This window comes from Flavobacterium fluviatile, from assembly GCF_010645065.1.
GTDB classification, from domain to species: domain Bacteria; phylum Bacteroidota; class Bacteroidia; order Flavobacteriales; family Flavobacteriaceae; genus Flavobacterium; species Flavobacterium fluviatile.
Map to the genome: position 1 here is coordinate 1 of NZ_JAADZW010000015.1, position 115343 is coordinate 115343.

General features: G+C 37.6%; 66 protein-coding genes (1 of these 66 running past the window's edge). 64 read left to right on the forward strand and 2 right to left on the reverse strand.

Translation table 11 applies throughout. The features are described 5' to 3' along the window. The first annotated feature begins 375 nt into the window (after positions 1–375). The 9 genes from GXM17_RS14470 to GXM17_RS14510 all read left to right on the forward strand — a co-directional run bounded on the left by GXM17_RS14470 (position 376) and on the right by GXM17_RS14510 (position 8881). The gene (locus GXM17_RS14470; protein WP_163400038.1) at positions 376–1254 is read left to right on the forward strand and encodes an AraC family transcriptional regulator; all 879 of its coding nucleotides are present in this window, start codon (positions 376–378) and stop codon (positions 1252–1254) included. A 75-nt stretch (positions 1255–1329) separates the two neighbouring features. Continuing rightward, the gene (locus GXM17_RS14475) at positions 1330–2646 is read left to right on the forward strand and encodes an L-fuconate dehydratase (protein ID WP_163400039.1); all 1317 of its coding nucleotides are present in this window, start codon (positions 1330–1332) and stop codon (positions 2644–2646) included. 12 nt (positions 2647–2658) lie between these two features. Further along, positions 2659–3435 carry an SDR family NAD(P)-dependent oxidoreductase gene (locus GXM17_RS14480; RefSeq protein WP_163400040.1) on the forward strand — a complete coding sequence of 259 codons (777 nt, stop codon included), beginning with the start codon at positions 2659–2661 and terminating at the stop codon, positions 3433–3435. A 23-nt stretch (positions 3436–3458) separates the two neighbouring features. Next, positions 3459–4313 (forward strand): fumarylacetoacetate hydrolase family protein, encoded by an 855-nt coding sequence (locus GXM17_RS14485; protein WP_163400041.1) that lies wholly within the window; start codon positions 3459–3461, stop codon positions 4311–4313. Beyond that, positions 4313–5137: an amidohydrolase family protein gene (locus GXM17_RS14490; RefSeq protein WP_163400042.1), complete on the forward strand. Its 825-nt coding sequence runs from the start codon at positions 4313–4315 to the stop codon at positions 5135–5137. Before GXM17_RS14485 ends, GXM17_RS14490 begins: the two co-directional genes overlap by 1 nt. A gap of 23 nt (positions 5138–5160) precedes the next feature. Next, entirely contained in the window at positions 5161–5940 is a 780-nt protein-coding gene (locus GXM17_RS14495) for an L-fucose dehydrogenase (RefSeq protein WP_163400043.1), read from the forward strand. 9 nt (positions 5941–5949) lie between these two features. After that, positions 5950–7248 carry an L-fucose:H+ symporter permease gene (gene fucP, locus GXM17_RS14500; protein WP_163400044.1) on the forward strand — a complete coding sequence of 433 codons (1299 nt, stop codon included), beginning with the start codon at positions 5950–5952 and terminating at the stop codon, positions 7246–7248. A 64-nt stretch (positions 7249–7312) separates the two neighbouring features. Next, positions 7313–7642 carry an L-rhamnose mutarotase gene (locus GXM17_RS14505; RefSeq protein ID WP_163400045.1) on the forward strand — a complete coding sequence of 110 codons (330 nt, stop codon included), beginning with the start codon at positions 7313–7315 and terminating at the stop codon, positions 7640–7642. A 78-nt stretch (positions 7643–7720) separates the two neighbouring features. After that, complete coding sequence (locus GXM17_RS14510) at positions 7721–8881, forward strand: alpha-hydroxy acid oxidase (protein WP_163400046.1); 1161 nt, start codon at positions 7721–7723, stop codon at positions 8879–8881. 441 nt (positions 8882–9322) lie between these two features. Here the strand turns inward: GXM17_RS14510 and GXM17_RS14515 are convergent, their stop codons facing one another. Next, complete coding sequence (locus GXM17_RS14515; RefSeq protein ID WP_163400047.1) at positions 9323–11080, reverse strand: RagB/SusD family nutrient uptake outer membrane protein; 1758 nt, start codon at positions 11078–11080, stop codon at positions 9323–9325. Between the two features lie 43 nt (positions 11081–11123). Beyond that, positions 11124–14348, reverse strand: a complete 3225-nt coding sequence (locus GXM17_RS14520) for a SusC/RagA family TonB-linked outer membrane protein (RefSeq protein ID WP_163400048.1) — start codon at positions 14346–14348, stop codon at positions 11124–11126. A 1154-nt stretch (positions 14349–15502) separates the two neighbouring features. Between GXM17_RS14520 and GXM17_RS14525 the strand changes: the two genes are divergently transcribed. The 55 genes from GXM17_RS14525 to GXM17_RS14795 form a co-directional block, all read left to right on the forward strand. Further along, the gene (locus tag GXM17_RS14525; protein WP_163400049.1) at positions 15503–16711 is read left to right on the forward strand and encodes a glycoside hydrolase family 88 protein; all 1209 of its coding nucleotides are present in this window, start codon (positions 15503–15505) and stop codon (positions 16709–16711) included. Between the two features lie 163 nt (positions 16712–16874). Beyond that, positions 16875–18614 (forward strand): alpha-L-fucosidase, encoded by a 1740-nt coding sequence (locus tag GXM17_RS14530; RefSeq protein WP_163400050.1) that lies wholly within the window; start codon positions 16875–16877, stop codon positions 18612–18614. A gap of 56 nt (positions 18615–18670) precedes the next feature. Further along, positions 18671–19762 carry a glycoside hydrolase family protein gene (locus GXM17_RS14535; protein WP_163400051.1) on the forward strand — a complete coding sequence of 364 codons (1092 nt, stop codon included), beginning with the start codon at positions 18671–18673 and terminating at the stop codon, positions 19760–19762. A 224-nt stretch (positions 19763–19986) separates the two neighbouring features. Then, positions 19987–21321: a sugar porter family MFS transporter gene (locus tag GXM17_RS14540; RefSeq protein ID WP_163400052.1), complete on the forward strand. Its 1335-nt coding sequence runs from the start codon at positions 19987–19989 to the stop codon at positions 21319–21321. Between the two features lie 130 nt (positions 21322–21451). Beyond that, positions 21452–22273 (forward strand): alpha/beta hydrolase, encoded by an 822-nt coding sequence (locus GXM17_RS14545; protein ID WP_163400053.1) that lies wholly within the window; start codon positions 21452–21454, stop codon positions 22271–22273. A gap of 266 nt (positions 22274–22539) precedes the next feature. Further along, a complete protein-coding gene (locus GXM17_RS14550; protein WP_163400054.1) occupies positions 22540–23988 on the forward strand; it encodes a sulfatase-like hydrolase/transferase in 1449 nt (482 codons plus the stop codon). A gap of 29 nt (positions 23989–24017) precedes the next feature. Continuing rightward, complete coding sequence (locus tag GXM17_RS14555; RefSeq protein ID WP_163400055.1) at positions 24018–26009, forward strand: glycoside hydrolase family 97 protein; 1992 nt, start codon at positions 24018–24020, stop codon at positions 26007–26009. Positions 26010–26131: 122 nt separating this feature from the next. Further along, positions 26132–27649: a sulfatase family protein gene (locus GXM17_RS14560; RefSeq protein ID WP_163400056.1), complete on the forward strand. Its 1518-nt coding sequence runs from the start codon at positions 26132–26134 to the stop codon at positions 27647–27649. A 31-nt stretch (positions 27650–27680) separates the two neighbouring features. After that, the gene (locus GXM17_RS14565; protein WP_163400057.1) at positions 27681–30353 is read left to right on the forward strand and encodes an endo-acting ulvan lysase-like protein; all 2673 of its coding nucleotides are present in this window, start codon (positions 27681–27683) and stop codon (positions 30351–30353) included. Positions 30354–30366: 13 nt separating this feature from the next. Then, positions 30367–33150, forward strand: coding sequence for a heparinase II/III domain-containing protein (locus GXM17_RS14570; protein WP_208796444.1), 2784 nt, complete (start codon positions 30367–30369; stop codon positions 33148–33150). Between the two features lie 23 nt (positions 33151–33173). Then, positions 33174–34043, forward strand: a complete 870-nt coding sequence (locus GXM17_RS14575) for an alpha/beta hydrolase (protein ID WP_163400058.1) — start codon at positions 33174–33176, stop codon at positions 34041–34043. A gap of 19 nt (positions 34044–34062) precedes the next feature. After that, complete coding sequence (locus tag GXM17_RS14580; RefSeq protein WP_163400059.1) at positions 34063–36423, forward strand: PDZ domain-containing protein; 2361 nt, start codon at positions 34063–34065, stop codon at positions 36421–36423. 29 nt (positions 36424–36452) lie between these two features. Beyond that, entirely contained in the window at positions 36453–37823 is a 1371-nt protein-coding gene (locus GXM17_RS14585) for an alpha-L-fucosidase (RefSeq protein WP_163400060.1), read from the forward strand. Between the two features lie 100 nt (positions 37824–37923). Next, on the forward strand, positions 37924–38877 hold the full coding sequence (locus tag GXM17_RS14590; RefSeq protein WP_244307408.1) for an SGNH/GDSL hydrolase family protein: 954 nt from the start codon (positions 37924–37926) through the stop codon (positions 38875–38877). A 219-nt stretch (positions 38878–39096) separates the two neighbouring features. Then, positions 39097–39348, forward strand: a complete 252-nt coding sequence (locus GXM17_RS14595) for a type II toxin-antitoxin system ParD family antitoxin (RefSeq protein WP_163400061.1) — start codon at positions 39097–39099, stop codon at positions 39346–39348. Continuing rightward, positions 39341–39634 carry a type II toxin-antitoxin system RelE/ParE family toxin gene (locus tag GXM17_RS14600; protein ID WP_163400062.1) on the forward strand — a complete coding sequence of 98 codons (294 nt, stop codon included), beginning with the start codon at positions 39341–39343 and terminating at the stop codon, positions 39632–39634. Before GXM17_RS14595 ends, GXM17_RS14600 begins: the two co-directional genes overlap by 8 nt. Before the next feature lie 583 nt (positions 39635–40217). Then, complete coding sequence (locus GXM17_RS14605; RefSeq protein ID WP_163400063.1) at positions 40218–41354, forward strand: ImmA/IrrE family metallo-endopeptidase; 1137 nt, start codon at positions 40218–40220, stop codon at positions 41352–41354. Next, positions 41354–41851, forward strand: a complete 498-nt coding sequence (locus tag GXM17_RS14610) for a DUF4411 family protein (RefSeq protein ID WP_163400064.1) — start codon at positions 41354–41356, stop codon at positions 41849–41851. Before GXM17_RS14605 ends, GXM17_RS14610 begins: the two co-directional genes overlap by 1 nt. Positions 41852–42493: 642 nt before the next feature. Further along, positions 42494–43888, forward strand: a complete 1395-nt coding sequence (locus GXM17_RS14615; RefSeq protein ID WP_163400065.1) for an alpha-L-fucosidase — start codon at positions 42494–42496, stop codon at positions 43886–43888. 81 nt (positions 43889–43969) lie between these two features. Further along, positions 43970–46696 (forward strand): endo-acting ulvan lysase-like protein, encoded by a 2727-nt coding sequence (locus GXM17_RS14620; RefSeq protein WP_163400066.1) that lies wholly within the window; start codon positions 43970–43972, stop codon positions 46694–46696. 219 nt (positions 46697–46915) lie between these two features. Further along, positions 46916–48862, forward strand: coding sequence for a heparinase II/III family protein (locus tag GXM17_RS14625; RefSeq protein WP_163400067.1), 1947 nt, complete (start codon positions 46916–46918; stop codon positions 48860–48862). Between the two features lie 31 nt (positions 48863–48893). Then, complete coding sequence (locus tag GXM17_RS14630; RefSeq protein WP_208796445.1) at positions 48894–50543, forward strand: glycoside hydrolase family 172 protein; 1650 nt, start codon at positions 48894–48896, stop codon at positions 50541–50543. Between the two features lie 3 nt (positions 50544–50546). Further along, positions 50547–52004 carry a sulfatase family protein gene (locus tag GXM17_RS14635; protein ID WP_163400068.1) on the forward strand — a complete coding sequence of 486 codons (1458 nt, stop codon included), beginning with the start codon at positions 50547–50549 and terminating at the stop codon, positions 52002–52004. Positions 52005–52234: 230 nt separating this feature from the next. After that, entirely contained in the window at positions 52235–53251 is a 1017-nt protein-coding gene (locus GXM17_RS14640) for a putative glycoside hydrolase (protein WP_208796446.1), read from the forward strand. A gap of 25 nt (positions 53252–53276) precedes the next feature. Next, positions 53277–55097 (forward strand): arylsulfatase, encoded by a 1821-nt coding sequence (locus GXM17_RS14645; RefSeq protein WP_163400070.1) that lies wholly within the window; start codon positions 53277–53279, stop codon positions 55095–55097. Between the two features lie 55 nt (positions 55098–55152). Beyond that, positions 55153–56097, forward strand: coding sequence for a prolyl oligopeptidase family serine peptidase (locus GXM17_RS14650; protein ID WP_163400071.1), 945 nt, complete (start codon positions 55153–55155; stop codon positions 56095–56097). 106 nt (positions 56098–56203) lie between these two features. Beyond that, complete coding sequence (locus GXM17_RS14655; RefSeq protein ID WP_208796447.1) at positions 56204–57466, forward strand: right-handed parallel beta-helix repeat-containing protein; 1263 nt, start codon at positions 56204–56206, stop codon at positions 57464–57466. A 456-nt stretch (positions 57467–57922) separates the two neighbouring features. Further along, positions 57923–60421, forward strand: a complete 2499-nt coding sequence (locus GXM17_RS14660; protein WP_163400073.1) for a glycoside hydrolase family 95 protein — start codon at positions 57923–57925, stop codon at positions 60419–60421. A gap of 304 nt (positions 60422–60725) precedes the next feature. Beyond that, complete coding sequence (locus GXM17_RS14665; protein ID WP_163400074.1) at positions 60726–62552, forward strand: sulfatase-like hydrolase/transferase; 1827 nt, start codon at positions 60726–60728, stop codon at positions 62550–62552. A 273-nt stretch (positions 62553–62825) separates the two neighbouring features. After that, positions 62826–64346, forward strand: a complete 1521-nt coding sequence (locus tag GXM17_RS14670) for a sulfatase-like hydrolase/transferase (protein ID WP_163400104.1) — start codon at positions 62826–62828, stop codon at positions 64344–64346. A gap of 47 nt (positions 64347–64393) precedes the next feature. Then, entirely contained in the window at positions 64394–67036 is a 2643-nt protein-coding gene (locus GXM17_RS14675; protein ID WP_163400075.1) for a glycoside hydrolase family 31 protein, read from the forward strand. Between the two features lie 233 nt (positions 67037–67269). Then, positions 67270–69906 carry a GH116 family glycosyl-hydrolase gene (locus GXM17_RS14680; protein WP_163400076.1) on the forward strand — a complete coding sequence of 879 codons (2637 nt, stop codon included), beginning with the start codon at positions 67270–67272 and terminating at the stop codon, positions 69904–69906. A gap of 13 nt (positions 69907–69919) precedes the next feature. Continuing rightward, on the forward strand, positions 69920–71269 hold the full coding sequence (locus tag GXM17_RS14685) for a hypothetical protein (RefSeq protein ID WP_163400077.1): 1350 nt from the start codon (positions 69920–69922) through the stop codon (positions 71267–71269). Between the two features lie 41 nt (positions 71270–71310). After that, complete coding sequence (locus GXM17_RS14690; protein WP_163400078.1) at positions 71311–72684, forward strand: hypothetical protein; 1374 nt, start codon at positions 71311–71313, stop codon at positions 72682–72684. 28 nt (positions 72685–72712) lie between these two features. Beyond that, positions 72713–74203 carry a glycosyl hydrolase family 28 protein gene (locus GXM17_RS14695; protein WP_163400079.1) on the forward strand — a complete coding sequence of 497 codons (1491 nt, stop codon included), beginning with the start codon at positions 72713–72715 and terminating at the stop codon, positions 74201–74203. Positions 74204–74218: 15 nt separating this feature from the next. Further along, positions 74219–75625, forward strand: coding sequence for a right-handed parallel beta-helix repeat-containing protein (locus tag GXM17_RS14700; protein WP_163400080.1), 1407 nt, complete (start codon positions 74219–74221; stop codon positions 75623–75625). A 118-nt stretch (positions 75626–75743) separates the two neighbouring features. Beyond that, positions 75744–77378, forward strand: a complete 1635-nt coding sequence (locus tag GXM17_RS14705) for a GH39 family glycosyl hydrolase (RefSeq protein WP_163400081.1) — start codon at positions 75744–75746, stop codon at positions 77376–77378. A 298-nt stretch (positions 77379–77676) separates the two neighbouring features. After that, on the forward strand, positions 77677–79335 hold the full coding sequence (locus GXM17_RS14710) for a hypothetical protein (protein WP_208796449.1): 1659 nt from the start codon (positions 77677–77679) through the stop codon (positions 79333–79335). Between the two features lie 198 nt (positions 79336–79533). Continuing rightward, positions 79534–80967, forward strand: coding sequence for a hypothetical protein (locus GXM17_RS14715; protein ID WP_163400082.1), 1434 nt, complete (start codon positions 79534–79536; stop codon positions 80965–80967). Positions 80968–81044: 77 nt separating this feature from the next. Next, positions 81045–82418 (forward strand): sulfatase family protein, encoded by a 1374-nt coding sequence (locus GXM17_RS14720; RefSeq protein WP_208796450.1) that lies wholly within the window; start codon positions 81045–81047, stop codon positions 82416–82418. Positions 82419–82450: 32 nt separating this feature from the next. Beyond that, a complete protein-coding gene (locus tag GXM17_RS14725) occupies positions 82451–84409 on the forward strand; it encodes a DUF1565 domain-containing protein (RefSeq protein WP_163400083.1) in 1959 nt (652 codons plus the stop codon). A 122-nt stretch (positions 84410–84531) separates the two neighbouring features. Then, positions 84532–86091, forward strand: a complete 1560-nt coding sequence (locus tag GXM17_RS14730; RefSeq protein WP_163400084.1) for a sulfatase family protein — start codon at positions 84532–84534, stop codon at positions 86089–86091. 746 nt (positions 86092–86837) lie between these two features. Then, positions 86838–88265, forward strand: coding sequence for a fasciclin domain-containing protein (locus GXM17_RS14735; RefSeq protein WP_163400085.1), 1428 nt, complete (start codon positions 86838–86840; stop codon positions 88263–88265). 10 nt (positions 88266–88275) lie between these two features. Beyond that, on the forward strand, positions 88276–91509 hold the full coding sequence (locus GXM17_RS14740; RefSeq protein WP_163400086.1) for a SusC/RagA family TonB-linked outer membrane protein: 3234 nt from the start codon (positions 88276–88278) through the stop codon (positions 91507–91509). A gap of 12 nt (positions 91510–91521) precedes the next feature. Beyond that, positions 91522–93600: a RagB/SusD family nutrient uptake outer membrane protein gene (locus tag GXM17_RS14745; protein ID WP_163400087.1), complete on the forward strand. Its 2079-nt coding sequence runs from the start codon at positions 91522–91524 to the stop codon at positions 93598–93600. Positions 93601–93644: 44 nt separating this feature from the next. Next, positions 93645–94526 carry a DUF5017 domain-containing protein gene (locus tag GXM17_RS14750; protein WP_163400088.1) on the forward strand — a complete coding sequence of 294 codons (882 nt, stop codon included), beginning with the start codon at positions 93645–93647 and terminating at the stop codon, positions 94524–94526. A gap of 546 nt (positions 94527–95072) precedes the next feature. Continuing rightward, the gene (locus GXM17_RS14755) at positions 95073–97229 is read left to right on the forward strand and encodes a carbohydrate-binding protein (protein WP_163400089.1); all 2157 of its coding nucleotides are present in this window, start codon (positions 95073–95075) and stop codon (positions 97227–97229) included. A 163-nt stretch (positions 97230–97392) separates the two neighbouring features. Further along, positions 97393–100329 (forward strand): CBM96 family carbohydrate-binding protein, encoded by a 2937-nt coding sequence (locus GXM17_RS14760; RefSeq protein WP_163400090.1) that lies wholly within the window; start codon positions 97393–97395, stop codon positions 100327–100329. A 108-nt stretch (positions 100330–100437) separates the two neighbouring features. Further along, on the forward strand, positions 100438–102699 hold the full coding sequence (locus GXM17_RS14765; protein ID WP_163400091.1) for a T9SS type A sorting domain-containing protein: 2262 nt from the start codon (positions 100438–100440) through the stop codon (positions 102697–102699). A 104-nt stretch (positions 102700–102803) separates the two neighbouring features. Beyond that, positions 102804–105443 (forward strand): carbohydrate-binding protein, encoded by a 2640-nt coding sequence (locus GXM17_RS14770; protein ID WP_163400092.1) that lies wholly within the window; start codon positions 102804–102806, stop codon positions 105441–105443. Positions 105444–105713: 270 nt separating this feature from the next. Then, positions 105714–108335 carry a carbohydrate-binding protein gene (locus GXM17_RS14775; RefSeq protein WP_163400093.1) on the forward strand — a complete coding sequence of 874 codons (2622 nt, stop codon included), beginning with the start codon at positions 105714–105716 and terminating at the stop codon, positions 108333–108335. A gap of 551 nt (positions 108336–108886) precedes the next feature. Next, positions 108887–110347 carry a glycoside hydrolase family 30 protein gene (locus GXM17_RS14780; protein WP_208796451.1) on the forward strand — a complete coding sequence of 487 codons (1461 nt, stop codon included), beginning with the start codon at positions 108887–108889 and terminating at the stop codon, positions 110345–110347. 5 nt (positions 110348–110352) lie between these two features. After that, positions 110353–111090 (forward strand): DUF6250 domain-containing protein, encoded by a 738-nt coding sequence (locus tag GXM17_RS14785; RefSeq protein ID WP_163400094.1) that lies wholly within the window; start codon positions 110353–110355, stop codon positions 111088–111090. A gap of 31 nt (positions 111091–111121) precedes the next feature. Then, positions 111122–112768: a GH39 family glycosyl hydrolase gene (locus GXM17_RS14790; RefSeq protein WP_163400095.1), complete on the forward strand. Its 1647-nt coding sequence runs from the start codon at positions 111122–111124 to the stop codon at positions 112766–112768. 197 nt (positions 112769–112965) lie between these two features. After that, a protein-coding gene (locus GXM17_RS14795) for a two-component regulator propeller domain-containing protein (RefSeq protein WP_163400096.1) crosses the window boundary here: on the forward strand, positions 112966–115343 show its 5' portion. Its footprint extends 1813 nt past the window's final position; only the first 2378 of its 4191 coding nucleotides appear in the window; the start codon lies at positions 112966–112968; its stop codon lies off the right edge, out of view.

The window sequence follows — 115343 nt, forward strand, 5'->3', positions numbered from 1 at the left end:
AATTTTTGGGCTTTTTAAAAGAGCTCAAATATTTTTCAGAATAACTTTTCAACTTACACAGTTAGTGAGACACTACCCTACCAAAGAAAGAGATATGTCATCGGGCTATAAGTTTTTATATCAAAATTTTTAATCGGTCGAAAAATCATTATTAAGTTCGTTGTTATTCAAAAAACATAATTCTTCAGATAGTATTGCTTAAACTAATATTTACAACTAATTATGAAAATCTTGAAGAGATAATGAAGATTAAAGGCGATTGGCGAGGATTTATGAAATTTCTTAATTTCATCCCTCTTTTATAATTAATTTGTAATTTTCCCATTTGAATATGATTATTACTTTTCTCACCATTAATTTTTAGATTGCAACTTAATGAAACTTCATTTACTAAACAGAACAAATATTAATAATCAATGTTTTTCGATAAGTTTGAATGAGGATGGCCATTTTTTGAAAAAATGGCATTGTCATGTTGAATTGGAGTTTGTTATCATTTTAAAAAGTACTGGAACATTATTTATAGGAGATAACATTGAAAAGTTTGAAGAAGGTGAATTATATTTGATAGGAAAAAATTTGCCGCATAAATTCCTAAATGATGAGAAATATTTTCAGAAGGAATCAAAACTAACAGCAGAAGCTATTGCCATACATTTTAATGAAGATTTTTTAGGGACTATGTTTACGGCCACTTCAGAAATGTTGCCCATTCAGGATATGTTTAGCAGAGCAAGCCAAGGCATTCGTTTTGAAAACACAGATGACGATTTAAAAGCTAAAATTTTGACTTTAAATAAAAAGAATGGTTTTGACCGGATTATTGAGCTGTTGAAAATTTTAAATCAGTTAGCTCATCACAAAGACCAAACAGTATTGTCAAGTATAGGTTTCCGCACAGTTCCAGGTAAAGGAGGTAATGATGTATTAGATAAAATGTATGATTTTATTTTTGATAACTTTAAAAATAATATTAGCTCTGGCGACATAGCCAATGCTGTTGCGATGAATCACTCTGCATTTAGCCGTTTTTTCAAACGGATACAAGGAAAAACAGTAACTCGTTATTTGAATGAAATTAGAATTGGTTTTGCTTGTAAACTACTTTTAGAGGCAAATTATAATATTTCCAATATCTGCTATGATTGTGGCTATAATAACCTTTCAAATTTTAACAGGCATTTCAAAGAGATAAAAGGAATGTCGCCTACAAATTTCATAAAACTTCATAAAATTAAGAATAAGGCAAAATAAGTATTAGTATGTGCATCTTTTTTGGTAGCGTTCGTAAATAAGCAAAACTATCTTTACTTTTTAAAATCTAACAGAATGAGTAAAGAAATTATTATTACAAACTTAGTTATAAAAGACGTACGTTTTCCAACAAGTAAATCATTAGACGGATCTGATGCTATGAATCCAGATCCCGATTATTCTGCAGCCTATGTTATTTTAGAAACAAATCATCCCGATGGAATATCAGGACATGGTTTGACATTTACTATCGGCAGGGGTAATGAGCTTTGTGTTGCCGCAATTAATTCTTTAAGCCCATTACTAATTGGTAAAGCATTGTCAACTTTTACGAATGATATGGCTGGTTTTTGGCGAATGATTACTGGTGATAGCCAATTGCGTTGGTTAGGACCCGAAAAAGGAGTAATCCATTTGGCTACTGGAGCTATTGTAAATGCCGTTTGGGATTTATATGCAAAGGTAGAGGGGAAGCCTCTATGGAAATTATTGGCAGATATGACACCAGAACAATTTATTGCCTGTGTTGATTTTACCTATATTACTGATGCGATCACTGCAGAGGAGGCTTTAGCCATGTTAAAGAATAAAGAAGCAACTAAAAAGGAACGCATTAAAAATTTGGAAGCAACGGGTTACCCTGCTTATACAACTTCTGCGGGTTGGTTGGGTTATTCGGATGAAAAAATGAGACGTTTGTGTAAAGAAGCCAAAGCAGAAGGTTTCAAACACATGAAAATTAAAGTTGGTTCAGATCTTCAGGACGATATGCGCCGTGCTGCAATTATTAGAGAAGAAATTGGTGATGATTTGAAATTAATGATGGATGCCAATCAAAAATGGGATGTGAACGAGGCTATTGCCAATATGGGCGAATTAAAAAAGTTTAATCCTTGGTGGATTGAAGAGCCTACAAGCCCAGATGATGTTTTAGGTCATGCAACTATTGCTAAAGCTGTAGCGCCTATTAAAGTAGCTACTGGTGAGCACTGTCAAAACAGAGTAATGTTCAAACAACTTTTACAAGCAGATGCTATTGGAATTTGTCAGATAGACAGCTGTAGAGTAGGTGGTGTCAATGAGATTTTAGCTATTTTATTGATGGCGGCTAAGTTCAACGTTCCTGTTTGTCCTCACGCAGGTGGAGTAGGATTGTGTGAATACGTACAACATTTATCCATGATTGACTATATTGTTATCAGCGGAAGCTTAGAAAACAGAATTATAGAATATGTTGATCATCTTCATGAACATTTTTATGATCCAGTTATAATTAAAAATGGAGCGTACATGTTACCAACAATGCCAGGATATAGCATTACTATGAAAGAGCAATCTTTAATAGATTTTGAATACCCTGTGGGAAAAATTTGGCAGGAAATTAATAACTAGTAAAATTTAAAAATGAGGTTTGATTTAACTAACAAAAATGCAATTATTACAGGAGGCGGAAGCGGTATTGGGAAAGCCATAGCCCTTGCTTTAGCAGAACAAGGAGCTACAGTTCATATTTTAGAAATGAATGTAGGAAATGGTCAAAAAACGGTAGCAGAAATTAAAGCATTTGGAGGTAAAGCTTTCGCTTACCAATGCAATGTAGTAAATCAGGAAGAAGTAACGACCCTTATTGTAGATATAGCGGGTGATAACAATATTGATATTTTAATAAATAATGCCGGTATTGCTCATGTTGGGAATATTGAAAACACTTCTGAAGCAGACTTAGACAGGTTGTATCAGGTTAATATTAAAGGAGTTTACAATTGTATCCAAGCGGCAATTCCTTTCATGAAAACTCAAGGGGGAACTATTCTCAATATGGCTTCTATAGCTTCTTCTGTAGGGATTTTTGACCGATTTGCCTATTCAATGACTAAGGGTGCTGTTTTGACTATGACCTATTCTATAGCTAAAGATTATGTGAAATATGGGATTCGATGCAATTGTATATCTCCTGCAAGAGTCCATACGCCTTTCGTGGACGGTTTTATCGAAAAAAATTATCCCGGTCAAGAATCTGAAATTTTTGAAAAACTATCTAAAACACAGCCTATTGGAAGAATGGGAGAACCAGAAGAAATTGCCAATTTAGTTTTATATTTATGTTCAGATGAAGCTTCTTTTATCACTGGAAGCAATTATGCTATTGATGGCGGTTTTGTAACTTTAAACGGGCAATAAAAACAATTAAAAAAATATCAAAAATGAAATTAATACGATTTGGAGCAACTGGTAGTGAGAAGCCAGGAGTACAATTAGAAAATGGAAAAAGAATAGATGTATCTGCTTTTGGAAGTGATTTTAACGAAGAGTTTTTTGGAAATGATGGCATTGAAAAATTAGAAGGTTGGTTAAAAGAAAATCAAGACAATTGTCCGGTGGTAGGCGAATCCACTCGTTTGGGTTCTCCGTTGGTAAGACCTTCAAAATTGGTTTGTGTAGGATTAAATTATGCACAACATGCTGCCGAAGCTGGTATGGAAGTGCCAAAAGAACCAGTATTGTTCTTTAAATCTACTACTGCTATCGTTGGACCTAATGATGATGTAATCATGCCAAAAGGAAGTACAAAAAGCGACTGGGAAGTGGAACTGGCTATTGTAATAGGTAAAAAAGCCTCTTATGTAGATGAAGCCGATGCTTTTGACCATATTGCGGGTTATGTTTTACACAATGATGTAAGTGAGCGTGCTTTTCAAATTGAGCGTTCAGGACAATGGTGTAAAGGAAAAGGATGTGATACTTTTGCACCCGTAGGTCCTTATATTGCCACTAAAGATGAAATTCCAAACCCAAATAATCTTAACCTATGGCTGAAATTGAATGGAGAAATAATGCAAAACAGCAGTACATCTGATTTTATATTTAATGTACAATATGTTGTAAGTCATATCAGTCAGTTTATGACCTTGTTGCCAGGGGATATCATTTCTACAGGTACTCCTTTTGGTGTAGGTTTGGGTCTTACTCCTCCAATGTATTTAAAAGAAGGAGATGTAATGGAACTAGGAATTGATGGTTTAGGTATTTCTACGCAAAATGTAAAAGCTTACATATAATGCGTATTGATGCACATCAGCACTTTTGGATTTATCATCCCGTGAAAGATGCATGGATTGATGATAGCATGCAAAAAATTCAGAGAAATTTTCTGCCATCCGATTTGTTTCCCATTTTACAAGCTCATGATTTTGAAGGCTGTATTGCTGTCCAGGCAGATGAATCTGTAAATGAAACTCGTTTTTTACTAAATCTCGCTGATCAAAATGATTGGATAAAAGGCGTAGTGGGATGGCTGGATTTTTTTGATCCGGAGTTAGGGGCAACATTAGATTTTTTTTCAACTAACAAAAAACTGAAAGGATTACGGCATATTGTGCAGGGAAAACCTGCAGGCTATATGCTGCAACCCGACTTTTTAAGAGGAATTTCTCTTTTGGAAAAATATGGGTTGACTTATGATTTGCTGGTTTATCAACACCAATTAGAGGAGGTAATTCAACTCGTTGAACATTTTCCGAATCAGAAATTTGTTTTAGATCATATTGGAAAACCTAAAATGGAGGGAAAGCCTGATGTAAACTGGTCTTTTTCCATCAATAAGCTGGCGAAACATCCAAATGTTAGCTGTAAACTATCTGGATTAGTAACCGAATCAGTAGATTGGAAATGGCAACAAGTTGATTTTGATTTGTATATAGATGTTATAGTCAATAGTTTTGGTACGGACCGGTTATTATTTGGTTCTGATTGGCCTGTTCAATTACTAGCATCAGAGTACCATGAGGCGCTTCATATAGTTTTATCTTATTTTAAAGATTATGCAAGTGATGAAGTTGACAAAATAATGGGATTGAATGCCAGGCGATTTTATAATTTATAATAGAATTTAAAAAAAGTACACTTATGGATTTAGGATTAAAAGACAAAGTAATTATAGTAACAGGTGGCTCTAAAGGGATTGGCAATGGTATTTGTAATCTGCTTGCCGAGGAGGGAGCCATACCGGTTATTCTAGGAAGAAGTCAATCAAATATTGTTGAAGCAGTCCAATTCATTCATGATAAAAACCAAAAAGCTTCCTATGCTTTTGCAGAACTAACAGATCCTGAACAATGTAAATTGGCTGTAGAACAAGTAATAAAAGAATTTGGTCGCATCGACGGATTGGTTAACAATGCAGGAGTAAATGATAATGTAGGACTTGAAAGCGGGGACTACGATAGTTTTATGGAGTCTATTAAAAGAAATTTGACTCACTACTATATGTTAGCTCATTATTGTTTACCAGAATTAAAAAAAAGCAAGGGACCTATTGTAAATATTGGTTCTAAAACCTCAGTAACAGGCCAGGGAGGCACTTCAGGTTATGCTGCTGCGAATGGTGGGAGAAATGCACTCACAAGAGAATGGGCAGTAGAATTACTACCGTACAGCATTAGAGTAAATGCCGTAATTGTAGCAGAAAGCTTTACGCCTTTATATAAAAAATGGATTGATACTTTTCCTAATCCTGAGCAAAAACTAAAAGAAATCACTGATAAGATTCCATTTGAGAAAAGAATGACAACTACTGAAGAAATTGCCAATACGGTAGTTTTTTTATTATCTGAAAAATCAAGCCACACAACTGGCCAATTGTTTTTTATAGACGGTGGCTATACGCATTTGGATAGAGCTTTATAATATTACAAAATGGAAAAAACTACAAGAGTACCTGTCGTATCAAAAAAGGTGTTGCTGCCTTTTATATTAATTACATCTTTATTTGCCTTATGGGCTTTTGCTAATGATATTACAAACCCTATGGTTGCGGCTTTTGCTACCGTTATGGAAATTTCTAACGCTAAAGCAGCGCTAATTCAATTTGCCTTTTATGGTGGATATGCCACTATGGCTATACCTGCTGCTCTTTTTGTTAGAAAACACAGTTATAAAAAAGGAATTTTATTAGGATTGGGACTTTATGCTTTTGGAGCCTTGTTATTTTATCCAGCTGCAAAATATGAGATTTTCGAATTCTTTTTAATTTCTCTTTATATTTTAACTTTTGGATTGGCTTTTTTAGAAACTACTGCAAATCCTTATATTTTATCGATGGGGGATGAGCGAACCGCCACACAGCGATTAAATTTAGCTCAGGCTTTTAATCCTATCGGTTCACTATTAGGCATGTTTGTAGCTTCTAAATTTATTCTCACTTTCTTAGAATCAGATAAAAGAAACGAGTTTGGCGAATTGATTTTTACCAATTTAGATGAAGCTCAAAAAATGGTTATTAGAACCCATGATTTGGAGGTGATTCGAAACCCTTACTTAATTCTCGGATTTGTAGTAATTGCCATGTTTTTAGTAATTACTCTCTTAAAAATGCCAGAGCAAGCCAAAAATCAAATTACAGGTTCTGCATATGATAGTTTCAAACGTTTAATCAAAAACGGAAAATATAGAGAGGGGGTTATAGCCCAATTGTTTTATGTTGCTGCACAAATTATGTGTTGGACTTTTATAATTCAATATGCAGAAAATCTGGGAATTACTAAAGCAGAAGCTCAAAATTATAATATTATAGCTATGGCTCTCTTTTTAATCAGTAGGTTTATTTGTACTTTTTTAATGAAATATGTAAGTTCAAGAATATTACTAACGACTTTTGCTTTCGGAGGTATGATTACCACTTTTTGCGTTGTTTTTGTTGGGGGCATTTTGGGGCTGTATTTTCTAGTGGCTACGTCCTTTTTTATGTCTTTAATGTTTCCTACAATATACGGAATTGCATTACATGGTTTAAAGGAAGAAGATACCACGCTTGGTGCAGCTGGGTTAGTAATGGCAATAGTGGGTGGCGCCATTATGCCTATCCTTCAGGGATTAATTATTGATTTTAAAACAATAGGAAACTACTCAGCTGTCAATATTTCCTTCTTACTGCCATTTTCTTGTTTCTTTATTATTGCTATCTATGGCTATAGGACTTTGAAAGTCTATAATTAATTCGCTTAAATATTAAAAAACAACAGATGCTGGATAACAAGAAAGCATCTTTATAATTATAAAAATGAAAAGATATTGTTTTGCATTGGATTTAATTAATGATTCTAAACTTATCAGAGATTATATTGAGTACCATAAAATAGTTTGGCCGGAAATCATTGAAAGCTTGCAAGAAGCAGGAATTGTGAATGCCGAAATATATCAGGTACACGACAGGTTATTTTTGATTATGGATACCAATGCTACTTTTTCTTTAGAAAAGAAAGCAAAAATGGATGCTAAAAATCCCATTGTGCAACAATGGGAAACTATTATGTGGAAATATCAAAAAGCATTGCCTAGTGCAAAACCTGGAGAAAAATGGGTATTAATGAATAAAATTTTTGAACTGTAAGGCTAACTTGTAATTAAAGGAAATTACGCTTAAAATTTAAATTCATTTTTTGTTGAATTTGAAGAAAAATAAATAAAAATGAACAATAATAAGGAAATAAAAATCAACACCAAATACCCTTCAATAGATGATTTAAGGAAGAAAGCTCAAAAGCAAATTCCACGTTTCGCTTTTGAATACCTTGATGGTGGTTGTAATGAAGATGTAAACCTTTATAAAAACACTAAAGAAATTAGAGACGTAGAGTTATTACCCTATTATCTAAGCAAGCATACGGGTTCGAGCATGAAAACGGAACTTTTTGGTCATACCTATGATGCTCCCTTTGGTATTGCTCCCGTAGGATTACAAGGTTTAATGTGGCCCAATGCTCCCGAAATTTTAGCTAAGGCTGCTTTTGAACATAATATTCCTTTTATCCTAAGTACGGTAACAACGAGCAGTATTGAAAGAATTGCAGAAATAACCGAAGGAAAATCGTGGTTTCAATTGTATCATCCTGCCGAAAATAGCTTACGCGATAGCATTATCAAAAGAGCCGAAGCTGCCGAATGTCCTGTGCTGGTCATATTATCTGATGTACCTACATTTGGATTCCGCCCAAGAGATATTCGTAACGGACTCGCCATGCCACCCAAAATGTCGGTGGCAAATATTTTGCAAGTATTAGGAAAGCCAGAATGGGCTTTTAACACATTAAAATACGGTCAACCTAATTTTGAAACCCTTAAGCCTTACATGCCAAAAGGTTTGGATTTAAAACAATTAGGAAAATTCATGGACGCCACATTCTCAGGTCGATTAAACGAAGAAAAAATCAAACCGATTCGCGATAGGTGGAAAGGGAAATTGGTTATTAAAGGGATAGCAAATGAATACGATGTAGAAAAAGCCATTACTTTGGGTATCGATGGAGTAATTGTTTCTAACCATGGCGGAAGACAATTAGACGCGGGAGAATCATCAATCAAACCGCTGGCAAGAATTGCTGAAAAATACGGAAAAGATATAAAAGTAATGATGGATAGTGGAATTCGCTCTGGCCCTGACATTGCTAGATCGATGGCTAGCGGAGCCGATTTTACGTTTTTAGGACGCTCATTCATGTATGGAGTTGCAGCTTTAGGAAGACAAGGTGGAGACCATACTATTTCGCTTTTAAAAACCGAATTACAGCAGGTGATGGAGCAAATTTGCTGTGAAAAAACCGTTGATTTTCCAAATCATATCATAAAATAAACTGTAGGATATATTTGCTTGCCTTGTATATTATTTTTTAGCTGGATAGAATTCATCACAATGTATTGTAATAAATAGTTGTTATTAAACAACATTATAAGCTGCCACAAAACTTGAGGCAGCTTTTTTGTTATTAACTTTTTTGGTTTATATATTCAAGTAAAAAAAATGTTTACGTAATAAATTAGATACTAAAACCCAAAACAAGTTGCATTTTAAGACTATACTTCTTAAGATTTTATAAGAGCTGAGTACTCCGTTACGCTTGTCATTAAAATAATGAAACTATTAGGTTAAATTTTTCTAAAAAGCTTATAATGAAATGGTAAAAGGGATTGTCCTCATAACAATACACAAATAAAAAAAAGCAGTTGAGAAATAACATTCCAACTGCTTTTAAAAACAAAAAAAAACTATTACTAATTATTAAAAATCATGTGATTACCAACCAGGATTTTGTACCAAATTTGTATTTTGTACCGTTTCGTTTATTGGTAATGGCCATAAATAATTTTTATGACTGTAAGGTCTGTTGGCTTTAGCATCAATGATTAATGCTTTAACCGGCCCCACCCCAGAAGGATAGTCCTCAACATATCCATAAATTGCCGTTGAAGGATTAAATAGATTGGTATTTGTGGCATACTCAGTACCTTCAATTACATATCCAACTAAATCCTTATTAATTAAACTTATTGCTGTATCCCATCTTCGAATGTCATTCCAGTGATTGTTATCTTCCATGTATAATTCAACTGTTCTTTCTCTCCGAATTTCATCTAACATATTCAGGTTGTTATTGTTTACCAATGCATTTGTAAGAGGAGCGATTTTAGCTCTTTTTCTTAGTATATTAATTGAAATATCCAAATCACCATCTGAGATAAAACCATCTCTTTCATACAGGGCTTCTGCATAAGTAAGTAGTACTTCTGCATATCTCAAGTGTGGATAGTTATAACCTTCTGTTCCTACAGCTCTGTATTTGTTCCAGGTTGTAAATTTCCAGTTGGTCAAATTGGAGTTGTTTACACTTGAAATAACCTGAATAGGACGAGAACCATTATTGATAACACTTTCTCCAAAGTTACCCCACATTCTTCGGTCTCTATTTATAAATTGTGTCGATTGTTTTGCGTAACCTTGAAATAATGGTGACTTAGCAATTGGTAACCCATCTATACTGCTATACATGTCTAATGCAATTTGTGTAGGAGCATTTCTGGCAGCGTTAATTTGTGTAAATTGTCCTGCTCCAAGTTGATTACCAGAATCATGATCAAAAATAGTTTGAATAATAAATTCCTTATTTGTTGCTTTAGTATATCCTCCCGGATTCGAGTTTGAGCCCTCTAAGGTAAACAACCATTTGTATGAATTATTTTCCATTTTAGGGTCGCTGTTCTTGTCCCAAATTTCATATTGGTTTTTATCCATAACTGCTTTGGCAGCAGTAACAGCTTGCGCTATGTATGCCGCAGCATTATTTTCTGATCCAGATCCCTGAAAATCGGTAACTGTGCCTACGTATTTTTCCCAAGTACCTTCAAATAAAAGCACGCGGGCTTTATAAGCTAATGCGGCAGTGCTGCTAATTTTACCAAGGTCGTCGCCTGTTGTTGTTTGTGGAAGCCCCGCTATCGCTAAATCTAAATCGGCAAGAATTTGTTTTACCACTTCATATCTGCTATTTCTAGGAGCATACAAAATATCTGAATCAACATTTGTCACTTCAGTAACAATTGGAACTCCTCCAAAGCGTTTTAATAATCTAAAATGTTGGTAAGCTCTAAAAAAATATGCTGTAGCCACTGGAACACTTATTTCTTCTTTAGTACCGTATCCTTTTTTTACATATTCATCTGCTTTTTGAAGTAAAACATTTATATCTCTGATATAAGTATATCCATTATTCCAGTAAATATCGGTATCGGTTGCAGTATTAATTCCTTGTCCGTAATCTTGAAAATACCCGCTCAACTCAGTACCATAATCAGTGATCATATCAAAACCATCGTTATTGGTTCTTTGAGGGGAATGAAGACCTCTATAAAAGTTATTAGATGCATTTACAAAGTCTTGCGGTTTATCAAAGTATACCTGCTCTGTTATACTATCTAAATCTTGCAAGTCAAGAAATTTATCCTCGCAGCTAAGCAATAAGCAGGCAAATGAGAATAAGATTATTATTTTTTTCATGTGATTTTTTTTAAAATTTATAAATCTGAATTTTTGCTATTACTTAAAATGATATATTTACTCCTAACGCAAAAGTTCTTTGAAAGGGATAAATGTTTCTGTTATTATCGTTGGTATTCGCTAAAGTAACCCCAGATTCAGGATCAAAACCATCAACAAGGGAACTAAATTCAAAAAGATCATTTCCAGAAAGATAAATTCTTATTTTTTCCATTTTTAATTTATCTAAAAGATATTTAGGCAATGTATATCCAACTACAATATTTTTTAATCGGATGTATCTGTTATTTTGCACGAAAAAGTCGTTGCTATCCCAATTCCATCTCGCAAGATTATTTTGGGCTGTTAATCTTGGATAGTTGGCTCCGGTGTTTTCCGAAGTCCACATTTTTCCATTATAAGCCGTAGTTTGGTTTGAATATGGTACACTAAATGGGTAGGCATTAATTTCTCCTCTAATAACATTTTGTTCTAGTTGGCCTTGAAAAAGTGCTGTAAAATCAAAACCTTTATATTTTGCACCTAAGTTAATACCAAAAACATAATGAGACTGAGCATCCCCAATGTATTTGACATCTCCTTGGCCTTTTTCAGCATTTGCATTTTGATCATTGATTACTCCGTTACCATCTAAATCAACTTTTTTAGCATCTCCTACACGCAGAGCAGATGCTCCTAAAGGAATTTCAGATCCGGGACCACCATACTGCGCTATATACGCGTCAACCTCTGCTTGTGTTTGAAAAAAACCATCTGTTTCCCATACAAAATATGAGTTTAAAGGATATCCTTCTACACTAGTACGAACACCAGCTTGTATCGCATTTCCTCCCTCTAAATTAACTAAGTTGTTTTTACTGTCACTCATATTAAAGCCAACGTTATATGAAAAATCTCCTTTAGTGTCCTTCCAGTTTAAAGATGCCTCCCAGCCAGTAGTTCGTAACGTTCCACTATTGGTTTTAGGAGGTGTTGCTCCTAAAACTTCTGGATAAGTAACATTTATAAGCATCCCATTATTAACTTTTTCATAGATATCGAAAGATCCTGAAAGTTTATTATTAAAAAATCCTAAATCAATACCGGCATTTTTCATCACAACTTCTTCCCATGTACGTGTAGTGGTGGTTAATCCATCAATATAAGCCGTTGGACTTAATGTTCCTCCTGTACCAAATAGTTCAGTGCCGAATCCAATTGTAGATACATAATCATATGGTCCGATACCAACTTGATTACCACTAGTACCAACACTCGCACGAAGTTTTAAATTACTTAAATCTTCAAAGTTTTCTAAAAATGCTTCTTTGTGCATATTCCAGCCCACAGACACATTACCGTAATTATTAAATTTATAGCCTTCTGCAAATCGAGAAGACCCATCTCGTCTGCCTACTAACTCAATTAAGTATTTGTTTTTGTAATCGTAATTAATTCTTGTTAAATAAGAATATAGACCATATTGAGTTTGTCCCCCTTCTGTTTGCTGAACACCTGTAGCAACATCAATATCATATACACCTTCATCTACAAGTCCAAATTTTCTACCTAAAACAGCTTCATACATATATTTTTCGGCAGTTAAACCAACCATGGCTTTGAAGTTATGATCACCTAACCTTTTTTCATAGTTTAAAAAAGCACCATAGGTCTGATAGGAAGATGAGGTTGCTTTAGATTCAATTTTTGGATTTGGATTGATGGAGTTAGTGTTTTCGCCATTCCAATTGTATAACGGAACATTTAAAGTTGTAATATCACGTCTTTCGTTCACATTATTGTAAGTTGCGTTTGCATTAGCACTAAATCCTGAACCAATATCATAATTAAGATTTAAAGTAATTCTACCAATCACTTCATCTATATCATCTCTTCCACCATCAGTAGTACCGGCAATAGAGTTGTTGTTTCCAACACCAAAGTTGGCATACCATTGTCCCATTGGATTTTTAGCCGGAAAAACAGGTGGATCTTGAGTTACCAATGCACGACCAAATGAAGAAGTTGGGCTGGAGGTAAGATTTTTTTGCAAGGAGATATTTGTTCCTAAATTTAATTTTTCAGTAATGTCAAAATCGGTGTTTAACCTCAAAGAGTATTGTTTTATTCCATCATAGGCTGTTTTAAGAGCGCCTTCAGATTCAGAATGACCAAAAGACACTCTATATCTGGCTTGCTCAGAACTTCCAGATATACTTAAATTTTGTTGCTGTCCGGTATTACTACCATACAATTCATCATAACGATCGGATGGACCCAAATACACAAGTCCATTATAACCCCATGCGCCTGGAACCGTTTGATAAAATCCTGCTTGACCAGAAGCAAAGCCCTCAACAGTTTCCTTCCCCCAATTCCAGTAGTTAGGTGTAGTGTCTTGTTCAGCAGCATCTAACCATAATTGTCCGTACTCTTGATAATTGGTAAGAGGAGGCCTTTTTCCCAGTATATTGGCTCTAAGCATAGTACTAAATTCCACCTTCATTTTACCTTTACCTTTTTTAGTAGTTACCAAGATTACACCGTTTGCAGCTCTTGAACCGTAAATTGAAGCAGCACCATCTTTAAGTACACTTACGCTTTGAATGTCATCAGGGTTCATTTGAAAAAATTCGTTATCATCAAATACTGGAGCACCATCAATAACAATTAGTGGACTTCCTCCGTTTACCGAAGTAGCTCCCCTTATTGTTAAGTTTATACCTTCGTTTCCTGGTCTTGAAGAAGATCTGTTAATTACTAATCCAGGAGTTTCTCCTTGTAAGGCGAGGGCAACGTTAGAAACGGCACGATCTTCAAAAACTTCTGAAGTAACCTGATCAATAGAGCCTGTTAAAGACTCTTTTTTTGATGTACCATAACCAACAACAATAACTTCATCCAACTCACTTAGGTTTGATTCTAAGATGACATTTAATGCAGTCTGGCCGTTTAATGGAATTTCTTTTGTTTTGTATCCTATAAAACTAAATACTAAAATAGCGTCGCTAGAAGGTACATTGATAGAATATTTACCATCAAAATCGGTTGAGGCGCTTATTTTGGGATTCCCTTTTACGAAAATATTTACACCAGGTAATGACATACCGTCGTCTGCAGAAGATACTGTTCCGGTGATGGTCAAGTTTTGATTACTAACCACTGAAGTCTCCAACTTTTTATATGGCTCTTCTCCAGCGTAGGTACTACTAATGCTTAAGCCAAGTAATAACACCGCTACAAGTTTGGGTTTTATTAAATATTTGTTTGTTGTGTTACTTTGATACATAAATATACTTTTGTTTATAGAGTTTGATTTTATCGTGAATGTTTATTTATTAAAAATGAACATTATTAGTTTTAAGTTATAGCTAAGAAGCAAACTAGTGAGTAATTTAAAAATGCGTTTCTGTTAAGTGTGTTTTTCTTTATTCATAGTTAAAGGGATTTTGTTAATTTATTTTGTTATAACTAACTAAAATTAATTAGCTATTTTTTAGAGGGTATTTCTGTTAACAATTTTATAAATAATATTAATTATAAAGATTAAAACATGAGTCTATGTGTGTAAATTATGACCCATTTTGGCTTATAATAAGCTCTTAATAGTTATATTATCTACAATGTATTATTTAAGCATACTTTTTTCGAAAATAATTCTTATATTCTTAGTGAATGATTAATTATTTTATAAAAGTAAAAATTTAGTTACATTTTTTTTGCTATATAGATAATTTAATCTTTTGATTTATTAAGGATGTTGAATAATTAAAAACATTTTCTTTTGGTAACTTTTTGATGGAAATTATTAATTATAAATTTTTAAATTTTAATGATGTCATTTTTTTGCAATTGCAATTCTTTTTCTAAAAGAGGAATTCCTTATGTAGTCACTTTTCATAATTGATCTAATGTTTAGGGGGAAGTAATTGTATAGCAATTATGTATTAAAGATGAGGGCGGCTTCAGTAGATAACTATAAGTTTCTTAGCTTTTTTCCTTATATAATAATTAAAGTAGCATCATTTAAGTCAATCAATAAAAGACTGGATTTGCATCGGTAGAAAAGAATTCTTTAATTAATCATCTTGCATATACAGGTAAAAAGTGTATTTACATTTTGGACAGCAAAAGACAATTAGACTAAAAAAGACTTGTTTTTTATACTTTTTAAATAACATGAACTAATGAAAGATAATTGTCCATAACTAAAAGTATAGGTAAGTGTTATTTTAATTTTTGATTAATTACGCAAAAAACACTAGGTAAAAGAATGATATCTTACAGTCTTTGAGTAATAATTTACACTTGCTTTTTATTCTTCTTCTTAAAATTGTTCTTTAGAAAAGGGGTTTTTATTTGAGTTTAAAATTCATCTAGATTATCTCTGCAAAAGATTTTAAGTTAAAAAGATTATTATTTCAAAACCAAAAGACTGTAAGTATGGCAAGATTATTTTTATTCCTATCCTTTTTTGTACTTATTGCTTGTTCGTCAGGCAAAAAGGGTGACTCGGTATTCAACCCTGCAAAAACATTAGATTTAAGTGTATTAAAAACAAAACAAACAATAAAAGGGTTAACCGTTGCCGACAGTTTTCCCAGAAACATTACAAAAGGAAAAAAGGATTGGAATTTAGTAGGAGTTAGAGATTGGTGCAGTGGTTTTTGGCCTGGAGTGCTTTGGTATACTTATGAATATTCAGGTGATGAAACGATTAAAGCTGCTGCTGAAAAATTTACCCTGCCTTTAAAAGTCATAGCTTATACGCCAGCTGAAGATCATGATATTGGTTTTCAAATCTATTGTAGTTATGGAAATGGCTATAGACTAACAGGAAATGAAGAATACAAAAAGGTAATGTTGGCTGCTGCTGATACGCTTGCTACCTTATATAATCCTAAAGCTGGCTCTATCCTATCATGGCCTGTAAAAGTGAAAGAACTTGGTCACAACACCATCATTGATAATATGATGAATTTAGAATTACTTTTTTGGGCGGCAAAAAACGGAGGTGATAAAAAACTGTACGATATTGCTGTTCGCCATGCAGAAGTTACGATGAAATATATTGTGAGACCAGACAATGCCGTATATCATTTAGCGCGTTTCAATAAAAAAACAGGTGAATTTATAAAAGGGCAAACACACCAGGGATTTGCAGATCAATCCATGTGGTCAAGAGGACAAACCTGGGGAATTTACGGGTTTGCGGTGGCTTACAGAGAATCAAAAAATGAAGCATTTTTGAACACATCTATAAAATTAGCAGAGCATTTTTTAAATCGTTTACCAGAAGATGGTATTCCATACTGGGATTTTGACGATCCAAAAATACCTAATTCTCCTAAGGATGCTTCTGCTGCCGGTGTAGCAGCTTGTGGTTTGTTAGAATTAGCAACATTAGTTGAGGACGAGAAATTAAAAGAAAAATTTATCAGTGCAGCGGAAAACTTTGTACAGAAATTAGCTTCTAAAGATTATTTTAGTGGAGACACCAATCAAGCGCTTTTACTACATTCTACAGGACATTATCCTAAGAACTCCGAAATAGATGTACCTATTATTTACGCTGATTATTACTTTATGGAAGCCATGTTACGACTTAAAAAAATAGAAAAAGGAGAGATGGCGGTAGTAAACGCAAAATAAGGAATGTTCGATGTACTTTGGTGCAATTCATCTAAAAGGCAGGTTTGAAGCTGTAATTTGATTGAGGATAGTTTCGTAGCACCGAAAAATTCAAATAGAAATAGAGTGCAAGTCTACCGTTTGCTACTAAATCCATTTGTGGATGTAATAATAGTTTAATAAAATGAAAAAAACAGGCGTTATACTAGGATTTTTGATGGTGTTTTTTACTACCATTCAAGCGCAAAATAAGGCAGCTGCTCAAAAGATTTCACTCGAAGAAAGAATGAAATGGTGGGAAGAAGCTCGTTTTGGGATGTTTATACATTGGGGAATTTATTCGGTTCCTGCTGGTTTTTACAAAGGGGAAGCCCAAACCAACAGTGCTGAATGGATTATGAATAAAGGCAAAATTCCGATAGCCGAGTATGAAAAATTCGCAGCCGAATTCAACCCGACTAAATTCAACGCCAAAGAATTTGTAGCCCTTGCCAAGCAAGCAGGCATGAAATATATGGTTATTACAGCCAAACATCATGATGGCTTTTCGATGTTTGATTCTAAAGCCAGCGATTACAATATTGTCGATGCTACGCCTTTTAAGCGTGATGTTTTAAAAGAATTAGCGAAAGCCTGTCAGGAACAAGGAATTAAATTTGGCTTTTACTATTCACAAGCTCAGGATTGGCATCACCCAGGAGGTTTAGGTAACACTTGGGATAAGGATTTAAAAAGAGTGAGTAGTGATCAATATGTGTATGAAAAAGCGCTGCCGGAAGTTAAACAATTGTTGACCGACTACGGACCAATCGCTATATTTTGGTGGGACACGCCGCGAGAAATGACAAAATCGGTAGTTGATAGTTTGTACCATATCACTACAGCATTACAGCCAAAAATCATCACCAACGATCGTTTGGGGGATAATTATCCTGGTGATCATAAAACGTTTGAGCGAAATGGACCCCGATACAAACCTGAGGCTAGGTATTGGGAATTGTGCCAGCCCATTAGCGGTAGTTGGGGATACAGAAGCGATGATAACAAATTCAATTCGACCGAAACACTGATTCGCAATCTAATTGACCAAAGCAGTAAAGGAGGCAACTACTTATTAAATGTGAGTCCTACTAGCGAAGGAACTTTGAAACCAGAAGCAGTAGAGCGACTAAAAGATATAGGCAGCTGGATGGATAAAAACAGCGAAGCAATTTACGGTACGCAGGCAAGTCCTGTGACAACCGAACCAGAATGGGGACGCATTACCATGAAGACGGTAAATAACAAGGGTTTGTTGTATTTGCATGTGTACAATTGGAAAGAAGGGGCGTCTATTCCGGTCGCACTTAAAAATAAGGTAGAAAGCTGCTATCTATTAACAGACAAAAAACGCAGTTTTAAAACCCAAACAGACGAAGATGGGATTAAGGTAGCTTTAACTGGAACTGCTCCAGATCAGGTGGCTTCGGTAATTGTATTGAAATTGCAAGAAATGCCGAATGCTTTGCCTCAAAAACCTCTCGGTCAGGATGCCGAAGGAGTAGTAGTGTTGCCTGCTGTTAAGGCACAATACGAAAACCTGCAAGGGCCAGGAGCGCAATACAACGATCACACGGATACGGTGGGAAGTTGGGAAAGCGAAACAGCCAGAGTATATTGGAATTTTGATATCACAAAACCAGAGGAAATGGAAATTATAGCCCAATTTTCTGGAGAAAAAGATACGCAGATAAAAATAACGTTCAACGGTCAATCGAAAACGGTAACCGTTCCTGCAAGTGGCAATCCAAAGCGTTTTAAAACGGTAAATTTAGGTTGTTTTAATGTTACAAAAGCTGGAAAACATGAAGTATCCTTTATGCCGGTAGCTGATAAATGGCATCAAGTAAATCTTAAAGAAGTAAAATTGCAGCCAAAAAAATAAACAGATTTTAGCGGCGATTTTTGAGCACTATTTTCCTTTTATAGATAGGCTTTACAATGAAAAAACGTTTATTTTTATTTTTGGTAATTCTGAGTACTACTTTTGTTAGTGCTCAGAATTTTATTTTTGATAATCTTAAAGAAGCCCCAGTAAACGGTGGTCTTCAAATGAAAGACTATTGGGTTTGGGGTAGTTCGGTTATCAAAGGCGAGGATGGAAAATACCATATGTATGCTTCCAGATGGCCTCATTTTTTACCTTTTCATCCTGGTTGGATGATTGCTTCAGAAATTGTACATGCCACCTCCAATACTCCCGAAGGACCCTATCAATTTCAAGATGTGGCTTTAGGAGCCAGAGGAGCGCAATATTGGGACGGCAGGTCTTGCCATAATCCTAAAATTGTAAAATACAAAGACACTTATATTTTATATTACATGGGCTCTACCCATCCTTTTGAGGAGGTAACTCCAGCGAATGTTGCTGCCTTTGACTTGGCGAGTAAATGGTGTATTGCGGGACGTTGGGGCAAACGAGTGGGGATTGCGACTTCCAAAAGTCCGTATGGCCCCTGGAAACGTTTGGATGCACCAATTTTGGATGTAAAACCAAATTCTTATTACAGCTTTTTAACCTCAAATCCTTCGCCATTAATCAAAGAAGATGGTGCTGTGGTGCTTCTTTTTAAAGGAAGAAGTTACAAAGCAGATGGTATTTCTAACTCGGATATGAGTATCGGAGTGGCAACTGCTCCTTCCTATCAAGGTCCTTATACCGTGGTGGGCGATAAACCATTATTTTCGGTAGATCATTTTGGAGAAATAGAAGACCCACACCTGTGGAGCGATGCCAATGGGTTTCATATGATTGCCAAAGACCAGCGAGGAAAAATTACTGGCACAGAAGGGGATGGTGTATTGGCACATTCCAAAGACGGTATTCATTGGACTGTAGATAAAAATCCAAAGGCCTATACGAAATTAGTGCATTGGAATAACGGACAAACAATCAAACAAGGGCAATTAGAACGTCCTTTTGTTTTTGTCGAAAATGGGCAACCCACGCATATCTTTTTTGCGACCATGAACGGCTCAGGAGGTTTCCAAAACGGAACCAAATCTTGGAATATGGTTATTCCGCTGAAATAATTTCTGTTTCAAAAAAATCAATAAAAAATAATGATTTTAAGACCATTTGTGTGGCTTGATGTCAATTATAGCGCAATTTACACGCTAAATAGGCTATAGTTTATATACAATGAATCATGACTTATACCTGCTTTTAAAGCGTATTGTTATTATTGTTTTAAGAAATCTATTAAAAAACCAAAACCTAAAAATTATAAAACAACTCTTTATTAAATCGTAAAACAATGAACAAAAAAATTATATTATGGTCTATTACTGCTGCCTTGGCCGGATTTTTATTTGGCTTTGATGTGGTGGTGATTTCAGGTGCCGACAAAAAATTACAAGCGTTATGGAATTCTACTGATTCTTTTCACGGATGGGTGGTAATGGGTATGGCATTATGGGGAACTGTGGTAGGGGCTATTTTTGGAGGGATTCCAACAAATAAGTACGGCCGTAAAAATACACTAATTGTTATTGGAATTTTATTTGCTCTATCGGCAATTGGTTCTGGTTTGGCTACAGGCCCTTGGTTTTTTGCTATTGCGCGTTTTGTGGGAGGCATTGGAGTAGGAGCATCAACCATTGCAGCGCCAGCCTATATTTCAGAAATTGCTCCTGCAAAAGATAGAGGTCGTTTAGTGGCTTTGTACCAATTTAATATCGTTTTTGGTATTCTAATCGCTTTTTTATCTAACTATTTATTGAGTGGCATCGGCGAAAATGATTGGAGATGGATGTTGGGAGTGGAAGCTTTTCCTGCCATTTTATATATTTTATTTGCTTTAAAACTGCCTAAAAGTCCAAGATGGCTTTTGTCTCAAAACAGAAATGAGGAAGCTATCGAGGTGGTGAAAATTATCAACCCCGAAATGAATGATTACGAGATTACCGAAATCGTAAACGAATATCAGAATCACCATGACAAGAGCGACAATTCGGAAAATATTTTTATGAAAAAGTACCGTTATCCGTTGCTATTGGCTTTCTTATTGGCTTTTTTCAACCAATTATCCGGAATTAATGCCTTTTTGTATTATGCACCACGTATTTTTGAAGAAGCTGGTTTGGGCGAAAGCACAGCCTTGTTAAGCAGTATCGGTATTGGGATAACCAATCTTATTTTTACGTTGTTAGGGGTATTTTTGATTGATAGATTAGGAAGAAAAACCCTGATGTATATTGGTTCTTTTGGATATATCATTTCGTTAGGATTGGTTTCTGCAGCCTTTTTCTTGGGGTGGACAGGAATGGCAGTGCCTATATTTTTATTCCTTTTTATTGCAGCACATGCCATTGGCCAAGGGGCTGTAATTTGGGTGTTTATTTCTGAAATTTTCCCTAATCATTTACGTGCTTCGGGACAAGCCTTCGGTAGTTCGACTCATTGGATTTTGGCTGCTATTATTCCGTCGTTGATTCCGTTTTTATTCAATCACCCGATTATTGGTCCTGGAGTTGTATTCTTGGTTTTTGCAATGATGATGGTACTTCAATTGTTGTTTGTGGCTTTCATGATGCCTGAAACCAAAGGAAAAACATTAGAAGAGTTAGAAGAAATCATGTTGAAAAAATAAAATTGTTTTCATTTGAACCATTAAGGAATTAAATTTCATTATGAATAAACTTAATTTTCTTAATGGTTAAAAATAGAATGTTTTTGGATCCGCTTAGCGGATAGTCAAAAAAGAAATAAGCGTTACTGAAATGAAAAAATGGTTTTCCTTTTTATTGTGTTTGAATGTTGTCTTTACGGCTTTTGCATCGACTGTAGATACCCTTGTGGTGCACAGCAAGTCTATGAATAAAAGCATTAAAAATGTTGTTATCTTACCAGATTCGTATCAACAAAAAGGAAAAAAATATAATGTGGTCTATATGCTTCATGGCGCTGGTGGCGATTACAAGTCGTGGTTGTCTAAAACGCCAGAAATTAAAAAATATGCCGATGATTACGATGTGGTTTTAGTATGCCCCGATGGCGGTAAAACCAGTTGGTATTTTGACAGTCCAATGGATAACAGCATGCGCTATGAAACCTATATTTCGAAAGAATTAGTAGCACAGATAGACAAGAGCTATGCCACAGTACCAGCTGCTCAAAACAGAGCCATAACGGGTTTGAGTATGGGCGGTCATGGTGCTTTGTACTTGGCTTTTAAGCATCCAGACATTTGGGGAACAGCGGCAAGTATGAGCGGCGGAGTAGATATTAGGCCTTTTCCGTTACGTTGGGATATTGCCAAAAGATTAGGTTCTTATGCGGAATATAAAGACAACTGGGAAAACAACACCGTCATCAATCTGGTTCATTTGCTAAATGATAAAAGTTTGAAATTGCTGTTTGATTGTGGCGTAGACGATTTTTTTTATGATGCCAATAAACGATTGCACCATAAGTTATTGGAACGCAACATTCCGCATGATTACATAGAACGCCCCGGCGGACATACGAATGCGTATTGGAGTAATTCCTTACCCTACCATTTTCTTTTTTTTAATACTTATTTTCAGAATGCAAAAAAATAATAGATTATGAAAGGAGCATGACTCAAAATTTGGTCGCAATTGAAAATCATCGAATACCATATTAATATTTTAACCGATGAGATAAACACCAATGATGATATGCGACCCGAGCTTTTGCGAAAAGGCGAAGCAATTACATATGACCGTTAAAAAACAATAAATATCAACATATGAAATCGCCATTAACTAGCAGTTTGCGCAAGCAAACACCAATGAGTAAAAGGGCGATAACATATGTGACCGCTTGAAAATTAAAATTTATACATATGAAACTTAAAATAGCGTCTCTTTTTTTTCTAATTACCGTGGTTTGTTTTTCGCAACAAAAAACAACTGCTGCAGGGAGTCAACCCAATATTGTGGTGTTGTTGTGCGATGATTTGGGCTATGGCGATTTGTCTTCTTTTGGACATCCCATCATCAAGACGCCTAATTTGGATAAGTTAGCCAAAACAGGAATAAAACTGACTAATTTTTATTCGACCGCTCCGGTTTGTTCACCATCACGCGTAGGCTTGCTCACGGGTAGAAGTCCAAACAAGGCTGGGGTATATGACTTTATTCCAGGTGTTAAAAAAAGTGACGACCTAAGAGATTTAGTCCACCTTCAAGCACACGAACAAACCATTCCTGCAATGCTTAAAAGCGCGGGTTATGCGACCTGTTTGGTAGGAAAATGGCATTGCAGTTCTCGCTTTAATTCGAAAGCACAACCACAACCTAACGATTTTGGTTTTGATTATTGGATGGCAACCCATAACAATGCGGTTCCAAGTCATAAAAATCCCAATAACTTTATTCGAAACGGTCAAGAGGTGGGCGAAATAGAAGGCTTTAGCAGCCAAATTATAGTGAGCGAAGCCATCAAATGGCTGGATAATAAAAAAGATCAAAAACCTTTTTTCTTAGAAGTAACTTTTCATGAGCCGCATGAGCCAGTGGCTTCACCAGAAGATTTGGTTCAAAAATATTTGCCTTTCGCAAAAACCAGGGAACAAGCGGAATATTTTGCCAACGTAGAAAATGTAGATATTGCAGTAGGTCGTTTGATTGCCTATTTCGAAAAAAATAAAATTACGAATACCTTAATTGTGTTCAGTTCGGATAACGGTCCTGAAACCTTATTGCGCTATGGCGACAAAGCCAAGCATTCTTACGGTTCGCCAGGAGAATTAAAAGGAATGAAATTATGGACGAATGAAGCTGGTTTTAGAGTACCAGGAATCATTAACTGGATAGGTCATAAAACCTTTACGGGTACTTCGGACAAGGTGGTTTCTGCCTTAGACTTTTTGCCCACTTTTGCAGAATTGGCTGGAGCCAAATTGCCAAACAGAACCTTGGATGGCGAATCGTTTAGCTCCCTTTTGAAAAATGGGGAATTCAACCGTAGTAAACCGCTTATTTGGGCTTTTTATGATGCTATCAACGATCGTAAAGTGGCCATGCGAAAAGGCGATTGGAAAATCATGGCTAGTATTGAAGTCGATGGTAAGATCATACCGAATATCCATAATTTATATGATGGAAACGAAGCTTTAATGAAAAACGCCAAATTGACCGATTTTGTATTGTTTAATTTGAAAAAAGACATAAGCGAATCCGAAGATGTATCTTCAAAAGAGCCTAAGATTTTTACAGAAATGAAAAAAGAAGTAGAAAAGCAATATAAGGATTTAGTAAACGAAAGCCATTATTGGACCCGTAATGAATAGTTAAATTGCTATTCCAAGAAAAAAATAAAATGAATAAAACCTACCTAAAATATAGTGCGCTGATTGTGTTTACGCTAATGGTATTCAATAGCTGTAAAACGGCTTCGGATACTATTGAATTAAAATCACCTGATACCGATAAAAAAATTACGTTTTATCAATCCAAAAATGAAAACGGAATTCAATTTTCAGTAAACTATGGAAAGCAAGAAGTGCTTTTGCCGTCTATACTGGAATTGATTTCGACCGAATTGAATTTTAAAGGAAAATGTACCATTTTAAACGTAGAAAAATCCACGGTTAACGAGAATTGGACTTCCCGATTTAGCGAACTGAGTACCATTCCAGACCACTACAATCAAATAAAAGTTTCTGTAAAATTAGGGGAAACCCAATTGACGGTGATTGCTAGAGCTTATAACGAAGGAATTGCTTTTTCGTATGAGATTCCAAAACAGCAAAATCTTACTCAAATTGGCTTGAGCGAAAATATTTATTACAATTTTAAAGAAGATTATCCGGTTTGGTCTACACCCAAAAGAGAAAAAGCAGTGCTAACTGCTCAAGGAAAATACCGAAAAATTCCAATGACTCAATTGGAAGAAGGTGCTGAACGCCCTTTGTTGATTGAAATGGGCGAGGATCTTAAAGTAGCTTTGGCAGAAGCCAAATTAGTCGATTATGCTCGTTTGAGTTACAATAAAAGTTCGGCTTCTAAATACAGTATTGTATCTTCTTTGGATGGCATTATGGGCAAAGCTAAACAAGATACTATTTCGGGAGCGGTGATTTCGGAAGCTAAAAAAGACGGGAATAAAGTCTATAAAAAATTGCCTTTCCAATCGCCTTGGCGCGTGATTATGATGGGGAAAAGTAGAGGCGAATTGTTAGAAAACAATTATATCCTTCAAAATCTAAACGATCCTTCTCAAATAGCCGATGACTCTTGGATTAAACCAGGAAAAGTACTTCGCGAAACGACCTTAACTACCCAAGGAGGATTGGCAGCTATCGATTTTGTGGCGAGTCATAACATGCAATATGTGTTGTTTGATGCGGGCTGGTACGGCAACGAAATGGATGATAAATCCGATGCTACCACGGTTACCTTAGACCCAAAACGTTCCAAAGGACCTTTCGAAATTGAGACAATTACCAAATATGCCAAAGAAAAAGGAGTGGGAATCATTTTGTATGTGAACCGCAGGGCATTAGAAAAACAATTGGACGAAATTTTGCCTTTGTACAAAAAATGGGGTGTAGCAGGAATCAAATATGGTTTTGTGAGAGTGGGCGACCAAGACGCGACCAAATGGCTACACGAAGCGATAAAAAAAGCAGCCCAATACGGAATGGTATTAGACATTCACGATGAATACCGACCTACAGGTTTCTCCAGAACTTATCCTAATTTATTGACCCAAGAAGGAATCAGAGGGGACGAGGAAACCGTTCCTAACGAACATACTTTAATCACGATGTTTACGCGTATGTTAGCCGGAGCGGCTGATAATACCGTTTGTTATTATAGTCCAAAAGTGAAAGCAATGGGTTCTAATGCTTCGCAATTGGCCAAAACGATTTGTTTGTTTAGTCCGTTGCAGCATTTGTATTGGTATGATAAACCAGCGGCCTCTCCTGAAAAATTAGACGGACTTTGGGGCGATACCAAGCACATTGGCAACGAACCCGAATTAGAGTTTTTCAATAACGTACCAACCACTTGGGACGAAACTAAAGTATTGGTTGATAAAATAGGCGAATTAGGAGTCATTGCTCGTAGAAAAGGAGACGATTGGTATATCGGTGGCATCAACGGGAAAACTGCATCGAATCTTTCTTTGGATTTTTCTTTTTTGGATGCCAATGAGGTTTATCAAACGACCCTTTATACCGATGATGAAGCCGTAAAAACCAGAACGCATGTCAAAATTGAGGAAAAAGAGTTGACCAGAACGTCCAACTTAGACCTAGCCTTGAAAAGCAACAATGGTTTTATAATGCGATTAATTAAAAAATAGAAATAAATATTGATTTAATATATAGGAGTATGAAATGAGCATGGCTAAAAATTTGGTCGCAAACACCAATGATGATATGCGAATTACATATGACCGATAAAAAAAACAATAAATATCAACATATGAAAATAAAAAATATTGTAACCGCCGCCGTTTTAAGTTTGAGTGTGTTGGGAGTGAACCACCTAACAAATGCTCAAAATAAAAAAGCAATAGACTTAAAATTAAAAGAAATTAAAGGAACCAAAAAACGCAACGTGATTTTCATTTTAACAGATGACCATCGCTACGATTTTATGGGGTTTACTGGAAAAGTGCCGTGGCTAAAAACACCTAATCTCGACCGATTGGCCAATGAAGGAGCCCACATGAAAAATGCCTTTGTAACCACTTCTTTATGTTCGCCAAGCCGCGCCAGTATTTTGACAGGACAATATTCTCACGTGCATACCATTGTGGATAATGTGGCGCCGGATCCAGGAAATTTAGCCTATTTTCCACAATATTTGCAAAAAGCAGGTTATCAAACGGCTTTCTTTGGAAAATGGCACATGGGCGACCATAACGACAAACCGCGTCCGGGCTTTAATCATTGGGAAAGTTTTGCAGGACAAGGCGATTATTATGCACCTAATTTGAACATCAACGGTAAAAACATTCAGTATGATGACAATACCTATGTAACGGATTTATTGACTGAACATGCGGTAGAATGGTTGGATAAAAGAGATAAAGAAAAACCATTCTTTATGTATTTATCACACAAAGCGGTTCATGCGATGTTTTTCCCAGCCAAGCGCCATAACGGCATGTATGCAGGGAAAAAGATTGATAAACCAGATAGCTATACACAAACGATTGGTTCTGAATATAAAAAATTAAACTGGCCGGATTGGGTAAAAAGACAACGTGATAGCTGGCACGGTGTGGATTACATGTATCACGGAACGGCAGACGGAACTTTTGACGACTTGGTACAACGCTATTGCGAAACCTTGATGGGTGTTGATGACAGCGTAGGAACGGTTTTAGAATGGTTGAAAGCCAATGGCATAGACGATTCTACCATGATAGTGTATATGGGTGATAATGGATTTAGCTGGGGCGAACACGGTTTAATTGACAAACGTCATTTTTACGAAGAGTCAGTTAAAGTACCGATGTTAGTACGTTGTCCTGAACTTTTTAAAGGCGGAATTACGGTGAATAAAATGGTACAAAATATCGATATTGCTCCGACTGTTTTAGAATGTGCAGGTCTTGAAAAACCCGCTTATATGCCTGGAAAATCGTTTGTTCAATTGTTGCAGGGCAGAGAGGTAAACTGGCGCGACAAAATATTTTATGAGTATTATTGGGAGTATGATTTCCCAATGACACCAACGGTTTTTGGTGTACGTACCGATAAATATAAATACATCCGCTACAACGGAATTTGGGATACGAATGAATTGTATGATCTTGAAAATGATCCCAACGAATTGGTCAATTTGATCGATAAACCAGAGTTGCAATCCTTAATTAAAGAATATGCCAATAGTTTATACGATTGGTTAGAAAAATCCGATGGAATGCAAATTCCGTTGAAACGCAATGTATTCCATAGAATTGGAGATTACGAACACCCTGATCAATATTAATTTTAATAATAAAAGATAATTATTACTCCCCATGAGATTGATAAAACTAACCTCTTTCCTATGTACCCTGTTTTTTATAACAGCCAACAGCCATGCTCAAAAAGTAGGCAGTCATCCGCGTTTGTTTGTGGAACAAAATGACAAAGCCGCTGTATTGCAAAAAATAGAAACAGAAGAATGGGCTAAAAAATCATGGGAAAAGTTATTATCCGAAATTAATCCCTATGTCAATCGCCATGTGAGTGATCCCGAGTGGATTGTTTCGCGATTGGCGATGTATTGGAAAAAAGGCGAACATTACACCCAATGCTATATTAAAAACCAAAATTGGGATTACGGCGAAGGCAACGCACCTATTCCTACAGTGCGACTACCCGGTATGCGTACCTGGAATGATTATGTGAATGTGCCTTTAGCAGACCGAATTCCGTATAATGAAACTGGGGATTTGTTAGGGATCAGTCGTTCGAAAAGCGATAAAACACCGGTTTTGATTCCGTATAAAGAAACGGGGCACATGATACGTGCCAATAATATGGAGATTTTGCAATTGGCTGAAAAAGCTTCTTTTGCTTATTTCGTAACCCAGGAAGAAAAATACGCTAAATTCTCCGCCGATATTTTATGGACGTGGTTGCTTGGGACCTATTATATGAATCCACCCCTTGACCCACAAAAATCTTCGGGTGGTCGTGGTGGTTATGAAAAAGGTGGAATTTTAGGATATTACGATTACGAAGTAATTCATGACGACCGACAAATTCCGACAGCGGCCATCTATGATTTTGTACACGATTATATGGTGCAACATCCGCATCCGCATTTGAAATCGATGCAAAAATCGACCGAAGAGGTAGCGGGAACGGTTTTTAAACGTTTTATCGAAATCGACTTGATTCGTGGTGGTAAGGTTGGGAATTGGAACGTGAATCGTTACAAAAACATCATCGGAAGCATGCTCGTTTTAGAGTCCAATGATTTTTATGCGGACAAAAAAGGAAAAGAATACTACATCCCGTTTTATACTGAAGATAGACCGTCGGATAATTTTGCTGGTTTGCCTGTTATTATGGATTTCTATAACAAAGAAACTGGTTTATGGCCGGAATCACCGGGTTATGCTACGGGCATGATTCCTACGGTTTTGGATATGGGATTGCAATTGTATCGCGCAGGAGTCAATACGCTAGCAGGAAATCCTATTATATTGAAAGCCGCTATGGCTAATTTAGGTTGGCTGGACGCTCGCGGAAATTTGGTCGTCTTTGGTGATATGCGTGGGGGAGCGGCCGATATGTCTTCTTTTGAATCGCTATTGACGTATTCGACCTGGGAAAAAGACCCTGAAACGGCTAAAACAGTGGCAACTGTTATTCGCAAAAGCGTCGCCTCAGGGCAATACGACCGTAATAAATCCGATTGGAGAGGGATTGTTTTAAACCAAAGTTTACCCGAATCTCCTAGCGATTTGCCGTACCACAATGCGGCTTATTCAGAATTTCACAGGCACTTAATTATGCGTAACGGCAATGACGAAAAAAATGGTTTGATGTTTACCTTATACGGTGGGAAAAACAAATCACACCTTACGGCAAATGGCTTAGCGATGCAGTTTTACGGCAAAGGTTGGGCTATGGCGCCCGATGCTTCGGCTTACGAATCCTATTGGTCTTCGGATGCGCCTTATCATCGTGGGATTTTAGGTTCAAATACTATTGTGCCGGGTTATGCCGAAGGCGAAATTACCATCAATGCGATGGATCCTAAAACCGATAAAGGTTCTTTTTATAATAGCGCGACAATCTCCAATCATTGTTCGTTTGCGGATGTTTCAGCCAACGAAAAACGTCGCTTGGTGGCTATGGTACGCACTTCTGAAACTACGGGTTATTATGTAGATATTTTTAGAAGCAATCAAGCAGATAATGATTATATTCATCATAATTTAGGGAATTCTGCAGTGTTAGAAACAGCCGAAAAGACACCCTTAGCTTTGCAAAAAACAAATGATTTAGGAACCAAATATGCCAAAGAATATTCTTTTTTTACGAACCAACAAAAAGCGACTTATTCAAATGATTTCAGCGCTACTTGGACCACAACAGCGGTTTCTCCCGCTTTGCAGACGAGTATGTGGATGATGGGACAAAAAAACAGAGAATTGTATTTGGTAGATGCTCCTCCGACTACCCTGCGTACGGATGTTACGCCCGGGCAAGTGAACAAAAGTCCTGACTCAACACCTACTTTAATCGTGCGTCAAAACAATAATAACGGTGAAAAAAATCCTTTTGTTGCTGTTTTTGAAAACTATAATGAAGGCGAAAAAAACATTGATAAAATTGAAAAAATCGCCAATTCAGATCATTTTGTGAGTATTGTGGTGACTTCTAAAAACAGTACCCAATTCATTTGCAATGCGACGGACAACCAATTGTATCAACCTACGAAAGGGTTAAAATTTCAAGGTGTTTTTGGAATCGCTTCTGACGAAAATGAAAAATTCCAATATTTGTATTTAGGAAAAGGAAAAGCATTAGAAAAAGACGGTTTCAAACTAGAAGCGGTTAACGAAACCGTTTCAGCCGAATTAGTATTTGAAAGTGGTAAATATTATTATTCAGCTGACCAAGCGGTTTTGATTCAGTTGAAAAAAGGTAAAGCCAAAGAATATCCAGCGGGATATCACATTGAAATTAAGTAAGAGCCATCTAAAAATGAAGAAATTATTGCCCCTTTTAGCGGTGTTATTGTTGATGATTCCATTATTTTCTATGGGACAAACGGCTTCGCATCCTAGAATTTTTACCACCAATGCCGATAAAGCCCAGTTTTTAGAAACCTTAAAAACGGTGGCTTGGAAAAACAGTTTAGTGGAATCTAAAAAAGCCAAAGTTGAAAAGTACATCGCTATTTGCGAAAAAGATCCTACTTGGTTAGTGTCTCGCTTGCAAATGAATTGGAAAACCAAGCACAGCAAAATATTTTTAAAAGGTGGAAAATTTGACCATTCTGTAGGGAAAGCTCCTGTGCCGACTGTTCGTTTTTCAGGAACAAGAGACTGGGCTTCGGATTATGCACGTCCGAAGTTGGAAGATGTGATTCCGTATTTAGACGATCCGAGAGGACTTTTTTTAGCAAATAAAAAAGGGGTTAAAGAGTGGGTTCATCCGTCAAAAGTGGGCTTTACCATTGAAAAAATCAACGAACAAATTATGGATTTGGCAGCCGATGCCGCTTTCCTATATTGGGTTACGGGTGACGAAAAATACGCTCGTTTTGCCAAACCGGTTTTCGAGACCTACATGGAAGGTATGTACTATCTGGAAGCGCCTGTTGATTTGGAAAATGGAAATCAACAACGCATTTCGGGCTTAACCACCTTTGAGGTGATTCACGAAGGAATATTGGTGAAATTGGCCACGACTTACGACTTTTTGTATGATTTTATAAAAAAAGAAAAAGTCAATATGCCGCACTGTGAAGCCGTTTTTCAAAAATGGGGAGACCAAATTATCGTGAACGGAATTCCAGACAACAATTGGAACCTATTCCAAGCGCGTTTTTTGATGTATGTGGCGCTGGTGCTAGAGGATAACAGCCATTATAAAAATGGTAAAGGCCGTGAATATTATTTAGACCATACCTTCACCACATCTACCGAAAGACAGTTGTCTATCAAAGAATCCTTGTTGGTTTACGACCAAGAAAACGGAATGTGGCCGGAATGTGCCACTTATTCGGTGCATGTGATTCAGTCGTTGTTGGATATTTTTACCTTGTTGGATCATTACACTAATAACAATGAATTATCCCAATATCCAATTGTCGAAAAAGCTGCTTTGGCTTCGTTCCAATATTTATTTCCGAATGGATATATGGTAGGTTTTGGCGATTCGAGTCACAAACCTTTGCCACCTGAAAATTTCGAATTGTTAATTTCAAATTATCGAAAGTATAAAAACGAAGAAAAAGAAACATTGCTATCCGGTTTGCTACAGCAAATGATTGCCAATGGCGAATACAAACGAAAAGCAGATGATTTGTTTGAATTGTTTTTTTATGTAGACAATTTAAAAGCTGCTAGCTCAAAAGACGGTTTGGCCGAATTGACCACGCCAACTTTTTATGCTTCGAATGTGAGTATGTTTAATCAAAGAGTAGGTGTTGGAAAAGCCGCTACAATGGTTTCGACAGTCGGGTCTTACGGAAATCATTCGCATGCAAACGGAATTGCGATGGAGCTGTATGCCAATCAATATGTTTTAGGGCCAGATGCTGGTAAAGGGCCTAGTTATTGGCACACCGACCATAACAATTACTATTCGAAATTTCCAGCTCACAACACCGTAGTGGTCGATGGAATTTCCGATTATGGGGCGATGAGAGGGTGGCATCCGTTTAAATTGGAGAATTATTTTCCTAAAGTAGGTGAGATTCCTGCTTTTGATAAATTAACCTTTGCTAATGTTTCTTTTTTTGAACCCAAAGCTAAAGCAAACCAACAGCGCTTTACGGCGATAATCAAATCGAACTCGAATCAAAGTTATATTCTAGATGTTTTTCGGTCGAAAAAACAAAATGATGGAAAACAACGACACGATTATTTTTACCATAATTTAGGGCAAACACTTGAAATATTAGACAACAATTCAAAAGCTGTTAATTTGACCAATACCGATGATTTTGGTTCTAAAAATGGCGACTTAAAAGCATACGATTATTTAAAAGAGAAAAAGAAAATCGAAACGGCTAATGATGTACAAGCTCTTTTTAGACTAAAAGCCAAAGGACAAGCAGATCATTTGATGAAATTGTGGATAAAAGGCAGTGATAATCAAAGCATCTATACAGCCTTGGCACCCAAATCCAATGCGATTAGCAAAGGAACTGCACCATCGGAAGTGCTGAATGACCCGATGCAAACGTTGATTATAAAGCGTGAAGATTCGGCTTGGGACAATCCTTTTGCAATAGTGTATAATCCGTATATTGAGGGAGAAAAAAATCCGATTACGGCGGTAAAATACAGTTCGGTTAAAGAAAACCCTAGTACGCAATTGATTGAAGTGCTTTTAGATGATAAAAAAACAGTGGATACTATTGTTTTGAATACCAATGATGAAGCGATAACAGCACAAGATCATTGCTACCAAAAAGGACTTTTTTCTATTAGTAGAAAGGAAAAAGAGGCTACCGCAATCAGCTATTTGTTTGTTTCGGGGATGTATAAGTTCGAGCAAAATGGCTGGGGCATTACGGCTTCGGGTGAAGCTGTTTCGGTATCGATTGAACGTTCTGGAAATTCCTTCGTTATAGAAAGCGATGGGCCTGTGTTGTTGCAAGTTCCTTTTTTAGAAGGTAAAAAATTGGCAAAAATCAATGTGTATGAAAATGATACAGTAGTCGATACCAGAGAAGGGCAAATCAACAGAGCCAATCCAGAGCAACTCGAATTTAGATTGTCCAAAGCCACTAAAAAAGCCGTGATTGTTTTTTAATGATAAAAGAGAAACTATTTTACATGAATAAATTTTTAACGATACTCATTCTAAGTGTGTTGACTTTTACAACAGCAAAAAGTCAAAGCCAGACAGCTTTAAAAACAAAGCCTGTTCAGGAATTGGTGTATAAAGAAGCGAGCGGTAGACTTTTAAAACTGAGTTTTTACCACCCCGCTGATTTTGATGCCAACAAAAAATACCCAACAATGATTTTCTTTTTTGGCGGCGGCTGGATTGGAGGAAGCATCACCCAATTTGAAGACCAAGCCCTCTATTTTGCTAGTAGAGGAATGATTACGATTTTAGCCGATTATAGAGTAAAAAAAACGGACAATACAAGCCCTTTTGACGCAGTAAAAGATGCAAAATCAGCGATGAGGTATATTAAAATACATGCAAACGAATTGCATATTGATACGGATAAAATCGTCGCAGCAGGCGGTTCTGCGGGCGGTCATTTGGCAGCAGCAACCACTTTACTTTCGGGACTAAACGAAGAAGGCGAAGATGTTTCCATTAGTACAAAAGCCAATGCGTTGGTCTTGTTTAATCCCGTGATTGATAATGGGCCTAATGGTTATGGATACGAGCGAATTGGCGATAGGTATATGGAAATTTCGCCGCTTCATGCTATTGAAAAAGGGGCGCCGCCTACCATATTCTTTTTAGGTACTAAGGATAAGCATATTCCGGTTGCAACAGCCGAAGCATATAAAGCAAAAATGGAAGCCATAGGTAGCCGCTGTGACCTTTTTCTTTATGAAAATCAAGAACATGGTTTTTTTAATAAAGGAAAAAAACAAGGCGATAAATATTATATCGAAACAGTTCGTCAATCGGATTTGTTTTTAGCATCCCTAGGCTTTTTAAAAGGAAAACCCACTATATAACTAACCAAGATTGCAATAAATGAAAAGAATAAGTACGATAATGGCTCTTTTTGCGCTGTGTATTTCATACGCCATACCGCCTCAATCGGTGACGATTTATGTGTCGCAAAAAAGCACTACAAAAGGCGATGGTTCCAAGGAAAAACCTTTTGAAACCTTACAAGCGGCCATTGCCAAAGCAAGCCATGTAAAAGCAAAAGAGGCAAATGCCGCAGTTATAATTCATATTTTACCTGGCGAATACCGCTTGGCCGAAGCGATTGTGATTCCACCCGCCTTAAGCGGACTGACAATAGAAGGAACCGATGCTTCAGAAGTGAGCATCAAAGGTTCGGTGGTGCTGAAAACAAAATGGAAAAAATACAACCAAAACATCTATGTAACGGCAGTTCCTGAAAATGTGGATTTCGACCAATTGGTTGTCAATAACAAACCTCAAATTTTAGCGCGTTATCCCAATTATGACGAAAAAGCGCAGTATTGGCAAGGTTTTGCTGCCGATGCCATTTCGAAAGAACGCATCGCTACTTGGAAAAATCCCAAAGGCGCTTATTTTCATGCACTGCATAGCGGTAAATGGGGCGGTTTTCATTACGTTATCACCGGCGTAAACAAAGATGGAACAGCTATTTTAGAGGGCGGTCAACAAAACAACCGAGGTTCTAAACCACACGAAGAATACCGTATGGTGGAAAACGTTTTTGAAGAGTTAGACAGCGCGGGCGAATGGTTTTTGGATAAACAAAAACACCTATTATATTATTGGCCAACAAAAGAAGTAGCGCTTTCAGATGCGAAAATCGAAGTATCTGTACTAAAAGATTTGATTCAGTTAGTAGGCACATTGGAAAATCCAGTGAAAAATGTAACCATTAGCGGAATTACCTTTAGTCATACGCAGCGTACCTTTCTGGAAAAATTTGAGCCATTATTGCGCAGCGATTGGTCTATTTACCGTGGTAGTGTCTTGTTTTTTGAAGGAACCGAAAACTGCGTGGTCAAGGACAGCGAATTTGCTTATTTAGGCGGAAATGTCATCATGGCAAGCAAATACAACAAAGGATTGCAAATTACAGGCAACCATATTCACGATAATGGCGCCAGTGCGGTTTCCTTTGTTGGAGATGCTTCGGCAGTGCGTTCCCCTTCGTTCAATTACGGAAAATTTGTGCCTATGGCCGAAATGGATACACTTTCAGGACCTAAAAACGAATTGTATCCGCGTGAATGCTTGGTCAAAGATAATTTAATTCACCGAATAGGTAGAACCGAAAAACAAACTGCAGGCGTTCAAATATCGATGGCTATGGACATTACCGTAAGTCATAACAGTATTTACGATGTGCCTAGAGCAGGAATCAATATTGGCGATGGGACTTGGGGAGGTCATATTTTAGAATTTAATGATGTGTTCAATACGGTATTGGAAACCAGCGATCACGGTTCGTTCAATTCTTGGGGCAGGGATCGTTTTTGGCACCCCAAACGCAATGTGATGGATAGTCTAACCACCGCCAATCCGAACATGCCCAAGTGGGATGCGATTAAAACAACGATTATCCGCAACAACCGTTTTCGTTGTGACCACGGCTGGGATATCGATTTAGATGATGGTTCGTCGAATTATCATATTTACAATAACTTATTGTTGAATAGCGGATTGAAATTAAGAGAAGGTTTTTACCGTGTGGCCGAGAATAATATCATGGTCAACAATTCACTGCATCCGCATGTGTGGTTTGCCAAAAGCGAAGACGTTTTCAAACACAACATTGTTAGCGATGCGTACCAGGATGTAGGTTTGTTGGGTTGGGGAAAAGAGATGGATTATAATTTTTTTCCAAATGAAGAATCGATGATGAAATCGCAATTGTATGGCAGGGATAAAAACAGTGCCTATGGCGATCCAAAATTTAAAAATCCCGCCCAAATGGATTTTAGCGTGGCAGCTAATTCACCTGCGTTAAAAATTGGTTTCAAAAATTTCCCGATGGATCAGTTTGGGGTTCAAAAAGAAGCTTTCAAAAAAATAGCCAAAACGCCCGAAGTTCCCGTAATCAAAGATCCATCTGAAAAGAAAAGCAGTCCAGAGGTGGCTTGGTTGCGCAATAACCTTAAAAGTGTCGATTCAGAGCAGGAACAATCCGCTTATGGATTAAATTCGCCAGAAGGGGTAATTGTATTGCGTATTTGGAATCAAAGTCCAGCGGTAAAAAATGATGGCATCAAAAAAGGCGATGTAATTCTACAAGCAGCAGGCAAGAAAGTCAAAAACGTACAAGATTTTTTCAAAATTAATTTGGAAAACAAAACAGACCAACTGGCTTTGGTAGTTATGCGAAATCAAGCCGAAAAAGAAATCACTATTAAAACAAAATAAACCCAGAATCAATTTAAAAACAAAAGAAAATGAAAATAGTTAATCGATTAGTAGTTCTTGTATTAGTTACGTTATTAAATGTAAATACGGGAGTTGCTCAAAGTAAATCAAAAGTAAAAAAGCTGTCCGACGACGAGCGTATGGCGTGGTGGCGCGATGCCAAATTTGGAATGTTCATCCATTGGGGCGCTTACTCGATTATTGGGGGGGAACGCGGTACTAAAATTGCAGGCGGTGGCGCAGAGTGGGCCATGGACAAACTGGATTATACCGTGAAGGATTACGAACAGTTTCCTAAAATGTTCAACCCTACCTTGTTTGATGCCGATGCTTGGGTAAAAATGGCCAAAGACGCGGGGATGAAGTATATTGTCATTACCTCAAAACACCACGAAGGTTTTGCGTTATGGGATTCAAAAGTATCTAATTATGATGTGATGGATACGGCACCCTTCAAAAGGGATGTGATCAAAGAATTGTCTGTCGCTTGTAAAAAAGCAGGGATTATTTTCTGTGTGTATTATTCGATTGTAGATTGGCATCATCCGCAAGCGCAAGGCAATTTGTATCCTAATTATAACATTGCTCAACATGATGATCCATCGGTAGTGAATCCTGAATTTCCACAATATTTTAAAAACTACATGAAACCTCAGGTCAAAGAATTATTAACGAACTATGGCGATATAGGCGTGGTTTGGTTCGATGGCGATTGGATTTCAGATTATACGACGGAGATGGGGAAAGAATTGTACAATTTCATTCGTGAGATTCAGCCGAATACGATTGTAAACAATAGAGTCGATAAAGGAAGAACCGGAATGGACGGAATGAACAACAAACCGGGACAGTTTGCGGGTGATTTTGGTACGCCTGAGCAAGAAATTCCAGATACAGGAATTGCTACTGATTGGGAAGCTTGTATGACAATGAATGGCACTTGGGGTTATAAACCATCCGATACGAATTGGAAAAGCAGTGAAGATTTAATTGAAAAATTAGTCGATATTGTTTCTAAAGGCGGTAACTTTTTATTGAACATCGGTCCTGACGGTTTCGGAAGATTTCCAGCAGAAAGTATTCGCCGTTTAGAGGCTATGGGACAATGGACCAAGAAAAACGGAGAAGCTATTTATGGCGCTTCGGCCAGTCCTTACGAAAAACCAAAATGGGGACGCTATACTAAAAAAGGCGATGTACTATATGCTCATGTTTTTAACTGGCCAAAAGATGGATTGTTAAAACTAAATAAAGACATTAAATTCAAAAAAGTGACTTTGTTGACGAATCCAGGAGTAGCGTTGAATGCACTAAAAACTTCAAGCGAAGTAGTGGTAGATGTACCAATGATGTCTCCAGACGCTCCCGTTACGGTTGTGAAAATTGAGTTGGCTAAATAATAAAAGCATTCGGTAGCTTAAAAAAGGCAAACAGCGATGAGTTGTTTGCCTTTTTTTTCATAAAAATCCAATAGTTACACAAACGAAAATAATGTTCAGAATGAAAATTTACAAGAAATTTTTAATGATTGCCATGGGCTTTGTATTTCAAATAAGTACTACAGTGGCACAGCATATCACTTATGCAAAACCTGACTGGGGAACCTATTCCGCTACCGAAGATGGTTTTGTGTTGGCGAATGTGATGCATTGGCCAGAAGATGGTAAATTAGTAATTGATAGAGCGATTAAACCACGACAGGCAACGTTACTAGCGGAACCATCAAAAAAACTAAAAACAGTACTAATCGACGGAAAACTGACTATTTTTTTGCCAGAAAAGGCAAGGAGCGCTGAAGTTACAGTAGTCAAAATTCAATTAATTCCGAATGACGATTGGGCGAATCTGAATAAATATAAATTAGCGAATAGCGATCTCAAAAAAAACGAAATGAAGGAGAATAGCGTAGTGTTCATGGGGAATTCCATCACCGAAAGATGGGTCGATTTTGATCCTGATTTTTTTACTCAAAACAATTACATCGGTCGCGGTATTAGCGGACAAACGACTTCTCAAATGCTGTTGCGATTCAAACAAGATGTGATTCAATTGCATCCGAAAGCAGTGGTCATTCATGCTGGAACCAACGACATTGCGGGTAACACAGGGCCAATTACTGTAGCTGAAATTGCCGAAAATATTTTTTCTATGGCCGAATTGGCTAAAGCCCATAACATAAAAGTCATAGTAGCATCGGTATTGCCGGCCAGCAGTTATTCTTGGAGTCCTTCTATTGAACCCGTTGCGAAAATCACGGAGCTAAATAACTTGCTTCAAAGCTATGCCCAAAAAAACGAACTAGTGTATTTGGATTATTATTCGGCTTTGGTTAATGAGGATAAAGGCTTGAAAAAAGAATACGGTCGCGATACCGTGCATCCTAATTTAGAAGGGTATAAAGTGATGGAACCTTTGGCAAAAGCAGCCATCAATAAGGCTTTAGGAGAAAAATAAATCTAGGGGATTTTAGTATTGTTAATGGGTGTTTATGATTTCAGCTCGATTGGCGTTACTGAAAGGAACCGATTCTAATACTTCCGAGTAACGCCTATACAACCCAATTTGGGTAGATGGCGTTACTATCTAGCGGGTATAATGAAATATTTGACATTCCATAAAAAAACGTAATAATTTGAAAAGTTACCAGTTTTTGGTAACTTAGCAAAAAAAATTATGGGACGAAATACTTCTATATCGCTTGGTAATCATTTCGAAAGTTTCATTGAACAAAGTGTAAATGATGGAAGATTTAATAACGCTAGTGAAGTTATCAGAGCCGGTCTTCGACTTTTAGAAGATGAGGAAAATAAAATTGTAGCTTTAAGAAAAGCAATCAATGATGGAATTGAAAGTGGACGTGCAGTAGATTTTGATGCAAAAAAACATCTTGACATTTTAAAAGCAAGAAGAAAATCAAATGGCTAAATATTATTTAACGAATAAAGCTGTTGATGACTTGTCTGAAATTTGGGATTATACAATCGAAACATGGTCTGAAATTCAAGCTGAGAAGTATTACGAATTACTTATGGCATCATGTAAGGATTTAGCAAATAATCCCGAACTTGGTAGAAACTATGATATAGTAACTAAAGGAATATTAGGTTTTAAATCAGGTGAGCATATTATTTTCTACTCAATTATATCAAAAACCGAAATAGAAATTGCAAGAATTCTTCATGGAATGATGGATTTAAAAAGTAGAATATAAGGAACCTTACATAGCACACGCTGCAAGCAAGCTGGGCATTTGGCTTAATTTGAAGATGATTTTGTATTTGGAAATTTGTTCTTAGCCGAAAGTTTAGGTTTCCATAATTCCAGCCTGCATGTAGCGCAGGAACATTGCACATTTTAACCGAACTTCAAAAAAATTCGGCTTTGGTAAACGATGAAAAAGGTTTGAAAAAAGATTACGGTCGCGATACCCTGCATCCTAATTAGAAGGATATAAAGTGATGGAACCTTTGGCAAAAGCAGCCATCAATAAGGCTTTAGGGAAAAAAATAAAAAGCAGGAGGTTTTTAGTGTCAAATCGTACTGTTATTTGGCGTTTTATGATTTCATCTCGATTGGCGTTGCTGATAGGAACCGATTCTAATTGGAGTAATAAATTTCTTTCTGATGATTTATAGTAACAATTTTAGTTTTATATTTGGAGCTATTAGGCTACCGGGTGGCCTATAAACCCGAATTTGGATCGATGGTGCTACTTTGTAGCGGGTATAAAACGAGTGATGGGCAATATTATTCCCACAATACTCGGTATTAAAAAAAACAATTAGATTTGTATCATGAGTACTAGGGTTGAAAATATCAATAAAAATATTATAGAATGGGCTATCGTCAGAAATGGTAATAGCGTTGAAGAATTCTATGAGCAAAACCCGAATGTCGAAAGTTGGACAAAAGGAGATAAAAATCCAACAGTAAAACAACTTGAAGATTTTACTCATAAGGTTCATGTCCCTTTTGGTTACATGTTTTTAGAAAATCCTCCAATTGAAAAGGTCCCATTGCCTTTTTTTAGAACTGGAAGTGTTAATGAAACAAACAAGGTCAGTTTAAATGTTTTTCATACAATCCAAAATATTCTAGATAGACAAAATTGGCTTACAGAATATCTAAATGAATTAGATTTTCCAAATCTTAATTTTATAGGTAAATATAATATTGACGATAATCATAAAGTCATTGTAAATGACATTAGAAATATTTTAAAATTAGATTTGGATTGGGCAAGTAAACATAATACATGGGAACAAGCTCTTGACTTTTTAACAAACCAAATTGAAGAAGCGGGGATTATTGTGACATTTAATGGAATTGTAGGAACAAATACACGAAGAGTAATTGATGTGAATGAATGCAGAGGTTTTGTTTTAGTTAACAGTAAAGCTCCTTTCCTTTTTATTAATTCTGCTGATGCCAAAGCTGCACAAATGTTTACATTAATTCATGAATTAGCTCATGTTTGGCTTGGAAAGAGTGCAGGATTTGATAATCAAAACTTAATTCCAGCAAATGACCCTATTGAAATTCTTTGCGACAAAGTTGCTGCTGAATTTTTAGTTCCAGAGATTATTTTTATGAATAAATGGGAAGTTGTTAAGGACTTTGGAATTCTTAGTAGAATTTTTAAAGTAAGTCAAATTGTAATTGCTCGAAGAGCATTAGATTTGAATCTGATTACAAAAATCAATTTCCTCGAATTTTATAATCAGTATATGGCAGATTTTAAATTCAAAAAAAGTAATCAAGGTTCAGGGGGGAATTTCTATGCAACTGCAAGAAAAAGAGTAAGTTTAAGATTTGCTTCTTTTGTTAATAATGCAGTTAAAGAAAACAAATTGCTTTACCGTGATGCTTATAAATTAACAAACTTAAAAGGTGAAACATATAATAAGTTTGTAACTGAATATCTTTATTAATGAAAAAGTATTTATTAGATAGCAATATTTTTATTCAAGCTCATAGAATGTATTATCCTTTCGATGTTTTTCCAAGTTTTTGGAATAAACTTCTTGAATTATCAGAGAGCGGCATTATAATAAGTATTGACAAAGTGAAAAAAGAACTTTGTGACAATTCTAATCAAGACCAATTATCTCAATGGTGTGATCAAACAATTAATAATTCTTTTTTCTGTGATTCAACAATATGTGTAGATAAATATTCAGAAATAGCAAAATGGACTGCTAATCATCCTCATTTTCAACAAAGTGCCAAAGACGAATTTCTTTCTACAGATTTAGCTGACCCTTGGCTAATTGCTTATGCTATGAAAAACGATTGCATAATTGTAACACATGAAATAAGCCAACCACTGAGAAGAAATAGAATTAAAATACCTGAACCTTGTATGCATTTCGGAATAAATTATTTAACTCCTATCCAAATGTTAAGAGAGTTAAATCAGACCTTTTAGGAAATACTGCCCTTAACACTTCTTACGCCATTTGCGAATTTCGGGGAATTACAGTTTCGCATCAAATTTTCGTAAAGCAGAAAAATGAGCGATTATGAATTCCCATCATCTCAAAGTCGCAAACCGTTTTGCATAATTTAACCCACCTTCAAAATACCATTTCCATTAGACAAGAAATATATAGATGAAACGGATGGGAATTAAATGTAAAATTTCCATCTGAATTTAACCGAATGATAAAATCAAATGGTGGAGAATTATTGATTTAGGAACAGTTTGAACAACATCCATTTTTTTACAAATTTCATAAAAATGATCAAATAGTGCATCCTCCGATAGGAGACAACAAGCGAAAACCCCAAAATGACTGCCCTTTGAGTAAAATAGAACGTAAAAAATCATAGTTTACAGGAATTGAACCATGATTTAAAAGGATTTTCATTAAAATAGAATAACATTGTTTCAGCAATTTCTGTTGTATTCAATGTTATTTTTTTTTGAAGTCAGGAATGAAAAATGAAACTATAATTGAACCTTTATTAAACAAATCGACATTATAAAAATGCATTTCAAAATACCCTGTCTTTTAGTTAGTATTCTTCAAAATGAAAAAACTTAAAAATTTTGAAAGCAAATAAGTATATGAAAAAAATCCAGATTTTTAGAAAAACGATTGTACTAGCGAGCTTATGTTTGGTGTTGACTTATACTACTTCGGCGCAAGTGAATCCTGATGGTACTATTGATACAGGCGATACAGTTGCAAATAATAAATTAAGGTCAGAGGAGTCTCCTGAAAAAGTTGCGAAACGCTTAGCATGGTGGAACGATGCCCGTTTTGGGATGTTCATTCACTGGGGCATTTATGCTCAGGATGGCTGTTTCTGGAACGGAAAAGACGGTCGCTCAGAACACATGATGCGAAATTTACAAATTCCAATTGTCGAGTATCAAAAGATTGCTACTCAATTCAATCCCATTCAATTCAATGCTGATGAATGGGCTAAAACAGCCAAAAATGCAGGAATGAAATACATGGTTATCACCGCCAAACACCATGATGGTTTTGCCATGTTTGATAGCCCCAGTATTGACTATAATATTGTCAAACAAACGCCTTGGAAGCGGGATCCAATCAAAGAATTAGCTGCGGCTTGTGCCAAACAAAATTTGAAATTTGGGGTGTATTATTCGTTAGGTCGCGATTGGCATGATCCCGATTGCAATTCAAAAGACGGTTGGCGCAGTAATACATGGGATTTTCCAGAGGAAGGTAAGAAAGATTTTTCGAAATATTTTGAGCGAAAAGTAAAACCACAAATTACCGAGTTGATGCAGCAATACCATCCGGCCATTATTTGGTTTGGCACACCCGAATTGATTACTTTAGACCAAAGTCGGGAATTACTTGCCTTGATACGTTCTATTGATTCAAAATGTATTGTAAACCAACGAGTAGGAAACCGTTTGGGCGATTATGCCGTGAAAGAGCAAAAAATTCCAGTAGGCGGTGAGCCAGACCCGTGGGAAACTTGTATGACCTTGAACGGAGCTTGGGGTTATCACAAAACCGATACCAATTGGAAATCAGCGGATTCGTTGGTACACAGTATGGTAGACATTGCTAGTAAAGGCGGTAATTTGTTGCTGAATGTAGGGCCAACTGGCGAAGGAATTATTCCATTACGTTCGGTTCAGCGTTTGGAAGAAGTGGGGGACTGGCTCAAAGTGAATGGCGAAGCGATTAATGGAACTACTTCCAGTCCGTTTGGAATTCTAGACTGGGGACGCTGCACTAAAAAAGAGCAAAACGGGAATACCATTCTTTATTTTTCGGTTTTCAAAAGACCTACAAATGGCCAAATACCATTGCCTAAATTTTCCAATACAATCAAGAAAGTAAGCCTTCTCTCGACCAATAAATCCTTAAAAAAAGAAGAAACAACAGCAGGTGTTGTTGTTACAATACCATCGATAAGCAATGAGGAAAGAGTAAGTGTTGTGAAGGTCGAATTAAAAGGGAGTTTAAAAACATAAAAGCAGCAAATCCAATAAAAAGCGTTTATCGCCTTTTTATTTAGCACGATAATTAAAACCAAAAAGAAAGATCAAAAAAAGATGAAAAAAGCATTATTACTAATAGCATTCATTTCCATAAGTACCGCCACGCATGCACAGATTCCGCTTCCGCAGCAGTTAGAGCAAGGCTACCCCCGCATTTATATCACGCAAAAAGGAAAAAAAGACCTTCAAAAAACCATCAAACAGGAAGCTTGGGCGCAAGAAGTACTCAAAGGCTTGCATAAAAATGTAGATCAGTATGTAGAGCGTCATGTCACAGATAAGGAATGGATGGTGTCGCGTTTGCAAATGTATTGGAAAACGAAAGCGACCAATGTCTATGTAAACGGAATTAACTATTCGCATGCCGATGGAGAAGCACCCGTACCAACCGTTAAATTTGTTGGTTCTCGCGATTATACTAGTATCTACGGAAAGCCAAAATTAGAAGACGTGATGCCTTATATGGATGATCCGCGAGGTATTTATTTGCCTAACAAGAGTAAAAAAGGATCGCCGTTTGAATGGGCTGAAATTGCACAAACCGGAAGAGCCATTTACTCTATTAATGAAGAAATTATCGGCTTGGCCAAAGAGGCTTCTTTTTTGTATTGGTTGGAAAATGACGAGCGTTTTGCCCAATTTTCTCATGATATTTTTCATACCTATATGGAAGGGATGTCCTACCGAAGCGAACCTATCGATTTGATGAACGGACACATTCAAACCTTGGTGGGTTTTACAAACTTTCAGGTCATTCACGAAGGGGTGTTGATAGATATTGCAGAGCTTTATGACTATTTGCATCAATATATCGAAGCCAAACATCCATCGGATATCAAAATGTACGATGCTACTTTAAAACGTTGGATTGACCAAATTATCAAAAATGGAGTGCCACAAAACAATTGGAACTTACACCAAGCCAAAACCATCTTGAAAGCAGCTATGGTTTTGCAGGATAACAAGCATTATGAAGACCAAAAAGGACGCGAATATTATATCAATTATATCTTGAATGTGACTTCGCCTCGACAATGGTCTCTAACCAAGTTTATCGATTATGGGTATGATAAAAACAATGGTGTTTGGGCGGAATGTCCAGGTTATTCACAAGGGGTGACCAAAGATTTAACCAATTTTATCAGGGATTTTGACACTACTTTCGACGAAAATCTATTGCCTTATACTCCTGTGATCCCTAAAGCAGTAAAAATGCTGCCGCAGTATTTGTTTCCTAATGGCGAAACCGTTGCGTTTGGAGACTCTAATTATGCACCGCTATCAACAGAAGCGATGAGTGATATGATTCGCATTGCCCAAAAGAACAAAGACAGCAAACTGGAAGAAGAATTTACAGGCATGTACCGACTCTTTTCAAAGAGCAACGAAGATTCGGAGCATAAAAGAAAAGCAAAGGTAGCGGTAGCTTCGTTTTTTGCCAGTAAACCTTTAGAATTGAATCCGAAATTTAAAACCGGAAACATTCAAGATTATATTACCCAAACATTTTATGCGCCCAATGTGAGTTGGCATGTACAACGTATGGGGACTGGGAAAGATGGAATGATGGTGTCTTTAAATGCTTCACTTGGAAATCATATGCATGCCAACGGAATCAACATGGAATTGTACGGAAAAGGATTTGTGCAAGGCGGTGATCCAGGCAAAGGGGCCAGTTATTTGCAACCGATTTATTTGGAATATTATTCGCAATTTCCGGCACATAACACGGTAATGGTGGACGGCGTTTCCTCTTATACGGAAATGTTGAGTTATCATGATTTTGATTTAATGGGACAATATCCAAAATCAGAACAAAAACAAGGATTTTACCCTAATATTACCTATTCGGATGTGTATTTTTTAGAACCCGAAACCCGCAGCGATCAAAGTCGTTTGGTGAGTATCGTCAAAACAGCTGCAACAACGGGTTATTATGTTGATGTTTTTCGTTCTAAAAAACAACGCAAAGGCGATAAATTTCACGACTATTTTTACCATAATCTAGGACAAAGCATGCAAATCTCGGATGGGTCTGGCAAGGCTTTAAAGCTTACGCCAAGTGAAGAAATGGGCTTTGCAGGCGGTCATTTGTATGCTTTTGATTATATGTGGGACAAAAAATCGGTAAAAACCAACCAAGATTATCAGGTAGAATGGAAAATTGACATGCCCGAAGGAAAAGAAGATATTTTCATGAATTTGTGGATGAAAGGAACGGAAGGACGAGAAGTGTTTACTATAAAATCGCCACCCAACAAAGCCTATCATGGCGGTGGTGGCGGTTTGCCTTATGACGTAGAAAAAGAACCCTACCTCACTTTTGCAGCGCGTCAGCATGGCGAGGCATGGAACCATCCTTTTATCTCTGTTTACGAACCATTTACATCGGCTGATGGGAAAAGCATAGCCAACATTTCAAGCTTTGAGGATGAGAACAAAAGTAGCGATTTTGCAGGTCTGAAAGTAACGCACAAATCCGGTAGAGAAGATTTTGTTTTCTCTTCGACCCACGACCAAATGGCCAAATACAATGGTATGAGTTCCAATGCAGCGTATGCTTTGATTGGGACAGAAAAAAATGGTGATTTTGTGTTGTTTATGGGAAATGGAACCGAATTAAAAACAAAGAATTTTACCATTAGTGCTAAAGAAAAAGGAAATGTGGTAGTCGAAAGCAAAGCGGGGAAACTGTATATTCATAACGAAGTGCCTGTTACGATTACTCACAATAAAGAAGAAAAACAATTGAGTGTAGGGCAATATCGATTGATGCCATAGTGCAATTGCCTTTAGCGTTAGCTAAAGAAAGTTTTACAGCAGTGTAAAGGCTTTGGCCGAAAGAATCCTTTCGGCTGAAGCCTTTGTTATTTTAAAACAAATCCCTTTTCGGCTTTTTGTTCTTAAAAATCGGCTATGATTTATATAAGATGAATAATGATTTATATGTAATCCTATTTAAAACAAATAAATTGCTTCAATAAATAACTAACCCATTATATGAATAATAGTAGAAAATTTAAAACGGCCCTTTGTTGCGGTTTTTTGATGTGTTTCGTTCAAGTCTTTAGTTTTAACTTTCCTAAAGAGCCTACCTTAGATTTGGTTGCTTATTTTAAGCAGGCCAATGCCGATATCATTTATCCTTCGGACAAGCAAATTGAAATGCTTAAAAAAGTCATGCCGAAGTCCACTTTCCAACCCGCGCCCACTATTAAGGATAGAGGATATTGGAATAAAATTGCAGCGACAAAATCAGGTCAGGAGTATTTGGCGGAATCGCTTGCCTTAATCGGCAAAAAGCCAGAAGTGCCTATTACGGACGAAATTTATAGAAAGGCCAATTTAGAGGGAAATCGCGGCATTTATAAACCCCGCTATTACCGCTCGATGGAACATTTAGAGCATTTTGTTTTGGCCGAGTGTATCGAAAACAAAGGACGTTTTCTGCCACAGATTAATACCTATTTGCAAGCTATCATGGAAATGAAATCCTGGCTGCATCCCAATCACGATGATAAAGAAAATGGAGTTTTGGAAGGCAAAAGAGTGTCAATTGATTTAGGAGCGCGAAAATTTGGAGGTGTTTTGGCGCTTACCCAATCGCTTTTGGATGATAAATTATCGTTAGAAGTAAAAAATCAAATCACAAAGCAATTGCAATGGCGTATTACGGATAATTACTTAAAAAGCTGCCGAACAAATGATGAAAACAACAAATGGATAAAAGCCACCAGCAATTGGAATGCCGTATGTACTAGCGGCTCGTTGCTTACTATTCTAACTACTTCAAAAAATTACGAAGAGCGAATAGGAGCAGTAGGCAGTGCCTTGAATAGCATGAAATATTACCTGAGCGGATTTGGTGCCGATGGCTATTGCTCGGAAGGATTGGGGTATTGGGGATATGGTTTTGGGCATTATTTGTATTTAGCCCAAATTCTTTCTGATTATACCGGAGGAAAAATTGATTTGTTTAAAGCAGATAATCCAACCAAATTAGAGAATATCGGCAATTTCCCAGAGCGATTTGAAATTCAAAACGCCAGATGCGCTCCTTTTGCCGATGGAGTTTCGACTATATCCAAAAGCGGAAGCAACTTTGCTTATGTTTTATCGGCAAAACACTATGGCGCAATTATGCCTTCGGAAATACGAATGGAAGAAGCTGCCGAACAATTAATTGCTTGGGAAAAACCAGCCCTTTTTGAGGTAAATTCCAAAAATACAGCGACTACCTTGCCCGACCATTCTTATTTTGATGATATGGGAATGCTTATTTCACGCGGCAAACAAGCCAACCCTTTTTCGATTGCGATTAAAGCAGGGCATAATGCCGAGAACCACAACCATAGCGATGTAGGAACCTATAGCTTAGTATTGGGTAGTGATATTATAGCGGGTGATATTGGAGCACCTTCGTATACGGCGGGCGCTTTTTCTGAAGACAATAAAGCCCGCAGCTCTTGGGGGCATCCGGTTCCTCGCATTAGCAATACCCTTCAATCCAACGGAATCGAGTTTAGAGGAATCATAACAGCTACTGATTTCACAACCCATTCTGATAAATTGGTGATGGATATTAAACCTGCTTATCAAATTCCAGTCTTAACTACATTGTTGCGAACGATGACGAACGATAAATCGGGCATCGGAAGCATTACGGTAGAAGATCAGTTCTCAGCAGCCAAGCCAGTACCTTTTGGTACAGCGATTATGACCTATGCCAAATATGAAATTCTGGATAATCACACGGTTATTTTGACAACAAAAAATCAAAAAGTAAAGGCCGAAATCATCGGTAAAGGTGGGAAGATAAAAATTACTGACGAGCAAGTTCCAGTAAAAGCTTTGCGAGAAGGTGGTACCGCTTATAGAATAGGAATTGATTTTGAAAAAGAACTGACCAACGGAAGTATTAGCATACAATATACGCCTGTAAATTAGTTGCTTAAATCTATTAACTGTCAGAAAAACAATGAAAATTAAAAAATTTTTTTGCTTATTGGCGTTAGGGGTATCGGTTCTGATGTCTGCCCAAGGGCAGGTTTCTATCGAATCATTATTAACCGAAATGGTAAATAGAGATGCTATTAGTCGTTTTCCCCAAAATAATTTCAGATTAAAGCAAGCGAGCAGCTACAATAGAGCTTCCAAAACACCTAAAGATACGGTAGGCTGGTTTACAAATAATGATTTTAATAAAGGAGAAAAGAGTATCAATTTTATCCGAATAGAGGAGAATAAAGGTGAAAAAGAATGGGTAATGATGGAAGATTCGGGTCCCGGTGCTATTGTGCGTGTTTGGTCTCCGTGGCTCGATCAATTGAAACCAGGCAGTGATATTATTATTCGCATTTATTTAGACGGTAATCCTAAGCCAGTATTGGAAGGAAATATGATTAGCCTTTTTGACGGCACAGGTATTTTTCCATATCCATTTGCCCATCAATCCTTGCGTTCGGGAGTTTCGTTTTTCCCAATTCCTTATGCAAAAAGTTGTAAAATAACAGCTCTGAAACAACCTTTCTTTTTCCAGTATACCTACAAAAAATACAATCAAGGCACTGCTGTAAAGACGTTTACAATGAAGGATTTTAATAATGCTAAACCCCTTATTGAAAAAATAGGAAAAGAACTTTTGAACCCTCAAAACACGAAGGAAGGAAAAAAAGTAGCGATAAAAGAAAGCGTAAAAACAAATAAAGAAGCATCAATTAGTTTACCAACCGGCGAAGGCGCAGTCCGTTCTTTGGTGCTAAAATTAGGCGATTATAAAAATCCAGCAGTTACCCGTTCGGTAGTTTTGAAAATGGAATTTGATGGGCAACAAACCGTTTGGACGCCTATTGGTGATTTCTTTGGTACAGGCATTGGGTTAAATCCAGTGCAAGGTTGGAATCAAACGGTAGATGCTGATGGAACAATGTCTTGCCGTTGGGTGATGCCTTATAAAAAATCGGGTAAAATTACAGTAGTTAATTTAGGAAAAGAATCAGTGGATGTACAGTTAGAAGCAAGGGTTGGAGCGTACAAATGGGATGCCCAAACCCTCTATTTCAATGCGGCTTGGCGCGGACAATATCCAGTGCCAACGCGTCCGTTTTCTGATTGGAATTATGTGAGTCTGAAAGGCCGTGGCGTTTATGTGGGTGATGCTTTGACGATTATGAATCCCGTAGCGAAATGGTGGGGAGAAGGTGATGAAAAAATTTGGGTGGATGGTGAAGATTTCCCATCGCTTTTTGGAACAGGAACGGAGGATTATTATGCCTATTCTTGGGGTGGTAGAAGCACCGAGTTCTATGAACATCCTTTTCATGCACAACCTCGTTCGTATGTATATAATAAACTAAATCCAAAGACGACAAACGAAAAAAATACGTCGGGATACAGTACGGAAACGCGTACTCGTGCTTTGGATGGAATGCCTTTTGAAAGTTCATTAGTTCTGGATATGGAAGTGTGGAGTGGAACTAAATGCGATATGGGCTATGGTGTAGGCATGTACTGGTATGGAGATGTCAATACAACTTCCAATAGAACTCCAGATCCTAAAGGGGTATTGGTTATTCCGCCTCTGCCAGAGGGATTTCCTCATACTATAAAAATGAATGATAAAAAATAAATAATGAAGAAAACACTATTAACAATCAGCTTACTGGCAATCCTAAGTTTTGGTTTTGCTCAAAAAAAAGCAACCGAAAAAAAGCGACCAAATTTCCTATTTGTTTTGGTAGACGACCAATCGCCTTTTGATTTAAAAATCTACAATGCGAAATCTATTTTAGATACACCCAATATTGATCAATTGGCCTCAGAAGGAATAATTTTCGATGGCGCGCGCCACATGGGAGCGGCTACGGGAGCGGTTTGTACGCCTTCACGCCACATGATTATGTCGGGACGAACCTTATGGCATTTGCCTCCTAGTGCGGGGCACAAAAATGTTGATGAACCTGTTGGATTAGAACAAGAAACGATTGGTGCGGTATTCAATAGAGCGGGATATAAAACCATGCGCACTTGCAAAAAAGGAAATTCTTACGCAGCAGCAAACCAACAATTTACTGTCGTTAAAGACGCCACTAAAAGAGGAGGGACAGAAGAGTCTGGCAGCGCCTGGCATTCTAAACAAGTATTGGAATATTTAGCGGATAGAGAACAAGGAAAAGAAAAAGACCCATTCTTTATCTATTTTGGTTTCTCTCATCCACACGATACGCGCGATGGAACACCGGAGCTTTTGGCAAAATACGGAGCAACTAATCACAAAGATCAAAACAGTTTACCGCCTGCCAATCCAAAACAACCTCAATTACCAGATAATTATTTATCCAAACATCCTTTTTTTCACGGTCACGTAGATCTTCGTGATGAAGAAAAGGTAAGTGGGGTTTGGAAAAATAGAGACGAACAAACCATTCGAAATGAAGTAGGACGTGAATTTGCCTGCAGCGAAAACATAGACATTCAATTAGGAAAAGTGCTAAAAAAACTAGAAGCGATGGGTGAATTAGAAAACACCTATATCATCTATACTGCAGATCATGGGATGTCTATTGTTAAACATGGTTTGATGGGGAAACAAAATTTATACGAACATACATGGAGAGTTCCGTTTATTGTGAAAGGCCCAGGAATCAAGCCAGGAAAACGTGTGGAGGGTAATATTTATCTCTTGGATGTATTGCCTACCTTATGCGATTTAGCGGGAATTGAAATTCCGAAAACCGTGGAAGGCAAAAGTTTTGTACCTGTTTTAAAAGGTGAAAAACAAGTAGTTCGCGACGTAATGTATGGAGTGTATGCAGGAGGTTCAAAACCCGGTATTCGCACGGTTAAAAGAGGAGACTGGAAGCTAATTAAATATGATGTGATGGATGGCACAGTGAGAGAAACACAATTGTTTAATTTAAAAGAAAATCCAAACGAATATTTACCAGAGCATCATAAAAAAGGCGAAATGGAAACCAATTTAGCAACTAATCCTAAATACGCTAAAAAATTAGCCGAAATGGAAGCGTTGTTGGCAGAGCAAATGAAAGCCCATGATGATCCGTACCCGCTTTGGAATCAAAAAAAGTAAAATCGCATTTAATACATAAAGTTAAGATGAATAAAATAGAATCGTTCTCAAATCAACATAGTAAAGTTTTGGCATTTTTTAGTTTAATTCTAATAAGCCTCTGCTCACACGCACAAAAAAAAGAAACATTCCAACTCACGGACGGGTCGAATTTTAAAGCCCAACAATTTTTTCCAAAATTCAGTTGGGAAACCACACCTATGTATTATCATTTTGGGGATATAAATCGAGTGTTAGAACCAAAAGAGGTGGAGTTTATTGCAAAGAGAAGTGATTTTATTAGTATGGAAAAATCGCATGCTTACAAGCAATTGGGTGATGCGGTTTTAGGAACCAAACACGAGGTCGAAGCGTTTCATAAAGAAAAACCATCAATTAAAATATTGTTCTACTACAATTCGTATGTGGCTTGGCCTTTTACCCAATTCAATAAAGAATTTACGCCAGAAGGCATTGCTAAAAATCCAGAGTTAACCAAATTCTTAGCCATTAATCCAAAGACCGGAAAACTCATGGAAAAAACAAACGGTCCTGCTTTTACCTATTATTTTGAAGCCTTGAATCCCGATTTCCGCAAATGGTGGGTCGCTTCAGCAGCAGAGGGGGTTCGTATTTCAGGAGCTGATGGAATTTTTATCGACCGTATGAACGTGGATGCCAAGGCAGATTATCCAAAAGATAAATTAGCCGAAATTGCCAAAGCCAAAGGCGAAATGATGGCCGAATTGAAAAAACAAATGGGGCCTAACAAAATTTTGGTGGGCAACAATGCGGCTAACACCAAGGAAGTTTTTCCTTCTTGCGATGCGTTTATGTTTGAGCATTATAACGAAGAGGTGATGAGCAAAGAACGATTGCTGAAAGATTGGGAAGATATGGAGCGTATTGCCAAGGCTGGAAAAATGTCCATTTACCGTTTTGGTGCCAAAGGAAAAGGCAAAGCCGATATCACCATGGGCGCAACTGGAACTTCGGGAATTGAACAGAAATCACATGAGCAGCTGGAATTTTACCATGCTTGTTACCTGATTGGCGCGCAACCCTATTCGTATTTTCAATGGAACTGGGGATGGAATTTAGAAGACGGAAACTTAGTCGATTATCCAGCGTTGCAAAAACCATTAGGGAGTCCTAAAGGCGCTTTTAATCGTGTAAAAGCGGATGGTTGGGAATTTACTCGCGAGTTCGAACACGCCAGTGTGTGGTTGGATACGGAGGCACGAAAAGCAAAAATCACTTGGAAATAAATCAATCACTAGCTCAATACCATAAATGAAATTAAATTATATACCAAAAGGACTCTGGTGTTTGGGCTTGGTTTTGTTATTCCAGGCATCCAAAACAGCGGCTCAAAACACAAAGAAACCCAATGTCATTATTGTAATTACCGATGATCAGGGCTATGGCGATTTGGGATGTACCGGAAACCCAATCGTAAAAACGCCCAATATTGATAAGTTTTACAAACAGTCGGTTCGGCTAACCGATTTCCATGTCGCACCTACTTGTGCACCTTCGCGTTCGGGGTTGATGACGGGGCGTTATGCCGATAGAGTCGGAGTGTGGCATACCATTGGCGGGGTGTCTATACTTCGTGAAAAAGAAGTGACGATGGCCAATGTGTTTCAAAACAACGGCTATGAAACAGGCATGTTTGGCAAATGGCATTTAGGTGATAGTTATCCGTCACGTCCACAAGACAAAGGTTTTAAACATACGTTGATCCATGGCGGCGGTGGCGTAGGGCAAACCCCTGATTATTGGAATAATGATTATTTTGATGATACTTATTTAGAAAATGGCGTGCCTAAAAAAGTTAAAGGCTATTGTACCGATGTGTGGTTTGACGAAGCCATGAAATACATTGAAACCAACAAAGACAAGCCTTTCTTTTGCTACATCGCGACCAATGCACCTCATCTTCCGTTTAATGTGCCGGCCGATTATTACAACAAGTACAAAAACGAAGCGATTCCTGAGGAGTTGAAAAAGTTTTATGCGATGATTACCAATGTCGATGATAATTTCAAAAGACTTCAAGACAAATTGAAACAGTTGAAACTGGACGAAAACACCATCGTTATTTACATGACCGATAACGGAACAGCCAGCGGTTACAAAGAAACCAATGGAAAAATGTACGGTTATAATGCCAATATGAAAGGGATTAAAAACAGCGAATACGAAGGCGGACATCGGGTTCCTTTCTTTATTTCGTATCCTGCGGAGAAAATTTCTGGTGGTAGAGATGTGAATAATATGTTGGCCCATTTGGATGTTTTGCCTTCGCTAGCGACCATTTGTAAGTTGGAAATGCCCAAATTAGACTTGGACGGAAGTGATATTTCTTCGTTATTATTAGATAAAAATGCGGTTTTCAAACGCGATTATTTAATCACCGATTCCCAACGAGTACAAGAGCCAATCAAATGGCGTAAAAGTGCCGTGATGTCGGATAAAATGCGATTGGTAAACGGTACCGAATTGTATGATATTTCCAAAGACCCAGGTCAAAACAACAATATCGCCGCTCAATTTCCAGATGTGGTAGCGAAAATGCGTGGGTATTATGAAGAATGGTGGAGCTCGGTTTCAACCGAATTCAATATTTTTCCCGAAATCATTGTAGGTTCTGAAAAACAAAATCCAGTTGAAATTACTTGTCATGACGAACACGTACACGATTCGACAATTCCGTGGAATCAGGATTATATCAGAGAAGGAAAACTAAATCCTATTGGGGGCGAATTTACTTTAAATTTTGATCGCGATGGCGTGTATGAAATTGAAGTGAGTCGTTGGCCATTTGAATCGGGATTGAAAATCAATGAAGGCGTGGCAGGTCGAAAAGCCACTACTTATATTGACGCTGTATCCGAAGGAAAAGCAATGAATTTCAAATCAGCCGTGCTTAAAATTGGCGCTTGGAAAGAAGAAAAATCCGTTTCGGCAGACGCAACATCTGTTTTGTTTAAAGGGAATTTTACCAAAGGAAAAACCGCAATGAGTTCTTGGTTTATTGATGGCGATAAAAAAGAAATAGGTACTTTTTACTTTAAAATCACTCGAATTGGCGATTTAAAATCCATCTAAAGCGTGGTAGGAAACGAATTTCAAGTGCAACTAAAATTTAAATAAAACGAACATAATGAAAAACAATCATTTAAAAAACTTTACTACCTCCTTAGTGGTTTTGGGAATTTTTCTATTCAGTTTAACGGCATTAGCCCAAAAACCAGAAGAAAAAGAAATCCTAGATTCCTTTGCTAATAAAGAGACGGTGGTGTACAAAACAGTAAATGGTGCCGTATTAGATATGGTCATTTTTTATCCCGATGCTGATAAAATGAAATCTAAAAATCCGTGGATGCTGTATGTACATGGCGGTGGTTGGGCTGGTGGTTCTCCATTTAATATTTTTGGAAAACCTTTTTTAGGAACCTTACGCAGTTTGGTAGACAAAGGAGTAATTTGCGCCACAATCGAATACCGTTTGGCTAAGAACGGTTCTACTGCTTATGATTCGGCGGTGGATGCTAAAGATGCAGCTCGTTTTTTATTGAAAAATGCTAAGAAATACAAATTAGACGAAAATAAATACGGCGTTTGGGGTGGCTCGGCAGGAGGGCATTTGAGTTTGATTACCGCTTTAGGCGCTGATGCTGATTTTAAAGGAGAGACCCAACTTTCGGAAGTAAAGCCTAAATTCAAATGTGTGGTTTCTTATTTTCCGTTTACCTCTTGCTTGAATCCGGACATCAGACCCAATTCTATTTTTGCCGATGGAACTCTTTTTGTTCGTTTGTTAGGCGCTCCTTTAGAAGAAAAACCAGAGTTGGCAAGATTACTGAGTCCTACCGAACTTTTAACCGAAAAAAGTCCGCCTATTTTATTATTGCACGGTGATAATGATAAAACACTTCCTATCAGCAATTCTATCTATATGATGGAAGTGGCCAAAAAGAAAAAAGCCGATGTGGAATTGTTAACGATCAAAAACGCAGGACATAGTTTTAGCGGGAAAAACATTTCTCCTGGCATCGAAGAATTGAATGATTATGCCGCCAATTTTATATTAAAACATCTAAAATAATTCGCTCTATCTTATGCTAAATCAAAATCCGTTTTTATCCGTTAAAAACTTTTCCATTAGGCTAGGATTTCTACTATGCCTTGTATTGTTTTCAAGTTTGACTCTAATGGCCCAAACAACTGTAAAAGTTTCGAATTTGAAACAACTTTGCGAAGTGGTAAAAAACAGCAATCAAAACATTATCCTCAAAGCCGGAAAATATGATTTGACGGAACTGCCGAAAGAAAGCAGAAAAATAGAGTGTTCGGGTTCAAATAATACGATTGACTTAACAGGCGTTTTTGTCAATGTTCCGGTAGGAAGTACCAAATTAGGGTATATAGTGGTTTCGGGAAATCAAAATGTATTGAAAGGCGCCACTTTTGAAGATACCTATATCGATGGATTGGAAGAGGTAACCGATTTTAGCAGTTATAATAAAAATAGGGCTACCCACGCCAGCGGACTGAAAGGGCAGGCGGTGTTAACGGTTTCGGGAGATGATAACCTAATCGAAAAAGTGATGCTAACCGTGAGGGGTTCGTTTCCGTATGGTTATGGAAGCATCTACGGAATTGGAAAAGACAATGTTTTTGGTTTGAACAAGCGTTGCGGCATTTTACTCAAAGGAAAACGCAATACGATTGACAATTGCGAAGTGCAACAAAGAGCCTTTGGTCATGGTATTTATATGCAGGAACCTGCGGATAAGTCGGTGATTAAAAATACTTTGGTCGAAGGGAGAATGCGCCCTAGTGCCGATTTATATCTAGAAAAAGATCCAGAAGATTTGCCTTTTAAATCCGAATACAAAACAGAGGGGCAGCCTATACCCAAAAATGTGATGTACCCACTTTCTGAAGATGGCATTAGAGTCTATACCAAAGGCGGCAGTGTTACAGTAGAAAATTGCACGGTAAAAAAAATGAGAGGCGGAATCAGATTGTATTTGGCATCTAGTGCAACTGTAATCAATTCGAAGGCTATTGATTGTGGTGCAACCAACTTTAATGTGCCTCAAAAAGGAACTATAATTGGTTCAACAGGCAACTTTTCATACGCGCCTCTAAATGATTTTCGATTGTCTAAATCCAATCAAAATATCGAATTAACGATTCTTCCTTCGCCCAATGCTATCGGAGATCATAATATAGCGGATGTTTCAGGAAGCAATCATCAAATTGTTTTTCACTGTGCCGATGGACCGTTGGATACTAATTTGCGTCCGATTATTGTAAAAGACGCTAATTCAACGATTAAAAACGAAACGGAATATCCAATTATCTTAGAAGAAACATCGAGTGGCAATACAGTAGTGAGTTTTGGAAAAGTAACAGATAAGGGAACCAATAACAAGGTGACTCAAATTGAAAATCCCAAAGTAAAATAAGCAACAATTAACTTGAGGTTTTTGATGGGGATCCTGCAAGGTTTTTAAAACCTTGTAGGTTTAAATTTGAAAAGAATCCTGGAAGTCTGTTTTTTTTTTGTCACGGAGATTTTGCAGATTTTTACTTTTATGATAATTAAAAACTTTGCCGGCAGATTTCTTTTGAAACGAATGTTGAATTAAAAAATTGGTGTAAATCCGTTTTATCTGTATCATCTGCGTTCCATTTAGCTGCAATCTAAATTTACGTTAGACATTTGCTCTCCTTTTTTATAATACAAACCAAATGAGTTATGTGTTATAGAAAAGGAATTTTAATTTATAGCTTAAAATGGACAAAATAGTAATTTCGTTTGAGGAATATTTTCGCTATTTTGAAAAATAAATTCCCAATCAATCCTAAATTTCTCTTGGGTATTTTAGGAGCTAACAACCAAAAAACATAAAAAATAACCAATGAAAGTTATAGTAAACGTTTTTGTTTTATTTTGTCTAGGGCTAGGAAACACGATGGCTCAGAATAACGCAGCACTCAAATTATGGTACAATGCCCCAGCAACCGACTGGAATGAAGCTTTACCAATAGGGAACGGTCGTTTAGGTGCCATGGTTTTTGGAAATCCGGTTCATGAAGATATCCAGCTAAACGAAAATACGCTTTGGGCGGGCGGACCACATCAAAATAACAACCCAAAAGCAAAAAATCAATTGACTCCTATTCGCGAGTTGTTGTTTCAAGGAAAATACCAAGAGGCGCATAATGTAGCCGAAAACAATTTTATTTCGGATATTTCACACGGCATGTGTTATGAAACAGTGGGCGACTTGCGACTTGATTTTGTGAATCAGGAAAAATTCAGCAACTATCGTCGTGAACTCGATATTGAAAAGGCCATAACAATCACTACTTATTCGGTAGACGGGGTCGATTACAAACGCGAAATCTTCACTTCGTTTACCGATCAAGTTATCGTAATTAAAATAACCGCTAGCCAGAAAGGAAAAATCAGCTTTACAGCAGGCATGGATCGTCCAGCTCCGGCAAAAGTAACTGTTGCTACAGAGGACAATTCGGTTTTAAAAATGGTGGGGCTAAGTAGTGATGGACTGAGCAAACGCATTAAAAACGGAATACCGATTAAAGGTCAGGTGGCTTTTGAATCTCGTTTAAAAATCATGCCTGAGGGCGGGAAACTAACCGCAGAGACTGATAAAATAGTAGTTAGCAATGCCAATAGTGTCTTGATGTACTTATCAATAGCAACTAATTTTGTGAATTACCATGATATTAGTGCCGATGCTCATAAAAGAGCGGTGGATTATATCGCCAAAGCCGAAAAGAAAAAGTACCACCAATTGGTTCAAGATCATACAGCTTTTTATCAGAAATATTTCAATAGAGTACAGCTGAATTTGGGACAAACCGACGCGGTTACTAAGCCAACGGATATTCGCATAAAAGAATTTAGCACGAGTTATGATCCTTCATTGGCCGCATTGTATTTTCAATTTGGCCGCTATTTGCTGATTTCTTCTTCGCAACCTGGCGGGCAAGCGGCTAATTTACAAGGGATTTGGAATAAAGACTTATTACCGCCTTGGAAAAGTGCCTATACCATTAACATCAATACCCAAATGAATTATTGGCCTGCTGAGGTGACCAATTTAACCGAGATGCACGAACCTTTAGTCGATTTGGTCAAAGAACTATCGGTAACGGGAGCCGAAACCGCCAAAGTAATGTACGGCGCCGACGGTTGGATGGCGCATCACAATACCGATATCTGGCGTATTGCGGGCCCTGTTGATGGCGCTACATGGGGAATTTGGCCTACGGGAGGTACATGGTTAGCCCAGCATTTATGGGAGAAATATATGTTTAATGGGGATAAAAATTATTTGCGCTCCGTTTATCCCGCGATGAAAGGGGCAGCCGAATTTTGTTTGAGTTTTTTAGTTAAAGAACCCCAACACAATTGGCTGATTATTTCTCCATCGATGTCGCCCGAGCATGGACCTGCGGGTCGTCCTAAAAGTGTGAACATCCAAGACGGGACGACGATGGACAACCAATTGGTTTACGATATTTTTGTGAAAACCATTCAAGCCGCAAAGATTTTGAATGTAGATGAGGTATTCGTAAAAAAGATCGAAAACACCTTGCCGCAATTGCCTCCAATGCAAATAGGAAAACACAACCAATTGCAAGAATGGTTAGAAGATTGGGACGACCCGACGGAGGATCACCGTCACGTTTCGCATTTGTACGGCTTGTATCCATCAAATCAAATTTCGCCTTATCGCCATCCCGAATTGTTTGAAGGGGCAAAAAACACTTTGATTCAGCGTGGCGATCCCTCAACGGGCTGGTCGATGAACTGGAAAATCAATTTATGGGCGCGATTGCTAGACGGAAACCATGCTTATAAATTAATGGGCGACCAAATCAAATTGGTAGGACGAGCAGATTCTCCAAAAGGAGGCGGAACCTATGCCAATATGCTCGATGCACATCCGCCTTTTCAAATTGATGGAAATTTTGGATTTACCTCTGGTTTGACCGAAATGTTAGTGCAAAGCCATGATGGCGCCATTCATTTGATTCCGGCACTTCCTGATGTTTGGAAAGCAGGAACAGTTTCGGGTTTTAGAGCTCGCGGTGGATTCGAAATTAAATCGATGGAATGGAAAGAAGGCAAATTGTCTAAAGTAGTGCTGAAATCTAATTTAGGTGGCAACTGCCGCATTCGTTCGTACAATGAATTAGTGCTTCAAAAAGGTAAAGCTGCGGCAGTAACTTCAGAAGTAAATCCGAATCCTTTTTTCGCCATTGCTGCAATAAAAGAGCCGCTAGTTGCTAAAGAGTCTTCGCTGAAAAAACCAGTTTTAAAACCAACTTTCATGCTAGATATTCCAACAAAAGTAGGTGATGAAATTGTTTTGGTAGGAAAATAGATGGACAAATTCAGAAATATATTAAATTGAATTACATGAATTTGTAAAAATTATCTGCAAAAATCTGCCAAATCTGCGTGCTTATTTTTACACGAAGATTTGACAGATTTTATTTAAAATAAAAGCGTTTGATTATTGCTTTTAAAAAACAGTTAGATAGAATTTCGGATGGAAATTGCGATGTATTGGATTTTTTTTTAGTTTGATATCTATTACAATCTAAAAAATCTGTGCGAAAGAAAATAACAGAATCTAAATGAGGATTCTGGTTTAAATCGAATTTTAAAAAATTATCTCAAGAGATATGAAATTACTACAATCTAGTATACTGGTGTTAAGTTTACTTTGGAACTTACATCTTTCAGCTCAATCCAAAGACCGTCCCAATGTCATTTTTGTGATGCCTGACGATATCAGTCACAGCTCTTTTTCCTATTATAAAGAAAATGGTGCAAGAACTCCCAATATAGATAACTTGGCCAAAGAGTCCGTTCGCTTAACCGATTTTCATGTATCGCCTAGTTGTTCTCCCACAAGAGCGGCGCTTTTAACAGGCCGACCTAGTGATGTTGTGGGGGTTTGGCACACGATTAACGGCCGCAATATGCTGCGCGCTGACGAAATCACGATGGCTGATATTTTCAAAGCCAATGGCTATGCTACAGGTTTGTTTTTCAAATGGCATTTGGGAGACAATTATCCGTTTCGGCCAAAAGATCGTGGTTTTGAATATGTAGCTTGGATTAAAGGCGGAGGAACGGGACAACAACCCGATTATTGGGGAAATACCAACAACAGCGCTAGTATGTGGGTGAATGATACTTTGGTAAAAATGACCGATGAAAATGATGGCATTGAAGGTGCTTTTACGACCAATTTCTTTATGAATCGAGCCATGGATTTTATGGAAGCCAACATCAAAAAGAACCAACCTTTCTTTGCTTATATTCCGCTTGGTACTGCTCATGCGCCACATGTATTGCCGTCCGATGCACGCAAGGGGGTCAGCGCTAAAACGGGAACCATCGAAAATATTGATAAAAATATGGGTCGCTTAATACAATTCTTAGAAGACAAAGGCATTTCCGAGAATACCATTTTGGTTTTTACCACCGATAATGGCGATGGCGGTTATTTGAGAGGCGGAAAAGGGTCTAATTATGATGGGGGTACGCGTGTGCCTTGTTTCATTCGATGGGAAAAAGGAAATCTGGGAGGCGAAGGTAAGGGGAGAGAAGTGGCTGCATTAACTGCTCATATCGATTGGCTGCCTACTTTTATGGATCTATTGGACTTAAAAGATGTGCCCAATCGACCGGAAAAATTAAAAATTAGAGGCAAAAGTTTTAAGGCTTTTTTGGATAGCGATCCCACTAATGACCCTCTGGAGTATAAAAACAGAGCGGTGGTTATTAACGATATGTGGACGGAATTTGCTGAAAAATATAAAAAATTATCGGTTAAAAAAGACGACTGGGAAGGGGATGTTATCCAACACAAATGGCGTTTGCTCCGTATCAGCAGTACTTCGGATTGGGAATTGTATGATGTTTTAGTAGACGAGAAACAGCAAAACAATATCATAGCCAATACTGCTTATGCTCCCGTGGTGGCCGAATTAAAACAAGAATATGAAAACTGGTGGAAACTAGTCGAAGAACGCGCTTCGGAATATACCCGAATAATTATAGGAAGCCCCAAAGAACCGGAATCTGTACTGCATGCACACGATTTTCACGGAACTGTGATTTGGCATCAAGGCGATGTCGAAAAAGGAAGCGCTGGAAGTGGTTTTATCGCGGTAGAATTTGATAAAAAAGGCACTTATCATTTTGATTTACGCCGTTGGCCAAAAGAGATTGAAAAAGAAACGACTTTAACGTCTGCTGGTTCTGGAAAAGCATTGAAAATTGCTAGTGCCCGAATTAAAATTTGGAACGGGGACACCGTGTATGTAGACGAAAAGAAAATCGCCAATCCTAATCTAGATGGTGTCAATTTTACGATTAAAAATATACCAAAGGGTCCTGCTTTTATTCAAACTTGGTTTTACAATTCAGCGGGCGAAATTGAAGGGGCTGTGTATTATAATTATGTTCATTTTGATAAAATTAAAAAGAGTAAAAAGTAAAAACACAACCATTTTTTCATTGCCGAATCCCATCAAAAAAGTGTTTTTAGTGGAAATCTTTTAGCCCGTTATTTCTAGCTAAGTCTCATTTGTTTGCTGTGGCAATCGCCTGTAGGTACTATAATCAATCATGTTTTATATAGTATGAATCATGATTTATACTATACCCTAGACCAATTGTCTATTTTTGGAAATGCGAATAGCTTTTTTAGCAGCGCAATCTGAATTTTAATAGGGTAGGATATGATAAACAATTTACGTTGGAGCGTTTTTATGCTTTCTTTTTTGATAGTGAGCGGACAGTCAAAAAAGGTAGAAACAGCCATTCATAATAAACAACCCAACATCATTTTTTTAATGACCGATGACCAGCGTTGGGATAATATGGGTTGCTATGGTCGACCTGAATTCAATACACCCAATATAGACAAATTAGCGGCTCAGGGTGTTACTTTTGATAAGGCCTACTATGCCGTGGCGATTTGTATGCCCAGTCGGGTAACCATGCTAACGGGGCGCCACTTGTCCAGTCATAAAGTGGGTTTTGTAGCTCCCGAAGATTATACGCTGTCCCAAGCTGATTTTGCGAAAAGTTATCCTGCGATTCTTAAAAAAGCAGGTTATAGAACGGGTTTTATTGGCAAAGTAGGCTTTACCGTAACACCCGAAGCGACTCGACCAAGTACTCCAAAAGAACAGTTCTACGAAGAAAACATGAAGGTTGTCTTTGATTATTTTGCAGGCAGCGAAACCTACGATCGAAAAGACTTTGTTATTTGGCCCAAAGAAGACCAAGTATTACATGAAATTTATAAAGAAGAACGAATCAACTCAGGCAGAACCTTACGAACAGGGGAGGCGATGCTACATTTTATCGAAACCCAGCCCAAAGAACAGCCTTTTTGTTTGTCTGTGAGTTTTTATGCCGTGAAGCACGACAACAACAAGGACATGTACATGCCGCATTTTGAGCAATTTAAAGACAAAGAATTTTCAGTTCCCGGCAATTGGGTTGAAGGTGCGAATGATAAATTGCCAAAAGTAGTAAAAGAAAATGCCCGTGGCGTAAAATTACATGCCGCGCGTTCCTCGACACCCGAATTGTACCAACGCTTGGTGCGTCGTTTTGCCACCCAAGGCTACAGCGTGGACCAACAAGTAGGTTTGTTAGTTGAAATGCTGAAAGAAAAAGGATTGCTAGAAAATACCATCATTATTTACACCAGTGATAACGGACGTTTTCAAGGCTCCCACGGTTTGTTCGATAAATGTATTTTATACGAAGAGTCGGTAAAAGCGCCTTTGATTGTGTATGACGGACGGATTCCAGCAGCCAAAAGACAACGACGCGAAGACGCACTTATTTCCTCTGTAGATATGGCGCCTACCATTGTTTCGCTAGCGGGTTTGTCAATCCCATCGAGTATGCAAGGTCAGGATTTTAGCAAAGTTTTGAATCAAACCCAAGACAAATCCAAATGGCGTGATGCCGTTTTTATGGAAGACTTATTTCTGGCAGATATGTTTGGTTCGAGATATAAAGAAAACGTGGACGAAATCAATAAAAATCTAATTGATGCCAATAAATCCTACCGTAGCCGTGGTATTAGAACCGCGCGTTGGAAGTACATTGTGTATTATGAGCATACGCCAAAAATTGAAGAGTTATACGATGTGGACAACGATCCTTTAGAACAAAATAATCTTGTTAATGATTCGAAACACAGTACTATTTTGAAAAAACTTCGAAAACAAACCGAAGAATTGTACCAAACGGCAGTGCAACGAAATTAAAAAGCAAAGTATTGCTAGTGTACCAACCAAAATCTTTAAGACCAAAAATGAAAAAGAACCTCCCTATTTTCAGTTTAAGCCTATTCCTATTGGTGATTTTAACGGCAACAGGACAAAATAGATACCCATTTGCATTTGAAAAAAACGCTAATGGGGTCAATATCCAAAAAGACAAAGAAACCATTCAAATCGAAATCGTGAATGCGTCTATTATCCACGTCAAAAAAACATTGACAGGAACCAAGCCTTCCGTGATTCCGGATTATGTGACCATTTTAAAACCGCAAAAAGTAAGTTGGAATTTAAAACAAAACAAAGACCAACTCTTGATAAGCACGGCAAATTTAAAAGTAGTTGTGGATAAAGCGGGAAACATTGGATATGAAACGAAAGACAATAAAAAATTAGTAGGTGAAACCCAAGAGGTCACTTATATAAAACCCAATAATGACAAAGGCAATGCCGTGTCACAATCGTTTACCGTAGGCGATGAAGCCTTGTACGGTTTGGGACAATTTCAAAGCGGCATTATGAATTGGAAAAATGTTCCAATGCGTTTGCAACAATACAATCAGGAAATTGCCATTCCGTTTTTGATTTCGACCAAAGGCTATGGTATTTACTGGCACAACTACAGTTTGACCGATTTTAACGAACCGCAAAACGAAATTCAATTTGCCAATACAGGCGATTTTAAAAATACAGCCAGCACTAAAGAGGCGGTGGCAACAGGGGAAAAAGAAAATGTAGCCGCTTATATTTCTAAAGAAAATTTAGATAAAAACATTCGCGAGACCACTTTCACTCCTAAAAAATCGGGAGAATATACTTTTTTAGCGCTAAGCGATAACAACGGACGCATGCGTGGCGAAATCAAGGTGACTGTGGACGGAGAGGATATCATCAATTATTCTACCATTTGGATGCCAAGAAGGTATTCGGGTAAAAAATACTTGCAAGCGGGCAAAACGTATGAAATCGTATTTCAAAATACAGGAGCTAAAATCCCAGGTAAATTATTTTATAACGAACCTGATTTCAACAAAACCGTTTTTAGCAGTACCAAAGGAAGCACGATTGATTATTATTTGATTCAAGGAGCAAATCCGGGCGAGGTGATTGCAAACTACCAAGATTTGACTGGAAAAGCACCTATGTTTGCTAAAAGCACTTATGGTTTTTGGCAATGTCGTGAGCGATATCACAATCAAGCCGAGTTATTAGAAAATGCACGCGAAATGAGAAAACGTCAAATTCCTTTTGACAACATTGTACAAGACTGGTTTTATTGGCCAGAAAAAACCAAAGGTCCCGAATGGGATAGAGCTAAATATCCAGATGCAAAAGCGATGGTGGACGAATTGAAAGCGATGAATCTGAATTTGATGGTTTCGGTTTGGCCTGAGGTCAAAAACGCAGCTTTGGAAAAAAAATACAATTTGACCAAAATTGAAGGCAGCAACAATGTGGACATTTATGACAAAGGAGTGAGCGAGCGTTTTTATCGCATGATTAATGATTCGATGTTCAAATTGGGCGTAAAATCGATTTGGTTAGACGGAACCGAACCAGAAGGGGTTAACAATACAAAAGTGAAAACGGCAGTGGGTTCATATGAAGAAGTGCAAAATCCGTATTCGCTGGAAGTAACCCGAGCCATGTATGAAGGCAGAAGAGCCGATTATCCTAAGGAGCGTGTTTTCAATTTAACGCGTTCGGCTTATTCAGGGCAGCAGCGTTACGGTGTGGCTTCTTGGTCGGGCGATGTGGAAGCCTCTTGGAGACAATTCTCAGAACAAATTGCCGCTGGTCTGAATTTTACGATGGCAGGTGTACCTTATTGGACACACGATATTGGGGGATTCTTTAGAGATTCAAAATCGATAAATCCTGAGTTTGACAGCCAGTACACCAATCCAGAATACATTGAGTTGTTGACACGTTGGTTTCAGTTTGGCACTTTTAGTCCCATTTTCCGAATTCATGGGTATGTGTCCGAAACCGAAATTTGGAGATACAACCAAGCCTTTGAAAGTACTGCTCGTAAATTTATTGATTTGCGCTACCAATTAATACCGTACATCTATTCGCAAGCTTGGCAAATTACCAATAACAGCCGCCAATTGATGAGTCCGTTAGCCTATCAATACCCGAATGATAAAAACACTTGGGGAATAAAAGACCAATTGTTTTTTGGCGAATCGATTATGGTAGGTTTTGTTACCCAATACCAACAACGTGAAAAGGACATGTATTTCCCTGAAGGAGACTGGTACAACTATTGGACAAACGAAAAAATGCAAGGTGGTAAAACCATTAAAGTTAAAGCGGAACTGAATGAAATTCCGATGTTTGTGAAAGCAGGAACAATCTTGCCTTTAGGCCCAAAAGTGCAATATGCTACTCAAAAAACAACGGAGCCCTTGCAAATTAAAGTTTACCCAGGAAAAGACGCGCAGTTTGTATTGTATTTGGATGATAATGAGTCCTATGAATATGAAAAAGGGAAATATTCGGAAATTGTTTTTACTTATTCAGAAGCTAAAAAAGAATTAAATATTAAAAACGGTCAAGGAAATTTCATTGATTTTAAACAAAAACCAATGGACTTCGTAGTGGAATTAGTTGGTAAAGGAAAAACGGAAAAAGTAGTTTTTACCGGTAAGGAATCTAAAATTAATTTGAAATAATTTTAGTTTGATGAGGTACAAGCCAAGAAACTGTTTTTATTTATTGTAACATCCGTTATAAGTCAAGAAAAAGAAACAATTGGGGGCAAAAAAAAACGACAAAAAGAAGGCATTGTTTCTTTGTATCGATGATTTAAGTCACCCATGTAGAAAAGAAATGGAAGCTAAACTGAAAAAACATTCCATCTCAAATGCTAATTAAAAAAATGAAAAATAAATTCCTAAATAGTCGCTTGGTAGTAATCTTTGTAATGCTATTACAAGGATTGCTTTTGCAGGCACAAGGGGCGAAAGTAATTCAAGGAGTTACTCCAAAAATAATAAAGAAAACGGCGCAAGCTACAACCACTGACTGGCCCGTTTTGACGACCTATGATGCGCATCATTTGGCAAAAATATCGATGCCAATTGGCGGAATAGGAACTGGAACTGTATCCCTAGGAGGACGTGGTAATTTGCAAGATTGGGAAATTATGAATACTGCTGCCAAAGGCTATATTCCAACGAGTGAAAAATTGAGGTACATCGGTCCTTTTTTTGCATTGTTTACCCAAACTGCCGATGGTAAAAAAGATAGCCGAGTACTCGAAGGTCCCTTGGATTATTCGCTTTATGAAGGTGCTTTTGGAAGTACAGCAGTGAATCATGGTTTTCCTCGCTTTGAAACCTGTACTTTTAAGGCAGCCTATCCTTTTGGACAAGTGTTGCTCTCGGATAAAAAAGTGCCACTTACTGTTCGTATTAAAGCATTCAATCCCTTCATTCCTGGGGATGCCAAGGCAAGCGGAATACCTATTGCAGTCATTACCTACGAGTTAACGAATACAACTGATAAAGCTGTTTTTGCCTCCGTTTGTGCGAACATGCCCAATTTTATTGGAGAAGATGGTTCGGTACGGGAACCTATTGGAAGAGGAAGTGCTTTAATTCCTGTCGGAGCCAAAAAAAATAAAAATGTTTTCAGAAATGGAAAAAACGCTCAAGGTATTTTTATGAGTTCGGATGGGGTAGATAAGAATGCGGTAGCATGGGGAACCATGGCACTATCTACTTCCAGCAACGAAAAGGTTAGCTACCGTACCTCTTGGAGTGAAGAAGTTTGGGGGAATTCCCGCCTTGATTTTTGGGATGATTATAGCACTGATGGTCGTTTAGAAAATCGAGAACACAATGGAGAAGACCGACCGATGGCATCGATGGCGGTTGAGGTATCGGTTCCTGCCAATAGTACTCGTGAAGTTAGCTTTTACATTAGCTGGCATTTTCCTAATCGGGAAACTTGGACACCTGCAGAGGATGGATTAAGTGATATGTTAACCAATTATTACAGCACCCAGTACAAGGATGCTTGGGATGTAGTTGAAAAAACAATGCCACAAGTCCCCAATCTGGAATCTAAAACAAAAGAATTTGTAACTGCTTTTGTGAATAGCGATTTGCCAAATGTAGTAAAAGAAGCCGCCTTGAATAATACCTCTACGCTTCGAACCCAAACCTGTTTCCGTACTGCGGATGGGAATTTCTACGGATGGGAAGGTACGAGCGACACCAAGGGAGTTTGCCATGGAAACTGTACCCATGTATGGAATTACGACCAAGCCACCCCTTTTTTGTTTGGAGAGCTAGCGCGTTCGATGCGTGAGATTGAATTTGCGCATGCTACCGATGACAAAGGGATGATGAGTTTTCGAGTGAATTTGCCCTTAGAACGTGCGAACGAATTTGGCAGACCCGCAGCCGATGGGCAATTAGGTGCTATTATGAAAATGTATCGCGATTGGCAACTGAGTGGTGATAACGAATTACTCAAAAAGCTGTGGCCAAAGGTGAAAAAAACCATGGAATTCTGCTGGATAAAAGGAGGATGGGACGCTAATAAGGACGGCGTGATGGATGGTTGTCAGCACAATACCATGGATGTACAGTATTTTGGCCCCAATCCTCAAATGGGAATTTGGTATTTGGGAGCGCTTCGAGCTGCTGAAAAAATGGCAACCTTTTCGGGGGATAAGCAATTTGCTAAAACCTGTAACAGTCTTTTTGAAAAAGGAAGCCAATGGATGGATAAAAATCTTTTTAACGGCGAATATTACATTCACATTATCCAACCTCCCAAAAGTCGCGAAGAAATTGCGGCTCCTTTACTGAAAGGTTTAGAATCCAAAGATTTAGAAAATCCTGCGTATCAATTGGGAAAAGGCTGTTTGGTGGATCAATTGGTGGGACAGTTCATGGCTCATATTTGTGATTTAGGCTATTTAACCAAAGAGGAGCATGTAAAAACAGCCTTAAACAGCATTATGAAATACAACTTGAGAGACGATAGCAGCTCTGGTTTTAACAATATGCGTTCGTATGTGTTGGGGGACGAAAAATCATTGGTCATGGCAAGCTATCCAGGAGAGAGACCCTTGTTTCCTTTTCCTTATTTTACTGAGGCAATGACAGGATTTGAATACACCGCTTCGATAGGCATGATGTATGAAGGTCAAACAGAACAAGGTTTATCGAATATCAAAAACATCAGAGACCGATACGATGGTTTAAAACGTAATCCTTTTAACGAAGCAGAATGCGGAAACAATTATGCCCGTGCCATGGCGAGTTGGGGAGCTGTGATTGCGCTTTCTGGATTTAATTATTCGGCAGTAGAAAAATCCATTGCGTTTACAGCGACTCCAGGAACTTACTTTTGGTCGAATGGAAGTGCTTGGGGCGTTTGCAAAATTGATAAGGAAAGCGTGGAGTTATCGGTACAAGAAGGGGCACTTGAGTTAAAAAGGTTTTCTTTAAAAGATTCTAATGCGATTAAGTTTAAAGAAACTCTAAAAATTAAGGCAGAAGAAACGGTAGTTTTAAATCTGAGATAAAATAAAATAATAAATGAAAGCAATAGCAAGATTATTTATAGTTGGATTATTAGTTATTGGTAATGCTATAAATGCCAGAGAAATCAAAATCAAATCCTTACAAGAGTTGGCCAAATATGCTAAGGAAAGTGGTAATACCATTAGTATGCAGCCGGGCGTGTATCGTCTGACCGACTATTTGACTACCGATGTTATTACCGATCGTCGTAATCGAAAAGAATATCAGTATATCACTTTTAGCGGAAGTAACAATGTTTTTCATTTAAAAGGAGTTGAAATTGAACTGGATACAAAGATTCGAACAGCTTTAAAACCACCAATTCATTCCGATGAGTTTTTGATTACGGGTTCCAATAATACTTTTGAGGAACTTAGCATCCGATGTATTGGCAATGGAATTTCTCCAGGCGGAACAGTGCTTCAGGTAGCGGGCGAAGCGAATATTCTGAAAAACATCAGTTTGTATGTAGCAGGCTCGTATCCGTATGGCTATGGCGATTTATTTGGCAAAGGCGGTCAGAAAGAAACGACCATTAAACACCAAAAACACAGCGGGCTGTTGGTCACCGGAAATAGTACCAAACTCTACGGCTGCAAAGTGATTAGCCGTTCTTTTGGGCATTGCTTTTTTATTCAAAAAAATCCCAAGAATGTGTATTTCGAAGACTGTTATGCCGAAGGTGAAGTGCGTACTACCGATGCTATATTGGCAGAAACATCCGGCCCTGCTTTTGATGTGAAATTCAAAACTTGGACACAAAACCGCGAGGGCGAATATATTGTAACTCCGGGTTATATGAAATCGCTTTGCGAAGATGGTTTTCGAACTTATGGGAAATGTGAAAATATAGCCTTTAAGAATTGTACGGCCAAAAATACCCGAGGCGGTTTTGAACTTCGGTTTAATCAGGCGAATTTGGAAAATTGCACCACTACTGGCACAGAACGTGCGTATTGGATTGGAGACCAAACGGTAATGCGCAATTGCAAAGGAGATGCTAACTACGGGCCGCTGTTGTTTGTAGAGGGTAATAATGTGGAGGTGGAATTAAGCCTAGTACCTACCGAATCAGACAGAAAGGTACACTCTTTAATGACGGTTTTTGGAGAAAGTAACAATATTATCCTGAAAGCAGATGGAAAGAAAAGAAAGCAAGAACTTCCTATTTTAGTGGGATTTACTCCTCCAATGCACGGTGAGTCGATGTCTCCTTATAGTGAAGAAAAAGTAGTTAATCTTCGTTTAAAAAATGAAACCGGCATGCCAATTTCTATTGGAGCGATGGCAAAAAATTGTCGTATCGAAACCAATGGAAAAATAAGCGAAAATAAAGGCGATAACAATCAAATTATAACAAAATAAATACCTTTCTAAAATTTAAATTATACTAAAAACATAAAAATATGATGAAGCGACAAATACTATTGATTTTTACCCTACTATGCTGTTGTTATTGTAGTCAGGCAGCCGAAATAAAAATTAGCTCTTTAAAAGAATTAGCAAAATACGCATCCGAAAGTGGGAATACCATAACCATGAAACCCGGCGTTTATTCGATGCAAGAATACCTCACTGCTGATGTGATCAAAAATACTATACCCGATAAAGTTGGAAGGTATGCGATGATTCATTTTAGCGGAAGCGACAATATTTTTAACCTAACAGGGGTAACCATTGAGATTAATACCAAATTGCTGGGTGTTTTTAAAGCCCGAGTGAGTGAGTTGTATCTATCGGGAAAAAATGTGCATATCAAAGGATTAACCGTGACTGATTTAGGGAATTTTGCGACTTCAAAAGGAGGGCATACGTTTACGGTGGCTGGTGATAATGCCAAAATTGAAAAAGTGACACTAAATGTGAATGGTTCTTCGCCTTATGGTTATGGCGATTTATTAGGAAAAGGCGATGCTAATTTAGCTCCGCTACAAAAACATAGTGGAATGTGTATTGAAGGTACTAACGATACCATTGTGGACTGTGCTATTTATTCGAAAGCCTTTGGTCACCTCTTTTTTATACAAGGAGGGCGCAACGTGTATTTTGAGAATTGTTATGCCGAAGGGATGACAAGAACCACAGACGAAATGCTGGCGGAAACTTCAGGATTGGCGCACAAAGTAGGTTTTGCTTCTGTTTATAAAAATTATGAAGGCAAGAAAGTCATAACACCGGGATATACCAAGTCATTAAATGAATGTGGTTTTCGTATGTACGGCAAAGGCGGCGTGGACGGGAGAACAACAGGAGCGGTTACGGCTGTAAATTGTAAGGCAAAAAATACCCGTATTGGTTTTGCTTTCGGGAAAGTAACCGATGCTGTTTTAATCAAAAATTGTGAAGCTTTGGGTTGCGAAGTGGGGTATAATATTACAGGTGTGAAAGTTGAAAATAGTCGAGGGGATATGGTCAATGGACCGTTGTTGTACGTGACCAAAGGTGAAGTTTCGGATGTAGAACTAACCTTGACTTCGAATGATTCTAAAACTACAGTTCATGCCTTGGCGTGCATTTCAGGAGACAATCATAAAGTAACGCTTAAAAAAGAGGGAGATTTGAGCAAAGGGAAAATTCTTCCGATAAAAATTGGAGCCACTACGCCACCCGCGAATAACGGTTTTTCGCCATTAGGAACTGCGCCTACTTCGGGAATTGTGTTGACGAACTTAACAAGTATGCCAGTCGAATTGAATTCGTTTTCCTCTTCTTGTAAAATTAGCACCAATGGAGAGGTGAAGGATAACGGGAAAAACAATCAAATCGTGAAAATAAAGTAACGACTTTAATTCAAATCGAATAAAAAAAATGATTAATAATCTAAAAAAAGCAATCATAGGTTGCAGTTTGGGGTTGCTATTAGGATGGAATTCTTTTGCTCAAAAAGTAAAAGTCTATCCTGCTCCTTCAGGAATTGAATTGTCCAAAGCCTATGTTGTAAAGGTAGAAGGGCAAACGGTGCCGGTCTATCAAACCAAAATTCCGCCTTCAGAACCCATTCCGAGGTTAAAACCTATAGGAACTTTTGGGTTGGCCTCGGTGGCTTCATTTGATATGAATGCGTCGGCTAGCGTTTCGGTTACGATTCCTGATAAAGTGCAATCAGTTAAAATTTTACCCACTTCGTACGGAATTGTACCTACTATTAAAGGCAATACCATTCAGTTCCAAGTAAAAAATCCTGGGCATATCACGGTGGAAATTAATGGGCAATGGCACGAGTCTTTGCATATTTTGGTGAATCCATTCGAAAAAAATATACCAAATCCGAAAGACCCGAATGTTATTTATTTTGGACCAGGTATTCATGAGGTCACTAACATTACGGTTGGCGATGGTCAAACCATTTACCTGGCGGGTGGTGCCTATTTGCGTTGTGGTACGCTTGAAAATGAGGAAGAAGTTGAAATTCGAGGAGCTAAAAGAAAACCGCCTACGTTTATTTTAAGAGGGAAAAATGTGAGCATTCGCGGAAGAGGTATTATTGATCAAAGCATGGTGCCTAAGAAGATTCGTCGTTATACCATTTTGGCACAAAATGCACAAAACGTAACCATCGAAGGGGTCACTATTTTTGACCCAAGTCATTGGACGATACCGATTCAGAGTTGTGATAAGGTGCATGTGGAGAACATCAAAATCATTGGATGGCGCGGTAATGCCGATGGCGTGGATATTACCAGTAGCCGAGAGGTGTTGGTCGAAAATTGTTTTATGCGAACCTTTGATGATGCGGTGGTGATTAAGTCTTTTGGTGGTTTTGGCGAAGTGAAAAATGTGCATACCCGCAAATGTGTGGTTTGGAACGAATTGGCACATGCTTTAAGCATTGGTGCTGAGGTGCACGAAAACATCAGTAAGGTGCTTTTTGAAGACTGTGATGTGATTCACGATGTGGGTAGGGAAACGGCTTTGAGAGTCTATCATTGCGATGATGCGGTAATTAGCGATGTGGTTTTTGATAACATCCGAATCGAAGAAGCCCGCCGATTAATTTCGTGCTGGATAGGAAAAACGAGATGGACAGAAACCGAAGAAAGAGGACATATTAAAAATGTAACTTTCAAAAATATTACGGCCACTTCGGCGCCTATTGACCCAACCTTGACTAGATTTCAAGATGGCACCGACTGGAAACCCTACATTATAAAAGACCATGCCAGTATGGAATTGGTGGGATATGATGCCGAGCATTTGGTAGAAGGAATTCGATTTGAAAATGTACTACTCGATGGTAAAAAGGTTCAGGCTAAAAATGTTACGATGAACGAGTTTGTAAAGGATGTTCAATTTAAATAAATGAAAAATAAAGAAATGAATAAACAAATATATGTTGCATTTACGTTGTTGGTATTGCTTTTTTCAAGCCCTGCACAATCGGCAAATACAACTAACAAAGTTATAGAGGTAAGCAGCCTTTCGGAGTTCAGAAGCTATTTGGATAAGGACAACGTAAAGGTCAAAATGAAAGCCGGAAATTACCAAATTGATACGGCGCTAAAAAACCGATTTATAGAAATCACGGGCCACAATTCTTATTATGATTTAAGAGGAGTGCGATTTATGGTAGATTCGAAATTGTTTAGCCGCAACGATTTGACTAAAAGCAACGATGGAAACAGCATGTATTGTGCTATCGAAATTTCGGGTAAAGACGTAACATTCGAAGGCTTGTATATTGAGACCTATGGCGATACACCGGGCAGACAAAGCAAGAACAAAATTTTTAACCTTGTAGGGGAAAATGTCACCTTGAAAGATGTGGAAGTGCGAACTACAGGCTCAAGCCCTTGGGGTTTTGGGTATTTATACGGTCTAGGCGGAAATGATGTGCGTAAAATGAACGGCATCCGAATAGGCTATCCTGCCAAAAATGTAAAAGTACTGGGTTGTCAGGTACACATGCGAGCGATGGGACACGCTATTTTCTTGCAAGGAGCCGAAAATACTTTGATAGAAAACTGTCAGGTGGATGGTTTGTTGCGTACCACTGATGCGATTCTTGCTGAGACTTCGGGTTATGCTTTTGATAAAAAGTTTTATGCGGGCAAAAACAATTATATCGAGGGGACAATTGTAGGCGAAGACGGTAAAATTTTACCAGGAGAAATCATTTCATTAAGCGAAGATGGCATTCGAATGTACCCTGATTATGAGGGACACCCAACTAAAAATACAACAGTAAAAAATTGCAAGGTAACCCAAATGCGAAGAGGAATTTGTACGGGATTGAGCACTTCGGGAGACCAGGTAATCGACTGTGAAGTGCGCGATTGCGTGGCTACAGGTTACAATATAGGAAACGAAGATAAAGTGATTAATTGCAGCGCCGATGCCAAATATGGGGAAGCTTTTTGTATTCCTTATACGAATGCCAAAAATGCGCAGGTGGAAATCAAAATTTTAGATAGCAGAAATGGAAGAGCGAACAATTTGCTAGCCAAAATCAATGGGACAGGGCATAAGGTGGTTATTTCAACCGCTAATCCCGAATGGATTCCAGATGCCATGGCAATTAAACTATCGGTTTGGGAAGGTTATGGCAATTTTGATGAAAAAGCGACTATGCATGCAACTAATATTAGTTTAGACAATAAAACGATGACAAAAGTAATCACTTATAAGGGGACAAAGAACGCCGAAATAAAGAGTGCAGGAGGAGTGCGTGAAGCAACGGATTCGGAGAATGCAATCAACGAAAGCAACCGAACCAAGAGATAAGAATTTCGAAAATAAAGCGATTAGATATGAAATGAGCATGACTCAAAATTTGGTCGCAAACACTAATGATGATATGCGAATTACATATGACCGATAAAAAAACAATAAATAGTAACATATGAAAAAAATACTACTACTAGCATTTTTGTTGGCGCAAGTTGCAACGGCTGTGGCGCAAAATGTGGTTGTGAATGCGAAAGAAAAAGGAGAAAAATTCGAACATTTTTGGAGCAAAGGCGTAGGAGCTGGGCGTGCCAATGAAGGCCTGCGTGCGGGTTGGTTGGAACAATTGGAAAAAGTACAACAAGACTGCGGATTTGAATTTGTACGTTTTCACGGCATCTTCCACGATGATATGTTTCCTGTTTTTGAAAAGGACGGAAAATATTCGTATAACTGGCAATACATCGACGAATTGTTTGATAGAATGCTGGATTTGAAAGTAAAACCTTTTGTAGAATTGGCTTTTTTTCCAACCCCATTGGCTGCCAAAAACAGCAAAACCCAATTCTGGTGGAAAGCCAACATTACACCTGATGAAGCTAAATTTGGTGAATGGCATAATTTGGTAAAAGCTTTTACCCAACATTGTGTGGACCGTTACGGAATTGATGAGGTACTAACTTGGTATTTTGAGGTGTGGAACGAACCGAACTTACATTATGGTTTTTTTGATGGCACCAAATCGCAATATTTTGAGTTGTACAAACAATCGGTTTTAGCGGTTCGTTCGGTGGACAAACGCTTAAAAGTAGGAGGACCTTCAAGTAGTAATTTTGTGGCAGATGGTCGCTATGACGGAGAAGTTGAAAATCGTGATGGAAATCTGGTGACATTTACCGCAGAAAATATCAATAATTTGCAATGGAAAGGTTCTTGGATCGAAGACTTTTTGAAATACTGCGAAAAAGAAAAATTACCAGTTGATTTTGTTTCGACCCATCCGTATCCAACCGATTATCCTTTTAATCCTACTACTGGAAAAGGAAAAGACTTTTCTCGTTATGTGAATTCGACTAAGGATGATATCGAATGGCTGAATAAAGTCATCAAGAAAAGTGCTTATCCCAAAGCCGAAATTCATTTGACCGAATGGAACACCAGCCCCAATAGTCGTGATGCGATGCACGATTTCTTACCTCCAGCAGCCTATATTGCTAAGGTGAATTTGGATTGTATCGGATTGGCCAATTCGTTAATGTACTGGACTTTTACCGATATTTTTGAAGAAAAAGGCGGTGGAGAAAGCATTTTTCACGGTGGATTTGGAATGATTAATTACCAAGGATTGGTAAAACCATCGTATCACGCGTACAGAATGTTACACCAGTTGGGTGACGAAAAATTATTCAAAAGCGACTATTTGTTTGTCAGCCGTAAATCAGCTAACGGAAAAGTGGTGGCTTTGGCCTATAATTATCCAGAAGACCATTACAAAGCCGTTCCGGCAAGTATTAAAAAAATCGAAAAATACGAGCAAGGGAAAACGCGACAATTAAAAATGGAGCTGACAAACTTGAAACCAGGAACGCAATTCAAACTGGAAACACTAGACAAAGAGCACGGAAATATTTACAATTATTGGGAGCAAATGGGCAAACCAGAACCTCCAACACGTGAACAAATTAAAGTAATGAAGCAAATGGCCGAAAATTTAAAAACGGAATTCCTCACAGTAGGTAATAACGGTACGTTTACATTAAATCGCGAAATGAGTCCGTGGAGTATGCTGTTGATAGAGCAGGTTAATTAAGTGTAAAATAAAATTTTTAATATGCAAAATCTGCAAAATCTGCGTGAAAAAAATCAGCACGCAGATTTAGATATATTTACACAGATTTTTAAATGAAATATTGACGAACACATTTTTAAAAAAAGGTTAGATAGAATGAATTAAGTATGATAATTATTTTTAAATATTTTTTAAATCTTTAAGATCTGCGTGAAAAAAAGATTAGGCGATCAATGTTTTTTAAATAATCATTTTAAAAGAAAATCAACGATTTAAAAATAGGAATCCCAGTAACTACCTATCAGAGTTCTATATAACAATGAAAAAAAATAAAAAAATAAGTGTTTTCGGTTTTTGTGTGGTTTGCTTCGTTTTGTTTGCGATGAGTTTTTCTACTGCTGTATGGTCGCAGCATCCGCCCAAAAAATACAGAAATATAGCAATGACAGCAGGCTCTATCGCGGTTCCTTATGAAAGAACCTTGGAGTGGACAAACACCTCTGCCTTTGCACAGGAAATGTACAAAGCGATTGCCGACAAGAAGATTACAGCTAAAATGATGGTGACCAAAGAAGCGGCGCCTCGTATTTTACTCGCTCGATTACTGTTGAAACAAAATATTGCCGAAGTAAACCAAACCATACAAAAATTGATGGTGTGGGGCAATTGCGGCTCTTCGTGGGCATTGAATCCCAAAGGGGACTATGATTTTCCCTTAACAATACTAACTACAATTCTTTGGAAATTTGGCGACCAACCCGATATTTTGTATCCCGAAACAAAAAATTATTTACAGAACGTCCTTTTGTCTGAAGATGGCGGTAAATTTTGTTACACCGCACCCAAAACACTGGGGCTGCACGTAGAAACTGAAAACCATATGCTCATGACAGGAGGGTCAAGATATCTCAAGAATCGATGGATTGCTCAACATGGGAACAGGGATGACTATTATGATAACGTGCAAAACGGACTTGAAGAAAAACTCCTCTCTCTTTTGGGAGAAATGAAGCAAAACGGCTTGTACGAATTCAATTCTATTCCTTATTTAGGATTTACCATTACGGCGCTTTTAAATTTGGAGGCCTTTGCCTCAGAGAAAGTGCGCAGCGAAGCACGAAATGTGTTGGATTATATTAATTTTAGTTATGCGCTTAGCAGTTACCAATTAAAACATTATCCGCCCATGCGTAGGCGATACGATAAGGCGGGTATACAAGAGTTGAGCGTCGATTACAACACCGCTTTTATGAAATCGTGGCTCGGCTATTTAAAAGGAGTAACGTTTGATACTACGATGGGAATCGGAAAGGAGCATGCTGCCTTTGGTGCTTGTATGCCTTACCGTCCTGCCGATCGAGTAGTTCAATTGCTTTTTGACAAAGTTGACGGTTACTTTGTACGTCAAGGCCACGGACCAAAAGCATCACCCGAAATAAGCGGTGCGGGCAAACATTTTTTAATTAGTTCAGGCGGTGTCAATAGAGGAAAAAAATCGGAAATAGTTGCCAGACCTATTTGTTTGTTTTTGGATGATAAGGCCAAAAATATTTCCGAAATAATACATCTTGCTGGACCTGGAACAGATTTTATGGAGTGGAACAATACGGGAGTGTATGAAAACTTTGCTTGTGCAGCGGGGCCTGTTTTAATTCCTACTGGGATGACTGCTGTTGCCAAGGAAGGAAACTGGGCGGTATATGCAGCGTCCAAAAACGTGACGGTCATGGTGTATTCTACCCAAAAATTAGGACTAATGGCAGTTTTTGAAGACGTAGCACCACTGGTTGTTTTTAACGAAGTTGTACTAGCTAATGCCAATCCTAACGTTCTTCTTACCTCATTTACATTCCCCAATGGAAGCAAACTTAACTATGATGTTTTGGCTAAAAAAGACCAATGGGTAATGGTTGCTCAAAACGGAAAAGCTTTAGACCGAGACTTTGATTCTTGGCCCTTGATTGATGGGGAATTGTAGCCATTACATTTAGTTTTAAGAACAGTCTTATTTTTAAGAAACGGGGGCAAATCGTCAAACTAGTTCGTACTAGTAAGCTTTCGGTTTACTTTTTATTCCATTTGAATTTAAAGTTATAGTAGTTGCATCATATTTTATATTGAAATCTGCTGTTCCAATGTATTTTTACATACCAAAATTGTTGTAACCAAAAAATACATGAAAAAAATTGTAACTAACCTAATTTGTTCAGGGTCAAAAAGACACTTCTTCTTACTGCTGTTTTTCGTTTCTTTTTGTTCGAATATACACTCGCAAATCGTGGTGAACTCTTTAATAGAATTACTGCCTTATTTAGAGAAAAGTAATGTAAAGGTCAAGCTCAAACCGGGCATTTATACCATCACTGCCAAAGACATTCAAAAAGGAAATTTTCCCGCAACTTCTGGCGAAAAAAACATTGCAAATGTGTTGTTTTTATTTTCAGGAAATAACAGTGAATACGATTTTACAAAAGTAACGGTTAATGTCAAAACCGAAGTGTTAAATGCTTTTACTACCCCAAAAGGAGAATTGTACGAGGTGCAGGTGATAGGGAATAATAATGTGATTAAAAACCTGAAGCTGGTCGATGACGGTTCGGTACACGACGCGCCTAAACGACGTGCTACAAATATCGTTATGGATGGAAAAAGCAACAGAATCGAAGGCTTTCATATCACCACCCGAGGTTCCTATCCGTATGGCTATGGAGAGGCTTTTGGCAAAGGAGGAAAAAACGTAATCAGCCACAGAAAGCATTCGGCTTTTTTAGTGCGAGGATATAAAAACCACGCTAAGAATGATACCATTATCCATCAATCGTATGGTCATGCCATTTTTATGCAAGCTGCTGATTGGCCTACGATTGAAGGCTGTTATGTACAGGGAGCCATGCGTTCTACCCACGAGATGTGGAAAGAAGAAGGCAAAGGCACCGATGCAGATAGAATTGGATTTGTAACGGCTTTTGGCTATAAATTACCCAAAGGATACATGATGTGTTTGGGCGAAGAAGGGATTCGCGCTTATAATGGAGGCGAAACGATTATTGATGGTGTCGGATACAAACGAGGTACTTCAAATCCTACAGTGCTAAATTGCACGGTGAAAAATATGCGCGCAGGGGTAACTCTCACACATGCCACCGGAAAAAAATATGTTTCAGGCACTACAGCGATTGGCTGCGAAAGAGGATTTTGTATAGGAACAGGTGATATCGTAAATTGTTTTGCCGATACGCAGCACGGACCCGCTCTTGGCGTGGATTACCCTACCGATAAAGGCATGACGGCCGAAATTACTTTGTTGTCTTACGAAGGAAAATCGTATAATGGAAGTGGTCATGCAGCCATCATTATTGGCAGCCATCACAAAATTACCTTTCATAATGCCGTTAAAAATGCCGACCAAAATTTGAAAATAAACATTGGAGGCGACAATAAAACCATTGGAATGTTGGCTAAAGATGAAAATTATGCCGCTTCCAACATTGTAATCGAGAATTTTACCAATTACCCTATAGTATTAGATGATAACAGTAAAAATTGCAGCGGTACTTCGGTTGGAATTGTGGTGGATAACGGGGTTAAAAATAATATTGTGAAAAAATAAAAGTCCGTGATTGCCATAGGGCCAATAGAGCATTTAGCAATTACTTCATTACTTTTTATAAATAAATAGCATACATTATGAAAAATAGACAATGGATAACAATTCTAACTGTTATTATGATGTTACAGGCACCGACTATTTTTGCATCGGTTACCCCAAAAAAGGAAAAGCCTACCAACTTCATTGTAATTTTTACCGATGATTTGGGTTATGGGGATTTAGGATGTTATGGCGCTCAGGGCTATCAAACGCCACATTTGGATGCGATGGCGAAAGAGGGGATGCGTTTTACCGATTTTTCCGTTTCAAGTTCTATTTGCACGCCTTCCAGAGCGGGATTGCTAACGGGGCGCTACGCCAAACGCTGGGGGCATAATGATAATGTGTATTACCCGTACAGTAAGGACGGAATGCCTGCATCTGAAATTACGATTGCCGAAGTGTTAAAACAAAAAGGCTATCAAACGGGTATCGTGGGCAAATGGCATCTGGGACATCAATCCGAATATTTGCCTTTGGCGCAAGGATTTGATATGTATTTCGGAATTCCGTATAGCAATGATATGTGGCAGGCTATTGAGATGCCATTAGCCCAAAACCATTTGTTTAATGATGGTTTAACGCTTCAGGATTATAAAAATGCAAACGCCAAAACCCAATGCCGAAATCAAGTCCCTTTAGTATCGGGTAATGAAGTGATTGAATGGCCTGTTCATCAATCCGAACTCACCCGAAGATATACAGAAAAAGCGCAGGAATTTATTCTTCAAAATAAGGAAAAACCATTCTTTTTGTACCTCGCCCATAGTATGCCGCATGTCCCTTTGTATACCTCTGCTTCATTTGCAGGGAAAACCCAACGCGGATTATTTGGGGATGTATTGGAAGAAATTGATTGGTCTGTAGGTGAAATTTTAAAAACGCTGAAAACACAAGGATTAGACAAAAATACATTGGTCATTTTTACTTCAGATAATGGCCCCTGGTTAGCAAAAAAAGCTAATGCCGGAAGTTCTGGACCACTTCGGGATGGTAAATTCAGTCCTTATGAAGGCGGCTCCCGAGTGCCTTGTATTGTTTGGCAGCCAGGAACAGTGCCCCAAGGCATAGTGTCGAACCAGCAAACAACAACACTTGATTTATTGCCAACTATTGCCAAAATTGCTGGCGCTGCCCTTCCTAAAGATAGGATTATAGATGGCTTGGATATAAGTGCTGTTTTTAAAGGAAAAAATACAAAAAGCATACAGCGTGACTATTTTTTATACCGGGGGGATGCCATTAGAGTTGGGGATTGGAAATATGTGAAAGATAAAAATACCGAGCAACTTTTTAATCTTGCAGTGGATAAAGTAGAATCCAAAAATCGAATGGCTGAATACCCTGATAAAGCGAAAGAGTTAGCCGCCAAATTAAGAAAGGTTCAGGAGGGATTTTTAGATAGGAAGTGAGCGTATTAGTTAATTAAAAACAGAAGAAATCAATGAAAAAAATAGTATCTCATATCCAAATTATCTGCCTTTTATTTTCCGTTTTTTTGCAAGCCAAAGAATATCATGTGGCCAAAACAGGGAATGATTTTAATTCTGGTACAAAAGAGAGTCCCTTTAAAACTATTACTAAAGCGGCCAAGGTAGCGCTAGCGGGTGATGTTATAACGGTTCATCAAGGGGTGTATCGCGAATGGGTGAATCCACTGCACGCAGGAAGGAACAACAACAATCGAATTGTTTACCAAGCTGCCGAAAACGAAGAAGTTTGGATTAAAGGTTCGGAACAAATAAAAACGTGGAAAAAACACAAGGGAACAGTTTGGAAAGTAGTTTTGGATAATGCCTTTTTTGGCGAATTTAACCCCTATCAAGAAGTTTTATTTGGCGATTGGATTACGAAAACCTACGGCAGAAAGCATCATTTAGGAGAAGTGTATGTAAACGGAAAGGCATTGTACGAAATTGATAGTCTTTCCAAAGTATTTACCGAAAAACCTTTAAAACGCGCTGTAGATGCCGAAGGGTCGAAGTACCAATGGTATTGTGAAAGCAATCAGGAAAGCACCACAATTTACGCTAATTTTCGAGGTAAAAATCCAAATGAGGAATTGGTTGAAATAAATGTACGTCCGACTGTATTTTTTCCTAAAAACACAGGAATGGATTACATTACAGTACGCGGTTTCAAAATGTGTCATGCCGCCACACAATGGGCGCCACCAACAGCGGAGCAAGAAGGTTTAATTGGCCCCAATTGGAGCAAAGGCTGGATTATCGAAAACAATTTGATTTCCGATTCCAAATGTTCCGGAATTGTGATTGGAAAAGAAAGAGCATCGGGTCAAAATTTATGGAGTTATGATCAAAAAAAACACGGGACGCAGCGTGAACGTGAAGTGGTTTTTAAAGCATTGCAATTGGGTTGGTCTAAAGAAACAATAGGGTCGCATATTATCCGAAACAATACAATTAAAGATTGTGAGCAAGGCGGAATTATCGGGCACATGGGCTGTGTTTTTAGCGAAATAAGCAACAATCATATCTACAACATCAATGTCAAAAAACAATATGAGGGTTGGGAAATTGCAGGGATAAAATTGCATGCCGCTATTGATGTACTAATCAAAAACAATTTCATACATAATAATCATAGAGGAATTTGGCTCGATTGGCAGGCACAAGGCGCTCGTATTACAGGCAATTTATTGAATGACAATGAAGATCAAGATATTTTTATTGAAGTAAATCATGGTCCTATGATTATTGATAATAATATTTTATTGTCCGAAAGAGGTGTTCTCAATGCTTCACAAGGAACAGCTTTTGTGAACAATTTAATAGCGGGAAACATACAATTACGTCCGGCTTACAATAGATTCACACATTATCATTTTCCGCATTCAACACAAGTATTGGGCATGATGACTATTGTATTGGGCGACGATCGTTTTTATAATAATATTTTTGCTGCGAGTAAGGGTAGTTTACAAAAAGAACAATATTACGGTTTAAATGGGTACAACGATTTTCCCTCAGCAACTTATGAGTGGAAATCTCCTGGTGGAATGGATGCGTATAACAAACAAAAGTTTCCCGTGTTTATAGCTGATAATCTTTATTTGAATAAAGCTTTGCCATCCACTATAGAGACCAATTTTGTTGAAAACAGAAAACTGAATCCCGAATTAAGTTTGGTTAAAGAAAATGATGGCTATTATTTGAATATCACTATTGATGATAGCTTTCAAAAAGTTACAACCCGATTTGTTAATACGGCTTTGCTGGGTGCCGCTTTTCAGTCGGAAACACCTTTTGAAAATCCCGATGCCTCCGAACTTACTATAGATAGGGATTATTTCGGTAGTAAAAGAACTGCTGGCAGCCCCTTTGTTGGTCCATTGGAAAACTTAAAAATTGGGAAGAATAAAGTTAAAGTTTGGCCTTTATAAAAAAGTATTGTTTATTTAAAACTTAAAAATACAACGATAAAAATTTGTAAAAATTTAGGTTTTGATTCGGCCTAAGTGCTCGAAAATGACAAAATTAATTAGCTTAAAAGTTTGTAATTAAAATGAAAAACTATTCTAAAATACCCCACATTATTGCTGTTTTTTTACTGGGGTTGAGTGTGCAATTTGCCAAAGGGCAACAACTCAAACCCAACATTGTTATTATTTATACCGATGATCAGGGTATTGGCGATGTTGGGGCGCTAAATCCCGAAGCAAAATTTAAAACGCCTAATATGGATCGATTGGTAAACGAGGGAGTTGCCTTTATGGACGGCCACAGCAGCGATGCGGTGTGTACCCCCTCACGATATGGTTTGTTAACCGGTCGTTACAGTTGGCGAACGAGTCTAAAAGAAAATGTGTTGCATGCTGATGGCCCTTGTTTGATTGAAAAAGACAGAATGACCATCGCTTCTTTACTCCGCGAAAATGGTTATGCTACTGCTATGATTGGCAAATGGCACTTGCAAATGGAATTTGTAGGGGATATCAATAAGGGGAATCGTGATTGGTCAAAACCATTTACGGATGGGCCTATTGAAAAAGGCTTTGATTATTTTTTTGGCATTCCGGCTTCCATGAATTACGGAATATTAACTTATTTAGAAAACGATCGCGTGCTGGATCCACCTACTTTATTTACCAAAAAGAAAATGGATATTACCCCGCGCACTTACAGAATGACGCCTCCGTACGAAACAGAAAAGAAAAAAGGCTATGTAGAAGTGGCTCCTTCCTTTAACGATGAATTGGTATTGGAAACCTTGACCAACAAGGCCGTAGCATATGTTGGCAGTGCTTCAAAAAAAGATAAACCCTTCTTTTTGTATCTGCCTTTAACAAGTCCACATTTGCCGCATTGTACGCATCCTGATTTTCAAGGAAAGAGTAACTGCGGCAATTACGGCGATTTTATGCAAGAAACCGATTACCGTGTAGGTCAGGTTTTGGATGCCTTGAAAGCCAATGGACTTGAAGAAAATACCTTGGTGATTTTTACGTCGGATAATGGTGCCGAGAGTAATTACGAATACCAAAGAGACACCTATCAGCATTATAGTTCGATGCATTTTAAAGGTGGAAAAAGAGATATTTATGAAGGAGGACACCGAGTGCCTTTTGTGATGCGTTGGCCAAAAGTAATTAAGGCAGGAGGAAAAGTAAATACGCCCGTATGCCAAACCGATTATTTGGATACTGTAGCCGAAATAGTAGGAGCTAAACTTCCTGAGAATGCGGGTGAGGATAGTTATAGTTTGTTTCCGCTAATGAAGAATCCCAATGCTAAAAGCACCGATCGTACTCTTATCAATCATTCTTTTACGGGACATTTTGCCATTCGCGAAGGGAAATGGAAATTAAACATGCTGCGCGGTTCGGGCGGTTCCTTGAAACCGGTGCTCATAGAACCAAAAGCTGGAGAAGCAGTTTACGAGCTTTACGATTTAGAAAAAGATCCAGGCGAAACCACTAACCTTTATTTTGAACATCCCGAAATAGTAGAAAAACTCAAAACCAAAATCACCCAGATTATCAAAAATGGCCGTTCTACCGCGGGAAAACCACAAGCTTTTGTCAAAGGTAACTGGGAACAATTAACCTGGATGACTTTAAATTAAAATCACTTCGACTATCGTACATTAATTTTAATATGCACGATTCTCATAAATAAATAGCGCTATTTTTTAGAAATATATTAACAACTGTTTAGGAAATAATTATAAAACGACTTAAAACAATTTTTTGTTTTTAAGTCGTTTTTTTATGGAGTGTTTGCTCGGTAATGATAAACGATTTTAGCATATCCAAGTTCTGTAACCTCACTGTTTACTTTTTAAATCTCTATAAACTGTGAATTATTAAATTATATTATATGCTTTTTTAGTGTTAATTTATTTTCATACACATTTAAAAATAAATTATTTATTGAAGTATTATTAGATATAAAGAATATTGAGAAAACCGATAAAAAAGATAACTCCCACTACATAGCCCCTAAAATCTAGAAAAACAAAAGGTATATGGATAATAATTGATGTATTATGAGCAATAATTTATACGAGTAAAATAATATTTGAAGTAAAATTACAACATTAAAATAATGTTAAAATACAATGTTGAAAATGTTAAGAAAAAATTAAAATATCTATAAAATTAAAACTAATAACTAACCACTAACTAATTTATTTGAATATGAAACAAAATAAAAATTTACAAAACTTGATTTTATCCTTTTTTTTATTTCAAAAAATAAAATTTATAGGAATGCACCAATTTAGTTCTTTGATTTTTGGGAGTGCGCAAAATGTAAAACTTCTATTAATAAGCAAAAAGTTATCAATTTCTAATCATTTTATTCAATAGTATGTTAAAGTCAAAATCAATACTGCTACAAATTTTTTGTTTTGTAGTAGGTTTATCGCTCTTAGGATGTGAGGATGATAAACGAGAAACGCCCACTGCTGTAAGTGTTTACAGAATAGTAAAAGAGGATGTAGGTAATTATAGTTATTTAGCGACTGCTATCGACAGAGCTGGTTTGCAAGATGTTTTGGAAAATGGCAATAATATTACGTTGTTGGCTCCAACTGATCAGGCTTTTATAAATGCTGGTTTTGCAAGTGTAAATGCTATTAGAATTGCAGATCCAGTTGTATTAGAAAATATACTTCGTTATCATATTATTGAAAATAAAGTAGAAACTGCTGGTATTGAAGGTCCCGAAGTGGTTGCGGCAATGGATGGTAACGAATTGTATTTGGACAAACAAGTCATAACGGACAATATTAGTTATTATGTAAATGGTGCAGATATTCTTGGAAAAGATAATAAAGCTACAAATGGTACGGTGCAACTCATTAATAAAGTATTAGTTCCTAAAAAAGGCACTACTATAATGGAGGCACTTGCTGGAAGAGCAGAATATTCCTTATTTCTTGCAGCGATTAACAGAGCAAGTTTAGGAAGTAGAAATTATGCTGCAACATTAGCTTCAGCGGGAGAATATACCGTCTTTGCACCAACGAATACTGCACTTGCGGATTTTTTATCAGGTAAATATAGTACTGTAGCTAAAATTGATGCTATAGATCCTGATACTGTAGGATCAGAACTAGTGGGAAATCACATTGTGGATAAAGCTTACATTTCCTATAAATTACCTTATAGCCTTTTTTCTTTAAATAGCGGTAGAATTACTTCAAGTTCAACAACCTATTTTAGTGCTCCTAATTCGGGTGCAGGCACGTCAACTATTGTAAACGGCAGTTTGCTGATAAAAAATAATGCCGACGAGCTAGTCTATAATGGATTTGTTAATGGGGTGAACACTGTCTTTGCAGTACCGAGTTCGCAGACATTGTATCAATCGATTGAATCGAATACTAGTTTGACCTATTTTAAAGCTGCTATCGAAAAAGTGAGTGCTGCAGGAGTGGATATTAAAGGATTATTATCGTCACCAGGAACTATAACTGTTTTTGCGCCAACTAATCAGTCATTCAGAGATGAAGGGTACGAGTCTATTGATATTATTAATGCTACTAATGCGGATATATTAGTCGAATTAATCGCCAAGCATATTTTTGATGGTGCCATCTATTCCGATTCTTATCCAAGTGGTACCTATACCTTACTAAGTATTAATGGTGTATCGGTTGAGTTTGACAATACTGTAACTACCAGTACTTATGCCGCCAAAGGTCCCCTTAATGACGTATTTGGAGCTATTTTTCCAAAGAATGAGATAAGAGCAAACGGGGTCTTTAATATTATTAATCAAATTATCAAATAGACTATAAAAGATGAGTATAAAAGCAAAATTTAAAAGTAATAATCGAGCTGTTTTTAGCATCTCGAAAAATTGGCTTGTACTGGCAATAGTAGTGTTTTTTACTATCAATAGTTCGACCGCACAAGAAAAGACAGTAACAGGGATTGTCGTGGATCATTTAAATCAACCTGTTCCAGGTGCTGGGGTTAAAATTAAAAATCAACAGACAAATACGCTAACGGATATGGATGGGAAATTCAGCATACAAGCGGATAGTAAATCGGTTTTACAATTTTCATTTATTGGTTTTGTAACGAAAGAAGTATTAGTCGGCAATAAAAAATCCGTAAATGTAACCTTAGAAGAAGAAACTTTAAATCTTAATGAAGTTGTTATTCAAACCGGATACGGTACAACCAAGAAGATTGATTTGACAGGATCGGTAGGGTCTGTTAATGTGGATGATTTGCAAAAAGCTCCTGTGCGCTCTTTTGAAGAGGCGCTAGCAGGAAGGGTTGCAGGGGTGCAAGTAATTGCGGGCGATGGTCAGCCTGGCGACGCATTGAATATTGTAATTAGAGGAAATAATTCCATCAATAACAGTAATTCACCATTATATGTGATCGATGGTTTTCCACTTGAAAACCCAGACAATAATATGATTAATCCAGCAGAGATTGAATCGATTGATGTTTTGAAAGATGCTTCTGCTACTTCGATTTATGGATCAAGAGGAGCAAATGGGGTAATTGTTATTACGACGAAAAGAGGTAAAGTTGGGGCTCCAACCGTAACCTACAATCAATTTTACGGTATCAGCCAAGTTATAAAAAGAGTAGACTTGATGAATCCGTACGAGTTTGTAAAACTACAAGCAGAAATAGATCCTACTAGAGCAGCGAATACCTATTTTAAAGATGGAAAAACATTAGAGTCTTATAGAGGAGTTGAAGGTGCCGATTTTCAAACTAAGGTATTTAGACCCGCTGGATCTCAAAACCATTTTCTATCCTTAACAGGAGGTAATCAGGATACACGTTACTCAGTTTCGGGATCAATCACAGATCAAGAGGGAGTAATAATTAATAGTGGTTTCCAACGTTATCAAGGTACTGCAACATTAGAGCAGCAGATTGGTAAAAGTGTTAAAGTAGGTACTAATCTTACTTATACAGCTACAAAATCATACGGTCAAACACCAAGAGAACAAAACAATAATGGTGGAAATAATGTGGCCTTCAATTTAATGTATAACATTTGGGCATACCGTCCTATTACAGGTTCTTCTTTTAATCCAGATGATTTGTATGATGAGTTTATTGACGAAGAAACGCTTGACCCAGGAGTGTACACAAGAGATTTAGTTAATCCCGTTGCTTCCTTTGAGAACGAGTACAGAGGTGTATATAATAATAATTTTAGAGGTAATTTGTTCGCAGAATTTAAATTTAGCAAACCGCTGACTTTTAGAGTCACAGGAGGAATTAACCTTACTAATACCAGAAATGAGGAATTTTATAATTCAATGACCCGTAGAGGATCTGGAGATCTTGGCGTAAATGGAAGTATTGGTTTTGGAGATAGAAAAGATTACTCTGTTGAAAATGTATTGACCTATGATAAATCATTCAACGAGAACCATCGTTTAACGTTAACAGGTATATATAGTTTTCAAACAACTAAAACAGAAGGATATGGTTATAGCGCCAACCATATTGAAAACGAATACTTAGGAATGGCGGCATTAGGAGGAGTTTTAAATACATACTCTCAAACTTATTCCAACTCATCTATTTACAGGTTACAATCTTTTGCAGGAAGAGCTGCTTATCAATTAGCGGGTGGTAAATATATTTTTGGAGCTAGTCTTCGTGCCGATGGTTCTTCGAAATTTTCAGAAGATAACCGTTATGGTATTTTCCCATCAGGATCTGCAGCTTGGAGGTTTGGTCAAGAAAACTTTGTTAAAAACTTAAATGTTTTTTCAAGTGGAAAATTAAGAGCAAGTTACGGTGTGGTAGGGAATAATAGAGTAGGAGATTTTGCTTATGTATCCTTAATTTCTCAGCTTGCTGGAGGAAGACCGCAATATTACGGATTTGGCGCTGATATCAGTAGTGATAATTTGGCTTATTTTATAACTACTTTAGGAAATGAGGATGTGAAATGGGAAAACACAAGACAATTTGATGCTGGACTTGAAATTGGCTTCTTCAAAGATAAATTATTCGTTGAAATCGACTATTATAAAAAGACTACCTATGATTTATTATTAAGTTCTAAATTGGCAGGAAGTGTTGGTAGTCCGACAAATATTATCAATAATATTGGTACCATTACCAATCAAGGATTTGAGTTTACCTTAAACTCAACAAATATTCGTACGAAAGATTTTACATGGAACACTAGTTTTAATATCTCGTTCAATAGAAATAGAATTGAAGAGTTAAGCGGGGGCGATGATTATTTACAAAGAAATGTACCTGGTGCCGGTAGCGCAATGAACTCTGTTATAGGTTACATTTCTCAAATAGGAAAACCCATTACGGCAATGTATGGTTTTGTATATGAAGGAAATTATCAGGTAGAAGATTTTAATATACAACCGAATGGTTCTTATTTATTAAAACCAAATGTGCCTTATGGAATTGGAGGAGAGATTGGGCAGTCTGCTACTACAGTGCAACCAGGAGACCCTAAATACAAAGATGTTAATGGTGATGGTTTAATAAATAATGATGATAAAACAATTATTGGTAATCCGTTTCCAGTACATATTGGTGGATTAAACAATAATTTCAAGTACAAGCAATTCGATTTGAACATTTTTTTCCAATGGTCTTATGGAAATGATACCTATAATGCGAACCGTTTGTATATGGAAGGTGGTACTCCAGTAGCCTTCAATTCAAATCAGTTCGCCTCTTACGCAGACCGATGGACAGAAGAAAACAGAAGCAATACGATGTATAGAGTAAATGCAACTGGTACAAGAGTATATTCAACACGTTTTGTTGAGGACGCTTCTTACCTGAGGTTTAAAACGTTACAAATTGGTTATAATTTTGCACCTGAACTGGTTTCTAAATTGAGATTACAATCATTACGTTTATACATGTCGGCACAAAACTTATACACTTGGACGAAGTATTCCTCAACAGATCCAGAAAATGCAACCAAAGGAAGTACACTTACCGCAGGGTATGATTTTTCAGCCTATCCTAGAGCTTTTACAATTGCAACTGGTATCAATATTTCATTATAAAAACGAACCAAAATGAAAAATAAAATTATAGCACTTATAGCTTTAAGCAGTATTTTTAGCTTCAGCTCCTGCTCAGACTATTTAGATACTGAGCCTACATCAATAACTTTAGAAACGTATTTTAATAACGAGAAAGAGCTCAATACTTTTTTAAATTCAGTATACGATCCAATGAACGATGCTTCTTTTTATGGGTCGAATTATCAGGTAATCATGGCACAAAGTACCGATGAGGCTTACAACCGTGCTGCTGTCAATACTTCAACTGTGTCAAGTTATAATGGACTTACTTCTAATACAGATTTGGCTAACTTTTGGAACCGTTTATACATCGGAATTAATAGAGCCAATACCTTGTTGGAAAACATTGATAAGGTGCCTAATTTGACACCTAATCGTAAGAATATATTTTTAGGAGAAACAAAATTTTTAAGGGCTTATTACCTGTTTTTAGCAACGCAGTGGTTTGGAGATGTTCCTTTACGAACCAAATCGGTAACGACTCCATCCGATACCCATATTGCTTTCACTCCTCAAAAGGAGGTGTACGATTTTGTAATTGCCGAAATGACTGCAGCGGAGCAATTACTTAGTAGTCAAACACCAGGAACAATTATACCTTATCAAAGCGGTAGAATTACCAATACCACTGTTCAGGGTATTTTGGCAAGAGCTTGTCTTTATGCCGCTGGTAGACCGATAAATGATACTAAGCGCTATGCAGAAGCAAAATTATGGGCGCAAAAGGTAATTACCTCAGGTTTTCATAAATTGAATCCAAATTACGAGCAAATATTTATAAATCACTCGCAAGATCTTTACGATGCTGCCTTTAAGGAAAGTATGTGGGAAGTAGAATTTCACGCAGATCCATCAAATGCTGACCTTAGAGAAGGAATGAATGCAAACGCGATGATTGTTCCACAGTACAACGGTATTACGCCAAGTATGGGTAAGGGCTTGTGTCCGGTTTTAGGGACAGCACTATTGTATAGAGGTTATCAATCCTATTACAATCCTATACGTTCAACCGATTTATCTCCTGATAAAAGAAGAGACCTTAACTTAACGCCTTGGAGTTACGGTGGTGGAAATGCAACAACAGATGCTACTAAAAATGCGGTGGCTTGGAATTCTTGGTGGGGTAGATGGCCTGGAAAATGGAAAAGAGAAAACGAATTAGTAGCCTTTAATAACCAGTCCTCGCAAAACTGGCCTATCCTTCGTTATGCAGATGTGCTCTTAATGTATGCTGAAGCTGATAACGAATTAAATGGTCCTACTGTGGAGTCTATTAGTTTCGTAAATCAAATTAGGGCTAGAGGCTATGGCTCTTTAATGGGAACAAATAGTATTGAGCTAACATTAACAACAGGAGGAAGTGGGTATACAATAGCTCCAACTGAAATTGCTACTCTTGGAGCTGTTTCTACAGAAAAAGCAACTATTGGAACTACAATCTCTAGTGGTGTTGTAACTTCTATAACAATGAGTGTACCAGGAGCTTACTCGGTTTTGCCCAGTACCATTTATTTAGGAACACCATGGGAAGCTTCTAAAAGTTATTTGATTAATACCAATGTTGTAAATCCTAATAATGGTTTGCTATACAGAGTGACAACTGCAGGAACAACTACTGCGGTGCCACCTACTCATACCTCAGGAGCTTCTACGGCCACTTCTACAGGTGCGGTATTTACCTACATAGGTGTTGCAGCTACTGCTACTGCAGTAAAACTCACAGGACAACTTACAGCTGCAGAGACAGCTACGAAAGAATCCTTTAAAAAGGTCATTCAAGACGAACGTATGAGAGAATTGTGTTATGAAGGAGTTAGAAAAAGAGATTTAATTCGTTGGGGAATATTAGTGGAGAAAGTTAAAGAAATGGCTGATTTAGCTACAAACGGAAGTTTGGAAAGATTTCCTAATGATGTACAAATTATTCAGCCTGCACAAACTGCTGGTTCATTCAGATTAATTGCTGCAAATCCAGGAAATAATATTGCCGATTATTGGTACTTACTTCCAATTCCACTCGATGAAATATCAAACAATAGATTGTCTAAGCAAAATGTAGGTTTCAAATAATTAAATTGAATTAGAAGATGAAAAAATTAATTTTTACAGTTTTAATGATGGGTGTCCTCGTTGCTTCCTGCAGTGATATCGAAGTAGACACACCCTCTTTTGAAGCTAATTTAGAGGTACTGAATTATAAAGCAGGAGATACAGTTACCTTTTCATTTAAAGGTAGTACAGATTATGCCTACTTTTTTTCTGGAGAACTAGGAAAAGAATACAGTAAGCGTGCGATTTTTGAAAATGATGTAAATGGTAATGCTGAATTTTCTTTTAATAGTAATGTTACTCCGGGAGATGCTGGCGTGAATAACCTTAGGGTTCTCGTTTCTAATAACTTTAATAGTCTATACGATAAAACCAATGTAGAAAAAGCTACTTGGGTAGATATTACTGATAAAGTAAAATTAGGAACTAGCACTAATAATGTGGTATCAGGTGTTGTCGATTTGACACCTTATCAAGCTGATGATAAACCTTTGTTTATTGCCTATAGATATTTAGGACAAAATAATACAACCTTAAAACAACAAGCTTGGACAGTGGGTTTATTTTCTTTCAAAACGAAGCATCCTGATGGTGAAGTGTATGTAAACGCCGCCTCCTTTTACGATGCCGCTTTTACTAGCGTAGATTTAAATGGTGGTCAGGCAAGTTGGACTGTCAATTCTAGTACATTAACACATGTAGGCTTGGCTGCGGGTAGTGAAGATGATGACGATTGGGCTATTTCTAAGGCAATTAATCTTAAAAGTGCTGTAGGAGATGCTACTGGCGTAGTTACCCTTAGAACACTGAATACAGGTTTTACGCCTACTTCTTTTTCGTATGTATATGAACAGCCAGGAACCTATAAAGCTACTATTGTAGCGGTAAATGCAACATCAGAGGGTAGTAGAGAAAAAATTAAAGAATTTCTAATTGAGGTGGAGTAAATTCAGATTTAAATAGAATTCTAGAAGGCAAAAAAAATGAGTTCGGTATCGCACCGGGCTCATTTTTTTATGTAAAAACGGAGCTGATTTTTTAGATCACAACTTGCTATGTACTAGTTGTTTACTGGTTTTTTGCTTCTCAGTAAAATAGTATCGAATAATGGCTATAATCCTATAAAAAGGGAGATGTGTTATTGCTAAAGAACAATAATTTATACTCCTATTGATTAGTAAATAATAATATTACACTTTATTTTTTATTATTTGAACCAAACTAAAATTTAGTAAGTGATTCATTTGTAATAGATAAAGAAATTTTACTAACCATCAAACCAATTTATTATGAAAGAAACCAATTTAAGTAAGAAGCTTTTTCGAAAGTAAAAATTACCACTACTTCAACGGTAATACCGCATTTCAAATTCATTCATTTCAAAGCAACTGTACCCAACTAATAGGCAAGGCTAATTATAGTCAAATTCTATCGGTGAAGGGTATGGAATGCCAAAAATTAAACACTATTAATTTTAACTAAACCCAAAAAAAATGAAAAAATGCATTCAAAAGGGATTAACCACCCCTGATTTCAGAAAAAAAACAATAAGCAGTATCGCTTTATTGTTATTTGCAGTATGTTCTGTGCAAGCACAATTTGTGCATCCAGGAATATCGCATAAAAAATCCGATTTAGACCGTATGAAATATATGGTCGCGGCTCAAGTCGAGCCTTATTATACTTCTTATCAAAATATGGTAGCCGATTCGAAATCGAGTTACAATTATGTGGTTCTGGGCAAAACTACTTTTACTGAATTGGGTAGAGACTCAGGTGTCAATTATTCTGCTTGGAACAGTGACATTCGCGCCGCTTATTACAACGCCATTCGATGGTATATTACGGGCGATTCTAGACATGCAGACAAGGCAGTTGAAATTTTTAAGGCTTGGTCTAACCTCACTTCTGTAACGAGTAGTGGAACAGAATCCCTTAGTGGAGGCGTGGGCTATATTATGATTGAAGCGGCCGAAATTATCAAAAACACCTATTCGGGTTGGTCTACATCGGATATCAATAAATTTAAAGCCATGTTGGTGTATCCAGGATATTCTACAACCACAGTACCAACGGGAAATGCTACTTTTTATTGGAAATCCTATCAAGGAGATGCTGCGCGACATGGTAATCAAGGTTTGTCGGGATGGCGCACTGTAATGGCGATGGGAATTTTTCTGGACAACGAAGTCATGTACGATAGAGCGCTTCGCTATGTAAAAGGTCAAACACACCGTTCCGATGATTTGCCGTATACCTCCGGACCCAACACCAGCACGACGCTTTTAGCAACTGGAGACTACGCTGATACCTACAATTTTACCAAAGGAACTTCGATTCCAGATTATGGATTCAATGATGTATTGACCAATTATATTTACTCCAACGGACAATGCCAAGAGTCCTCCAGAGATCAGGATCATGTGCATTTTGGACTCGGACTATTAGGCTCTATGGCCGAAATGGCATGGAACCAAGGAGACGATTTGTACGGCCATCAAAGTAGCCGATTGTTAACGGGACTTGAATTTAATTTGAAATACAATGTCTCGGCCATTGCTTCGTATGCTGATCAAACGACACCTTGGACACCAACCAATTTTATTCAAGGTTTTGAGCGAACAGGAAGATGGTATTCCAAAGCCATGAGTCCGGTGGGTAGAGGGGGTTTTACAGCGAAGCGTCCTAATTGGGAAATGGTAACCGCCCATTACGCAGGCAGAGGATTTAAGACCGCAGCACAAACGTTATGGACTCAACGCGCTCGCGATAAATCGATAGAATTAAGCGGTTATGAAAAAGCCGGTTGGACCAATGACGCTATTGGATGGGGTGGACTCACTTTCCGAAGACCAGCAGGCTGTTACGGAGACCCCATTAGCGGTTTTGCATCCAATGGATTGCCTATTTATGCGATGAATGTCTTACCAGGAACCATTGAAGCAGAAAACTACGATTATACTCCAATAAGTGCCCAAGGCAGAACTTATAATGATGTAACGACCAGTAATTCGGGCGGTAAGTATCGTCCTGCCGATGGGGTAGACATTCAAACTTGTTCCGAGGGCGGGTATAACGTAGGTTGGATGGCAGATGGCGAATGGCTGACTTATACCGTGTATATACCTTCTGCGGCAACTTATAATATTAGTATTCGCTATGCTGCAAGTGCCAGCGGAGGAAAAGTAAAATTTATGTTTGGCGGTGCAGACAAAACAGGAGAGGTTGCTATTCCTAGTACTTCAGGGGCGCAAAATTGGCAAACACTGGTAGTAAAATCGGCGGCAAGCCTTTCTAAAGGAGTGCAAAGCATGAAAATCCTAATATCTGGAACTAGTAATAAGTTTAATATCAATAATATCATTATTTCAAATGCAACTGCTAGTACTGCAAAGCTTGCGCAAACTTTGGCTGTTGATAAAGAAGAAGCTACAGCAATCTATCCCAATCCCGTTTCAAATGTATTGACCATTGCCAACGCGCAAGGTGCAAGCGTACAATTATCTGATAGCTTAGGAAAACTAGTGGTAACCCAAACCATCAAAACAGACGCTGAAATTATTGATATGAGCAAAATGGCAGCTGGTTTTTATTTCCTAAAGATGGATCACAACGGTACAATTTCAACTAAGAAAATAATTAAAGAATAACATTTTATTAGGTCTTATTTAAGGAACATTTCTTTTAAGTGTTCCTTAAAAACAAGACCACTCTCAAATAGTAAAATCTCGTTTTCGATACTCTTTCAGAGAGATTCGAAACCCTATTGCAGTGCTATTACAACCAATTAATTTTTAAATCAACCAAAAAAAAATGAAAAAAATTACCCAAAAGGGAATGTTTATTCCGCTTTTTAAAAAGAAATCCCTATGCTGTGTTGCATTTTTATTTGCTGCGGTAAGTTCCGTTCAAGCACAGTTCGTTCATCCTGGAATTACACACAAAAAATCCGATTTAGACCGTATGAAATATATGGTGGCCACGCAAGTAGAGCCTTATTATACTTCTTATCAAAATATGGTAGCCGATTCGAAATCGAGTTTTAATTATGTGGTTCAAGGAAACGAAACTTTTACCGAGTTAGGCAGAGATTCCGGAGTGAATGAAGGTGCTTGGAACAACGACATCCGAGCGGCTTATTACAATGCTATTCGCTGGTATATAACGGGCGATGTAAGGCATGCAGAAAAAGCAATCGAAATTTTTAAGGCTTGGCGCAATCTTACTTCGGTTACGAGTGGAGGAACGGATTCTTTAAGTGGTGGTATTGCATATATCATGATTGAAGCGGCCGAAATTATTAAAAGTACTTACCCTGGCTGGGCAGCAGCAGATATGCAGGCTTTTAAGGATATGTTGGTTTATCCGGGATATTCCTCAACCATAGCAGTAACAGGCCCTAATAAAACATTTTATTGGATGGCCTATCAAGGAGATCCCGGGCGTCACGGAAACCAAGGATTATCTGGCTGGCGTACGATAATGGCCATGGGTATTTTTTTGGATAATGAAAAAATGTACGACCGTGCACTTAAATACATTCAGGGAGATTTGGCTTTGCATTTGGATGATATACCTTATCCAGCAGGTCCGCGTACTAGTACTACTTTAGCATCCTCGACGGAATATTTCGATACTTATAACACATCAAATAGCACAACGATTCAAAATTATGGGTATAATGAAGTGATGACCAACTATATTTGGGAAAACGGCCAATGTCAGGAAAGTTCTAGGGACCAACAACACACGGCTTTTGGAATTGGTCTGCTTACCTCCATGGCAGAAATGGCGTGGAACCAAGGGGTAGATTTATATAGTCATGCCAACAACAGGTTATTACTTGGACTGGAATATAATACGAAGTACAATATTTCTGCCCTACAATCCTATCCCGACCAAACTTCACCATGGGAGCCTACTGTAGCATCGGGTGAATTTATTCAGCGTTTTGATCGAACAGCTCGTTGGTTTTCTAAAGCAATAAGCCCCGAAGGGAGAGGTGATTTTGCTGGTGTAAGAACTGTTTTTGAAATGCCGGTAGCGCATTTCGTTGGTAGAGGGTTTAAAACGGAAGAGGAAATTAAGTGGACCCTGCGCGCCAGAGACAAATCAATTGAATTAAGCGGCTACGAAAAAGCAGGATGGACCAACGATGCTATAGGTTGGGGAGGACTTACCGCACGCAGACCCGTATTTTGCTATGGAGATCCCATCAGCGGATTTTCTGGTGCTTTACCACAATATGCCATGAATGTGATTCCAAACCTTATTGAAGCAGAGAATTTTGATTATGATCCGATACAGCAAGGGGAAGGCCGCGTGTATCATGATGTGAGTCCCACTAATACGGGAGGCGCTTATCGTACAATGGATCAGGTAGATATTGAATCCATCGATGGTGGTAATGCCTTAACTAATATTGAGGCTGGAGAATGGCTTACTTATACAGTTGCGGTTCCTGAAACAGCGGTTTACAGTTTAAAAATTCGTTATGCTGCTTCTCAAGCGGGTGGAACCCTAAAATTGAGTGCGGCAGGCGTTGAAAAAACATCAGCAATTGCCATTCCGTTTGGAATGCCAAATTCGGCTGCAGCAAACGACTGGAAAGAATTGGTTGTGTCGACAGATGTAGTTTTAGAAAAAGGCGTTCAAAGTTTGAAGTTGACATTTGGAGGAGTTTCGAACGCTTTTAAGTTGGATAATTTTACTCTTATACAGTCTGGTATATTCAAACAAGACCAAACTTTAAAACTTTTTACTATAGCTCATAAGGTACTAGGAACCGCCGATTTTGATCCTGCCGGAACAGCAAGTTCTGGTTTGTCTGTGACTTATTCTAGTTCCAATCCTGCTGTAGCCACTATTGTAAACGGCAAAATACATCTTGTAGGCACGGGAAGTACCGTAATTACGGCAATGCAAGACGGAAATGAAAATTTTAATGCAGCACCAAGTATTACCCAGGAATTAACTGTGGTGAGTGCTGTTGCTGCTAATCCTGTAAAATTAAATGCAACAGACGATTCGTATGTAAATGGAGGTGCTATTACTGCTAATTACGGCACATCCACCTCTTTAGTGACTAAAGCTGCTGCCACCAGTCGATATGCCTATTTTAAATTTGATTTAAGCTCTGTTCCAGGCCCAATTGTTTCTGCAAAATTACGATTGTATCAAAGAACATCTAATGCCGAGATACGAAATGTGTATGATGTAGCCAATGATAATTGGTCAGAATCTACTTTGAACTGGACCAATAAGCCAGCTTATGAAAATGAAAGAGCGAGTATTATAACAAGCAAATCTACTTGGAACGAATGGGATGTGTCATCGTATGTAGCCCAAGAATATGCAAACGATAAAATGATAACAATGGTTATCAACGATGCCAAAAGTGTGAGTGCCTTCGGAATCGATTTTTTTGCCAAAGAAAATCTCACAAATGTTCCCGAATTAATTATCGAATACGCTAATCCTACGAATTTAGGTATAGAAAAAAAAGAAATTCCTTTTGCGATTTACCCAAATCCAGTGGCTAATGAATTGCACATTTCGTTAGCATCTGCGCAGTTGGATAGTACTAAAACAGCCATAACCTTGTGCGCGATGAACGGTCAAAAAGTTTTGGAAACCCAATCAAATGCAGCTGAAGTGACTTTAGATCTATCCCATTTGACCAGCGGTGTTTATATTTTAACACTACAAGATGCTTCTAAAACAATTACTCAGAAAATAATTAAGTTCTAATTTTTAAACAATTTCCAAAAGCTACCTACTTATATCGGCTGTAGCAATAAGTTGTCTGATTTGTGATTCCAAACGATAGCGTAGGTAGCTTTTATTAAAAGAAAAAAAATGAAAAAAAAATTACAATCAATACAAACGGCTACAGCCTATTCTTTTATGCAAAAAAGGGTTTTGCTATGGATTTTGGCTTTGTTTTCTACTTTACAGTCTTCAGCTCAAATTACGGTTTCCAGCTTGGCTGAATTGGCTGATGCTGCCGCTCAATCTGGGCAAGTTATTACTATGACCCCTGGGGTTTACAACATGACAGACTATCTTACGCCTGCTGTTATTGCTTCCAGTACACCCGCAGATGCTTTTGGGAACAGAGCCATGATTCGCTTTAGCGGAAGCGACAATACTTTTGATTTTAGCAACGTAACTATTAATGTAGATACGCAGTTGTTAAATGATTTAGGAGGAAATGTGATCGAATTTCATCTCACAGGAAACCATATCAATTTTAAGGGATTGACAGTTACGGATATCGGAAACTACCCCACGGCAGGCGGCGGCCAGTCCTTAGTAGTGACGGGAAATGATATTGTAGTACAAAATGTGAGATTAAATATGAATGGCTCATCCCCTTATGGATATGGGGATTTGTTAGGTAAAGGCGGTGGAAGTTTGGTTGCTATGAAAAAACATAGCGGCTTGCTGGTACAAGGACTAAATGATTCAATTATAGGCTGTTCTATTTACTCGCAATCGTTCGGACATTTGTTTTTTGTGCAAGGAGGCCGAAACGTACTTTTTCAAGACTGTTATGCAGAAGCCGTAACGAGAACCACCGATAGTATGCTTGCAGAAACATCGGGACCAGCCTTTAATTTAAACTTTGAGGCGGTATATCCCAATTACAATGGCGATAATGTGATCACTCCTGGCTATACCAAATCTTTAAGCGAATGTGGATTTCGTACCTATGGTGAAGGCGGTGGCAATATCACTTCAGGGGTGACACTTATCAATTGCACTGCCAGAAATGCCCGTGTGGGTTTTGCTTTAGAAGTAGGAGGACCTATTTTAATTCAAAATTGTGAAGCTACGGGTTGTGAAGCAGGCTATAATGTCAGTGATGTAAAAATAGAGAACAGTCGAGGTGATGCAGTAAATGGACCGTTGTTGTATTTAAGCGGTTCTAGTTCTGAAGTCGATTTGGAATTAATGCCAACTCTTCCGGTAACCACTTTGCATGCTATTGCTACGGTTTCCGGAACGAATCAAAAGGTTTCCATAAAAAATGCTGATGATGCCACCCCTCGGGCACAAGAACATAAAATTATAGTAGGAGGTACTCGACCTACGGGGACGAATCCGTTTTCGCCTTTAGGCTCCGAAGCGACGGCAGGCGTTATTTTGAATAATTGTACCAACATGCCTGTTGAGGTTATGCCGACAGTCAGTTCGAGTGTGATAAATAGCTTTGGAACCGTGACCAATAACGGAACCGGAAATACAGTAGACCAAACGAAATGTACTGGAACTATTACTGTACCAGATACCGGAAATACAGCCGAAGGTTTGATTGATGAAAACTATAACATCGCTGCAAGTTCTACCAACCCTGATCCGTTTTATGGTTGGAATCCAGACTTAGATGGAACCTTTGGTTATATGGCTATTGACGAAGTAAACCAACAATTGGTTTGTACTTACGAAGATAATGGTGCAGGTTATATACGTTTTTATTTGCGAAAAGCCGATCCTAGCTTACATAAACTTAATGCGAACAATTACCCTATTCTTGTGATGAAAGGCAAGAGGCCTGCCAACTACGACAACTTTGTTCTTAATCTAAAAAACAATACCAACGGGACAGGAAATGATGTGCAGTTTAAAGACGGAAAAGCAGTTAATGGGGTAGAAACCCTTGCCATTTCAAAGCTTTTGCCTGGTACTACCGATGTGTATTATTGGGATTTAAGTAAAATAATGCCTATTACAGAAACATGGACTTTAAGCGGGATGAATTGTGTTAATACCAAGGAAGTAAACCCTGTAACGGTGATGAAATTTGATTTTATCAAAACCTTTAGCAGCCTAGACGCGCTACAAAAATCGCTAAGCACCTTAAGTACTCCTACTAATGAATTTAGCAACAAGGAATTACAACTATTCCCAAACCCGTCTGTAAATGGAAGTTTCGAATGCAATGTCGAAAATAGTTTGTTGTTTAATATTAAAATCTACAACATGCAGGGGCAACTCGTTTTAGAGGAAAATTACCCGATAGCTACCCAAAATAGTAGTATTCAACATCATTTAAAAGCGGGAATTTATTTGGTTAAAATAAATAATTCGCAGACCACTAAACTAATTGTCAAATAAATCTATCATTAATGAAAACAAAAGTACAGGTTATAAAGATCGTGGGCCTATGCCTAACTTTTTTTGCCTTTCAATTCGAAGCTAAGGCTCAAACGGTAAATTCTATGGCAGAATTATTATCCTATTTAGATGACAGCGGTGTAAATATTGTAATGACACCAGGTACCTATTCTATTACAGCAGCCGATATTGATAATGGTCTTTACGGAACAGTACATCCTGTGTTTACAGATAACACGATGCTGCTTCATTTTTCTGGTTCTAATAGTACTTATGATTTTACTGGGGTAAAACTAAATATTGACACCGCTGTTTTTTCAAAATTTGGTAGCAATCACGTCAATGAAGTCCATGTAACGGGTTCCAACGTGGTTATTAAAAATCTGACAATGGAAGATATCGGTTGGAATAAACCCAGTAAAACAGCTTTAGGAATTGCTTTGGACGGTATAGGAAACCGTTTAGAAGGAATTCACATGACAGTCAGAGGTTCGTTTCCCTATGGATATGGAGACATGTTTGGGAAAGGAGCTGGTTCCGTAATTGGGCATAACAAGCACGCCGCGATTTTAGTGCGAGGAGAAAACAACTATGTAAAAAATTGTACTATTATGCACCATGCTTATGGTCATGGAATTTTTGTGCAAGGCGGGATAAACACCACTATAGAAGGTTGTTATTTAGAAGGTGAATTACGTACAACAGATGATGTACTGGCTGAGGCCGGAACGGGTTCTCCTGCTGATGGGGTTAATTTTATGACAGTATATGGCTATAAAGTGCCAGCGGGCTGGATGTTTAGTAAACAGGAAGATGGTATTCGTGCCTATAATGATGGACCGCATTGGCAAACAGGAGTTACAACAAGTACGAGCAACATGAATGTGATTGATTGTACAGTAAAACGGATGCGATCTGGCGTTGTCATCGGATTTGCTAACGATACTAAGTATGTTGATAATTGTACTACAATCGAATGCGAAACCCAGTACAGTGTGGGGTCGGGGGCAACCATTGTAAACTCCAGGGGAGATACAAAGTATGGTCCTTTGTATGTAGATGAATATGACACCGATAAAAACAATACAGTGGATTTAACTGTTCTCAGTAACGAAGGAGCTTATGGCAATGATATGCTAGCTTATTTTGGCGGACAAGGACATAAGGTAACATTTAGAAATACCCAATCGTATTCAGATAAGCAAATGGATATCGTGCTATCTGGAGATCGTAGGGGGTTGCGCTTTGGCTCTACAAATCCAACGGGTTTTAATTCATCGGGTGTAGTGCTGAATAATTATACACTCAATCCAGTAATTAGTGATTTTTTAAGTAGCAATAATACCATTAATTCATGTGGACTTGTAACTGATACGGGAAGTAACAATACCATCATTCAGCCTAGCTGCAGTGCCTCTACTTTGTATTATGAAGCAGAGGCCTATGCAACAATGAACGGAACAGAAACAGAAACTACTACCGATGTTAATGGAAATTTGAATGTAAAAAGTATAGATACTGGCGACTGGATTGAATATACTATTAATGTCCCTTCAACTGGTTTGTACACGGTCAATTATCGTGTTGCTAGTGCAGTTAGCGACGGAGTAATATTGCTTCAATCCAATGGCAATACGCTTGCTACAACTAATATATCAGCAACTGGGGGACTACAAACATGGACAACCTTATCTTCATCTGTATCTTTAACAGCGGGTTTACAAAACATTCGTCTATATGCGCAATCGGGTGGCTGGAATATCAATTGGTTTGATCTAATACAGCAAGGTACTGATCATGTTCCCGTGGGTTGGGTAGCCATTGCACCCTATCAATTGGCACTAAACGTAGGACAAACACAACAATTAACCACAACTGTTTATCCAGCAAATGCTACTAATAAAAATGTCACTTATGTTTGCGACAACCCTACTATCGCTTCTGTAGATGCTACCGGATTAGTTACTGCTAAAAAACTGGGTAATACTTTTGTGAATATTTATTCAGAGGATGGAAATCTAATGGATACTTCTCATATCACAGTAAGTTATGCTGTTTCAAATAATCTGGCCTTAGCAGCAAATGGTGGAGTAGCCTCACAATCTACCACGGCCTATGATGCACCAGCATCTCGTGCAAACGATGGAAATACAAATGGAAATTTTGCTAGTGGCTCAGTATCACACACAGAGAATGGTGCTGCTGGTTCTAATACGCTAAAATGGTGGCAAGTAGATTTAGGTTCTGATAAGACGATTATGGATATTGTTATACACAACAGAACCGGAAGCAATTATGGGGTACGCCTGAATAATTTTACGGTTGAAATATTAAATAACAATGGACAAGTCACTTTTTCACAAACGTTTATTAGCCATCCCAACCCTTCACTAATCATTAATACAGGGGATGTAGTGGGTAGGATTGTTAAAATTTCAAAAATATCAGACAATGGTATTGCATTGGCTGAGGTAGAGGTATTTGGAACTGCTAATTTGGGTTTGAAAGAAGAATTGGTCAACAAACCTATAATTTATCCTAATCCTGTAAGAGATGTTTTTAACATTATGAACAGTTCAGAAACCATAGTGGAAATTTATGATGTTTCAGGTAAAATGGTCTTGAAAAGGACAGTTGAAAAGAACAGTCAACAAGTTGATATAAGTAATTTTAGAAGTGGAATTTATTTTGTAAAACTTTACAATGAAGGTAGTAGTTTTTATCAAAAAATCATTAAAAAATAAATAAGGCTTGATTGAAAGTTCAAAGAAGCAAAATTGACCTTTTGTAATCGCTTTTTGAATGAAAATTTATAAATTATTATAAAAAACATTACTATTATCGGTCACTGTTTTAGGAACAGTGACCATATATACTTAGAGGTTAACGACCGAATTTTTATGGCACTTGATTTGGCACAAAATTCATTAGTGAAACAAATGCTTTTACGTTTACATATTTCAGTGTAGTCTTCAATTAGCTAGTTTTTAATTAATAACAAAAAACACAAAAAAATGAACCATTTAATAATACAAAAAAAATCTTTTTTGATAGGACGGCAGCTCTGTTATTTGTTTCTGCTTTTATTTTCATCAATTTCAATCCAGGCACAAATGGTGCATCCGGGATTGTCGCACAAAAAATCAGATTTGGACCGGATGAAATATATGGTGCAGGCTAAAATTGAACCTTATTACTCGTCTTATATAGATATGATTGGTAAAACACAAGCAAGTTATAATTACAAAGTGCTAGGGAATACTTCTTTAAAACAGATTTATCGTGATGCGCCAAAAACTAATTTAACTATTTTCGAAAGTGACAGTCGTGCGGCCTACTATAACGCATTACGTTGGTATATAGAAGGAGATGAACGGTATGCACAAAAAGCAGTGGAATGCTTAAATGCATGGACAGGATTAACTTATGTCCAGTACAATGGAACAGCTGCCTTGACTTCAAATGTTATAATTATTATGCTAGAAGCTGCTGAGCTCATAAAAAGCACTTATCCAGGTTGGGCTGCTTCGGATATTCAGAAATTTAAAGATATGTTAGTATATCCAGGCTATTCAAATACCACAATTCCATCTAATTTAAGTACAGACGGGACTTGGTATTGGCGCGCATACAAGTTCGATCCTGTTCGTGCTGGTAATCAGGAATTGTGTGGTATTCGAACAACTATGGCTATCGGAGTATTTCTTGACGATGAAAGAATATATGATCGTGCATGGAGGTATATAAATATGATGCCTGGTCGTGAGGATGATATTGCATTTCCTAAAGGACCGCATGTACAAACCACGGTGATTGACGAGAATAAATATCGAATAGCTTATAACATGACTGAATTAGCAACAGAACCTAATTTTCACGGTAATGGTGCTTTGACTAATTATGTTTGGGAAAATGGACAATGTCAAGAAAGTTCAAGAGACCAAGGGCATACCGCTTTTGGTTTAGGAGTACTTTCTTCTATCGCAGAAATAGCTTGGAATCAAGGGGATGATCTTTGGGGAAAGGTAAACGATAGAATATTGTTAGGTTTAGAATATACATTAAAGTACAATGTTTCCTATGTTAATTCCTATCCTGATCAAACTTCACCATGGGAACCTACTGCAGAATCAGGGGAGTTTATACAACGTAATGATGCAACCTTGCGTACAAAATCATTGGCAATATGTCCTGTTGTAGATAATTGTGAAACCTGTTTAACGCGTGGAACTTTTATGAATGAAGACACCTGGGAGTTACCAATTGCGCACTATATAGGAAGAGGATTAAAAAATCCAATAGACGCCAAATGGACTATTCGAGCCAGAGATTATTCGATTGTTTCAAATGGAAGGTACGAAACTGGGCCTTCAGGTGGAGCCTATGTTGGTTTTGGCGGATTATCATTTCGTCGTCCCGATTATTGTTTTGGAGATCCAATAACAGGTTTTGACTCATCAGGATTACCTAATTATGCGATGAATGTATTGCCAATGACTATCGAAGCAGAAAACTTTGATTATTTTGTAACGACTGGTGAAAACCGGACGTATTATGACACCACACCTGTAAATTCAGGAGGTACGTACCGACCAAATGAGCAGGTTGATATTAAAGCTTGTAGTGAAGGGGGAAATGCTATTACCAATATTGCATCAGGAGAATGGCTTACTTATACCGTGAGTGTACCTTCAAATGGGACTTATGATATTTCCATACGATATGCTGCTACTAATGGGAATGGTAAAATTAAATTTAATTTTGGAGGAACCGATGTGACTAATGAAGTGGAGGTGCCTTTTGGGGATTCCCATTCCACAAGTTTAACCGATTGGAAAGATTTTTTCGTTATAAGAGGCGTTCGACTATCAAAAGGAGTGCAGGCAATGAAAGTTTTATTCAGTGGAGCCGATGCTTCATTTGAATTGAACGCTATTTCTGTTGCCCTTGTAGCGGCGGATCCAGAAGAAGTTAAACCTGAATTAGTAGGTCGCATTCAAGCCGAAGATTACGAAAAAATGTACGGAATTCAAACCGAAACAACTAAAGATGTGGATGGCGTTTTAAATGTGGGATGGATTCATAATGGTGATTGGGCGATGTATCCCAATGTAAGCTTAACTGGCACATCTGTTTTAGAGGTGCGTGTTGCTGGAACAAATACTGGAAACATAGAAGTTAGATTGGGTAGTGAAACTGGAACATTAATTGGAACTGTGCCTGTTACGAGCACAGGAAATAGTCAGAAATGGCAAACGAAGTCAATAAATATAGCTGCAACAAATGGCGCTCATGACGTGTACTTAGTTTTCACTGGTGGAAGCGGTTATCTTTTTAATATCAATTGGTTTGAGTTTAAAAATGTAAACTTAGCAACAAAGGATTTTGATACCGATGAAAATAGGATTACTATTCACCCCAATCCTGTTCAAAATACCTTATCAATTGTAGCACCTAACTCAGAATTTAATCAATACACTATATTTGATAGTAGTGGAAAAATAACCTTAAAGGGTAAAATTAAGACTGCTCTTGAAACTGAAAATATCGATGTAACTAGTCTTTCAAAGGGTTTCTATTTTATTACATTGGAAGGACGTAATACAAAAAAGAAATCCAAATTTATAAAGAACTAAAATTGTGTTATTTCAAATAATAAAGAACAAAGTGATCAATGAAACCATAAGTAATGGACGGAACTTAAAAAACAGAAAATTTTGTAATTTATTTTAATAACACTCAAGTCCATATATTAAGTTTCTAGTAAACTTTCTAATAGTAAATTATCAAAACGATATTATAATAAATTTTAATTTATTTAAAAGCCGAATCATTTATTTTGAGATTCGGCTTTTTATACAATGATCAGATCGATAGCTTAATCTACAAGTCATACTATATTTTTTAGCTTATTAGTGTTTTTTATCTGTGTTTTCGGGAAAGCACGAAGATAGTTTTGTTGAAATGAACCATCATTTATAGCCTATGCATAATTAGTTATAGCGTAAAACTTTCTTTTTTGCCAAATTGCATCATCCTTATAGCTGTTTATACTACAGTGAAATGAGCAACATCATAATGTAATGACAAATAAGAATTAGAATATGAATTTCAAGTTTTAATGGTAATAACTAAAACGTAAAACTTAATTAACAATCAACCACAAACCCGTAACAAAAATCATATCATGAACTTTAAGGATTGTATGCACTTAAAAAACAAAAGGTCAATTTTATTATTCGCTTCATTTGTGGCGTTCCATTCGGTAACCGCACAAAAAATTGATTTTATTTCTACCACAGCCAAAGAACGCTGGGTTAATGCTAAGAAAAGTATCAACACGAAGGGCAAATCCGAAAATGCGCAAACAATTACCATATATAAAGATAGCCTTTTGCAAAAGATTGATGGCATCGGCGGTGCGTTTAACGAATTGGGCTATACCGCACTGCAAACTTTGCCAAGCGAAAAATCAAAAGAGGTTTATAACGCGCTGTTTTCAAAAGAAGGCTGTAATTTTTCGATGTGCCGCATTCCTATAGGTGCTAGTGATTATTCATTGAGTTATTATTCGTCCAATGATGTCCCAGAAGATTTTGTCATGCGTGATTTTAATATTGATCGAGATAAATTTATACTGATTCCGTATGTAAAAGAGGCACAAAAAGTACGTCCTGATCTAAAAATTTGGGCTTCGCCTTGGACGCCGCCCGCTTGGATGAAGGTCAATGAACATTATTCGACCCGTAGCGGCGATTGGGAAAATAGAGCAGGAGGAAACCGCATGACGCCTGGTGCCGAAATTTTTAACAATGCAACAGCATTCAAAATGCAGGAAAGATATTTAAAAGCCTACGCCTTGTATTTTTCAAAATTTGTACAAGCTTATCAGGAAGAAGGAATTCCGTTGTTTGCTATTATGCCACAAAACGAAATTGCCTATTCGCCAAACTGGCCAAGCTGTACCTGGAGGGCTGAAGATATGGCTTATTTTATTGGCGGTTATTTAGGGCCACAATTTGAACAAGATAAATTGAAAACCGAAATTTGGTTGGGAACCATTAACTTTGGGAAGCCAGCCTATGTTCGTACTATTTTGGACGACAAAAAAGCAAGTCCATTTATAAAAGGAGTTGGATTCCAATGGGGTGGATCGAATGCTATTCCGGACATTAGCAAAAATTACACTGGTGTAAAATACATGCAAACGGAGAATAAATGCGGCGAAAGCGAAAACAATTGGAGTTCTCTGCAGGTTTCTTGGGAAAGTATGGTGCATTATTTCAATAACAAATCGGGTTCCTATATGTATTGGAATATGGTTTTGGATGAAACAGGTAAAAGTTCTTGGGGATGGCCACAAAACTCGATGGTGGTGATTGACCGAAAAACCAAAAATGTCAAATACACCGATGAGTTTTATTTGTTCAAACATTTGTCTCATTTTGTACAGCCTGGGGATCATTATCTAAAATCGTCTTCTGGAAAAGACCATTTGGCTTTTCAATTGAAAGACGGTCGTACCATGTTGTTAGTTAATAATGCTGAGGATAAATTAAAATCGGTAAACATCCAACTAGGGGATAAAACCATTTCAGCCGAATTAAAACCGATGTCTATTAATACCTTACTGATAGCCGAAAAATAAGGAAGATGATACAATTTGCAAAAAAGCAACTGATAGGATATATAAGTTTAGGACTGTTGCTGGCAGCCTGTGCGGTGCATAAGGACAAAAAAGCCGTGGAAACTGACGTAAACACCAAAAAAGAATTGCTCTATAGCGAAGATTTTAGCAACGATATGTCGAATTGGAAAGTAGAGCAGATGCCTAACGGAAAAGTTGAAATTACAGATGAAAAATTAGAAATTGAAGATGCTAAAGGCTGTACGGTATGGTTTGAGAAAGAACTACAAGGTCCTATTATGATTGAGTATGATGCGTTTATTATACAAAAAGGAGGGCCTCATGATAGAGTATCGGATTTAAATTGTTTTTGGATGGCGCAAGATCCGAAAAGTCCCAACAATCTATTTGCAAACGGAGCACAAAGAGGCGGGAAGTTCTCTAATTATGATAGTCTACGATTGTATTATGTAGGTATGGGCGGCAACGATAATTCGAGTACCCGATTCAGAAGATACGTAGGCAATGGCGAAAGACCCGTACTACCAGAACACGACCTGAGCGCTCCTGAATTTTTACTAACAGGCAACACCTTATACCACATAAAAATCATTGCCAATGGCGGTAAAATTCAATTTTATTGCAACGGAAAAAGATTTTTTGATTACCAAGATGCTAATCCGTACACTTCTGGTCATTTTGGTTTTAGAACGGTTGACAACCACATGACTATCGATAATTTTAAAGTGTACCGACTAAAATAAACCACATTAAAGATTTCTAATAAAAAATAGAATGAATAAATTCAGATCATTATTCTTGGCACTTTGCCTGGCCTCAACCGCCTTGATGCATGCACAGGAAGTAAAAGTGAATGCCACGGCCAAAGGCGCCAAATTCGATCATTTTTGGAGTAAGTCCGTCGGAGCAGGGCGTGCCAACGAAGGCTTGCGCGCCGGATGGCTGGAGCAATTGCAACAAGTACAAAAAGATTGTGGCTTTCAATACGTGCGTTTTCATGGACTGTTTCACGATGATATGTTTCCTGTTTTAATTGAAAAAGGAAAAACAGTGTACAACTGGCAATACATTGATGATTTATTTGATAGAATGTTGGATATGAAAGTGAAGCCTTTTGTAGAGCTGGCTTTTTTTCCTACTAGTATTGCGGCCAAAGATTCTAAAACGGTTTTTTGGTGGAAAGCCAACGTAACGCCTGCTGAGGACTCTTTTGAAAAATGGCATGATTTGGTAAAAGCGTTTACACAACATTGTGTAGATCGATACGGAACGGAGGAAGTATTGACCTGGTATTTTGAAGTGTGGAACGAACCGAATCTATACCCGTTTTTTTGGGATGGAAAAAAATCACAATATTATGAGCTATACAAACAATCAGCACTTGCAGTCAAATCGGTGGATAAAAGATTTAAAATTGGTGGACCAGCGACTAGTAATTTTGTTCCCGATACCCGCTTTGATGGCGAAATAGAAGACAAAAAAGCTTCGGAAGAATTATTCAAAACAAAAGATATCAATACGCTAAAATGGCATGCGGTTTGGGTAGAAGATTTTCTAAAATATTGTGACAGAGAAAAACTGCCTGTAGATTTTATTAGCTGTCATCCGTATCCAACTGATTATGCTTTGGATGCCAGTACGGGCAGAGGAAGAGGGCTAACACGTTATGTGAATTCAACCAAAGAAGATCTGGAATGGCTGAATAAAATGGTAGCCAAAAGTGCTTATCCCAATGCCGAATTACACCTTACCGAGTGGAGCACCAGCCCAAGCAGCCGAGATAGAGCGCATGACTTGCTGCCAGCAGCGGCTTATATTGTAAAAGCCAATTTAGATTGTATAGGTTTGACCCATTCGTTGTCCTATTGGACATTTACTGATATTTTTGAAGAAAAAGGAGGCGCTTCGAGTATTTTTCATGGCGGTTTCGGAATGATCAATTTTCAAGGTTTGGTAAAACCTTCTTATCATGCCTATGCCATGTTGCATCAATTAGGAAATGAGCAATTGTTTAAAAATGATAATTTATTTGTAAGTCGTCAGGCTGCAACCGGAAAAATTGTGGCGCTGGCTTACAATTATCCAGACGAAAGTAAAAGTGCAGTTCCATCGGGCTATAAATCCTATGCTGATTTATCCAAAGGTTCTTCAAAAAAAATTAATATTAAGCTATCGAATTTAAAACCAGGAACGCAATTTCAAATGGAACTTTTGGATAAAGATCATGGCAATATTGTAAACTACTGGGAAAATATGGGCAAACCCGAACCGCCTACACGGGTGCAAATTAAAGAATTGAAAAAAGTCGCAATGGATTTAAAAACAGAACTAGTACAAGCGGATAAAAACGGTAATTTAATAATCCAGCAAACTTTGGCGCCTTGGAGCGTTTTACTTATTAAGCAAATCGATTCATTATAAAATAAAGTAGCGATTTGAAGCAGTCTTTTTAAAAAATATTTTTTGTTTAAACATCTTGGATGACTAGTTTTTGTGAACTAGCTATCCAGGATTTTTTAGGTTTATGCCATTACCAAAAATGGTTAACCAATTATTTTCGTATTTCATATTTAATTGTAACTTCGTTTTCTATAAAATTTCCAAAATCTCTAAATAAAATGATTTCAAGAATTAATTATATAATTTTTTTGTGTTTTATTTCATTTAATGTATTTTCTCAATTCGATAATCTGAAATTCGAAAATTTAGATACGCCTAATGGACTTTCAAGTAGTACTTGCTTGGACATTTTTCAGGATAAGGAAGGCTATTTATGGTTTGGTACTATCGATGGGTTAAACAAATACAACGGATATAATTTTGAAATTTTTAGACCTATCCTTAATGATTCAACTTCAATTAGTAGTATTAGGGTCAATGCCATTACAGAGGATCGCTTAGGAAATCTTTGGATTGGAACCAACAATGGATTGAATTTTTTAAATAAAAAAACAAATAAGTTTTCTAGGGTCAATATTTACAGTAAAACTTCTGTTGCTTCCAATACTAGTGAAGTAATAAACGAACTTTTGTTTGACAATTCCACAAATGTTTTGTGGGTTGCGACGAACAACGGCTTAGTTAAAATTTCGTTGGCAAAGGATTATACCAATTTAAATAACTTAAAAAAGGATCATTTTGTTAGTGAGAGCAGAAACAAGAAATCAATAGATAATAATACGGTTAATCTTATTGTAAAAGATAAAAACAATACAATTTGGGTTGGTACCAATGGAGAGCATCTGAACAAATACAATCCTACTAAAAATAATTTTGATAGGATTTACATTCAAAAGCAAAAACAATATGAGTTAAACCACTTAGCAAAAAGAGTTTATATCGATTCTGATGGCGATTTTTGGATAGGAAATGATATTTCGAATATCATTTTATGGAAACCAAAAGCAGGTATATTTACACATATTGCTATAGGAAAGGTTCAAGCACCAATTCAGGACTTATACCAAGACAAAAATGGAATTCTTTGGGCTTCAACAGATGGAGAGGGATTGTTTTTGTACAATAAAAAGCAAGGCCGTTTGCAGCAACATTTGGTTAATAATCCTTTAGATGCTTTTTCGCTGCCTAATAACCAACCTTCTACTATTTACGAAGATCACAAAGGCATTTTTTGGATAGGAAGTTATGACAAAGGAGTAAGTAAATTGGATCCATCGAAATATTCCTTCGGACATTATTATTACAAATCGAACAATATCAATGGCCTTAATGGAAAAATTATCCAATCTGTTTTACAGGATTCTAAAAACCGCATTTGGCTAAGCGCCTACAATGGAGGCTTGAATCTTTTTGACGAAAAAAACAATTCTTTTCAACATTTTGCACATACTGCAAGTCCCAATTCTATAAGCTCTAATAAAATTTTATACACTTTTGAAAGTGCTGATAAAAACATTTGGGTTTGTACACTTGATGGTGGTTTAAATAAGTTTAATCCAGACACACATCAGGTACAGCGGTTTTATCATAACGAAAGTGATCCTCATTCTATTGGTCAAAATTCGGTTTGGGCAGGAGTAGAAGATAATAAAAAAAGAATCTGGTTGGGATTACGATCGGAAGGTTTGAACATTTACAATCCAGCAGACAAGAAGTTTTATAGTTACAAAAGCGATTTGAATGCACAGCATAATCTATTAAGCAATTTTGTTTTTTCTTTATTTATCGACTCCAAAAACCGATTGTTTGTAGGTACTACTTTGGGCGTCAATATGGTCTATTTAAACAAACTAAATGGATTTATTCCTAAGAAGATAAATTTTTCAGAAATTAATGTCAACGGAATCAAAGGGCAACGTATCAATTATATTACCGAAGATCATTTGGGGAATATTTGGGTAGGGGCAGATAGCGGTATCTATCAGTTGGATGCCAATCTGAAATTAGTAAAGTCTTACAATTCTCAAAATGGACTTCCCAATAATTTAGTTGTGGGTATAAAAGAGGACAATCAACATAACTTGTGGATTACAACCAAAAGTGGTATGTCGCTGTTAAATCCAAAGACAGGACATATTAGAAATTTTAATATACATGATGGACTACAAGGGACTGAATTTCAAAGTAAATCCATCGAAAAAACAAGAGACGGACGGATAATTGTAGGAGGAATTAATGGCTTTAATATTTTTAATCCAAAAGATATTACAATAAAATCATCTGTAAAACTTACTCCTAAAATCACAAGCTTTAGGTTAAATAACAAAAAAATTGAAGCGGGTGACCTTGTAAATGGTAGAATACTACTTAAAGAATCTATTACTCAGGTAGATGAGATGGTGTTGGACTATAATGAGAATTATATTTCGTTTGAGTTTTTAGCCTTGTATTTTGAGAATCCTGAGCAGGTGCAGTATTCTTATAAATTGGTGGGCCTGGAAAAAGAATTTGTAAATGTAGGTTCCAGAAGAGATGTTAACTATTCCAATTTACTACCAGGCGAATATACATTTGAAGTAAAAGCCAGTATTGACGG

What these genes read in the sequence shown, in the direction of transcription:
- GXM17_RS14670 (WP_163400104.1), top strand. Translation starts at nt 62,826, where the DNA reads ATGCTTTCTTTTTTGATAGTGAGCGGACAGTCAAAAAAGGTAGAAACA.
- GXM17_RS14660 (WP_163400073.1), top strand. Translation starts at nt 57,923, where the DNA reads ATGAAAGTTATAGTAAACGTTTTTGTTTTATTTTGTCTAGGGCTAGGA.
- GXM17_RS14585 (WP_163400060.1), top strand. Translation starts at nt 36,453, where the DNA reads ATGAAAATAGTTAATCGATTAGTAGTTCTTGTATTAGTTACGTTATTA.
- GXM17_RS14655 (WP_208796447.1), top strand. Translation starts at nt 56,204, where the DNA reads ATGGCCCAAACAACTGTAAAAGTTTCGAATTTGAAACAACTTTGCGAA.
- GXM17_RS14510 (WP_163400046.1), top strand. Translation starts at nt 7,721, where the DNA reads ATGAACAATAATAAGGAAATAAAAATCAACACCAAATACCCTTCAATA.
- GXM17_RS14540 (WP_163400052.1), top strand. Translation starts at nt 19,987, where the DNA reads ATGAACAAAAAAATTATATTATGGTCTATTACTGCTGCCTTGGCCGGA.
- GXM17_RS14735 (WP_163400085.1), top strand. Translation starts at nt 86,838, where the DNA reads ATGTTAAAGTCAAAATCAATACTGCTACAAATTTTTTGTTTTGTAGTA.
- GXM17_RS14740 (WP_163400086.1), top strand. Translation starts at nt 88,276, where the DNA reads ATGAGTATAAAAGCAAAATTTAAAAGTAATAATCGAGCTGTTTTTAGC.
- GXM17_RS14770 (WP_163400092.1), top strand. Translation starts at nt 102,804, where the DNA reads ATGGCAGAATTATTATCCTATTTAGATGACAGCGGTGTAAATATTGTA.
- GXM17_RS14530 (WP_163400050.1), top strand. Translation starts at nt 16,875, where the DNA reads ATGAAAAAAACAGGCGTTATACTAGGATTTTTGATGGTGTTTTTTACT.
- GXM17_RS14745 (WP_163400087.1), top strand. Translation starts at nt 91,522, where the DNA reads ATGAAAAATAAAATTATAGCACTTATAGCTTTAAGCAGTATTTTTAGC.
- GXM17_RS14635 (WP_163400068.1), top strand. Translation starts at nt 50,547, where the DNA reads ATGAAGAAAACACTATTAACAATCAGCTTACTGGCAATCCTAAGTTTT.
- GXM17_RS14675 (WP_163400075.1), top strand. Translation starts at nt 64,394, where the DNA reads ATGAAAAAGAACCTCCCTATTTTCAGTTTAAGCCTATTCCTATTGGTG.
- GXM17_RS14780 (WP_208796451.1), top strand. Translation starts at nt 108,887, where the DNA reads ATGAACTTTAAGGATTGTATGCACTTAAAAAACAAAAGGTCAATTTTA.
- GXM17_RS14595 (WP_163400061.1), top strand. Translation starts at nt 39,097, where the DNA reads ATGGGACGAAATACTTCTATATCGCTTGGTAATCATTTCGAAAGTTTC.
- GXM17_RS14725 (WP_163400083.1), top strand. Translation starts at nt 82,451, where the DNA reads ATGAAAAAAATAGTATCTCATATCCAAATTATCTGCCTTTTATTTTCC.
- GXM17_RS14615 (WP_163400065.1), top strand. Translation starts at nt 42,494, where the DNA reads ATGAAAAAAATCCAGATTTTTAGAAAAACGATTGTACTAGCGAGCTTA.
- GXM17_RS14525 (WP_163400049.1), top strand. Translation starts at nt 15,503, where the DNA reads ATGGCAAGATTATTTTTATTCCTATCCTTTTTTGTACTTATTGCTTGT.
- GXM17_RS14625 (WP_163400067.1), top strand. Translation starts at nt 46,916, where the DNA reads ATGAATAATAGTAGAAAATTTAAAACGGCCCTTTGTTGCGGTTTTTTG.
- GXM17_RS14790 (WP_163400095.1), top strand. Translation starts at nt 111,122, where the DNA reads ATGAATAAATTCAGATCATTATTCTTGGCACTTTGCCTGGCCTCAACC.
- GXM17_RS14575 (WP_163400058.1), top strand. Translation starts at nt 33,174, where the DNA reads ATGAATAAATTTTTAACGATACTCATTCTAAGTGTGTTGACTTTTACA.
- GXM17_RS14600 (WP_163400062.1), top strand. Translation starts at nt 39,341, where the DNA reads ATGGCTAAATATTATTTAACGAATAAAGCTGTTGATGACTTGTCTGAA.
- GXM17_RS14645 (WP_163400070.1), top strand. Translation starts at nt 53,277, where the DNA reads ATGAAATTAAATTATATACCAAAAGGACTCTGGTGTTTGGGCTTGGTT.
- GXM17_RS14505 (WP_163400045.1), top strand. Translation starts at nt 7,313, where the DNA reads ATGAAAAGATATTGTTTTGCATTGGATTTAATTAATGATTCTAAACTT.
- GXM17_RS14570 (WP_208796444.1), top strand. Translation starts at nt 30,367, where the DNA reads ATGAAGAAATTATTGCCCCTTTTAGCGGTGTTATTGTTGATGATTCCA.
- GXM17_RS14630 (WP_208796445.1), top strand. Translation starts at nt 48,894, where the DNA reads ATGAAAATTAAAAAATTTTTTTGCTTATTGGCGTTAGGGGTATCGGTT.
- GXM17_RS14565 (WP_163400057.1), top strand. Translation starts at nt 27,681, where the DNA reads ATGAGATTGATAAAACTAACCTCTTTCCTATGTACCCTGTTTTTTATA.
- GXM17_RS14535 (WP_163400051.1), top strand. Translation starts at nt 18,671, where the DNA reads ATGAAAAAACGTTTATTTTTATTTTTGGTAATTCTGAGTACTACTTTT.
- GXM17_RS14690 (WP_163400078.1), top strand. Translation starts at nt 71,311, where the DNA reads ATGATGAAGCGACAAATACTATTGATTTTTACCCTACTATGCTGTTGT.
- GXM17_RS14480 (WP_163400040.1), top strand. Translation starts at nt 2,659, where the DNA reads ATGAGGTTTGATTTAACTAACAAAAATGCAATTATTACAGGAGGCGGA.
- GXM17_RS14700 (WP_163400080.1), top strand. Translation starts at nt 74,219, where the DNA reads ATGAATAAACAAATATATGTTGCATTTACGTTGTTGGTATTGCTTTTT.
- GXM17_RS14605 (WP_163400063.1), top strand. Translation starts at nt 40,218, where the DNA reads ATGAGTACTAGGGTTGAAAATATCAATAAAAATATTATAGAATGGGCT.
- GXM17_RS14710 (WP_208796449.1), top strand. Translation starts at nt 77,677, where the DNA reads ATGAAAAAAAATAAAAAAATAAGTGTTTTCGGTTTTTGTGTGGTTTGC.
- GXM17_RS14755 (WP_163400089.1), top strand. Translation starts at nt 95,073, where the DNA reads ATGAAAAAATGCATTCAAAAGGGATTAACCACCCCTGATTTCAGAAAA.
- GXM17_RS14520 (WP_163400048.1), bottom strand. Translation starts at nt 14,348, where the DNA reads ATGTATCAAAGTAACACAACAAACAAATATTTAATAAAACCCAAACTT.
- GXM17_RS14765 (WP_163400091.1), top strand. Translation starts at nt 100,438, where the DNA reads ATGAAAAAAAAATTACAATCAATACAAACGGCTACAGCCTATTCTTTT.
- GXM17_RS14760 (WP_163400090.1), top strand. Translation starts at nt 97,393, where the DNA reads ATGAAAAAAATTACCCAAAAGGGAATGTTTATTCCGCTTTTTAAAAAG.
- GXM17_RS14545 (WP_163400053.1), top strand. Translation starts at nt 21,452, where the DNA reads ATGAAAAAATGGTTTTCCTTTTTATTGTGTTTGAATGTTGTCTTTACG.
- GXM17_RS14665 (WP_163400074.1), top strand. Translation starts at nt 60,726, where the DNA reads ATGAAATTACTACAATCTAGTATACTGGTGTTAAGTTTACTTTGGAAC.
- GXM17_RS14715 (WP_163400082.1), top strand. Translation starts at nt 79,534, where the DNA reads ATGAAAAAAATTGTAACTAACCTAATTTGTTCAGGGTCAAAAAGACAC.
- GXM17_RS14620 (WP_163400066.1), top strand. Translation starts at nt 43,970, where the DNA reads ATGAAAAAAGCATTATTACTAATAGCATTCATTTCCATAAGTACCGCC.
- GXM17_RS14550 (WP_163400054.1), top strand. Translation starts at nt 22,540, where the DNA reads ATGAAACTTAAAATAGCGTCTCTTTTTTTTCTAATTACCGTGGTTTGT.
- GXM17_RS14775 (WP_163400093.1), top strand. Translation starts at nt 105,714, where the DNA reads ATGAACCATTTAATAATACAAAAAAAATCTTTTTTGATAGGACGGCAG.
- GXM17_RS14475 (WP_163400039.1), top strand. Translation starts at nt 1,330, where the DNA reads ATGAGTAAAGAAATTATTATTACAAACTTAGTTATAAAAGACGTACGT.
- GXM17_RS14785 (WP_163400094.1), top strand. Translation starts at nt 110,353, where the DNA reads ATGATACAATTTGCAAAAAAGCAACTGATAGGATATATAAGTTTAGGA.
- GXM17_RS14560 (WP_163400056.1), top strand. Translation starts at nt 26,132, where the DNA reads ATGAAAATAAAAAATATTGTAACCGCCGCCGTTTTAAGTTTGAGTGTG.
- GXM17_RS14730 (WP_163400084.1), top strand. Translation starts at nt 84,532, where the DNA reads ATGAAAAACTATTCTAAAATACCCCACATTATTGCTGTTTTTTTACTG.
- GXM17_RS14490 (WP_163400042.1), top strand. Translation starts at nt 4,313, where the DNA reads ATGCGTATTGATGCACATCAGCACTTTTGGATTTATCATCCCGTGAAA.
- GXM17_RS14705 (WP_163400081.1), top strand. Translation starts at nt 75,744, where the DNA reads ATGAAAAAAATACTACTACTAGCATTTTTGTTGGCGCAAGTTGCAACG.
- GXM17_RS14580 (WP_163400059.1), top strand. Translation starts at nt 34,063, where the DNA reads ATGAAAAGAATAAGTACGATAATGGCTCTTTTTGCGCTGTGTATTTCA.
- GXM17_RS14485 (WP_163400041.1), top strand. Translation starts at nt 3,459, where the DNA reads ATGAAATTAATACGATTTGGAGCAACTGGTAGTGAGAAGCCAGGAGTA.
- GXM17_RS14720 (WP_208796450.1), top strand. Translation starts at nt 81,045, where the DNA reads ATGAAAAATAGACAATGGATAACAATTCTAACTGTTATTATGATGTTA.
- GXM17_RS14610 (WP_163400064.1), top strand. Translation starts at nt 41,354, where the DNA reads ATGAAAAAGTATTTATTAGATAGCAATATTTTTATTCAAGCTCATAGA.
- GXM17_RS14685 (WP_163400077.1), top strand. Translation starts at nt 69,920, where the DNA reads ATGAAAGCAATAGCAAGATTATTTATAGTTGGATTATTAGTTATTGGT.
- GXM17_RS14495 (WP_163400043.1), top strand. Translation starts at nt 5,161, where the DNA reads ATGGATTTAGGATTAAAAGACAAAGTAATTATAGTAACAGGTGGCTCT.
- GXM17_RS14650 (WP_163400071.1), top strand. Translation starts at nt 55,153, where the DNA reads ATGAAAAACAATCATTTAAAAAACTTTACTACCTCCTTAGTGGTTTTG.
- GXM17_RS14590 (WP_244307408.1), top strand. Translation starts at nt 37,924, where the DNA reads ATGAAAATTTACAAGAAATTTTTAATGATTGCCATGGGCTTTGTATTT.
- GXM17_RS14750 (WP_163400088.1), top strand. Translation starts at nt 93,645, where the DNA reads ATGATGGGTGTCCTCGTTGCTTCCTGCAGTGATATCGAAGTAGACACA.
- GXM17_RS14555 (WP_163400055.1), top strand. Translation starts at nt 24,018, where the DNA reads ATGAATAAAACCTACCTAAAATATAGTGCGCTGATTGTGTTTACGCTA.
- fucP (WP_163400044.1), top strand. Translation starts at nt 5,950, where the DNA reads ATGGAAAAAACTACAAGAGTACCTGTCGTATCAAAAAAGGTGTTGCTG.
- GXM17_RS14470 (WP_163400038.1), top strand. Translation starts at nt 376, where the DNA reads ATGAAACTTCATTTACTAAACAGAACAAATATTAATAATCAATGTTTT.
- GXM17_RS14695 (WP_163400079.1), top strand. Translation starts at nt 72,713, where the DNA reads ATGATTAATAATCTAAAAAAAGCAATCATAGGTTGCAGTTTGGGGTTG.
- GXM17_RS14515 (WP_163400047.1), bottom strand. Translation starts at nt 11,080, where the DNA reads ATGAAAAAAATAATAATCTTATTCTCATTTGCCTGCTTATTGCTTAGC.